The organism is Rhodospirillum rubrum ATCC 11170 (assembly GCF_000013085.1).
GTDB lineage: Bacteria > Pseudomonadota > Alphaproteobacteria > Rhodospirillales > Rhodospirillaceae > Rhodospirillum > Rhodospirillum rubrum.
In genome coordinates this window covers 3,647,161-3,758,019 of record NC_007643.1, presented here as the reverse complement: position 1 = coordinate 3,758,019, position 110,859 = coordinate 3,647,161, and the positions used below count along the sequence as shown (strand labels likewise).

107 protein-coding genes, 1 tRNA gene and 1 riboswitch (1 of these 109 only partly in view) are annotated in these 110,859 nt (G+C 66.6%); of the genes, 51 read left to right on the top strand and 57 right to left on the bottom strand.

Features of this window, described 5'->3' with window-relative positions:
* Window positions 1-17: 17 nt before the first annotated feature.
* Window positions 18-1,301, bottom strand: coding sequence for a DUF2125 domain-containing protein (locus RRU_RS16820; RefSeq protein WP_011391008.1), 1,284 nt, complete (start codon window positions 1,299-1,301; stop codon window positions 18-20).
* A gap of 80 nt (window positions 1,302-1,381) precedes the next feature.
* Between RRU_RS16820 and RRU_RS16815 the strand changes: the two genes are divergently transcribed.
* Window positions 1,382-1,924 carry a gamma-glutamylcyclotransferase gene (locus tag RRU_RS16815; protein WP_011391007.1) on the top strand — a complete coding sequence of 181 codons (543 nt, stop codon included), beginning with the start codon at window positions 1,382-1,384 and terminating at the stop codon, window positions 1,922-1,924.
* A gap of 61 nt (window positions 1,925-1,985) precedes the next feature.
* On the opposite strand, the gene RRU_RS16810 is transcribed toward RRU_RS16815, so the two are convergent.
* The 5 genes from RRU_RS16810 to ftsE form a co-directional block, all read right to left on the bottom strand.
* Window positions 1,986-4,346, bottom strand: a complete 2,361-nt coding sequence (locus tag RRU_RS16810) for an adenosylcobalamin-dependent ribonucleoside-diphosphate reductase (RefSeq protein ID WP_011391006.1) — start codon at window positions 4,344-4,346, stop codon at window positions 1,986-1,988.
* 55 nt (window positions 4,347-4,401) lie between these two features.
* Window positions 4,402-5,166, bottom strand: coding sequence for a lysophospholipid acyltransferase family protein (locus tag RRU_RS16805; protein ID WP_014626547.1), 765 nt, complete (start codon window positions 5,164-5,166; stop codon window positions 4,402-4,404).
* Window positions 5,166-5,846: a YdcF family protein gene (locus RRU_RS16800; protein WP_011391004.1), complete on the bottom strand. Its 681-nt coding sequence runs from the start codon at window positions 5,844-5,846 to the stop codon at window positions 5,166-5,168. The genes RRU_RS16805 and RRU_RS16800 overlap by 1 nt, the downstream gene beginning before the upstream one ends.
* Window positions 5,847-5,950: 104 nt before the next feature.
* Window positions 5,951-6,847 carry a cell division protein FtsX gene (locus RRU_RS16795; protein ID WP_011391003.1) on the bottom strand — a complete coding sequence of 299 codons (897 nt, stop codon included), beginning with the start codon at window positions 6,845-6,847 and terminating at the stop codon, window positions 5,951-5,953.
* Window positions 6,844-7,569 (bottom strand): cell division ATP-binding protein FtsE, encoded by a 726-nt coding sequence (gene ftsE / locus RRU_RS16790; protein ID WP_014626546.1) that lies wholly within the window; start codon window positions 7,567-7,569, stop codon window positions 6,844-6,846. Before ftsE ends, RRU_RS16795 begins: the two co-directional genes overlap by 4 nt.
* 221 nt (window positions 7,570-7,790) lie before the next feature.
* On the opposite strand from ftsE, the gene RRU_RS16785 reads away from it, so the two are divergent.
* Window positions 7,791-8,876, top strand: coding sequence for a DUF3426 domain-containing protein (locus tag RRU_RS16785; RefSeq protein ID WP_011391001.1), 1,086 nt, complete (start codon window positions 7,791-7,793; stop codon window positions 8,874-8,876).
* Between the two features lie 82 nt (window positions 8,877-8,958).
* A complete protein-coding gene (locus RRU_RS16780; RefSeq protein WP_011391000.1) occupies window positions 8,959-9,903 on the top strand; it encodes a UDP-glucuronic acid decarboxylase family protein in 945 nt (314 codons plus the stop codon).
* An 86-nt stretch (window positions 9,904-9,989) separates the two neighbouring features.
* Here RRU_RS16780 and RRU_RS16775 read toward each other — a convergent pair whose 3' ends face one another.
* Both RRU_RS16775 and mutY read right to left on the bottom strand, forming a co-directional pair.
* Window positions 9,990-10,190 (bottom strand): hypothetical protein, encoded by a 201-nt coding sequence (locus RRU_RS16775; protein WP_014626545.1) that lies wholly within the window; start codon window positions 10,188-10,190, stop codon window positions 9,990-9,992.
* Between the two features lie 181 nt (window positions 10,191-10,371).
* Window positions 10,372-11,451: an A/G-specific adenine glycosylase gene (mutY, locus tag RRU_RS16770; protein WP_011390999.1), complete on the bottom strand. Its 1,080-nt coding sequence runs from the start codon at window positions 11,449-11,451 to the stop codon at window positions 10,372-10,374.
* A gap of 101 nt (window positions 11,452-11,552) precedes the next feature.
* On the opposite strand from mutY, the gene RRU_RS16765 reads away from it, so the two are divergent.
* The 9 genes from RRU_RS16765 (at window position 11,553) to RRU_RS16725 (ending at window position 20,083) form a co-directional block, all read left to right on the top strand.
* Window positions 11,553-12,125: a DUF721 domain-containing protein gene (locus RRU_RS16765; RefSeq protein ID WP_011390998.1), complete on the top strand. Its 573-nt coding sequence runs from the start codon at window positions 11,553-11,555 to the stop codon at window positions 12,123-12,125.
* A 108-nt stretch (window positions 12,126-12,233) separates the two neighbouring features.
* Entirely contained in the window at window positions 12,234-12,836 is a 603-nt protein-coding gene (locus tag RRU_RS16760; protein WP_014626544.1) for a DsbA family protein, read from the top strand.
* An 11-nt stretch (window positions 12,837-12,847) separates the two neighbouring features.
* Window positions 12,848-16,351, top strand: a complete 3,504-nt coding sequence (smc, locus tag RRU_RS16755; protein ID WP_011390996.1) for a chromosome segregation protein SMC — start codon at window positions 12,848-12,850, stop codon at window positions 16,349-16,351.
* 198 nt (window positions 16,352-16,549) lie between these two features.
* Entirely contained in the window at window positions 16,550-16,921 is a 372-nt protein-coding gene (locus RRU_RS16750; protein WP_011390995.1) for an AtpZ/AtpI family protein, read from the top strand.
* The gene (locus RRU_RS16745; RefSeq protein ID WP_011390994.1) at window positions 16,914-17,639 is read left to right on the top strand and encodes a F0F1 ATP synthase subunit A; all 726 of its coding nucleotides are present in this window, start codon (window positions 16,914-16,916) and stop codon (window positions 17,637-17,639) included. Before RRU_RS16750 ends, RRU_RS16745 begins: the two co-directional genes overlap by 8 nt.
* A gap of 100 nt (window positions 17,640-17,739) precedes the next feature.
* Window positions 17,740-17,967 carry a F0F1 ATP synthase subunit C gene (locus RRU_RS16740; RefSeq protein WP_011390993.1) on the top strand — a complete coding sequence of 76 codons (228 nt, stop codon included), beginning with the start codon at window positions 17,740-17,742 and terminating at the stop codon, window positions 17,965-17,967.
* Between the two features lie 217 nt (window positions 17,968-18,184).
* Window positions 18,185-18,670, top strand: coding sequence for an ATP synthase subunit b 2 (locus tag RRU_RS16735; RefSeq protein ID WP_011390992.1), 486 nt, complete (start codon window positions 18,185-18,187; stop codon window positions 18,668-18,670).
* Between the two features lie 5 nt (window positions 18,671-18,675).
* Window positions 18,676-19,224 (top strand): F0F1 ATP synthase subunit B, encoded by a 549-nt coding sequence (locus tag RRU_RS16730; protein WP_011390991.1) that lies wholly within the window; start codon window positions 18,676-18,678, stop codon window positions 19,222-19,224.
* Window positions 19,225-19,651: 427 nt separating this feature from the next.
* The gene (locus tag RRU_RS16725) at window positions 19,652-20,083 is read left to right on the top strand and encodes a helix-turn-helix domain-containing protein (RefSeq protein ID WP_014626543.1); all 432 of its coding nucleotides are present in this window, start codon (window positions 19,652-19,654) and stop codon (window positions 20,081-20,083) included.
* A 43-nt stretch (window positions 20,084-20,126) separates the two neighbouring features.
* On the opposite strand, the gene RRU_RS16720 is transcribed toward RRU_RS16725, so the two are convergent.
* Window positions 20,127-21,464 carry a globin-coupled sensor protein gene (locus RRU_RS16720; RefSeq protein WP_011390989.1) on the bottom strand — a complete coding sequence of 446 codons (1,338 nt, stop codon included), beginning with the start codon at window positions 21,462-21,464 and terminating at the stop codon, window positions 20,127-20,129.
* Between the two features lie 241 nt (window positions 21,465-21,705).
* Here RRU_RS16720 and RRU_RS16715 point away from each other — a divergent pair, with 241 nt between their 5' ends.
* From RRU_RS16715 to RRU_RS16705, 3 genes are all read left to right on the top strand, one after another.
* Window positions 21,706-21,969 carry a type II toxin-antitoxin system ParD family antitoxin gene (locus RRU_RS16715; RefSeq protein WP_011390988.1) on the top strand — a complete coding sequence of 88 codons (264 nt, stop codon included), beginning with the start codon at window positions 21,706-21,708 and terminating at the stop codon, window positions 21,967-21,969.
* Between the two features lie 2 nt (window positions 21,970-21,971).
* Window positions 21,972-22,262 (top strand): type II toxin-antitoxin system RelE/ParE family toxin, encoded by a 291-nt coding sequence (locus RRU_RS16710; protein ID WP_011390987.1) that lies wholly within the window; start codon window positions 21,972-21,974, stop codon window positions 22,260-22,262.
* A 167-nt stretch (window positions 22,263-22,429) separates the two neighbouring features.
* Window positions 22,430-22,663 (top strand): FmdB family zinc ribbon protein, encoded by a 234-nt coding sequence (locus RRU_RS16705; RefSeq protein WP_014626541.1) that lies wholly within the window; start codon window positions 22,430-22,432, stop codon window positions 22,661-22,663.
* Here RRU_RS16705 and RRU_RS16700 read toward each other — a convergent pair.
* The 6 genes from RRU_RS16700 to RRU_RS16675 all read right to left on the bottom strand — a co-directional run bounded on the left by RRU_RS16700 (window position 22,647) and on the right by RRU_RS16675 (window position 31,683).
* Complete coding sequence (locus RRU_RS16700) at window positions 22,647-24,032, bottom strand: efflux transporter outer membrane subunit (protein ID WP_011390985.1); 1,386 nt, start codon at window positions 24,030-24,032, stop codon at window positions 22,647-22,649. The two genes, RRU_RS16705 and RRU_RS16700, sit on opposite strands and share 17 nt — an antisense overlap.
* A 12-nt stretch (window positions 24,033-24,044) precedes the next feature.
* A complete protein-coding gene (locus RRU_RS16695; protein WP_011390984.1) occupies window positions 24,045-25,997 on the bottom strand; it encodes a MacB family efflux pump subunit in 1,953 nt (650 codons plus the stop codon).
* Window positions 25,998-26,037: 40 nt separating this feature from the next.
* Window positions 26,038-27,213 carry an efflux RND transporter periplasmic adaptor subunit gene (locus RRU_RS16690; protein WP_011390983.1) on the bottom strand — a complete coding sequence of 392 codons (1,176 nt, stop codon included), beginning with the start codon at window positions 27,211-27,213 and terminating at the stop codon, window positions 26,038-26,040.
* 177 nt (window positions 27,214-27,390) lie between these two features.
* The gene (locus RRU_RS16685; RefSeq protein WP_011390982.1) at window positions 27,391-28,656 is read right to left on the bottom strand and encodes a M16 family metallopeptidase; all 1,266 of its coding nucleotides are present in this window, start codon (window positions 28,654-28,656) and stop codon (window positions 27,391-27,393) included.
* Window positions 28,653-30,065, bottom strand: a complete 1,413-nt coding sequence (gene thrC, locus RRU_RS16680; protein WP_011390981.1) for a threonine synthase — start codon at window positions 30,063-30,065, stop codon at window positions 28,653-28,655. The genes RRU_RS16685 and thrC overlap by 4 nt, the downstream gene beginning before the upstream one ends.
* 79 nt (window positions 30,066-30,144) lie before the next feature.
* Window positions 30,145-31,683: a carboxypeptidase M32 gene (locus tag RRU_RS16675; RefSeq protein WP_011390980.1), complete on the bottom strand. Its 1,539-nt coding sequence runs from the start codon at window positions 31,681-31,683 to the stop codon at window positions 30,145-30,147.
* 77 nt (window positions 31,684-31,760) lie between these two features.
* Here RRU_RS16675 and elbB point away from each other — a divergent pair, with 77 nt between their 5' ends.
* From elbB to RRU_RS16630, 9 genes are all read left to right on the top strand, one after another.
* Window positions 31,761-32,444: an isoprenoid biosynthesis glyoxalase ElbB gene (elbB, locus tag RRU_RS16670; protein WP_011390979.1), complete on the top strand. Its 684-nt coding sequence runs from the start codon at window positions 31,761-31,763 to the stop codon at window positions 32,442-32,444.
* Window positions 32,445-32,582: 138 nt separating this feature from the next.
* Entirely contained in the window at window positions 32,583-34,367 is a 1,785-nt protein-coding gene (locus RRU_RS16665; RefSeq protein WP_011390978.1) for a GGDEF domain-containing protein, read from the top strand.
* Window positions 34,368-34,503: 136 nt separating this feature from the next.
* Window positions 34,504-35,178, top strand: coding sequence for a LuxR C-terminal-related transcriptional regulator (locus RRU_RS16660; RefSeq protein WP_011390977.1), 675 nt, complete (start codon window positions 34,504-34,506; stop codon window positions 35,176-35,178).
* A 130-nt stretch (window positions 35,179-35,308) separates the two neighbouring features.
* Window positions 35,309-35,773: a type II toxin-antitoxin system RatA family toxin gene (locus RRU_RS16655; protein ID WP_011390976.1), complete on the top strand. Its 465-nt coding sequence runs from the start codon at window positions 35,309-35,311 to the stop codon at window positions 35,771-35,773.
* A gap of 345 nt (window positions 35,774-36,118) precedes the next feature.
* Window positions 36,119-36,883, top strand: a complete 765-nt coding sequence (gene rquA / locus RRU_RS16650) for a rhodoquinone biosynthesis methyltransferase RquA (protein WP_011390975.1) — start codon at window positions 36,119-36,121, stop codon at window positions 36,881-36,883.
* 277 nt (window positions 36,884-37,160) lie between these two features.
* Window positions 37,161-37,934: an enoyl-ACP reductase FabI gene (gene fabI, locus RRU_RS16645; RefSeq protein WP_011390974.1), complete on the top strand. Its 774-nt coding sequence runs from the start codon at window positions 37,161-37,163 to the stop codon at window positions 37,932-37,934.
* A gap of 95 nt (window positions 37,935-38,029) precedes the next feature.
* A tRNA-Gly gene (locus RRU_RS16640) sits at window positions 38,030-38,103 on the top strand.
* A 163-nt stretch (window positions 38,104-38,266) separates the two neighbouring features.
* Window positions 38,267-38,653 carry an MbcA/ParS/Xre antitoxin family protein gene (locus RRU_RS16635; RefSeq protein ID WP_011390973.1) on the top strand — a complete coding sequence of 129 codons (387 nt, stop codon included), beginning with the start codon at window positions 38,267-38,269 and terminating at the stop codon, window positions 38,651-38,653.
* Window positions 38,625-39,377 carry an RES family NAD+ phosphorylase gene (locus RRU_RS16630; RefSeq protein WP_042440237.1) on the top strand — a complete coding sequence of 251 codons (753 nt, stop codon included), beginning with the start codon at window positions 38,625-38,627 and terminating at the stop codon, window positions 39,375-39,377. The genes RRU_RS16635 and RRU_RS16630 overlap by 29 nt, the downstream gene beginning before the upstream one ends.
* Before the next feature lie 10 nt (window positions 39,378-39,387).
* Here RRU_RS16630 and RRU_RS16625 read toward each other — a convergent pair whose 3' ends face one another.
* Window positions 39,388-40,212, bottom strand: a complete 825-nt coding sequence (locus RRU_RS16625) for an ABC transporter ATP-binding protein (protein ID WP_011390971.1) — start codon at window positions 40,210-40,212, stop codon at window positions 39,388-39,390.
* A complete protein-coding gene (locus RRU_RS16620) occupies window positions 40,209-41,285 on the bottom strand; it encodes a FecCD family ABC transporter permease (RefSeq protein WP_011390970.1) in 1,077 nt (358 codons plus the stop codon). The genes RRU_RS16625 and RRU_RS16620 overlap by 4 nt, the downstream gene beginning before the upstream one ends.
* 235 nt (window positions 41,286-41,520) lie before the next feature.
* On the opposite strand from RRU_RS16620, the gene RRU_RS16615 reads away from it, so the two are divergent.
* Both RRU_RS16615 and RRU_RS16610 read left to right on the top strand, forming a co-directional pair.
* Entirely contained in the window at window positions 41,521-42,048 is a 528-nt protein-coding gene (locus tag RRU_RS16615) for a DUF2478 domain-containing protein (protein ID WP_011390969.1), read from the top strand.
* A 164-nt stretch (window positions 42,049-42,212) separates the two neighbouring features.
* Entirely contained in the window at window positions 42,213-44,162 is a 1,950-nt protein-coding gene (locus RRU_RS16610; protein ID WP_237703785.1) for a TonB-dependent receptor plug domain-containing protein, read from the top strand.
* A gap of 29 nt (window positions 44,163-44,191) precedes the next feature.
* Here RRU_RS16610 and RRU_RS16605 read toward each other — a convergent pair whose 3' ends face one another.
* From RRU_RS16605 to RRU_RS16585, 5 genes are all read right to left on the bottom strand, one after another.
* The gene (locus RRU_RS16605) at window positions 44,192-45,256 is read right to left on the bottom strand and encodes an iron ABC transporter substrate-binding protein (protein WP_011390967.1); all 1,065 of its coding nucleotides are present in this window, start codon (window positions 45,254-45,256) and stop codon (window positions 44,192-44,194) included.
* A 174-nt stretch (window positions 45,257-45,430) separates the two neighbouring features.
* The gene (locus RRU_RS16600; protein WP_011390966.1) at window positions 45,431-45,742 is read right to left on the bottom strand and encodes a hypothetical protein; all 312 of its coding nucleotides are present in this window, start codon (window positions 45,740-45,742) and stop codon (window positions 45,431-45,433) included.
* 282 nt (window positions 45,743-46,024) lie between these two features.
* Window positions 46,025-46,504 (bottom strand): hypothetical protein, encoded by a 480-nt coding sequence (locus tag RRU_RS16595; protein WP_014626539.1) that lies wholly within the window; start codon window positions 46,502-46,504, stop codon window positions 46,025-46,027.
* Window positions 46,505-46,619: 115 nt separating this feature from the next.
* A complete protein-coding gene (locus RRU_RS16590) occupies window positions 46,620-49,616 on the bottom strand; it encodes a hypothetical protein (RefSeq protein WP_014626538.1) in 2,997 nt (998 codons plus the stop codon).
* A 484-nt stretch (window positions 49,617-50,100) separates the two neighbouring features.
* Window positions 50,101-50,502 (bottom strand): bactofilin family protein, encoded by a 402-nt coding sequence (locus tag RRU_RS16585; protein ID WP_011390963.1) that lies wholly within the window; start codon window positions 50,500-50,502, stop codon window positions 50,101-50,103.
* Window positions 50,503-50,901: 399 nt separating this feature from the next.
* Window positions 50,902-50,978, top strand: a riboswitch (SAM riboswitch).
* A gap of 56 nt (window positions 50,979-51,034) precedes the next feature.
* Here RRU_RS16585 and metZ point away from each other — a divergent pair.
* A complete protein-coding gene (metZ, locus tag RRU_RS16580) occupies window positions 51,035-52,276 on the top strand; it encodes an O-succinylhomoserine sulfhydrylase (RefSeq protein WP_011390962.1) in 1,242 nt (413 codons plus the stop codon).
* Window positions 52,277-52,314: 38 nt separating this feature from the next.
* Here metZ and RRU_RS16575 read toward each other — a convergent pair whose 3' ends face one another.
* Window positions 52,315-54,582 (bottom strand): PAS domain-containing sensor histidine kinase, encoded by a 2,268-nt coding sequence (locus RRU_RS16575; RefSeq protein ID WP_014626536.1) that lies wholly within the window; start codon window positions 54,580-54,582, stop codon window positions 52,315-52,317.
* A 307-nt stretch (window positions 54,583-54,889) separates the two neighbouring features.
* Between RRU_RS16575 and RRU_RS16570 the strand changes: the two genes are divergently transcribed.
* Both RRU_RS16570 and RRU_RS16565 read left to right on the top strand, forming a co-directional pair.
* Window positions 54,890-55,660 (top strand): protein phosphatase CheZ, encoded by a 771-nt coding sequence (locus RRU_RS16570; protein ID WP_011390960.1) that lies wholly within the window; start codon window positions 54,890-54,892, stop codon window positions 55,658-55,660.
* Between the two features lie 60 nt (window positions 55,661-55,720).
* A complete protein-coding gene (locus tag RRU_RS16565; protein WP_011390959.1) occupies window positions 55,721-56,251 on the top strand; it encodes a bacteriohemerythrin in 531 nt (176 codons plus the stop codon).
* 35 nt (window positions 56,252-56,286) lie between these two features.
* Here RRU_RS16565 and RRU_RS16560 read toward each other — a convergent pair whose 3' ends face one another.
* Both RRU_RS16560 and RRU_RS16555 read right to left on the bottom strand, forming a co-directional pair.
* Window positions 56,287-57,390, bottom strand: a complete 1,104-nt coding sequence (locus tag RRU_RS16560; RefSeq protein WP_011390958.1) for a site-specific DNA-methyltransferase — start codon at window positions 57,388-57,390, stop codon at window positions 56,287-56,289.
* Window positions 57,391-57,543: 153 nt separating this feature from the next.
* Window positions 57,544-58,200 (bottom strand): ribonuclease HII, encoded by a 657-nt coding sequence (locus RRU_RS16555; RefSeq protein ID WP_011390957.1) that lies wholly within the window; start codon window positions 58,198-58,200, stop codon window positions 57,544-57,546.
* Window positions 58,201-58,485: 285 nt separating this feature from the next.
* Here RRU_RS16555 and RRU_RS16550 point away from each other — a divergent pair, with 285 nt between their 5' ends.
* The 4 genes from RRU_RS16550 to RRU_RS16535 all read left to right on the top strand — a co-directional run bounded on the left by RRU_RS16550 (window position 58,486) and on the right by RRU_RS16535 (window position 60,813).
* Window positions 58,486-58,977: a DUF29 domain-containing protein gene (locus RRU_RS16550; protein ID WP_011390956.1), complete on the top strand. Its 492-nt coding sequence runs from the start codon at window positions 58,486-58,488 to the stop codon at window positions 58,975-58,977.
* Window positions 58,978-59,384: 407 nt separating this feature from the next.
* Window positions 59,385-59,561 (top strand): hypothetical protein, encoded by a 177-nt coding sequence (locus RRU_RS16545; protein ID WP_014626535.1) that lies wholly within the window; start codon window positions 59,385-59,387, stop codon window positions 59,559-59,561.
* A 399-nt stretch (window positions 59,562-59,960) separates the two neighbouring features.
* Entirely contained in the window at window positions 59,961-60,344 is a 384-nt protein-coding gene (locus RRU_RS16540; protein WP_011390955.1) for a DUF423 domain-containing protein, read from the top strand.
* Window positions 60,345-60,444: 100 nt separating this feature from the next.
* Entirely contained in the window at window positions 60,445-60,813 is a 369-nt protein-coding gene (locus tag RRU_RS16535) for a response regulator (protein ID WP_014626534.1), read from the top strand.
* Window positions 60,814-61,006: 193 nt separating this feature from the next.
* Here RRU_RS16535 and rpmG read toward each other — a convergent pair whose 3' ends face one another.
* From rpmG to RRU_RS16500, 7 genes are all read right to left on the bottom strand, one after another.
* On the bottom strand, window positions 61,007-61,174 hold the full coding sequence (gene rpmG / locus RRU_RS16530; protein ID WP_011390953.1) for a 50S ribosomal protein L33: 168 nt from the start codon (window positions 61,172-61,174) through the stop codon (window positions 61,007-61,009).
* 112 nt (window positions 61,175-61,286) lie between these two features.
* Window positions 61,287-62,969: a S41 family peptidase gene (locus RRU_RS16525; protein ID WP_162470630.1), complete on the bottom strand. Its 1,683-nt coding sequence runs from the start codon at window positions 62,967-62,969 to the stop codon at window positions 61,287-61,289.
* Between the two features lie 136 nt (window positions 62,970-63,105).
* The gene (gene rnr, locus RRU_RS16520) at window positions 63,106-65,499 is read right to left on the bottom strand and encodes a ribonuclease R (RefSeq protein WP_014626532.1); all 2,394 of its coding nucleotides are present in this window, start codon (window positions 65,497-65,499) and stop codon (window positions 63,106-63,108) included.
* Between the two features lie 163 nt (window positions 65,500-65,662).
* A complete protein-coding gene (gene topA / locus RRU_RS16515; protein WP_011390950.1) occupies window positions 65,663-68,410 on the bottom strand; it encodes a type I DNA topoisomerase in 2,748 nt (915 codons plus the stop codon).
* A 169-nt stretch (window positions 68,411-68,579) separates the two neighbouring features.
* Window positions 68,580-69,659, bottom strand: a complete 1,080-nt coding sequence (locus tag RRU_RS16510) for an ABC transporter ATP-binding protein (protein WP_011390949.1) — start codon at window positions 69,657-69,659, stop codon at window positions 68,580-68,582.
* Entirely contained in the window at window positions 69,647-71,371 is a 1,725-nt protein-coding gene (locus RRU_RS16505) for an ABC transporter permease (protein ID WP_011390948.1), read from the bottom strand. The genes RRU_RS16510 and RRU_RS16505 overlap by 13 nt, the downstream gene beginning before the upstream one ends.
* Before the next feature lie 15 nt (window positions 71,372-71,386).
* The gene (locus tag RRU_RS16500) at window positions 71,387-72,394 is read right to left on the bottom strand and encodes an ABC transporter substrate-binding protein (protein ID WP_014626531.1); all 1,008 of its coding nucleotides are present in this window, start codon (window positions 72,392-72,394) and stop codon (window positions 71,387-71,389) included.
* 261 nt (window positions 72,395-72,655) lie between these two features.
* Between RRU_RS16500 and RRU_RS16495 the strand changes: the two genes are divergently transcribed.
* Complete coding sequence (locus RRU_RS16495; protein WP_011390946.1) at window positions 72,656-72,937, top strand: type II toxin-antitoxin system HicA family toxin; 282 nt, start codon at window positions 72,656-72,658, stop codon at window positions 72,935-72,937.
* Window positions 72,938-72,991: 54 nt separating this feature from the next.
* Window positions 72,992-73,312 carry a type II toxin-antitoxin system HicB family antitoxin gene (locus RRU_RS16490; RefSeq protein WP_011390945.1) on the top strand — a complete coding sequence of 107 codons (321 nt, stop codon included), beginning with the start codon at window positions 72,992-72,994 and terminating at the stop codon, window positions 73,310-73,312.
* A gap of 35 nt (window positions 73,313-73,347) precedes the next feature.
* On the opposite strand, the gene RRU_RS16485 is transcribed toward RRU_RS16490, so the two are convergent.
* The 11 genes from RRU_RS16485 to RRU_RS16435 form a co-directional block, all read right to left on the bottom strand.
* The gene (locus RRU_RS16485) at window positions 73,348-73,617 is read right to left on the bottom strand and encodes a type II toxin-antitoxin system RelE family toxin (RefSeq protein ID WP_011390944.1); all 270 of its coding nucleotides are present in this window, start codon (window positions 73,615-73,617) and stop codon (window positions 73,348-73,350) included.
* Window positions 73,601-73,825: a type II toxin-antitoxin system RelB family antitoxin gene (gene relB / locus RRU_RS16480; RefSeq protein ID WP_011390943.1), complete on the bottom strand. Its 225-nt coding sequence runs from the start codon at window positions 73,823-73,825 to the stop codon at window positions 73,601-73,603. The genes RRU_RS16485 and relB overlap by 17 nt, the downstream gene beginning before the upstream one ends.
* A gap of 96 nt (window positions 73,826-73,921) precedes the next feature.
* Window positions 73,922-75,046 (bottom strand): DNA-processing protein DprA, encoded by a 1,125-nt coding sequence (gene dprA, locus RRU_RS16475; protein ID WP_011390942.1) that lies wholly within the window; start codon window positions 75,044-75,046, stop codon window positions 73,922-73,924.
* Window positions 75,047-75,048: 2 nt separating this feature from the next.
* Window positions 75,049-75,717, bottom strand: a complete 669-nt coding sequence (locus tag RRU_RS16470; protein ID WP_011390941.1) for a glutathione S-transferase family protein — start codon at window positions 75,715-75,717, stop codon at window positions 75,049-75,051.
* A 96-nt stretch (window positions 75,718-75,813) separates the two neighbouring features.
* A complete protein-coding gene (gene plsY, locus RRU_RS16465; protein WP_011390940.1) occupies window positions 75,814-76,464 on the bottom strand; it encodes a glycerol-3-phosphate 1-O-acyltransferase PlsY in 651 nt (216 codons plus the stop codon).
* Complete coding sequence (gene pyrC, locus RRU_RS16460; protein WP_011390939.1) at window positions 76,457-77,755, bottom strand: dihydroorotase; 1,299 nt, start codon at window positions 77,753-77,755, stop codon at window positions 76,457-76,459. The genes plsY and pyrC overlap by 8 nt, the downstream gene beginning before the upstream one ends.
* A complete protein-coding gene (locus tag RRU_RS16455) occupies window positions 77,755-78,714 on the bottom strand; it encodes an aspartate carbamoyltransferase catalytic subunit (RefSeq protein ID WP_011390938.1) in 960 nt (319 codons plus the stop codon). Before RRU_RS16455 ends, pyrC begins: the two co-directional genes overlap by 1 nt.
* Before the next feature lie 100 nt (window positions 78,715-78,814).
* A complete protein-coding gene (locus RRU_RS16450) occupies window positions 78,815-79,345 on the bottom strand; it encodes a hypothetical protein (protein WP_011390937.1) in 531 nt (176 codons plus the stop codon).
* A 106-nt stretch (window positions 79,346-79,451) separates the two neighbouring features.
* Window positions 79,452-80,816: a sensor histidine kinase gene (locus RRU_RS16445; RefSeq protein WP_014626530.1), complete on the bottom strand. Its 1,365-nt coding sequence runs from the start codon at window positions 80,814-80,816 to the stop codon at window positions 79,452-79,454.
* Window positions 80,817-80,866: 50 nt separating this feature from the next.
* Window positions 80,867-81,556, bottom strand: a complete 690-nt coding sequence (locus RRU_RS16440; protein WP_011390935.1) for a response regulator transcription factor — start codon at window positions 81,554-81,556, stop codon at window positions 80,867-80,869.
* 3 nt (window positions 81,557-81,559) lie between these two features.
* The gene (locus RRU_RS16435; protein ID WP_011390934.1) at window positions 81,560-81,967 is read right to left on the bottom strand and encodes a PepSY domain-containing protein; all 408 of its coding nucleotides are present in this window, start codon (window positions 81,965-81,967) and stop codon (window positions 81,560-81,562) included.
* A 118-nt stretch (window positions 81,968-82,085) separates the two neighbouring features.
* On the opposite strand from RRU_RS16435, the gene RRU_RS16430 reads away from it, so the two are divergent.
* From RRU_RS16430 to RRU_RS16420, 3 genes are read left to right on the top strand one after another with little or no spacing between them, the layout of a single operon-like run.
* Window positions 82,086-82,397, top strand: coding sequence for a hypothetical protein (locus RRU_RS16430; protein ID WP_011390933.1), 312 nt, complete (start codon window positions 82,086-82,088; stop codon window positions 82,395-82,397).
* Entirely contained in the window at window positions 82,394-83,290 is an 897-nt protein-coding gene (locus RRU_RS16425; protein ID WP_011390932.1) for a DUF1924 domain-containing protein, read from the top strand. Before RRU_RS16430 ends, RRU_RS16425 begins: the two co-directional genes overlap by 4 nt.
* An 11-nt stretch (window positions 83,291-83,301) precedes the next feature.
* Window positions 83,302-83,790: a cytochrome c gene (locus tag RRU_RS16420; protein WP_011390931.1), complete on the top strand. Its 489-nt coding sequence runs from the start codon at window positions 83,302-83,304 to the stop codon at window positions 83,788-83,790.
* Between the two features lie 2 nt (window positions 83,791-83,792).
* Here RRU_RS16420 and RRU_RS16415 read toward each other — a convergent pair whose 3' ends face one another.
* Window positions 83,793-84,719: an AEC family transporter gene (locus RRU_RS16415; protein ID WP_011390930.1), complete on the bottom strand. Its 927-nt coding sequence runs from the start codon at window positions 84,717-84,719 to the stop codon at window positions 83,793-83,795.
* A 178-nt stretch (window positions 84,720-84,897) separates the two neighbouring features.
* Here RRU_RS16415 and RRU_RS16410 point away from each other — a divergent pair, with 178 nt between their 5' ends.
* Window positions 84,898-85,227: a hypothetical protein gene (locus RRU_RS16410; RefSeq protein ID WP_237703784.1), complete on the top strand. Its 330-nt coding sequence runs from the start codon at window positions 84,898-84,900 to the stop codon at window positions 85,225-85,227.
* Between the two features lie 28 nt (window positions 85,228-85,255).
* Here the strand turns inward: RRU_RS16410 and RRU_RS16405 are convergent, their stop codons facing one another.
* Window positions 85,256-86,440, bottom strand: a complete 1,185-nt coding sequence (locus tag RRU_RS16405; RefSeq protein ID WP_011390928.1) for an HD-GYP domain-containing protein — start codon at window positions 86,438-86,440, stop codon at window positions 85,256-85,258.
* Window positions 86,441-86,668: 228 nt separating this feature from the next.
* Between RRU_RS16405 and RRU_RS16400 the strand changes: the two genes are divergently transcribed.
* A complete protein-coding gene (locus RRU_RS16400; protein WP_011390927.1) occupies window positions 86,669-87,295 on the top strand; it encodes a GNAT family N-acetyltransferase in 627 nt (208 codons plus the stop codon).
* On the opposite strand, the gene ruvX is transcribed toward RRU_RS16400, so the two are convergent.
* Window positions 87,292-87,777: a Holliday junction resolvase RuvX gene (gene ruvX / locus RRU_RS16395; RefSeq protein ID WP_011390926.1), complete on the bottom strand. Its 486-nt coding sequence runs from the start codon at window positions 87,775-87,777 to the stop codon at window positions 87,292-87,294. The two genes, RRU_RS16400 and ruvX, sit on opposite strands and share 4 nt — an antisense overlap.
* A gap of 168 nt (window positions 87,778-87,945) precedes the next feature.
* Between ruvX and gatC the strand changes: the two genes are divergently transcribed.
* From gatC to gatB, 3 genes are read left to right on the top strand one after another with little or no spacing between them, the layout of a single operon-like run.
* Window positions 87,946-88,233 (top strand): Asp-tRNA(Asn)/Glu-tRNA(Gln) amidotransferase subunit GatC, encoded by a 288-nt coding sequence (gene gatC / locus RRU_RS16390; protein WP_011390925.1) that lies wholly within the window; start codon window positions 87,946-87,948, stop codon window positions 88,231-88,233.
* An 8-nt stretch (window positions 88,234-88,241) separates the two neighbouring features.
* Complete coding sequence (gene gatA, locus RRU_RS16385) at window positions 88,242-89,744, top strand: Asp-tRNA(Asn)/Glu-tRNA(Gln) amidotransferase subunit GatA (RefSeq protein WP_011390924.1); 1,503 nt, start codon at window positions 88,242-88,244, stop codon at window positions 89,742-89,744.
* Window positions 89,744-91,201, top strand: a complete 1,458-nt coding sequence (gatB, locus tag RRU_RS16380; RefSeq protein WP_011390923.1) for an Asp-tRNA(Asn)/Glu-tRNA(Gln) amidotransferase subunit GatB — start codon at window positions 89,744-89,746, stop codon at window positions 91,199-91,201. Before gatA ends, gatB begins: the two co-directional genes overlap by 1 nt.
* Here gatB and RRU_RS16375 read toward each other — a convergent pair.
* Window positions 91,167-92,405 carry an MFS transporter gene (locus RRU_RS16375; protein ID WP_011390922.1) on the bottom strand — a complete coding sequence of 413 codons (1,239 nt, stop codon included), beginning with the start codon at window positions 92,403-92,405 and terminating at the stop codon, window positions 91,167-91,169. The two genes, gatB and RRU_RS16375, sit on opposite strands and share 35 nt — an antisense overlap.
* A gap of 187 nt (window positions 92,406-92,592) precedes the next feature.
* On the opposite strand from RRU_RS16375, the gene RRU_RS16370 reads away from it, so the two are divergent.
* From RRU_RS16370 to RRU_RS16360, 3 genes are all read left to right on the top strand, one after another.
* Window positions 92,593-93,204 (top strand): TetR/AcrR family transcriptional regulator, encoded by a 612-nt coding sequence (locus RRU_RS16370; RefSeq protein WP_014626529.1) that lies wholly within the window; start codon window positions 92,593-92,595, stop codon window positions 93,202-93,204.
* Window positions 93,201-93,836, top strand: coding sequence for a LysE family translocator (locus RRU_RS16365; protein WP_011390920.1), 636 nt, complete (start codon window positions 93,201-93,203; stop codon window positions 93,834-93,836). The genes RRU_RS16370 and RRU_RS16365 overlap by 4 nt, the downstream gene beginning before the upstream one ends.
* A 72-nt stretch (window positions 93,837-93,908) precedes the next feature.
* Window positions 93,909-94,244 carry a hypothetical protein gene (locus tag RRU_RS16360; RefSeq protein WP_011390919.1) on the top strand — a complete coding sequence of 112 codons (336 nt, stop codon included), beginning with the start codon at window positions 93,909-93,911 and terminating at the stop codon, window positions 94,242-94,244.
* 100 nt (window positions 94,245-94,344) lie between these two features.
* Here the strand turns inward: RRU_RS16360 and RRU_RS16355 are convergent, their stop codons facing one another.
* The 7 genes from RRU_RS16355 to RRU_RS16325 all read right to left on the bottom strand — a co-directional run bounded on the left by RRU_RS16355 (window position 94,345) and on the right by RRU_RS16325 (window position 102,355).
* Window positions 94,345-94,626, bottom strand: a complete 282-nt coding sequence (locus tag RRU_RS16355) for a FliM/FliN family flagellar motor switch protein (RefSeq protein ID WP_011390918.1) — start codon at window positions 94,624-94,626, stop codon at window positions 94,345-94,347.
* A 92-nt stretch (window positions 94,627-94,718) separates the two neighbouring features.
* Window positions 94,719-96,380, bottom strand: a complete 1,662-nt coding sequence (locus RRU_RS16350) for an ABC transporter ATP-binding protein (protein WP_011390917.1) — start codon at window positions 96,378-96,380, stop codon at window positions 94,719-94,721.
* On the bottom strand, window positions 96,377-97,417 hold the full coding sequence (locus tag RRU_RS16345; RefSeq protein WP_011390916.1) for an ABC transporter permease: 1,041 nt from the start codon (window positions 97,415-97,417) through the stop codon (window positions 96,377-96,379). Before RRU_RS16345 ends, RRU_RS16350 begins: the two co-directional genes overlap by 4 nt.
* A 6-nt stretch (window positions 97,418-97,423) precedes the next feature.
* On the bottom strand, window positions 97,424-98,527 hold the full coding sequence (locus tag RRU_RS16340; protein WP_011390915.1) for a microcin C ABC transporter permease YejB: 1,104 nt from the start codon (window positions 98,525-98,527) through the stop codon (window positions 97,424-97,426).
* A 30-nt stretch (window positions 98,528-98,557) separates the two neighbouring features.
* Entirely contained in the window at window positions 98,558-100,405 is a 1,848-nt protein-coding gene (locus RRU_RS16335) for an extracellular solute-binding protein (protein ID WP_011390914.1), read from the bottom strand.
* Window positions 100,406-100,492: 87 nt separating this feature from the next.
* The gene (hisN, locus tag RRU_RS16330) at window positions 100,493-101,284 is read right to left on the bottom strand and encodes a histidinol-phosphatase (protein ID WP_011390913.1); all 792 of its coding nucleotides are present in this window, start codon (window positions 101,282-101,284) and stop codon (window positions 100,493-100,495) included.
* A 72-nt stretch (window positions 101,285-101,356) separates the two neighbouring features.
* Window positions 101,357-102,355: a putative manganese transporter gene (locus tag RRU_RS16325; protein ID WP_011390912.1), complete on the bottom strand. Its 999-nt coding sequence runs from the start codon at window positions 102,353-102,355 to the stop codon at window positions 101,357-101,359.
* A 201-nt stretch (window positions 102,356-102,556) separates the two neighbouring features.
* Here RRU_RS16325 and RRU_RS16320 point away from each other — a divergent pair, with 201 nt between their 5' ends.
* The 3 genes from RRU_RS16320 to RRU_RS16310 are packed head-to-tail and all read left to right on the top strand — an operon-like array spanning window position 102,557 to window position 105,089.
* On the top strand, window positions 102,557-103,315 hold the full coding sequence (locus RRU_RS16320) for a 3-deoxy-manno-octulosonate cytidylyltransferase (protein ID WP_014626528.1): 759 nt from the start codon (window positions 102,557-102,559) through the stop codon (window positions 103,313-103,315).
* A 50-nt stretch (window positions 103,316-103,365) separates the two neighbouring features.
* Window positions 103,366-104,232 carry a prephenate dehydratase gene (locus RRU_RS16315; RefSeq protein WP_011390910.1) on the top strand — a complete coding sequence of 289 codons (867 nt, stop codon included), beginning with the start codon at window positions 103,366-103,368 and terminating at the stop codon, window positions 104,230-104,232.
* Window positions 104,229-105,089: a hypothetical protein gene (locus RRU_RS16310; protein WP_011390909.1), complete on the top strand. Its 861-nt coding sequence runs from the start codon at window positions 104,229-104,231 to the stop codon at window positions 105,087-105,089. The genes RRU_RS16315 and RRU_RS16310 overlap by 4 nt, the downstream gene beginning before the upstream one ends.
* Window positions 105,090-105,114: 25 nt before the next feature.
* On the opposite strand, the gene RRU_RS16305 is transcribed toward RRU_RS16310, so the two are convergent.
* Entirely contained in the window at window positions 105,115-106,023 is a 909-nt protein-coding gene (locus RRU_RS16305; RefSeq protein WP_011390908.1) for a DMT family transporter, read from the bottom strand.
* Between the two features lie 527 nt (window positions 106,024-106,550).
* Here RRU_RS16305 and RRU_RS16300 point away from each other — a divergent pair.
* Window positions 106,551-107,906 carry an MFS transporter gene (locus tag RRU_RS16300; protein ID WP_014626527.1) on the top strand — a complete coding sequence of 452 codons (1,356 nt, stop codon included), beginning with the start codon at window positions 106,551-106,553 and terminating at the stop codon, window positions 107,904-107,906.
* Window positions 107,907-107,972: 66 nt separating this feature from the next.
* On the opposite strand, the gene RRU_RS16295 is transcribed toward RRU_RS16300, so the two are convergent.
* Window positions 107,973-108,422: a DUF1810 domain-containing protein gene (locus RRU_RS16295; protein ID WP_011390906.1), complete on the bottom strand. Its 450-nt coding sequence runs from the start codon at window positions 108,420-108,422 to the stop codon at window positions 107,973-107,975.
* 182 nt (window positions 108,423-108,604) lie between these two features.
* Window positions 108,605-109,822 carry a S1 family peptidase gene (locus tag RRU_RS16290; RefSeq protein ID WP_011390905.1) on the bottom strand — a complete coding sequence of 406 codons (1,218 nt, stop codon included), beginning with the start codon at window positions 109,820-109,822 and terminating at the stop codon, window positions 108,605-108,607.
* A 175-nt stretch (window positions 109,823-109,997) separates the two neighbouring features.
* On the opposite strand from RRU_RS16290, the gene RRU_RS16285 reads away from it, so the two are divergent.
* Window positions 109,998-110,859 carry the 5' portion of a vWA domain-containing protein gene (locus RRU_RS16285; protein ID WP_014626526.1) on the top strand. It continues 839 nt past the right edge of the window, so 862 of the gene's 1,701 nt are visible here — the first part of the coding sequence; the start codon lies at window positions 109,998-110,000; its stop codon lies off the right edge, out of view.

The following is a 110,859-nucleotide window of genomic DNA, read 5'->3' as shown; positions in this document are numbered from 1 at the left end:
AGTGCTGGGGATTTGGTCTAGCGGGGGACGATGCGTTGGGGGGGCGCCTCGGAGTCGACGGGACGCTGGGCTTTTCCCTGCTGGTCGATGGCGAAGCCCGGGGCGATGCGGTTGAGGGCGCGCGGGCCCTTGGGTCCCCAGGTCACGGTCGGCAGGTCAAGCAGGCGCGCCGGACCGCCATAGAGAACGCGGTCGCGGATGGTGACGGGCAGGGTGATCTGGCCGTCGCGGAACATGCCCGAAAGCACCATGCGGGCCATGTCCGAATCGACGGTGCGGGTCCATCCCTGGTCGGCGAAGCCGCGAATCAGCTCGAACAGCCCGCGCGCCTGAACCGAAAGCCCGCCCGAGGGCTGCAGGTCGCGGTCCATGCCCAGGCTGCCCGAGGCCCGCAAGCTGAGCGGCGGCCAGGTCACCGACAGGTCATCGATGCGCAGGGTGCCGTTGTCGTCCCGCCACCGGGTCAAGGCCGGCTCCAGCGGGCCACCGGGCAGGCGGCCGATCAGCCGCGCCTTCATCGACAGCGCGGTCAGCATTTCGGACAGCCCGATGCGGCCATCGGGCGGCGGGCGGAGGCCGCGCATTTCAAGGATGGCGCTTTGCGCCGCCGCCCCGCCGCCGGCCGCCGGATACAGCGCCCCGGCCAGGGTGTGCAGGGAAAGGCTGGCCAGGGTGGTCGGGGCGCTGGTTCCGCCACTGATCGATAGATCCTCCAGGGCGACCTTGGATTCGCTGATGGCGCCATCGGGGCCGATATCAAGCGCCGCCGTCATCGTTTTGCCCGAGATCGCCAGGGACGGCTTTTTTCCCTCGCCGTCGCCGGGCAGGGCGATCAGATGGGGGCCGGGGGCGTCCAGGGTGACATGGCGGGGGGCGAAGGGGGTGAGCGAGGCGGTGAGGCGCGGCGCCGACCAGCTCCATTCCCCCAGATCCTCGGGCGCGGTCAGCGAGGGCGCGGTGATGGTCAGGCGAACGGCCAAGGGGAAGCCGCCGGTTTCGATGCCGCGATGGCGCGGGGCGAAGCCCTCGGCCTCGCGATCGGCGATCCAGCGATCCAGGGCCTGTCCCGCCTGCCGCGCCGTGTACACCCAGAAGCCGGCGTAAAGGCCGCTCATCAGCGCCAGCAGCAGCGGCGCCCAGACATAGACGCGCAGGAACAGCGGGCGGGAGCGCGGGGGCGGCGCGGCGGGGATCGCCGCCTCGGGAGAATGGAAGCGCGGATCGCGACCCGAGAGGGGTACGGCGTCATCGCGTCGCTTGGGTCCACCCGTCGCCGGCTTTCGCTTTCCCTGATCGGCCACTCTGTGTTCTCCTTGCCCCATGCCCGGGAGCGGTGTTCGCCCACCACGGGTATCATGACATCCTTTAGCATGGTCGCAAGATGACGCAGAACGATGAATTCTGGGTATTCGCCTACGGTTCGCTGATGTGGCGCCCGGGCTTCGCCCATGTCGAGACCCGGCCCGCCCTGCTGGAGGGCTATCACCGGGCCATGTGCGTGCTGTCGATCCATTACCGGGGCACGCCCGAGCGGCCGGGTTTGGTGCTTGGTCTGGAAGAGGGCGGCCGTTGCCATGGCCGGGCCTTCCGCGTGAGCGACGACGACCGCGAGACGGTCGTCGCCTATCTGCGGGCGCGCGAGTTGATCAGCAATGTTTATCTCGAGCGCATGCTGCCCGTGCTTCTTGATGACGGTCGCCGGGTCGAGGCTTACGTCTTCATCGCCGATTGCGCCCATGACCAGTACCGGGGCGGCCTGGAGGACGTCGATGCCGCCCGCATCATCGCCCAAGGCCAGGGCAGCGGTGGATCGGCGCGCGATTACCTCGCCAATTCCCTGGCCCATCTGGATGGTCTGGGCATTCCCGACCCGGCCCTGGCCCGCCTGCTCGCCACCGTTGACCGCCTAGGGCGGCCCGCGTGAAATCCGCAGGCCGCTCTAAGCGCCGTACCCGCCCGACCCTAAGGTCGGGCGGACGGGAGGCTTATGAGCAGGTCGAATGGCCGCAGCTCGCGCATTTGGAGCAGCCTTCCTGGCGGAAGTAGGTCGGCTGGCCGCAGGCCGGGCAGCGGTCGCCGATCGGCGCCCCCGCCGAGGCAGGGGCCGAGGCATCGGCCGATGGCGCGGCCGGGGCGGTTTCCTCCTCGGGGGCGCCGCGCTCGGCGATCTGGTCCATCAGGCCGAGATCGGCGAGGTGGCGGCGCATCACCGAGGCGACCAGGGCGACCACGCCATTGACGAAGCGGCCCTTGACCCAAACGCCCTGGGCGCCGCGCACCTGTTCGAGATCTTCGACCAGGAAGGCCGGGTTGTCGGTGCGGCGCATCACCGCCGACAGGGTGACGGTCAGCGCCGAAAGCAATTCGGCGTGTTCGGCCGAGCGCGAGGCGATGAACACCTCGAAGGGCCGTCGGCCGCCGGCCTCGTCGCGCACATCGTTGATGGTGACGTAGAAGTTCTCGTCCGATAACGGCCAGCGCAGTTTATAGGTGCGGCCCTCCAGAAACTCCGGCCGCATCGGCGGCGCCGGGGTGCGCGGCGCCGGCGCCTTCTGGACCGGGGCGGCGGCGGGCGTCGTCGCGTCCAGCGACAGCACCGAGCCGCGCGTGCCCGAGGGGCGATAGGTCGTGCAGCCCTTGCAGCCCATCTCATAGGCCAGCTTGTAGACGGCGGCGAAGGAGTCGTAGCTCATGTCGGCCGGGCAGTTGATCGTCTTGCTGATCGAGGCGTCGATGAACTCCTGACAGGCGGCCTGCATGCGCAGGTGATCCTCGACCGACAGCTCCAGCGCCGTCACCATCGAGTCGGGCAGGCCGGTGAGCGGCGCCGTGGCCGGATCAAGGCCCCGCGTCCGGCACCAGCTTTCAAAGCCGGCGTCGATCACGGCGAATTCGTCGTGGCCGCCATCGGGGCGCAGCACCTTGCGGAAATAGCGCCAGCCGAAGGTCGGCTCCAGACCGCTCGACACGTTGTTGTAATAGATCGCCGTCGTCCCCGTCGGGGCGATGGTCAGCATCACACCATTGCGCAGGCCCTGTTCAGCAATCTTGGCGCGAAGATCGTCGGGCAACTCCTGAATGAAGGGGCGGGCCAGCAGCTGGTCGCGGTCATAAAGCGGGAAGGGGCCGCGCTCGCCCGCCAGCTCGGCCGAAGCCCGATAGGCGGCATCGCGCAAGAGCGCCATGATCCGCCGGGTTTCGGCGATGGCGGCCGGCGAACCATAGCGCAGACCCAGCATCTGCAAGGCGTTGCCCAGGCCCATGATCCCCAGCCCCAGCCGGCGCTTGGCCTGGGCCTCCTTGGCCTGATCCTCGACCGGGAAGTTCGAGACATCGAGCACGTTATCAAGGAAGCGCACGCCGATCGCCGCCACCTCGGCCAGACGCGCGTCGTCGAACCGGGCTTGGGGGGTGAAGGGATCGCGCACCAGAACCGCCAGATTGACGCAACCCAGGTTGCAATCGCCATTGGGCGGCAGCGGCTGTTCACCGCAGGGGTTGGTGCACGAGATGGTCTCGCAATAAGCCAGATTGTTGCGCTCGTTCACCCGGTCGATGAAGATCACTCCGGGCTCGGCGTGATCATAGGTGGTGCGGATGATCTTTTCCCACAGGGCGCGGGCCGACAGCCGCTCGTAGACGTACCAGGGTTCGCCGTTGCGCTCGGTAACCGCCACCAAACGGGCCGGATCGGCCGGCGGCACGGAAAAGCCCAGATCCCAGGTCGCATCCTCGTCAACGGCGCGCATGAAGGCGTCGGTGACCAGAACCGAGACGTTGAAATTGGTCAGCCGTCCGGCCTGGGCCTTGGCGGTGATGAAGGCCGGCAGGTCGGGATGGTCGCAAATCATCGTGCCCATCATCGCGCCGCGCCGCGCCCCGCCGCTCATGATCGTGCCGCACATGGCGTGCCAGATCTCCATGAACGACAGCGGCCCCGACGACACCGATCCGGTGCGCCGGACCTTGGCGCCGCGCGGCCGCAGCGTCGAGAAATCGGTGCCGATGCCGCCGCCTTGCTGCATGGTCAGGGCGGCGCGGGTTAGCGCCTCCATGATGCCGTCCATGCGGTCGGGCACGATCATATTGACGAAGCAGTTGATCAGGGTGACTCGGCGATCGGTGCCCGCTCCGGCGTGAATGCGCCCACCCGGGCACCATTCCAGCGCCTTCATCGCCTCTAGGGCCAGGGGCTCGTGAACGGCGCGCCGGGGGTCGCGGGCATAGATGCCCCGGCAGACCCGGGCGAAGCTGTCTTCGGGACCCTGCTCAAGCGACGAGCCATCGGGGTCGACCAGCCGGTACTTCTCCCGCCAGATGCTTTCGACGATAGGCTGGCGGTCCATGGGGGAAACTCCTTGGTGGGGGAAAAACGCGAAAAGGAAAGGGTCTGAAAAGGGATCAGGCGCCCAGGGACGGGGCCGGGTCCGCCGGGGCCGCCAGGGTCAGCGACGGCGCCGGCAAACCGGCCAGGGCGGCGCTGGCGGTTTCGATGCGCTCGCGTAGCTGGGTCATGAAGACCTTGCGGTCAAGACCGGGCGGGATCGGCGGCAGAATTTCAAGAACCACCGTGCCTGAGCGCTTCATGAAGCTGTTGCGCGACCAGAACAGCCCGGAGTTGAGGGCGACGGGGACCACGGGAACGCCCATCTGGGTGTAAAGGGCGGCCACGCCGGGCTGATAGGGCGGGCAGTCGCCGGGCAGGGTGCGGGTGCCTTCGGGGAAGATGATGATCGTTCCCCCTTTGTTCAGGGCGGTGCGGACATCGCGGATCATCGCCTTCATCGCCCCGGCGCCGGCCTTGCGGTCGACCGAGACCTGCCCCGAGCGCGCCATGTACCAGCCGACGAAGGGGATGGTGACCAGTTCTTTTTTCAGAACATAGATCGGATCCTCGACCAGCTGATGGAAGACGAAGGTCTCGAAGGCGCTTTGGTGCTTGGAGGCGATGATGGCCGGACCGGTCGGCAGGTTCTCGCGGCCGCGAATCTCGAGCTTGAGCCCCAGCAGCACGCGGGCGCCAAGAACGAAGCCCTTGAGCCAGAAGCGGGCGACGGCGCGCACGGCATGGGCGCGAAAGGCCAGGACGGGGACGAACAGGACGCCCATGGTGATCGTCCAGCCGAGATAGAAAATATTGAAAAGAACGGAGCGCGCTAGGGCCATCATCGGGTCTCGCCGGTGGAGGAGGGGGAGGGGGTGGAAGACGACGGCCCGACCGGGGGCGGAAACAGCGGCGCGGCCAAAGCCTCGACATTGACCGGCGACAGGGTCCGGCGCAGCCAGGCGACCAGGAATTTGCTGTATTCCTCGGCCATCAAGCGCGCCGTGCCTTTCCACATCCACCATTCCTGCTGCTTGACCGAGCCGGGAAAAACCGGATGGGCGATGATCCGCACATCGGGCATGGCGGCGCGGAATTCCACCAGACTGCGCGGCATGTGATAGGCGGCGGTGACCAGACGCAGGCTGGTGAAATGTTCCGTCGCCAGCCAATGGGCGGTTTCCTCGGCATTGCCGACCGTATCAAGGGCCGCATGGCCGAGCACCACCCGGCTCCGCAGGTTCTCGGGCACATCGACGATGGCGGCGCGCAGGTCGTCTAGGGTGACTTCCACGCCGACCCCCGACAAGAACAGCTTGCGCCCCAGGCCACGGGCCAGCAGGTCCAGGCCGACGGGCAGGCGTTCCGAGCCGCCGGTCAGCACGACGATGGCATCGGTGGTCGTCTGATCGTCCTCGATGGCCGAAGGCAGCACCGTGGAGGCGAAGAGCGCAAGCCCCGCCAGCCATAGTCCGAATGCCGTCAGGGCCAGAAGACCCAGTCGTCGCGCCACCTTCCCCATTCTCGAATCGTTCCGTCCCGTTTCCCGCCACCCGCAGTGGGGGCTGTCTTTCCCTGCGACCTGCCAAGGCCGCCGTCATACCTCGCGGCCCGCCGAAGCTGCCGTCAAAGCATCCGGGCGAGGGTTCGCAGAACCGTCACCCGCGTTGTAAGCATCGCCACCAGTCCGCCGGCCAGCGGCAAGCACACCAGGATCAGCCAGTGAACCGCGCCCAAGCCGACGTCGGGGACGAAGCCGCCTTCGATGTCGCGGCAGAGATACCCGATCCCCAGGATGGCGGGAAGGGCGAGAATAAGCCCCGTTCCCCCCCCCATCAAGCCAAGGACAAGCGAGCGGGCGGCGAACTGGCGGGCGATATAGGCGTCATGGGCGCCGATCATATGCAGAACCTCGATCGCCGGCCGGTGGGTGGTCATCGCCGTGCGCGTGGCTTGAACCACCGCCAGCGAGGTCGCCGCCGTCACCAGCACCAGCACGGCGAGCGACAGCGAGGCCAGGGCCTCGGCCAGATTGACCAGCTTGGCCAGCCACAGGCGGTGATCGTCAAGCGTTGCCCCGGGCACCGCCTCGCTCAGCCGGCGGCCGAGGGCGGCCAGATCGAAGGGTGTGTCGGGCTTGAGGGTGACGTCGATCAGCCGTGGCATCGGCAGGTCGTCGACCAGATCGGCCGCCCCCAGCCAGGGCTCCATCAGCGCCTTCAGGCGCTCGATCGGAATCGCCTGGGCATCGGCGACGGCCCGGTCGGCGCGCAGAACGACCAGGGCCTGCTCGACCCACTCCTCGGTGGTCTTGCCGCTTTCCTCGGGCGAGCCCTCGGCGGGCATCACCTGAACCGTGAGCGTGCCCGAGACGTCGCGGTTCCAGCGGTCGACCACGGTCTGCACCGCCATCGCCCCGGCCATGGCCAGGGTGGCCAGGAAAACCATGACGGCGACCATGATCGCCAGGAAACGGCCCGACCCGTCTTCGGCGATTGGCAGATCGGTTCGCGGAAATCTCACGGGCGGGGCTCCCGGCCGATCGGCGTCGACTCGGCGCCGACCAGGGCGCGCACCTCTTCGGTGACCGGATCGACGATCGCCAGCCCGCCGCCGTCAAGGTGAAGGCGGGGGAAGCGGAAGCGTTGGATCAACCCCTCGCTATGGGTGGCGATCAGCACGGTGGTCCCCAATTTATTGAGCTCGATGAACAGATGAAGCAGGCGGGTGGCGATGCGGTCGTCGACATTGCCGGTGGGTTCGTCGGCCAGCAACAGGTCGGGGCGGCTGATGACGGCGCGGGCGATGGCGATGCGCTGCTTCTGACCGCCCGACAGGGTGGGCGGGCGGGCGTTCATCTGCTCGCGCAGGCCGACCCACGACAGCAGTTCCGGGACATGGCGGCGGATTTCCTCTTCCGAAACCCCGGCGACGCGCAACGGCAGGGCGACGTTATCAAGGGCCGAGAGATGATCGAGCAGGCGGAAATCCTGAAAGACGACGCCGATGCGCCGGCGGACGGCGGGAAGTTCCTGGCGGTGAACCGAGGTGACCTCCTGGCCAAACAGCGTGATCGAGCCGCGTGTTGGCCGTTGGGCGAGATAAAGCAGGCTGAGCAGCGACGATTTGCCCGCCCCCGAAGCGCCGGTCAGGAAGTGGAAAGACCCCGAAGGCAGGGAGAAATCGATATCGGTGAAAATCTCCGGGCCGCTGCCATAGCGCAGGCCGACCGCTTCGAACCGCACCGCCACCGCGTCCTGGCGTCGGTCTCGCTGCTTTCGGAAAATGCCCGCCACGCCCCATCGCTCCCGCTATGCCGCCTCAAGCGGCTTATCGACCCACGCTTCATGGCCCCACCTTGAAAAACCAAGGATTAACCTTTTTGGGGCCATGTTATGGTGGCTTGCCACCGCGACCGGCCAGCCCCTATAACCAAAGATAGCACTTCGGCGGATCCGTAAAACACATGATCATCACGTGCCCGAGCTGCGCGGCAAAGTTCACCTTGCCCGATGGCGCCCTTGGATCGGAAGGGCGCAAGGTGAAATGCGCCAAATGCGCTCACGTCTGGCAGGCGAAGGCCGAGGGTGCCGCGTCGTCTTTTTCCATTGACGAGGGCTACGACGATTCCCCCTTCGCTCAGGACGAGCCGGATTTCCCCGAGCCTGCTTTCGCCCCGCCCCCGCCCCCTCCGCCCCGCCCAAGTCCCGCCCGTCCAAACCCGCCCCGTCCGGCCGCCGCGCCCTCGGCGCCGGTTTTCGATGCGGCCCCGCCGCGTCTTGGCAAGCAAGACGGGCTACCGTTGGAAATGGATCCCGAGCCGCCCTCGCGGATTCCCGCCCATGATGACGCCGCCCTCGACGAGGATCTGGCCAAGCTCGACAGTATTCTGGGAACGCTGAAGGGCGGCGGCGTCCTCAAGGACAAGGCGCGGGGAGCGCCCGAGATCGCCGGCGATGATTTCGCCGATGACGACCACCTCCACGACTTCCTCCAGACCCGCGTTCTTGGCGAGGACGACGATCTGGAGGACCTTGACGGCTTCATGGCCGCCGGCGAACCCGAGGCCATCCCCCGGGTCTTCACCGGACCGCGGCCCAGTGGCCGGCGGCGCGGCGCCACCGCCCTCAAGGTCGTGGTGATGACCCTGGTCGCGCTGTGGCTGCTGGCCTTGGGCGGCTGGTTCCTGCGCGATCCCCTGGTCGCCCTGGTGCCCGGTCTGGCGCCGGTCTATACGGCGCTTGGCATCGATGTGACCGATCCGCGCAGCGAGGTGATTTTCCAGAACGTGGTCAGCACCCTGGAAACCCGCGACGAAACCCGTCTTCTGGTGGTTCGCGGCCTGCTCTTCAACCCCTCCGACGAGAACCGCGAAGTGCCGCGATTGCGCCTGACGGTGATCGACGACAGCCAGAAGGTTCTTCAGCAGGTGACGGCCGCGCCGCCCCAATCGGTGCTGGCGCCCGGCGCCCAGATCCCCTTCGAAGTCTCGATGGAAAATCCCTCGCAGCTCGCCACCGGGTTCCGCGTCGTCTTCGACAAGGCCGGCTGAATCCGGCCGGGCGGCGGCGCTTTGACCCAAACTTTCCCTGTTCTCGGCCATTTTTGGCGCAACGCATGATCGGGAGATCGTGATGAAAACGCGCAAGCGGGTATTGGTGACCGGGGGGGCGGGGTTTTTGGGCTCCCACCTGTGTGAAAGGCTGATCGGCCAGGGCTGCGACGTTCTGTGTGTCGATAATTTCTTTACTGGCCAGCGCGAGAACGTCGCCCATCTGATCGGCAATCCCTATTTCGAACTGATGCGCCACGACGTGACCTTCCCGCTCTATGTGGAGGTCGACGAGATCTATAACCTCGCCTGTCCGGCCAGCCCGATCCACTACCAGTTCGATCCGGTGCAAACCACCAAGACCAGCGTCCATGGCGCCATCAATCTGCTGGGGCTGGCCAAGCGGACCAAGGCGCGGATCCTGCAAGCCTCGACCAGCGAGGTTTATGGCGATCCCACCATCCATCCCCAGACCGAGGATTATCGCGGCAACGTCAATCCCATCGGGCCGCGCGCCTGCTACGACGAGGGCAAGCGCTGCGCCGAAACCCTATTTTTCGATTATCACCGGCAGTTCGCCCTTGATATCAAGGTCATCCGCATCTTCAACACCTATGGGCCGCGCATGCATCCCGACGATGGCCGGGTGGTGTCGAACTTCATCTTGCAGGCCCTGCGCGGTCAGCCGATCTCGCTCTATGGCGACGGCTTGCAGACCCGCTCGTTCTGCTATGTCGATGATCTGATCGACGGCATGCTGGCTTTCATGGCGACGCCGCCCAGCGAACCCGGCCCGCTTAATCTGGGCAATCCCCACGAGATCACCATCCGCGCCCTGGCCGAAAAAATCATCGCCATGACCGGCTCGGCCTCGGATCTGGTGTTCCATCCGCTGCCCGCCGACGATCCGCGCCAGCGCCGCCCCGATATCACCAAGGCCCGGGCCCTGCTCGACTGGGCGCCGACCATCGACGTCGAAGACGGCCTGGGCCGGACCATCGAGTATTTTCGCGCCCGCATGGGCTGACATCGGGCGCCAACCAAAACGGCCACGCTCCCTTTGCGGAGCGTGGCCCAACCTTGGCAATGACTAAAACCTAAAAAGAACGAGGCTCAGAGACGCAGGGTGGTGGAGGGGCGATAATGCTCCCCCATACGGAACCTGCCGGTCTGGCTGTCGTGCTTGAGAAGGCCAAGGCCAACCGCCTGGGCGACGGTCAACTGGCGTCCTTTCAGCGTGATGGTAAAATTATCCACTTCAAGGCCTTGCGAGGCCTCGGCGTCATTCATCCCATAGGGAGCTGACTCAGACATCGTGGAGACTCCTTCCGTTCCCCGGTTCCCCCCGGTTTCTGGAATACCCCCAAAGTGCCCATTGACTTGAGACCCGTCAAGAGAACGATCGGCATAAGTTCTGTGTCAAAGCCGCTTAAGTAAAATTTTTCTAAAAGATACCAACGGTTACAGCCTTTAAAAAAAACGCCTGAAAAGCCAGTCAATGGGTGCGCGCCAAAGCCAGTCGCACGACTTTGAGCATCACGGCGGGCAAGGCATGGCGATCGAACTGGTCAAAGGGCACCCACAGCCCCCGGGCATTGGCCCTGGCGCCGACCCGGCCGGCGACGACATCGAGGTCGAGGTGGAAATGGGTGAAGGTATGGCGAACGCGTCCGGCCAGCGGCACCCACTCGGCGGGCAGCGGCGCTTCGGCCCGCGCCTCGGCCAGGGTCCAGGGGTCTTCCCGCCAAGGGGTCGAGGGCACTTCGATCATGCCGCCCAGCAGGCCGCTTTCCGGGCGGCGGCGCAACAGCACGGTGCCATCGGGTCGGGTGACCCAAAAGGCGATGCCACAGCGCGTCGGCTTCAGTTTTTTCGGCGCCTTGGCCGGCAGGGTCTCGGCCAGACCCAGCCGGCGGCCCAGGCAGGGATCGCGCCAGGGACACAGGCCGCAGGCCGGCTTGCGCGGGGTGCACAACGTCGCCCCCAGATCCATCAGCGCCTGGGCGTGCTCGCCGGGATGGGCGGTCGGCGTCAATTGGGCGGCGCGGGCGTAGAGCGCCTTTTTGCCCTGGGGCAAAGGCTCGGTCTCGGCGAACAGTCGGGCCATTACCCGTTCGATATTGCCATCCATGACCACGGCGGGCTGGCCGAAGGCGATGGCGGCGATGGCGGCGGCGGTATAGGTGCCGATGCCGGGCAGGGTGTGCAACTCGTCCTCGGTCGCCGGGAAGGTTCCGTCGCGCCAAGTGGCGATGGTCTGGGCGCATTTGTGCAGATTGCGGGCCCGGGCGTAATAGCCAAGGCCGGCCCAGGCGGTCAGCACCTCGTCCAGGGGGGCGGCGGCAAGATCGGTGACGGTGGGCCAGCGGGCGAGGAAGGCCTGGAAATAGGGGATGACGGCCGGCACCGTCGTTTGCTGGAGCATGACCTCGGATAGCCAGACCCGATAGGGGTCGGTGCGCTCGCCAAAGGGCGCGCGCCAGGGCAGGGTCCGGGCGTTGCGCCGGTACCAGTCAAGCAGGCGCTCGCCAAGCACGCTGGCGGGGGGCAGCGAATCGGGGGTTGGGGCGGTCATGTCCGGGGCGCTTCATCGGTTCCCTTACGGGGGGACCATACCCTATCATCGGGGCGGGCGGCCGGGTCAAGGCCGCCCTTCATCACGAAAGGACCCACGGGTTGGCCGTTACCCCATCGGATAAGCCGCCTCCCGGCCCGGCGTCAGCCGAGCGCCGGGGCAATGGGCCGCGCGCCCTGTCGGCGATTACCTTGCGGGCGGCCCTGCCGCTTCTGGCCAAACGCGGTCTGGCCGAAGAGGCCCTGCTGTCGCGCTGGGCCGAGGTGGTGGGACCGATGCTGGCCGCCCATGTCCATCCCATGCGGCTGGTCCGCGCCCGGCGCAAACCGGGCGGCGAGGGCGGGGTGCTGGGCGCGGGCGGGGTTTTGCACCTGCGCGTCGAAGGCGGCGCGGTGGCCTTGGAGCTTCAGCATCGCCTGCCCCAGGTGATCGAGCGGGTCAACGGCTTCCTCGGCTGGGCGGCGGTCGAGCGCATCACCTTGCATCAGGGGCGGTTGCTGCGCACGAGAACGGCGCCAGTGCGTGAACCGCCGCCCCTGCCTGCCGAGCGCGCCGCCAGCCTGGGCAGCGGGCTTGAGGGGGTGGATGATGCCGATTTGCGCGCCGCGCTGGCCCGCCTGGGAACCGCCGTCGGCCGGCTGGAGGCCGGGCGCAGCCGGCGCCGTCCCGGCTAAGGGGCGGCAAGGCGGCCGCGCGCCGGCGCTTGTGGCGCGGGAGCGCGGCTTTATATAGTGCCCACGGCCCGGCTTCGGGCATTCAGCTTTCCCAAGGAGGATTTCGCGTTGCCCCAGTTTCTCCGTCCGCTGTTTCTGGCCGCCGCCCTGGTCGCCGGGATCGCCGCCCCCGGCCTTGCGGCCTCGATACCCTATAGCGAACGCGCCCTGGGTTCGCCCGACGCCAAGGTGACCATCGTCGAGTATTCCTCGCTGCTCTGCCCCCATTGCGCCGATTTCCACACCCAGATCCTGCCCGAGCTGAAAAAAGAGTATATCGATACGGGCAAGGTGCGGCTGGTCTTCAAGGACCATTCCCTGGGGCAACCCCTGGCCGTCGGCGCTTCGGTGATCGCCCGCTGCGCGCCCGAGCAGAATTTCTTCCCGCTGATCACCACGCTGTTTGCCAATCAGCGGACCTGGGCGACGGCGAAGGATCCCTTGGCCGCCCTTCAGGGCTATGCCGCCCTGGCCGGCATGGACAAAGCCGCCGTCGAGGCCTGCCTGGATAATCAGGATGTCTTCAACGGCGTGCAGGCGGGCGAGGCCGAGGCCGGGCGCATCGGTGTCGAATCGACCCCCAGCTTCGTCATCGACGGCAAACCCGTTCTGGTCGGCGCCCAGCCGATCGAGGCCTTCCGCAAGGTTCTCGATCCCTTGGTCGGCGGCTGAGGCGGGCGGGCTTGCTGCATTTCACCCGGTTGCGTCTGGTCGGCTTCAAATCCTTTGTCGAGCCGGCCGAATTGATGATCGAACCGGGGCTGACCGGTGTCGTCGGGCCCAATGGCTGCGGAAAATCCAACGTCGTCGAAGCCCTGCGCTGGGTCATGGGGGAAACCTCGGCCAAGCAGTTGCGCGGCGAGGACATGGATGACGTGATCTTCGGCGGCACCGCCAGCCGTCCGCCGCGCAATGTCGCCGAAGTCACGCTTTTGCTTGATAACCGCGAGGGCGGCGCCCCGGCGCTGTTCAACGCCGCCCAGGAGCTTGAGGTCACCCGACGCATCGCCCGCGGCGACGGCTCGCTCTATCGGGTCAACGGCAAGGACGTGCGGGCCCGCGACGTGCAACTGCTGTTCGCCGATTCGGCGACCGGCGCCCGCTCGACCGCCATGGTCAGCCAGGGGCGGGTGAGCGCGCTGATCGCCGCCAAGCCGGCCCAGCGCCGGGCCCTGCTGGAAGAGGCCGCCGGCATCGGCGGCCTGTACAGCCGCCGCCACGAGGCCGAACTGCGCCTGCGCGCCGCCGAGGGCAATCTGGAGCGGCTTGAAGACGTGGTGACGGCCCTTGACGGCCAGCTTGGCGGCTTGCGTCGCCAGTCCCGTCAGGCCGCCCGCTACCGGGCGCTGTCGGAGGCCATCCGCCAGACCGAGGCGGCCTTGCTGCGCCAGCGGTGGCTGGTCGCCATTCGCGCCGTTGACGGGGCGCGGCGGATCTTTGCCGAAGGCGGTCGGGAGCTGGCGGTGCTGAGCGGGCGGACGATCACCGCCAACCGCGAGCAGGCCGCCGCCGAGGAGGCCATCGGCCCGATTCGCAGCCATGAGGCCGAGGCCTCGGCCCGCTTGCAGCGATTGGCCTTGGCCCGCGAGCAGCTTGAGGCCGAAAGCCGGCGCCTTGCCCAGACCGCCCAGGAAAACCACACCCGCCGCACCCAGGCCGAGGCCGACCGCGCCCGTGAGACCGCCCGCGCCGCCGATGCCCAGGCGGCCATCTCCCGCCTGGAGGGCGAGCGGCGGGCGATCGAGGCCAAGGCCGCCGGCGATGACGCTGCCCGCCGCGAGGCCGAGGCGCGGCTGAGCGCGGCCGAAGCCGGGGTCGCCGAGGCCGATGCCGCCCTGGCCACCGCCACCGCCACCCTGGCCGACCTTGAGGCCCGCCGCGCCGCCCAGGAGCGCGGTCTGCGCGAGGCGATCGCCCGCGGCGCCAAAGTGGTGGCCCGGCTGGCCGAGCTTGAAGGCCAGATCCGCGCCGCCGAAGGCGAGGCCATCGCGCCCGGCGCCCTGGAGGAGGCGATCCAGACCCGGGATCGGACGGTCGCCGCCCTCGAGGCCGCCCGGGAACGGGTGGAAAGCGGCGAGGCCGCCCGCACCGCCGCCCAGGCGGCGGTTGATCTGGCCCAAGACAGCCTGCGCCGGGCCGAGGGACGGTTGACCGGGTTGCGGGCCGAGGCCCGCGCCTTGGAAGCCACCCTGGCCCGCGCCGCGCCCAAGGGGCGGACCCTGCCGGTGGTCGAGGCTTTGAGCGTGCGTCCGGGCGGCGAAAAGGCCCTGGCCAGCGCCCTGGGCGATGATCTTGATGCCGGTAGCGCCGAAGAGGACGCCGTGCGTTGGGTGGCTTTGCCTGCCCTGGCCGCCGATCCGCCGGACGCGACGACGCCGCTGGCCGATTTGGTCGAAGGCCCCGAGGCGGTGCGCGCGCTTCTCGCCCGCCGCCTGGGCCGGGTCGGCGTGGTCGAGGATGCCGCCGCCGCCCAGGCGCTGCTACCCAGACTGACGCCGGGCCAAGAGGTGGTCGACCGCGCCGGCGGGCTGTGGCGCTGGGACGGGCTGGTGCGCCGGCCCGGCAGCCGCGACGGCGCGGCCCTGTCGGCCGCCCGCCTGGAGACCCGCAATCGGCTTGGCGCCCTGGCCACCGAGCGCGAAGACGCTGAAGCCGCCCTGGCCGAGGCCCGCGATGCCCACGGCGCGGCGCGCGCCCGCCTCGAGGCCGTCGCCGCCGAGGATCGGGCGGCGCGCGAGGCGGTGCGGGCGGGCGAGCGCCAGATGGGCTTGGCCCGTGATGCCCTGACCACCCTGGAGCGCCGGGCGGCGGCCAGCGAATCGCGGCTGACCACCCTGGGGCAGGCCTTGACCCGGGCCCGCGAGGATGGCGCCGAGGCCGAGGCGGTGGTGGCCGCCCAGTCGCGCGCCCTGGCCGCTCTCGACGACAGCGCCGCCGCCCGCGCGGCGGTGGCCGAGCTGCGCGCCACCCTGGCCGAGCGGCGGACGACCTTGCTGGAGGCGCGGGCGACCCGCGATCGCGTGGCGCGCGAGGCCGAGGGGCGCGGGCGCCGGCTGGGCGCCCTTGCCGCCGAGATCACCTCGTGGCGGGCGCGGCGCGATCAGGCCGCCGATCAGGAGGCCGAACTGACCCGTCGCTTCGCCGCCGCCGAGGCGACCCTGGCGGAGCTGGTCGGCCGACCCGAGGCGATCGCCGCCGAGAAGGCGGCTTTGGTCGAGGCCCTGCGCGCCGCCGAAAGCGACCGCCTTGCCGCCCGCGACGCGTTGAGCGCCGCCGAGCGCCGCCTCAGCGAGGCCGGGCGGACCTTGAAAGAGGCCGAGCGCGCCGAGGCCCAGGCCAGGGAGGTTCAGCTTCGCGGCGAGGCCACCTTGGATCAGGCCCGTCTCGCCTGTCAGGCGGCGGCCGCCGCCATCGCCGAGAAATTCGACTGCGCCCCCGAAGCCCTGGCCGGCCAGGCCGGTCTGGGCGCCGATGAGACCCTGGCCCCGGTCGCCGAGGCCGAAGCCGCCCTGCTGCGCCTGGGGCGCGAACGCGAGGCCATGGGGCCGGTCAATCTGCGCGCCGAACAGGAAGCCGGCGAATTGGACGCGCAGATCACCTCGCTGCGTCTGGAGCGCGACGATCTGGTCGCCGCCATTGCCCGGCTGCGCCAGGGAATCGGCGAGCTCAACCGCGAGGGCCGCAGCCGGCTGCTCGAGTCCTTCCAGCGGGTCGACGGCCATTTCCGCACCCTGTTCCTGAAATTATTCGGCGGCGGCCGCGCCCATCTGACCTTGATCGAATCGGACGATCCCCTGGAAGCCGGCCTGGAGATCATGGCCAGCCCGCCGGGCAAGCGGCTGCAAAGCCTGGGGTTGCTGTCGGGCGGCGAGCAGGCGCTGACGGCGACGGCCCTGTTGTTTGCCGTGTTCCTGACCAATCCCGCGCCGATTTGCGTGCTCGACGAGGTCGACGCGCCGCTCGATGACGCCAATGTTGATCGCTTCTGCGCCATGCTCCGCCACCTGACCGATACCACCGGAACGCGCTTCCTGGTGGTCACCCACCACCGCATGACGATGGCCCGCATGGACCGTCTGTTCGGGGTGACGATGGCCGAACGCGGGGTCTCGAGCCTTGTTTCCGTCGACCTTTGCCAGGCCGAGGATCTGGTGGAGGCCGAGAGCCCTGCCGCCGTTTTGGCCTAACTGCCTGAAATTCAGGCGTTTTGCTCCGGGCGCGCTGCACCTCCGCCGGGGTTTTCCTCCTTGACACCCCTCGCCACGCTCCGTATTTTGCCCGCGATTTTCGGACTGTTCGCCGCGGGGGAGGGTGCCGCGTCTTGCGGGAGTCCCCGGCACTTCGCGGGGACGTTCGTGCCGCCTGGAAAAAGGGGCTGCCGCCGCATGACCGATCGTGATACTCCCCCCTCGCTGGAAGACATCTCCCGCCGCCTGACCGAGGCGAAGGGGGGTGCGGATGGCGCCGAGGCGGACGGAGCGGGGAGTTCCGGGCCGGCCCGGGCTTCCGGCCTGGGAATCGGTATGCGGATCAGCATCGAGCTGGTCACGACGATCGCGGTCGGCGGGGCGATCGGTTACGGGCTTGACTCGTGGCTGGGAACGTCGCCGCTGGCGATGGTTGTTTTCCTCGTTCTGGGGGGGGCGGCCGGGGTGATGAATGCCTATCGCGTGGTCAAGGGCCTGGATGATTCCGTGGGCCTGGGCCGGGCGATCGAGCGCAAAGAGAAAGCGGAAGGGAACAAAGACCGTGCATAGTCCGGTTGAACAGTTCGCGATCAAACCACTCGTCAGCATCCAGGTCGCGGGTGTCGACGTGTCCTTCACCAACTCTTCGCTGCTCATGCTCCTGACCGTTGGTCTGGCGGCCGCGTTCTTCTGGAACGCGACGGCGCGGCGCACCCTGATTCCGGGGCGCCTGCAGAGCGCGGCCGAGATGCTGTACGAATTCGTCGCCAATATGATCCGCGACAACGTGGGCAAGGAAGGGATGAAGTACTTTCCCTATATCCTGACCCTGTTCGTTTTCGTGTTTCTTGGCAATATGCTGGGCATGCTGCCTTATTCCTTCACGTTCACCAGCCATATCGCGGTTACCGCGGCGCTGGCCGTGGGAATCTTCATCGCCGTCACCATCATTGGTTTCGCCCGACACGGATTTCATTACTTTCGGATGTTCTTCCCGCATGGCGCCCCGCTGTTGACGGCGCCGCTGCTGATCCCGATCGAACTGATCTCCTATCTGTCGCGGCCCTTCAGCCTGTCGGTCCGACTGTTCGCCAACATGACCGTCGGCCACATCATGCTGAAGGTTCTGGCCGGTTTCGTGATAATGCTGGGTGTCGTCGGCGGTGTCGTGCCGTTCGCCGTCGTCCTTGGCGTGACCGTGCTCGAGTTCTTCATTGCCGCCTTGCAGGCCTATGTCTTCACCATCTTGACCTGCATCTATCTCAACGACGCCATCAACATGCACTAAAGGCCGATAGCGCCCCCGGCGCTGTCTTCCGAAATGCTGTCGGTGGCTGAGGCGAGCCCCTCACCCCTGTCCAACTTGGTTCTTTTGAAAGGGTAAACTCATGGACGCTGAAGCCGCGAAGATGATCGGCGCTGGTCTTGCCGCCATTGGCATGATTGGTTCGGGTATTGGCGTTGGCAACATCTGGGCCAACCTGATTGCCACCGTCGGCCGCAACCCGGCCGCCAAGAGCACCGTCGAGCTCTACGGCTGGATCGGCTTCGCCGTTACCGAAGCTATCGCCCTGTTCGCCTTGGTCGTGGCGCTGATCCTGCTGTTCGCCGCCTAAGTCGGCGCGTTCGCCGCAAGCGGTCGGGGCCGCGCGCCGGATCCCGGGGATTTCCCGGGAGCCTCCGGTGCGCGCCCGCCGCGCGTGGCAGTCTGCCTGTCTATCGTGGGCGTCCGGCCATCGACCCTCTCGCGGGGGGTGATGATGTTCCTTCCTTGGAAGGGACCGTCAAGGCCGGTTCGTCTGCGCCCTCGTATGCGACGCGGGAGCCCGTTCCATGCCTCAATTCGATCCTTCGTCCTTCCCTTCGCAGATCGTCTGGTTGGTGATCGCCCTTGTCGCGATGTATTTCGTGATGAGCCGGTTGGCCATTCCCCGTTTGGCCGAGGTGCTTGAACAGCGCCAGCGGCTGATCAACGACGACCTGAAGCAGGCCGAAGCCCTGAAGGCCGAGACCGAAGCCGCCATCGCCGCCTACGAAACGGCCCTGGCCGAAGCCCGGGCCCGTGCCCATGACGAAATCCGCGCCGTGACCGAGGCCGCCGCCAAGGCCGCCGAGGCGCGCAACGCCGAGGTCGCCAAGGCTCTCAACACCCGGATCAAGGACGGCGAGGCCCGCATCGTTCAGGCCCGCGACGAAGCCCTGACCCACGTGCGCGAAGTGGCCGGCGCGGTCGCCAGCGATATAGTCGGCAAGCTCGCCGGGCTGCGCGTCGACGATGCCGCGCTCACCGCCGCCGTCGCCGCCGCGATCAAGGAGTAAGGCCGATGATCTCCCTCGCTCTCGCCGCCGAGACCGCCGAGCACGGTGGGGAAGCCGCCAGCCACGGCGGCCTGTTCGCCGATCCGGCCTTCTGGGTCTCCATCGCCTTCCTGATGGTCGTCGGCTTTGTTTATATCAAGGCCAAGAACAAGATCCTTGGGGCCCTGGACGGTCGGGGTGCCGCGGTCAAGGCCAAGCTCGACGAGGCCCGCAAGCTGCGCGACGACGCCCAGGCGCTGCTGGCCGAGTACCAGCGCCGCCAGCGCGACGCGATGAAGGAAGCCGACGAGATCATTCGCCACGCCAAGGATGAGGCCGCCCGTCTGCGCGCCAAGGCCGAAGCCGATCTCGAGGCCTCGATCCGCCGCCGCGAACAGCAGGCCGTCGATCGCATCGCCCAGGCCGAGGCCCAGGCCCTGGCCCAGGTGCGCAACGAAGCCGTCGATGTCGCCGTCTCCGCCGCGCGCTCCTTGATGGCCGGGTCGCTGGCCAAGGCCGATCAGAACCGCCTGATCGACGCGGCGATCGCCGACCTGCCGGGCAAGCTGCACTAAGGCCAATCCCGGGGGCTGGTGATCCGGGTCCGACGACGAGTGGCTTCCCGATCAAGATGCTAAAGCGGCGTGTGGAGACCTTGGTCACCGCGCGCCGCTTTTGATTTTATCATCGCGCGGCCCAAGAAACCTGCTGCGCGGCGGTTCGATTCAGACGACCCCAGATCAGACGGCCCCGAACCTTTTCCCAACGGGACTTCGCCAAACCGCGGAGTCCCGTTTTTATTTGCCGGTGGGTAAAACTTACACCCATAGGTGGTGTTTATCGGAATATAAACCAGCACTCGACGGAGTGCTCGTTTCTCGGTATTTTTCAAGATTGTGAGAGGTAAGGTTGTAGCCCGCTTGGGGGAACAATCTGCGGCTCCGGCCGGTTGGATCACGCAAGCCTCCGGCTATTCCTCCAGTCATGAATGGTCGAGAAACGATGCCCGAGAGCGATACCCGCACCATCCATCATGTGGACGCCCATGTCGGTCAAAGGGTCCGTCAGCGTCGGACCGCCCTGATCCTTGACCAGGAAACCCTGGCGCGCCGAATCGGCGTCTCTTTCCAGCAAATCCAGAAATACGAACGCGGCCGCAACCGGATCAGCGCCAGCCGGCTCTATGACATCGCCAAGGCGCTGGCGGTTCCCATCGATTATTTTTTCAGTGATCTGGAGCGCGGCGATCCCCGGCATGACGGGGCTTTGGCCGAGGACATGGGGCGCTTGGCCCAAGGCGGGAGCGCCCCGCCCGATCCGTTGCGCCTGACCCAAAGCCTGGACCTGGCCCAGGCCTTTTGGGCGCTGCCCGATGACGGGATGCGCCAAAGCTTCATCGCCCTTCTCAAGGCGATGAGCTCCTTTGAGGATTAGAACAAATCCCGAGCGCTCCGACCCGGAGCGCGACGCTGAGTCGCTAACCGCGCTGGCGGATTCGCCCCAGGAAATCATCGACCTGGGTGGTTAGGCGCGCCGATTTGTGACCCAGGCCGTCGAGGCCGTCACGAAGCTGGCGCGCCGCGCCGCCGGTCTCTTCGGCCGCCTGGGTCACCGTGGTCATTCCCTTGGTGGCGAGGGCGCTGCTCTGCGCCACCTGTTGCACGCTGCGGGCGATTTCCTCGGTGGCGGCGCGCTGCTGATCGACGGCGGCGGCGATCGCCGCGGTGATCGCACTGACCTCGGTGATGGTGGCGCCGATGCCGCGAATGGCGCCGACCGCGCCCTGGGTGGCCTTCTGCACGGCGGCGATCTGGCCCGAGATTTCCTCGGTGGCCTTCGCCGTCTGATTTGCGAGGTTCTTGACTTCGCCGGCGACCACGGCGAAGCCGCGCCCGGCCTCGCCGGCCCGCGCCGCCTCGATGGTGGCGTTCAGCGCCAGAAGGTTGGTTTGGCTGGCGATCGAATTGATCAGCTTGACCACGTCGCCGATCTTTCGCGCCACCTCGGCCAGTCCCTGAACCAAGTGGTCGGTATCGCGCGCCGCCGTCACCGCCTCGCCCGAAATCCGCGTCGACTGGCCGACCTGACGGCCGATCTCGATGATCGAGGCGCTGAGTTGCTCGGTGGCGGCGGCCACGGTCTGGGCATTGGCCCCGGCCTCGTCGCCGGCCGTCAGGGCGGTGAGCGCCTGGGCTTGGGTCTGGTCGGCGACGGCGGTCATCGTTCTGGCCGTGTCTTGAACCTCGGCGATCGAGGCGGCGACCGCCTTGACCATATCGGAAACCTGCGCCTCGAAGGCGTCGGCCTGTCGGTTGAGTTCGCTTGCCGCCGCCCCTTCCGCCGCCGCCACGTAAACGGCGGTGAACAGGTCGAGATCGAAGAAGACCGCCCGCGTCAGCACCGAGATCGCCTTGCTCAGCCGCTCGGGTTTGCGGCGATAAGCCGGGGTGATCCCCTCGATCAGGCCATCGAGGATCGCCATGAAGAACACGAAGTACCAGCGCAGGGCCAACCCCGATTTCTGGCGTCCTTGGGCCAATAAGATGGCATTGGCGAATTGGGAGTCGGTGGGCTCGGGCGACAGCACGTCTTCAAGCCAATGCTGACGCTGCACCCGCTTGGCTTGGGCGATGTCCACCCCGTCAAAGGCGCGGCGCGAGTCGGGATAGCGCTGCATGCGGTCATAGGCGCCATCAAGGGCCCGGTCGATGCAGGCGGCGGCCAGGGGCTGAATTTCACGAAGCAGCGAGCGGGCTTCGGCGTTAAGGCCCAGAGCATCGATCCGCTCTTCCTTATGGAACTCAATATCGATCACAGTACACGTTCCTCATTTTGCTTGCGTCATTGGCCAACGGACCCCGGAGTTTGGGGAATTAAAGCTTGTTTGCAAACCGAGGTACCACCGCTAAGCGCCGATTCGCAAGGGTCTCGACTCCGCGGCGCCGAGGATCGGGTTCCCGCTTTCTCATGACGATCGGACCGAGGGGGAAGGGGCTGGATCGATGGTGAAAGCACCATAAGTATGCCAACGTATGCTTCCCGATTGGAGTGCCCCCATGCCCGCCGTCGAACGAATGACCATCACAATGCCCAAGGACCTGGCCGAGGCGTTGCGCCAGACGGTCGCGGGCGGAGAATACGCATCGACCAGCGAGGTCGTTCGCGAGGCCTTGCGCGACTGGATGGGGCGTCGCGACGCGCAACGCCCTGACCTGGAAACCGTGCGGGCGGCGATCAAGGCGGGGCTGGATAGCGGCCCGGGCATCCCGGCCGATCAGGTGTTCGCCGAGTTGCGCGCGCGCTATGCCGCCAAGTCCTGACCGTGCCGCGCTTGGTCATTCTGCCCGCCGCCCGGCTGGATCTCATCGAAATCGGCGACTTCATCGCGCTGGACAATCCGGAGCGCGCGGCATCGTTTGTGGCCGAAATTGAAGCTCGGATGATCCAGGCGGCAGACCGTCCCGCCAGCTTCCCAACGCGTGACGAGTTGCACGAGGGCCTGCGCTCGGCGCGGCATGGGCGGTACCTGATCTTCTTTATCGAAGACGGGGACGAGGTGCGGGTTGTTCGCGTGTTACACGGCGCGAGGGATTTTCAGCGTATCATGGGCTAAGGATTGAGAGCGGCGGGCGGAAAAGGGAACACCGGTTTTCGGCGCCATCGCCGCCCTAGGCCTTGAGTCTTGGCCGAAGGGGCCTGAAGCCGACTTTCGCTCTGTGGCGCAGCGCGAATGCCCGCAATTTTATGCGTTACTGTTCTTTTTTTCAGGAGATGTCGGAGATGCCGCTTTATTCCTACCATTGCCCGGCGTGTAACGCGGAGTTCGAGGTTTTGCTCGGCCTGTCGGAGACGGCGGTTTGCCCGCAGTGCGGGGCGACCGAGCCCGAACGTCTGCTCGGGCGGACGGCGGCGCCGTCCACCTCGTCGGGCAAGCTTGCCAAGTTCCGCCAGCAGGCCGCCCGCGAGGGGCATTTCAGCAATTACTCCAAGTCGGAGATCAAGGGGAAGCTGTAGGTTCGCGCCAGCCGCTGCCCAGGGCCTTGACCAGATCGATCGCCGACTGGAAGCGGTCCCCCCGGGCCTGGGCCAGGGAATCGCGCGAGGACAGAACGGTTTGCTGGGCGGTGAGCACGGCCAGGAAATCGCCGTCGCCCACCTGATACTGGGTGCGGGCGATGCGCAGCGCCTCGGTCGATTGGACCACCGCCTCGGCCAGGGCCACCTCGCGCCGCGCCCCGGTGTCTTCGGTCACCAGGGCGTCCTCGGCCTCCTTTAAGGCCGTCAGCACCGTGGTGCGATAAGTGGCGGCCAGTTCGGCCCAGCGCTGGCGGGCGACTTCCAGATCGGCCTCGCGCTTGCCGGCATCGAAGATGGTGCCCAACAGGTTGCCGGCCAGCGACCCCGCCGTTGTCGTTCCGCCGCTCAAGGCGCCGCTTAGCGAGGCGCTGGCCGACAGGGTCAGGGTGGGAAAGAAGGCGGAGCGGGCGGCGCCGATATCGGCATTGGCGGCGATCAGGGTGGCCTCGGCCTCGCGGATATCGGGGCGGCGTTCGAGAAGGTCGGAGGGTTGGCCGGGCGCGATGGCCGGCAAGGCCAGGGCGTTCAGCCCCGGGGCCTGGATGCGGAAGCCCTGGGGGGCGCGGCCCAACAGCACGGCGAGGGAGGTCTGCGCCGCCGCCAGATCGGCTTCCAACTGCGGCAGGCTGGCCTCGATCCCGGCGACGGTCGAGCGTTGCTGGGCCTGTTCGAGCGGCGCTTGCGATCCGATGCTCACCTGGGTTTCGATCAGCGCCAGGATTTCGCGGGCCGTCGCCAGATTTTCCCGGGCGATCGCCAGCCGGTCCTTGGCGGCCAGGGCGGTGACATAGGCGGTGGCCACCTCGCCCTGGATGGACAGCGCCAGGGCGTCGCGGGCCAGGGCCTGGGACTGGGCGGTCGCCTCGGCCGACAGCACGCTGGCGCGGGTCTTGCCAAACAGATCGACCTCCCACGACAGATCGCCGCCGACATCATAGGTGGTCTTTTCGGTGGCGGCGGCGGTGCGCGCCGTGTTGTGCAAGCTGCGGTTGGCATTGCTGCTGGCGCTGAGCGTCGGGAACCAGCCGGCGCGGGTTCCCGCCAGACTGGCCCGGGCCTGGGCCACGCGGCGGAAGGCGGCTTCCAGATCCTGATTGCCGGTCATCGCGTCGCTCATCAGCGCGGAAAGCTCGGGCGAGCCGAAGCGCCGCCACCATGTGGCATCGGCCAACGGCGTGGCGGCGGGCGCCGGAGCGGCATCGCCGAAGGCCGCCGGCATGGCAAGCGCTGGCCGCTCGCTGTCGGGAACCAGCGAGCAGCCGCCCAGAAAAAGGGCCAGGGCGGCGGGGAAAACGGCGGGACGCATGGCAAGGGTCCTCTATTCGGCGGACAGGGCGACGACGGGATCAAGGCGGGCGGCCTTGCGGGCGGGCAGATAGCCAAACAGCAGTCCGGTCAGAAAGGCGCAGCAGAAGGCGACGATCGGCGGTCCCGGGGTGAAGCGCACCGGCAGGCCGAATTCGGCGACGGCCAGCGCCGCCCCCAGCCCCAGGCCGACGCCGGCTAGACCGCCGACGCCGCAGACGGCGACGGCCTCGGTGTTGAATTGCAGCAAGATATCGCTGGCCCGCGCCCCCGTCGCCAGACGGATGCCGATCTCGCGGGTGCGCTCGGTCACGCTGACCAGCATGATGTTCATCACGCCGATGCCGCCGACCAGCAGCGAGATCAAGGCGACGGCGCCGAGCAGCAGGGTCAGGCTGTTCTGGGTCTTTTCCACCATTTCGAGCAAGGATTGGGTATTGCGCACCTGGAAATCGACCTTGCCGTGGCGGGCCTGAAGCAGGGATTCGATGGCGGCTTGGCTTTCGTCGATGGTGGTCGCGTCTTCGACCCGGGCGGTCAGCGAACTGAGATAGCGCCCGCCGGAAACCCGGGCGAAGGCGGTGGTCAGCGGGATTAGCACGATATCGTCCTGGTCCTGGCCAAAGGGCGTGGCGCCCTTGGCTTCGAGAACGCCGATGACCAGGAAGGGAACGTTGCGCACCAGGAAATAGGACCCGACCGGGTCTTCTTCGCCGGGAAACAGGTTCTTGGCCACCGTCTGGCCCAGCACGGCGACGGGGGCCGAGGCTTGGAGGTCGGTGGCGTCGAAAAAGCTGCCCCAGGCCATCGGCCAGTCCTTGGCCGCCGCATAGGCCGGCCAGGTGCCATTGATGGTGGTGCGGTAATCAATGCCCTCGCGGCGCACCGTGATGCCCGAAGCCATGCGTTCGGGCGCCACCGCCGCCATGCCGGCAAGCTGGGCCACGGCCTCGGCGTCAGTGGGGGTCAACGACACATCGGTGCCGCTTGGCCGGATGCCCGGCGCGCCCGGACGCACCAGCAACAGATTGGTGCCCATCGACTGGATGCGGGTCAGCACGTCTTGTTTGCTGCCTTCGCCGATCGCCATCATGGTGACGACGGCGGCGACGCCGATGACCACGCCAAGCAGGGTCAGGGCGGTGCGGAAGATATTGGCCCGCAGGCTGCGCCCGGCCATTTTCAAGGCCTCGCCGAAGCTGGCGGCCATGCCCAGATAGGCCGCCCCGCCGGGCGGCCGGCCGAGCGGGCGGTCGCTGCCCACGGGGGCCGGCCGGCCGCTGTCCTCAACCACCCGGCCGTCTTGCAAGGCGATCACCCGCTCGGCCCGCGCCGCCACGTCGCGGTCGTGGGTGATCAGAATGACCGTCCGCCCCTCGGTGTGCAGGGCTTCAAGCAGGGCGAGGACATCGCGGCCGCTGGCGCTGTCCAAGGCGCCGGTCGGCTCGTCGGCCAGGATCACCCGGGGATCGTTCATCAGCGCCCGGGCGATCGAGACCCTTTGCTGCTGGCCGCCCGAAAGCTGATTGGGAAAGTGACCGCTGCGCGCCCCCATCCCCAAGCGATCAAGCAACGCATGGGCGCGTTCCAGGCGCTGGTGGCGGGGCTGGCCGGCATAGACGGCGGGCATTTCGACGTTCTCGGCCGCCGAGGCCCCGGCAAGCAGATTATAGCGCTGGAAGACGAAGCCGAAGGTATCGCGGCGCAGGCCGGCCAGGGCGACGGGATCAAGGCTGGCGACATCGATGCCGCCCAGGCGGTAGAGGCCGCCGGTCGGGCGGTCGAGGCAGCCGAGGATGCTCATCAACGTGGATTTGCCCGAGCCCGACTGGCCGATGATGGCGACGAATTCGCCTTCGTGAATGGTCAGGGAAACCCGGTCAAGGGCGCGGACCGGAACCTCGCTCGAATCGAAAACCCGTTCCAGATCGATCAACTCGATCAGCGGCGGGGGGGTGTCGGCCATGGGGCGACCTTTCTGAAAGGCGGGGTCTGAAAGGTGGGATCTAAAGCATCGGCGGCGGCTTGAAGCCGCCGGCGGTGGCGCCCGGGGTGGCGCGCGGCAGCACCACCTTGTCGCCAACCGCCAGCCCGTCGACCACCTGGGCCAGGGCGCGATTGACGACGCCGGTGGTCACGGTGCGCTGTTCCAGGCCGCCCGGGCCCTGCACGCTGGCCGTCCAGGTGCCGGCCGTCGCCGTCGGCGTCAAGGCTGCCAGCGGCACCACCGGCACGTTCTCGGCCCGGTCCTTGAGGAAAAAGACCTGGGCGGTCATGTCGGTCATCAGCGCGCCATCGGGATTGGCCACATCCATCAGCACGTTATAAAGCACCACGTCGTTGTCGGTGACCGGGGTCGGCTCGATCAGCCGCACGGTGCCCTGCCAGCGCCGTCCGCCGCCGCCCAGGGTGGTGAAATAGCCCGGCATGCCGGGTTTGATCGCGGTGATATCGGCCTCGGCGACCTCGGCCTTGACGGTCATGGTGTCGAGATCGGCGATGCGCATCAGATCGGGGGCCGATTGCACCGAGTTCAGGGTTTGCCCCTCGACCACGGCGATCGACACAATGGTGCCGCTCATCGTCGCATAGACCTGGGTGTAATCAAGATCGGCCTGATCGGCGTCAAGCTCGGCCAGGGCCTGTTCGATCTGGGCATCGATCGATTCGATCGCCGCCTGATCGACAAGAACGGTGGTCCGGGCCGAATCCAGGGAATCCTGGCTGGTCGCCTTGGCCTGGAACAGCCGTTCGGTGCGGGCGCGTTGCTGGCGCGACAGCCCAAGCTGGGCCTCGGCCTTTCGGCGGTCGGCGTGCAGCTTGGCCAAAGCCGCCTTGTCGGTGCGCACCCGGGCTTCATAGGTGCGGGGATCGATGACGGTCAGCAGATCGCCCTTTTCCACCCGGTCGCCGATGACGACGGGCAGATGGGAGACCTTGCCCGAGACCTGGGCGCCGACATCGACATAGGTTTTGGGCTGGAGCGAGCCGACGGCGGTGATGGCGTTTTCGACGCTGCCCAACTCGACGGTCTGCTGGCGCGGCGGTGGCGCCTTGTCGCCATTGGCGCCGAACCAGCCGAGTGCCCAGGCGCCGAGAGCGCAGGCGGCGAGAAGGCCAAGGATCAGAACAAGGGTACGGCGGGAAGGCCGGCGCGGCCGGGAAGCGGGGGGTGGGGGCATGGGCTATCCGTTGGTGGGGGGTCCGCGGTCGGGATCCGTCCTACCCAGATAGAATGCCCCAGTCCGTCTCGCCACTCCATGGGCGGGGAATTACAAATCGGTAAGCGGGGAGGAAACGGCGCTCGGGCCATTTCCTCCCCGCCTTTCCATCACGGCTTCAGGCGGGCGACGATCTTGTCACGGCTTCAGGCGGGCGACGATCTTATCGTAGTCCTCGACCCCGGCCAAAGGTCCGATCGCCGCCAGGGTGGGGGGGCGGGTAAAGATCCGTCGGGCGCAGGCGGCGACTTGATCGATGGTGACGCCATCAAGCTTGGCCACCACCTCGTCGATGCCGATCGGCCGGCCATAGACCTGGATCTGGCGGGCCATCTGCTCGCAGCGCGACGAGGTGCTTTCCAGGGCCATCAGGATGCTGGCCTTGAGCTGGGCGCGGGCGCGGGCCACCTCGACCTCGGTCAGGCTATCGGCCAGCCGGGCGGTCTCGTCGCACAACACCGGGATCAGCTCGGCGGCTTCCTTCTCGCTGGTTCCGGCGTAGATGGCGTAAAGCCCGGTATCCTGATAGCTCGACGAGAAGCTGTAGATCGAATAGGCCAGCCCCCGGTTCTCGCGGATTTCCTGGAACAGCCGCGACGACATGCCGCCGCCGTGCAGGGTGGAGAGCACGCTGGCGGCGTAATAATCGTCATCGCCGTGGCAGATGCCCTCGAATCCCAGAACGATGTGGACCTGTTCAAGGTCGCGTTCCTCGCGGAAAACGCCACCGGCATAGCGACCGGGTTCCTCGGCGGGAATCCCCCGGCCGGGCAGGGCCGAGAAGTGCTCGGTGACCTTGGCGACGAAGGCGTCGTGATCGATGCGGCCAGCGGCGGCGACCACCGTGCGCTCGGGCGCGTAATGGGCGCGCATATAGCCGTCGACGATCTCGCGGGTCAGGCCGCGCACCACCTTTTCGGTGCCCAGCACCGGCCGGCCCAGTGCCTGATCGGGGAAGGCGGTTTCCTGGAAATGATCGAAGATGATGTCATCGGGCGTATCGATCGCCTGATAGATCTCCTGAACCACCACCTCGCGCTCGCGGCCCAGCTCGGTCGGATCGAAGGTCGAATGTTGAAGGATGTCGCCCAGGATATCGAGCGCCACGTCTTCGTCCTCGCGCAGCACGCGGGCGTAATAGGCGGTGTTCTCGCGGCTGGTATAGGCGTTGAGATGGCCGCCGACCGCTTCGATCTCTTCGGCGATCTGGCGGGCGCTGCGCTTGCGCGTGCCCTTGAAGGCCATGTGTTCGAGCAGATGGGACACGCCGTTGACGGCGGGGGCCTCGTGGCGGGTGCCGGTGGCGACCCAGGCACCAAGGGTTAGGCTTTCCACCGAGGGTACGAAATCGGTGGCGACGGTCAACCCGCCGGGCAGGCGGGTGACACGGACGGACTGGCTCATGCGGATGCTCCAGGGACCCGCGAGAGGCTGCGCACCAGCGCTTTCACCGCCTCGGGGTCGTTGGCGACCTCGGCCCGGCGTTCGGGTCGGGTCAAAAGGTCGGAAAGCGCGCCGGGCAGGGCCGGGCGCTGGCCGGTGGCTTGTTCAACCACATCGGCGAATTTGGCCGGATGGGCGGTGGCCAGGGCGACCATCGGAGTGCCGGTGTCGCGGTGGCCGGCTTCGCGCCCGGCGATGACGCCGATGACGCTATGGGGATCAAGGATCATGCCGGTGGCGGCGTAAAGTTCGGCGATGGCGCGCAAGGTGGCGTCGTTATCAACCCGGAAGCCGCGGAACAGCCCAAGAAGCTCCTGATGAAGGGCGCTATCAAGGGTATAGCCGCCGGTCAGGGCGAATTGGGCCATCAGCCGCTCGACCTCGGCGCTGTCGCGGTCGACCACCTCGAACAGCAGGCGCTCAAAGTTGCTCGACACCTGGATGTCCATCGACGGGCTGTGGGTCTGAACCACGCCGCGCGACTGCATGGTGCCGGTTTCCAGGAAGCGGGTCAGGATGTCGTTGCTGTTGGAGCCGACCACCAGACGGTCGATCGGCAGGCCCATGCGCTTGGCGCAATAGCCCGCCAGCACATTGCCGAAATTGCCGGTGGGCACGCTGAAGCCAAGCGAGCGGTCGGGCGCGCCAAGCTGCAGGGCGGCCCAGAAGTAATAAACCGTCTGGGCCATGATCCGCGCCCAGTTGATGGAATTGACCGCCGCCAGATTGACCTCGGAGCGGAAGGCGGGGTCGTTGAACAGCGCCTTCACCAGGGCCTGACAATCATCGAAGGTGCCTTCGACCTCGATGGCATGGACGTTGGAGCTGGTCACCGTCGTCATCTGGCGGCGCTGGACCTCCGAGACCCGGCCCTTGGGCAGCAAGATGATGACATCGACCGCCTCGCGGTCGCGGCAGGCCTCGATGGCGGCGCTGCCCGTATCGCCACTGGTCGCGCCGACAACGGTGATGCGGCTGCCGCGCCGGGTGAGGATCAGGTCGAACAGGCCGCCGACGACCTGCAGGGCGTAATCCTTGAAGGCCAGGGTCGGACCGTGGAACAGCTCCATCACCCAGTCGTGGGCGCCGATCTGCACCAGCGGGGCGACGGCGGGATGGGAAAAGCCGGCATAGGCCTGTTCGACCACCTCGGTCAATTCGTCATCGGTGACGGCGGCGCCCATGAAGGGGCCCATCACCCGCACCGCCAACTCCTGATAGGTCAGCGCGCGCATGTCCCGGATATCGTCTTCGGAGAAACTGGGCCAGGTCTGCGGGACATAAAGCCCCCCGTCACTGGCCAGCCCGGCCAGCAGGACATCATCAAAGGACAGGACCGGGGCCTGACCCCGTGTGCTTACATATCTCACCTGTTCGGACTCCAGCACGGGTGGCGGGAAAGCGCGCTCGCCGGCGGGACAGTAATGCCCCGTTCCCCGGCGGGCAAGCTTAGCGGTCTTCCAGATAACGCCGCGTCAGATGCGCTTTGAACACACTGGCGTCGAGCGGTCGGCCGGTGGCTTCGCGCAGCAGGGCGTCGGTCGACAGCAGGCATCCCTTGGCGTGGATATGCGTGCGCAGCCAGCCGAGCAGCGGGGTGAAATCACCCCGGCCGATCGCCGGCCCGATATCGGGAACCGCCCGGCTCGCCGCGTCAAACACCTGGGCGGCGGTCATCGCTCCCAGCGTATAGGTGGGGAAATACCCCCAGGCGCCATCATACCAATGGATATCTTGCAGGCAGCCCAGGCGGTCGTTAGGCGGGCGCACGCCCAGCAGCCGTTCCATGGCGTCGTTCCAGGCCGTCGGCAGATCGCCCAGCGCCATCCGTCCTTCGATCAGGGCCTTTTCCAGGCGATAGCGGACGATGACATGGGCGGGATAGGTCACCTCGTCGGCATCGACGCGGATGAAGCCGGGCTCGACCCGGGTGAAATGGCGATACAGGCTGTCGGCCCGCCACGCCTCACCCTCGCCGCCGAAGGCCGCCTTCCAGGCCGGGGCGCAATGGCTGATGAAGGCGCGCGAGCGCCCGGCCTGCATTTCGAAAAGCAGCGACTGGCTTTCATGAACACTCATCCCCCGCGCCCGGCCGACGGGCTGGGACAGGCGGTCGCGCGGCAGGCCCTGTTCATACAGCGCATGGCCGGTTTCGTGGATCACCCCCATCAGGGCGCTGGTGAAATCGGCTTCGTCATAGCGCGTGGTCAGCCGCAGATCCTGGGGCGAGCCGCCGCAAAACGGATGGAGCGAGACATCCAGGCGGCCGTGGTCGAAATCAAAGCCCAGGCTTTCCATCGTCGCCCGGCCGACCGCCTGTTGGGTGGGAATCGGGAAGGGACCGGCGGGCGCCTCGGCGGCCGCTCCCTGGCGCTCGATCACCCGGCCGAGGAAATCGGGCAGGAAGGCCTCCAGATCATCGAAGATCCCATCGATGCGGGCCGAGGAGCCGCCGGGCTCGTATTGATCGAGCAGGGCGTCATAGGGGGCGACGCCCAGGGCCTCGGCCTTGGCGGCCGCCGAGTCGCGCACCAGACCAAGCAATTGGCCGAGCGGGCCTTCGACCAGGGCGAAATCGCCCAGTGGCCGGGCCTCGCGCCAGACCCGCTCGCAGGCGTTGCCGGCCCGCGACAGGGCTTCGACCAGATCGCCGGGCAGGGCCATGGCATGGGCATGGATGCGGGTGATCTCGGCCAGATTGGCCAGCCGCCACGCCCCGTCCTCGGCGCTTTCGGCTTCGGCCAGCGGATCGGCCAGGGCGATCATCTCGGCGGTGTCGGGCGCGGTCAGCAGGTCGTGGTGGAGACCGGCCAGGGTGGCGAGCTGATCGGCGCGGCTTGACGCCCCGCCAGCGGGCATCACCGCCGACTGATCCCAATGGAGGAAGGCGATCGAGTCTTCGATGGCCCTCAGCCGGGCGAAGCGGCGTTCCAGGGCGGCATAGGCGGTGGACGGAGAGACGGCGGCTGGGGAACTGCGGGTTGGCATGGCGATGTCCGGGTCCTAACCTGGAGTGAGAACGGAGCGAGAGACCCGTCCCACCCGGAATATGGAGAGGAACGACTATGACAGACAAGCCCAGGTTCGCGGTGCTGCTTTCGGGCTGCGGCGTGTTTGATGGCGCGGAAATCCACGAAAGCGTTCTGACCTTGCTGGCGATCGACCGCCAGGGCGGGGTGGCGCGCTGTTTCGCGCCCGATCGGCCGCAGTATCACGTGATCGACCACCGCAGCGGCCAGCCCACCGGCGAAACCCGCAATGTGCTGTGCGAATCGGCGCGCATCGCCCGCGGCGCCATCGACGATCTGGCCGATTTCGACCCGGCGGCGTTTGATGCCCTGATTTTGCCCGGCGGCTTTGGAGCGGCGAAAAATCTGTGTAGCTTCGCCATCGACGGCGCCGACTGCGCGGTCGATCCCACCGTCGAGCGCGCCTTGCGGGCGGCGCGGGCGGCCGGATTGGCGATCGGCGCCCTGTGCATCGCCCCGGTCGTTCTGGCCCGGGTGTTTGGCGAAGGCGTCCTGACTATCGGCTCGGATGCGGCGACGGCGGAGGCGATCACGGCCTTGGGGGCGCACCACCAAAAGGCGACGCACGCCGAGGTGGTTGTTGACCGTGCCTTACGGCTTGTCTCTTCGCCGTGCTACATGCTTGATGCCAGCATCAGCCAAATCGCCGAGGGCGCGGAGAACACGGTCAAGGCCTTGATCGCGCTGATCGGCACCAACGGGCAGGCGAACCAAGGCTGAACCCTATCCTTTTGGCGCAACCAAAAGGCGTGAATTATTTGTTTCTTTGTGGATCGGAGGTTGACGATTCACCGCCGCCGTCGGCTATCGTATCGACGTCCGCCGTGCCGGGCATGGCGGGGGTGAAGAGGATGGCGCATGACCGTTCAAGCATCTTGCGTTGCCGATCTGTCTTCCCTGGGCCGTGACGTCGCTCTTGATCCGGTGATCAGCCTGCGCAGTGGCCGGGTCATCGGCTATCAGGCGGTGGCCGGTCCGCCCCCAGGGGGGCGCGAGGAAGACGATCTTCTTCTGCGCGAGGCGATCGAGGCGGCGGTCTGGTCGTCGGCCATCGCCTTGTTCGCCGCCGTATCGGCCGGGCGCGACCAGCGCCTGTTTCTTGGCCTTGATTTCGGTCTTGTCGTGCGCTGGCCCGATATGGCGGCGCGGCTGGCCATGCTTCTTGATGCCCATGGCGTCGATCGCCGGGTGATCACGCTCAGCCTGTCCGAGCGCCGGTCGATCCTTGATTTGGGCGGCGGGTCTGGCGAGCGGGCGCTGGACCGGGTGGCCGGAGCGGTGGTGCAGATGCGCGGCGCTGTCGGCTCGATCGCCCTGGATGGCTTTGGCGGCGGTCATGCCGGCTTGGCGTTGTTGGCCGCGGTGAAGCCCGATTATGTCGTGCTTGATCCCTATTTCGTCTCGACCCAGGCGATCGACCAGACGCGGCGGTTGTTTCTGGGGCATCTGGTCGACGTGGCCCATTTGCTGGGCGCCCAGGTGATCGCCCCCCAGGTCGAGCATCTCGCCGATTATCATGCCTGCCGCGACGCCGGCTGCGATCTGGTGCGCGGGCCGGTGCTGGCCAAGCCCGACCGTGACCCCCGGCGCCTGCCCGAAGTCTATCCCCAGGTCGCCGCCCTCAATGCCACCAGCCAGCGCCGAGGCCGTGGCGACCAACATCTGGTGGCCGCCCAGATGGACGAAATCGATCCCTTGATGATTTCGACAAAGATGGCCGATGTGTTCGAGCGCTTTCGCCGCCAGAAGGATCGCACGTTCTTTCCGGTGGTCGACGAGCGCGGCGAACCGCTGGGCATCGTCCGCGAGGTCGATCTCAAGGAATACACCTATTCGCTCTATGGCAAGGATCTGATCGGCAACAAAGCCCTGGGCCGCACCCTGAGCGCCTTTCTCACGCGCTGTCCGCGCGTTGACATCGATACCCGGGCCGAAAAGATCCTGGAGGCTTTTTCCACGACTCCCTCCAGCGACGGGCTGATCATCACCCAGGATGGCCGGTATCGGGGGTTTTTGACGGCGGCTTCGCTGTTGCGGGTCATCAACGACAAGAACCTTGAGGTCGCCCGCGATCAGAATCCGCTGACCCGTCTGCCGGGGAACACGGTGATCAACACCGAATTGGGTGAAATCCTGGCCGATGATCGCCAGGGGGCCAGTCTGGTCTATCTGGATTTCGACCATTTCAAGCCGTTCAACGACAAATACGGCTTCCGCCAGGGCGATCGGGCGATCTTGCTGTTTGCCGATCTGCTGCGCAGCCAATTGGCCGAGGCCGGGTTCTTCATCGGTCATGTCGGCGGCGACGACTTTTTCGCCGCTCTGCGCGAAGGGGTGCCGGCGGCGGTGACGGCGCGCATCCGCGCCCTGATCGACAAGTTCGCCGCCGATGTCACGGCCTTCTACGACGACGAGACCCGCCAAGCCGGCTGTGTGCTGGCGCGCGATCGCGACGGGATCGAACGCCGCCTGCCGCTGCTTTCGGTCAGCGCCGCGCTGGTCCATCTCGCCCCCGGTCATGCCATCGGCGATCTTGATCGCATCGGCGGCGTGATCGCCCGCCTGAAAAAGGCCGCCAAGCAATCGCCCTGTCATCTGGCCGAAACGGTGGCTGGACCGGATATCCTGGTCGAAGAGCTTTAAGACCTAAGTCTCGGACTGGTTCCGCCCTCTGACTTTTGGCATACTTGCTCCCAGCGCGCCCGGGCAAGCGATATCGGGCGGGGTCTGGACCGGGTCGCCGCCTGTTGTCCGCGACCGCTGTGGCGGAGTCTGCCCTTTGAAAATCCTGATCGCCGACGACCACGAATTGTTCCGCGATGGCTTGCGGCTTGTTCTGTCCAGCCTTGATCCGGCCCTTGAGGTCGTCGAGGCCTGTACCTATGACGAGGCGCTGCGTCTGGTTTCGACCAATGGCGACGGGGCCGAGGCCTTCACCCTGATCCTGGTCGATCTGGTCATGCCCGGATTGCCGTGGAGCGAAGGCCTGCAGGCGCTGCGGTTGGCGGCACCCGAAACGCCGGTGGTGGTGCTTTCGGCCAGCGAGGACCGCAAGCTGGTGCGCGACGCCGTGCGGCTGGGCGCCTCGGGCTTCATTCCCAAGACATCAAGCAGCCGGGTGATGATCAGCGCCCTCAAGCTGGTTTTATCGGGCGGCATGTATCTGCCGGCCGCCTTGCTTGACGATGAGGTCATCGTTGAACCGGTGGCGGTTCAAGCGCCCGCGGGCGGGGCCGGCGGACCGACTGGTCCCACCGCCTCACGGTTGACTCCGCGACAGGGCGAGGTGTTGCGGTTGCTGGGACAGGGCAAGTCGAACAAGGAAATTGCCCGCGTGCTTGACCTGTCGGAAGGAACGGTCAAACTTCACGTGACGGCCATTCTCAAGGCCCTTGGCGTCAATAACCGGACCGGCGCGGTGATCGCCGCCCAACGCCTGGGGCTGACCGGCTAGATTACATCCCCTCCCCCTGGCGATCCCGACCGGGGGGCGGCGATGATTTACTCCCCTAATCAAGATCTTGGAACGGGAGGGCCCGTTCTTTTCATTCCCCTTTTTTCAAGCCCGGGACGATCGCCAATCGATGAGTGTTCACCACGCCGAGCGCTTCCTGCCCTTTAGCGACCTTCAGATGTTCACCTTGGTCGCCGATGTCGAACGCTATCCCCAGTTCGTGCCGTGGTGGATCGCCGCCCGGGTCATCGACTCCCGACCGGCTCCGGCCGGCGACGGGCCCGATGCCAAGATCTATCGCACCGATCAGGTGATCGGCATGGGGCCGGTGCGCCTGCGCTTCACCTCGCGCACGCTGCTGGTGTCGCCCCGGCGGATCTCGGTGGCGTCGCAAGGCGGCGGGCCGGTGCGCGATTTGTCCCTCGACTGGTGGTTCGACGCCCAACCGGGCGGTTGCCTGACCCGGCTGGACATGACGCTTGATCTGGGTTCGCGCAGCCTGGAGAACCTGCTGGCGGGCATGAGTTCCGAGGCGGCGGTGAAACTGGTCGACGCTTTCGAGCGGCGGGCCCATGCGCTTTATCAGGGCGGCTAGCGATGGCGGACCGCCGCCGGGGGACGGATTTTTCCGGTGGCCCAGAGACTGAAATTCTTCTAAATAGTGTTCGCTCCGCTTTCCCCGGGGTGCTGTAACGGTTCAGGGGCGCTAAGAGCAGGAGCCTCACAGTCTTTGAGGATATTCTAGACACGCAAATAAACTTGGGTAATATAATCTGTTGCGCTGTTTCTTTGAATTGATATAAAGAGCAGTATCCTCGCTTTTCGGGGGCGGACGTTTCCCTTTTCGGCCCGCCGCTGTATGATCTGGTTGACACTCGTTACGTCGGATGACCAAGTGCTTCCCGCCCCGTTTGGATTTCCCCTCCGGAGAAAGTTGTGGATGACTAAGCACCAAGGTGCGGTCCGCCCTGTCGGTCCCGAAGAGAGCGCCTTTCCCGCCTCGCAGTCCTTTTCGGAAACCGGTCCGGTGGTCGCTGATCCCATCAAACCGCTGCCCGCGTATTTGCAAGAGACCTATACCTGGGCCTATCTCGATCCCCGCAATGTCGAATGGCTTGACCACGAAATCGTGGTCAATGCGATCCTGTGGGGAAACATGACCCGCCTGATGGCCACGGCGTTCAAGGAATTTGAACCCGGCCAAGAGGTTCTGCAGCCCGCCTGCGTTTATGGACCGTTCTCGCGTCATCTCGCCGAGCGCCTTGGTCCGGAGGGTTATCTGGAAGTCCACGACGTGGCGCCGGTGCAGATCCACCATACCCGCCGCAAGGTCGAAGGTCTGCCCCAGGTCACCCTGCGCCGGGCCGATGCCGCCGATCCGCTTGATCGCGATTTCGACGGGGTGTGTTGCTTCTTCCTGCTTCATGAAGTGCCCGACCATGTGAAGTCCAAGATCGTGGACAACATGCTTTCGGCGGTGCGGCCGGGCGGCAAGGTGGTGTTCGTCGATTATCACCGCTACGCGGCGCTGCATCCGCTGCGCCCGATCATGGCTTTCGTGTTCCGCACCCTGGAGCCTTTCGCCTGGGGCCTGTGTACGCGCGAAATCAGCGACTTCGCCAGCGATGCCGGGTCGTTCACCTGGCGCAAGGAAACCTACTTCGGGGGGCTTTATCAGAAAGTCGTCGCGGAGCGACGCGCTTAAAAGAGATCGCGGAGCGACGCGCCTAAAGAAGATCGCGGAGCGACGCGCTTAAACAAGATCGCGGGGCCTTTGGCTCCGTGAGCCGCCCCGGCCGAAGCGGCCGGGGGAAGGATGGGGGCGACAGGGACGCTAAGGTCCCGGCCCAGCGGCGAAAAAAGCCGCTTGATCCCCCTCAAAACACCCGAACCCAGTCCTTATATTGCGTTGCAGCAATCCCTTTTCCGACGGTGGGCGGCAAGGGGGCTTGCCGTTTTCCACTTTGCAAGGGATCGCATCTATGGACACTCCATTCAGCCTGCGGGGCAAGAAGGGGCTGGTCGTGGGCATCGCCAACGACCAGAGCATCGCCTTTGGCTGTGCGCGCTATTTCAAGAAGATGGGCGCCGATATCGCCGTCACCTATCTGAACGAAAAGGCCAAGCCCTATGTCGAGCCTTTGGCTGGGGATCTGGACGCCTTGCTGCTTGGTCCCTGCGACGTGCGCGAATCCGGCCAGCTCAAGGGCGTTTTCGATCGCATCGCCGAGGAGTGGGGCCAACTGGATTTCTTCCTGCATTCGATCGCCTTCGCCCCCAAGGAAGACCTGCACGCCCCGGTCATCGATTGTTCGCGCGAAGGCTTCTCGCTGGCGATGGATGTCTCGTGCCATTCTTTCGTGCGCATGGCCAAATACGCCGAGCCGCTGATGAAAAACGGCGGCTCGATGCTGACCGTCACCTTCTATGGCGGGTTGAAGGTGGTCGAGCATTACAACATGATGGGACCGGTCAAGGCGGCGCTTGAGGGGGTGACGCGCTATCTGGCCGCCGATCTCGGTCCCAAGGGGATCCGCGTCAACGCCATTTCGCCGGGGCCTTTGCGCACGCGGGCGGCTTCGGGCCTCGATCGCTTCGACGAACTGCTGGAAGCCGCGGCCAAGCGCGCCCCCCAGCACCAGTTGGTGACCATCGATGATTGCGGGGCGCTGGCCGCCTTCCTGGTTGGCGATGGCGCCAAGGCGATGACCGGGGCGACCTATTTCGTCGACGGCGGCTATAACATCATGGGCTGAGGCCAAGCCGGTCGTGGCGGGGAGGCGGCGCGCGCCGTCTCCCTTGCCGAGGCCCTTGCCAAACGCCCGCGTCTCGCTTATATCCCTTGGCCGACGCGGGTGTAGTTCAATGGTAGAACATCAGCTTCCCAAGCTGAATACGAGGGTTCGATTCCCTTCACCCGCTCCAAAATTCCCCAAGCCCCTCAAAAGCCGATTTCGCCCGCCGGACCCCTCGAACGAGGCGCGCCGCCGTTTGCGTTCGAGGGGCGATTGCCGCGTCTTGACGTCAGTCCCCGCCAAAGCCACTCTCTATAGAAAGAATGGGTGACATAACATTCGGGAGAAAGCCGATGACTGGTCCGCGTCCCCTGGCGGAACCCGACGCCCATGCCGCCGGGCTGGTCCTCTCCAAGGCCACCGTGCGCGCATCGGATCATTTCGGTCTGACCAATGCCGGTCTGGCCCAGATCATCGGCCTGTCGGAAGCTTCGGTGTCGCGGATGCGCGCGGGCCAGTATGTGCTGCGTCGCGGCCGCAAGGAATTCGAGTTGGCGCAGTTTTTTGTCCGCATTTTCCGCAGCCTCGACGCCATCACCGGCGGCGATGATGGTTCCAGCCGGTCCTGGTTGAACGCCGAGAACCACGCTTTGCGGGCCCGCCCCGTTGATCTGATGAAAACCGTAAGAGGATTGGTGGCGACGGCGGATTATGTGGACTCCCGACGCGCTGTCCTCTGAAGTCCGGCCCTATCGTCAGGATGTCTGGCGGGTGGTCGAGGCGCAGTCGCGGGCTTCGACCATGCGACTGGTCGACAGCCTTGAAGAGCAGCGCCTTCTTGAAGACCTGATTGACGAGGTGAAGCCACCCGTTCCCCCCTCGTGCCGTCAGTTCCATTATCTTCTGTCAACGCCGTTTCGCTATGGTCCCTATCCAACGGGATCGCGGTTTCGCCGAGCCGGTCAGCAAGACGGGGTGTTCTACGCCAGCGAGAGCGTCGAGACCGCTATCGCCGAACTGGCGTTTTACCGCCTGCTGTTCTTCGTCGAATCCCCCGGAACGGACTTGCCCGCGCGTCCCACGGACCATATGGCGTTCAGCGTTCCCTGCGTTGCGGACCGGCTTATCGACTTGACGCTTCCCCCCTTGGCTCAGGATGAGGCGAAATGGGTTAACCGGCTGGATTACACGGCCTGCCAGGATTTGGCCGACATCGCCCGATCGGCAAGGATTGAGGCCATTCGCTATCGATCGGTCCGTGATCCCGATGGCGGCTGCAATCTTGGCGTCCTGACGCCGGCGGCTCTTGGGGCGACCAAACCCCAGCGGCTCGAGACTTGGCGCCTTTTCATCCGCCCAACTGGCATTCAGGTGGCAAGAGAGTTTCCCAGGGCCGAACGGGAATTCACCTGCGCCGACTTCGGCGCCGATCCCCGCCTCGACCCCTTCTGGATCCGTCCTTAGCCCGCTCCGCTTATCCTCGCGGACCGAGGCTTTCGACCGGATCGTCGCCGGGCAGGCAGGTGCGGGCCTCGGGGCGGCCGGGGAGGGGGGTGGGGGCAAGGCGGCAGGACACGCCATAGGTCTCACGCAAGAAGGCGGCGCTCACCACCTCGGTGGGAGCGCCGACGGCCAGCCGGCCATCGCGGCCAAGGGCGGCCACCCGGGTGGCGTGGTGCAGGGCGTGGTTGGGATCGTGGGTGGTCATCACCACCGCCAGCCCGGAGTCTTCGACCAGCTTACGGATATGGCCGAGCACGCGCAGTTGATTGCCGAAATCCAGATTGGCGGTCGGTTCGTCCATGATCAGCAGGGAAGGGCTTTGCGCCAGCGCCCGGGCGATCAGCACCAACTGGCGCTCGCCGCCGCTGATTTCGGTATAGGGCTCCTCGGCCAGATGACGGGCGCCCAGCAGGTCGAGGGCCTGGGTGGCGATCAGCCGATCGGCGCGCGAGGGGGCGGCGAAGGCCCCCATATGGGCGACCCGTCCCAGAACCACCACATCGGACACGCTGAAGGGAAAGGGCGGCACATGGGCCTGGGGCACATAGCCGACCACGGCGGCGAAGCGCTTGGCCGTCCACCCCGCCACATCCCGGCCGTTCAGGCGGATCTCGCCGCCAAGGCGGGGCAGCAGCCGCAACAGGGTTTTAAACAGCGTGGTCTTGCCGATGCCATTGGGACCGAGCAGGCAAAGCAGGTCCCCCGCCGCCAGGGTGAACCCGATCCCCCCCAGCACCCGGCGACCGCGATAGCCGCAGGCCAGATCCGTAACGGCGAGCAAAGGCGGTGGGCTCATCGCCATCCCCGCCGCGCCCCGGGAAGCAGCGCCAGGAACAAGGGCGCGCCGATCAGGGCGGTCAGGATGCCAAGCGGGATTTCGGTCGGCCCCAGGCTGCGCGCCAGATCATCGACACCAAGCAGGAAGGCTCCCCCCAACAGCGCGCAGGCTGGCAGCAGCACGGCGTGATTGGGGCCAAGCAGCATGCGCGTCATATGGGGCACCACCAGCCCGACCAAACCGATGATGCCGGCGATGGCGACGGCCGCGGCGGTCATCAAGGTGGCGGCGACGATGGCCGCCAGTCGGACGCGGCCGACATCGATGCCAAGCGCCCGGGCTTCGTCATCGCCGAAGGCCAGGGCGTTCAACCGCCAGCGCAGCAGGCAGGCCAGCCCCACCCCGCAGCCGATCGGCGGAGCGGCGAGCGCGATATCGTCCAAGGTGATCGCCGACAGGCTGCCCATCAGCCAGAAGGTGATGGCCGGCAGGGTGTTATCGGGATCGGCCAGGGTTTTAATCAGGCCGATGAATGCCGAAAACACCGTGCCGACGATCAGCCCGGTCAACACCATCATCAAGGGGCCGTCGCCGGCACCGCCACGGCCTTTGGCGATCAAGCAGGTCAGTCCGACGGCGGCCAGTCCGCCAAGGAAGGCCAGACCCTGGATGGCCGGGCCGCCAAGCCCCAGCAAAAGGCCGGCGGCGGCGGCGCACCCAGCCCCCGCCGCCGCGCCCAGCAGATCGGGCGAGACCAGCGGATTGCGGAATAATCCCTGAAAGGTTGCCCCCGAGGTGGCCAGGGCGGCGCCGACCAGAAGCGCCCCCAGGATGCGTGGCAGGCGGATGGCCATCACCACCACCTCGTCCTCGGGCGTCCAAGACAGGCTCAGGGCCTGGGCAAGGCCGGGAAGCGCCCGGCTGGCCAGAATCGCCAGAACCTTGCCCGGGGCGACGCCATAGGGGCCGATGGCGAAGGAGATCAGGGTGAGGGTGACGACCAGACAGAGGGCCCCGCCCAGGGCCGTTCGCGGGATCGCCCGGCCAAGACGAAAGGGACGGGACAGCGGCGGGTGAAGACCTTTGGGCATCAAAACTCCCGGCGGCGGACCTCGATCAGTGGATTCGGCGGATTAGAGCGGCGATCACGGGGAAACCCCCTCTTGCCTTTTCCACTCGCCGCTCTGGAGGCTCTCTTAACCATTGGACTGAATCGGTTGACGCTGTATAGGATCGTGCATAAGAGACTGAAGTCAAGGAACCTGTGACTTCGCCAGATCGGGCCGGGTGAGCGCCCGGATCGGCGATCGGATAAGAGGGCGCGCGATGGATGACGAGGGCCTGCCCCGCTTCGCCGGGGTGGTTTACGATCAGGAAGAGGGCATCGACGCCCTGGTGGGTGATTTCGTCGAAGGTCTTCTGGCCCGCAAGCTGCGCGTCGGCGGCCTGCTGCAGGGCCGCGAGCCTGATGCGGAGGGCGTGACCCGCACCGTTGTGCGGGTGATCGGCAAGGCGCGGCGGATCGTCATCTCGCAAAACCTCGGGCGCCACTCCACCGCCTGCTCCATCGATTCGGCCGCCATCGCCGAGGCCGCCGTCGCCCTGCGCCAAGCCCTTGAGGAGCGCCCGGCGCTGATCGTTGGCAATCGCTTCGGCCATCTGGAGCTGGAAGGGGCGGGCATGTCCGAGGAGATGCTCGATATCCTGGCTTCGGGAACCCCCTTCCTGATCCCGGTGGCCCGTCGCTTCGAAGAGGGCTGGCGGCGCTTTACCGGCGATATGGGCGATCTCCTAGACCCCCGGCCCGCCGCCCTGACCGCATGGTTCGAAGCGCTGGCGCCGGTCACCGCCTGACCCGTCACGTCCGCGCGCCTTTCCCGTTCCGTCTTCCCGCCGTTTTTCATTCCGTCTCCCCCCTTTTCCAATCTCCCCCCCCAGACTCGCGGCCCCCGACGGGGCCGTTTATCCAGCGCTATATACGTTCATGCCTATGGAGGGTAACCATGAAGGGTATTGCCATGTCCCTGTTGGCGGTCGGAACCGTCGTGGCCGGGGGGGCTTCGCCAAGTGAGGCATCGGTTTTTGAATTGGGCGAGATCCTGGTCTCCGCCCCCGGGGAGCGCGGCGAGGCGGCCAGCGATACGGTGCGGGGCGAGGAGATGCGCGCCCACGACGCCCAGACGGTCAGTCAGGCGATCGATCGCGTTCCCGGGGTGACGCTGTCGCGCGGCGGCGCCCGTAACGAGGAAATGGTCAGCGTGCGCGGTTTCACGCTGCGTCAGGTTCCGGTTCTGATCGATGGCATTCCGGTTTACGTGCCCTATGACGGCAATGTCGATCTGGGGCGCTTCACCACCTTCGATTTGTCGAAGATCGAGGTCGCCAAGGATGGCGGCTCGGTGCTGACCGGCCCCAATGCCCTGGGCGGGGTGATCAATCTGGTGACCCGCAAGCCGACCAAGGCCCTGGAAGGCGAGCTTGAAAGCGGGGTGCGCTTTGGCGACGGCGGCTATAACGGCGCCTATTCGGCCTTCTCGGCGGGCAGTCGCCAGGATCTGGGCTGGGTCCAGGGCAGCGGCAGTTGGTCGAAGCTGGAAGGATTCAGCTTGGCCGATGGGGTGAGCGGGCGCGACGAGAACGGCGGGTATCGCGGCAATTCCGCCGCCGAGGATGTCAAGCTCAACCTCAAGGCGGCGATCACCCCGCGCGACGATGACGAATACGCGCTCAACCTCATCTACCAGCACGGCGAAAAGGGCAATCCGCCCTATATGGGCGATGACCGCAGCGTCACCTCGCGCTATTGGCAATGGCCGAAGTGGGATAAGCGCAGCCTTTATTGGCTGTCGCGGACGGGGCTTTCCGAAAGCTGGTCGCTCAAGACCCGGGCCTATTATGACTCGTTCGTCAACCGGCTGAAGGCCTTCGACGATAAGGATTACGACACCCAGGCCCGGGCATCGTCGTTCACCAGCTATTACGATGACTACTCGGTCGGCGGGTCGAGCGAGGTTGGCGGCGATCTGGCCGAATGGAGCACGCTGAAGCTGGCGGCCCATTTCAAGCAGGACGTTCACCGCGAGCACAACGCCGGCGAGCCGACCCGCACCGATATCGATAACACTTGGTCGTTTGGCGCCGAGCACACCGCCCATGTCACCCGGGATCTCGATCTCATCACCGGCCTCAGCTACGACTGGCGCGATACCCAGAAGGCCGAGGATTACCAAAACAAGGCCATCACGGATTTCCCGCTGACCAGCAGCGACGCCGTCAACTGGCAGATCAAGGGTGTCTATCGCTATAGCGACACCGGCGCCCTGCACGCCTCGATGGCCTATAAAAGCCGCTTCCCGACGCTGAAGGACCGCTATTCCTATCGGATGGGCCGAGGCTTGCCCAATGCGTCGCTGGAGGCCGAGCGCGCCGCCACCTATGAACTGGGGGTCGAGCAGACGCTGTTTGGCAACACGCGGATCGATGCCTCGGTCTTTCACAGCGCGATTTCCGACGCCATCGAATCGGTCGCCCTGACCCGCAATGTCAGCCAGATGCAAAACGTTGGCGACGCCATTCATCAGGGTCTGGAACTGGGCATCCAGACCACCGTGCTGCCGCGCACCGAGCTTGGCGTCTCGTATACGCTGCTCAATGCCCAGAACGAGAAATCGGCGATCCACGTCACCGACGCGCCGCGTCACAAGGGCGTGATCTATGGCGCCTATGCGCTGACCGACGCCCTGTCGGTGCGACCGAGCGTGACCCTGGCCTCGGAACGCTATTCCGATACCGCTGGAACCAAGGTCGATGGGTACGTCATCTCCGACCTCGCGGTACGCTACGACGTCACTGAGGCGATCAGCCTGGAAGCCGGGGTCAACAACATCCTTGATACCCGCTACGAGCTCAGCGAGGGCTACCCGGAAGAGGGGCGCAATTACTTCCTCAAGGGCAAAGTGACGTTCTGACGCTTGCCCAAGGCCGGTGGGGGCTTCCCCTACCGGTCTTCGCCGGCCAGGGCGGCGGCCTGGGGCAGGCTGAGCGTGACCTGATAGAAGCGGGCGAAGAAATCGCGGACGACCGGGGCCAGGGGCTCGGGAAAAGCCTCGGGATAGAGCAGCTTGGCCAGCCAGCGCAGGCCGAGCAGGCGGTTGATCGCCGGCGGATAGTCGACCCAGCCGAAGGGCAGGGCGGGCACCTTGTAAAGCCGCCCGGCGCGCACGGCGGGCAGGCTTTGCCACCGGGGCTCGCCGCGCAGGGCGTCCAGGAACGATTGATCGGTGGCCAGGATCACCTCGGGCCGGGCGACCACCAGGCTTTCGGGCGAAATCGTCACCAACCCCCGGCCGCCGGCGGCGACCACATTGCGCGCCCCCAGCAGGTCGATGACTTCGGTGGTGATCGCCCCCGAGGCCGCCGATTCCATCCCCTTGGCCCCCCGGCCGTAATAGACGGCGATGGCCGGGCGGTCGGCCGGGGTTGGAAGGCGCCGCGTGATCTCGGCCCGTTCGGCGTTTGCCCAGGCGGCCAGTTCGGCGGCCCGTTGCGGCCGGCCAAGCAGATCGCCCAGGCGGGCATAGGTCTGGCTCACCCGGTCAAGCCCGCCGTCGATCAGGGCATAGGCGATGCCGGTCTGCCCCTGCACGCGCTCGGCGACCGAGCGGTAGGAGGGATCGAGCGAGCCGACATCAAGGATCAGATCGGGGCGCAGGCTGGCCAGGGCTTCAAGATTGACCGTGCCGCCGCGCAGCGCCACCCGGCCGCGCACCGGCAGATCGGCGTAGGGCGGGGCGATCAGGGCCCGCTGGTCGGCCGACAGGGCATCGGGCCAGCCGGCCATCAGATCGGGCGCCAGGGTGTAAAGCCAGACGGCGGCGACCGGCCCGGCGGGCAGAACCGAGCCGAGGGCGGCCGGCAGGGAAAGGCTGCGATCGGCATCGTCGCGAAATAGCCGGCCCTCAGTCGCCCGCGCGGGGCGCGTCCAGCCCGCCCGTGTCAGGGCGCTTGCGATCCCCCCGAGGCCGAGCCCGGCAAGAACGTCGCGGCGTGACGGAGTGTCCACCCTGATCCCCTCTTATCCCCAGTAATGTCCGCAAAGACTTATATCCGATTGGGAATAGCGGGGATAGGGTTAGGGCGGCGTGCCCGAAATTCGCTTCAGGCGCGCCGCTCTCCTCTAGGGATAGCCAAGCAAATCACCGTCGCGCCCTGGTTCGGAACGCTCGGGATCCGCTCTCTAGCGCGAGTCGCTCTCGGCCATCTCGGGCCAGGATTCGGTCAGGGCCAACAGGCTGTCGCCCGAGCGACGCAATCCTTCGGTGTCGATGGTTTCAAGGGCCGCCTGATAGCGTCTGAGACCATCGCCACAGGTGGTGACCGAGCGTTCCAGCTTCTGGCAATTGTCGCGGAAACCGCGCAAGGCTTCCGCTTGGCGGTCAAGCGCCGCGACCAGCCCGTCAAGCGCCCGGCTTAGACGTTCCTGAGCGCCGCTGAGCAGCAGGTTATCGTTCGCCGGCATCAATGCCGACGGGGCCTCCAAGATCACCATGGTCCCGTCTCCACCCGGCCGGTCGTTCCGTCAAGAAGCGCGGGAGGGCTTCAGGAGCATCCGGCAACAGCCTCAAACTCTATACGTAGGTCTGTATGGGCGATCTTCAATCGAGAGGGGATTATCTTGAGCGGGAATAAGGGGCCCGCCGGCTTGCCAGCGGGTGGGCAAGGCTGAGGGGCAAAAGGCGGAAAGGTCGAAAACCGTCAAGGTTTTCCGACTGTTGGGCGAAAGCGCGCGGCGCTTGGCGCTTTTTGGGAGAAGCGGATTTTTTCGCGCCGCCTATTCGGCGGCGAGAACGATCGCCAAAGGATGGGCGGGGCCGCAGGGCAGGGGGGCCCGGGTGGTGCGCAGGTGGCTTGCCCGCACCAGATCGGCCAGGGTGCGGCGCAGCAGGGCCTCGCCGCGCGGCGAAAGGCGGCGGCCAAGGCGGGCGACCGCCGGACTTTCAACCAACCCCTCGGCCACCGCGCCCTCGAGAACCCGGGCCAGCAGCAGTTCATCCTTGCGGAAAAGCGGCGTGCCGGGGGGGGAAAGATCAAGGGGCGACTGGCCGTGAACCGTCAGAACGGCCAGCAGGCTTTCCAAAGGACCCAAGGCCGCCGCCAAGCCGCTGGCGCAGACCTGACGGGCCACCGCCGGGGTGAAGCCGCCGGGAAGGCCGGGGCGGCGGGCCCAGCCGCGCGCCGCTTCCACCAGGATACCACCCGGGCCCGCCGGCGCGGCGCCGCTAATGACCCGCAAAGTGCCGTGGCGATCCATCTGGTATCCCCTTATGTCCATCAAAAGAGGAGGGGATTATATCGAGACTGATAATCGTTCGCAACGCTATTTTCGATGAAACGCGCCGGCCCCGTCGTGTCGCGCGCCGGCCGGGTTATTCCAGCCGGCCCAGCGCCTTGGCCAGCACCATATAGACCTTGCCGAGATCAGAGCCGATGAACAGGGCGGTCAGCACGTCGGCGCGCGGCGATTTGCGGGTGGTTTCCAAAAGGGATTCATATTCGCTGACATAGGACGACACGTAGTCGCGGAAGCTTTTGTCCTTGGTGGTGGCAAGGCGGATGGCTTCGGCATGGGCGGGGGTGATGGCGCGGGCGAGGTGGCGCAGGAAAACCCCCTGGTCGCCCTTGTGATAGCGCCGCCACAGGTCTTCCTCGCGCGCCGGAGCGAACAGCCGGGTGATGTCCACGGCCAGGGAATCGAGCTTCTCGATGACATAGGTCGAGGAGTTGAGGAAGCTTTCGATATCGAGATCGTCCTCGAGGGATTTCATCTCGCGCAGCCGTTTTTCGGCTTCGTGGGAGGCGGCGATCAGCCCTTCGGTTTGCTTGACGAAGGCGCCCGAGGTTTTGTGGGTGGCCTCGGCGAGAACCCGTCCGGCCGAGGTCAGGGTTTCCGTATCGCGGCGCAGGCCGGCCAGCGCCTCGCGGAAGGGGGCGATGGCGCCTTCGGCCGCCGCCTTGCCGTCATTGGCCAGGGCGTCGGTATCGCTGCGCAGGGTGGCGAGCGCCTCACGGAAGGGGGTGACGATGACCTCGACCGCATTGCCGCCCAACAGGCCGAGTTGTTCGGTTTCGCCGCGCAGCGAGGCCAGGGCCGAGCGATAGGGACCAAGGGCGTTTTCGGCGGCATTGGCGGCGACGCTGCTCAATTGTTCGGTCTCCCGGCGCAGCGCCGAAAGGGAGTCGCGGATCGGTCGCAGGGCGGCCTTCGAACCGTCGGAAACATCGCCGACCTCGCGGCGGAATTCCGAGGCGGCGGCGCGCACCGCGCCGGTCACCCGCTCGGCGTTGGTCGAGACTTCCTGAACCACCTCGCCCAGGCGGTCGGCGGCCTGGGTGACCAGGGCGACGCCCCGGGCGGCGCGCTCGTCGAAATCGCCACCGGCCCGGCCCATGGCCTCGGACAGGGCGACGATGCGCCGCGCCGCCGTTTCGGCCGATTTTCCCATCTCGGAGGTTTGGCGTCCGAGGTCGGAGAGGGCGGTTTCCAATCCCTGGCGCGAGGAGGCAAGGACGCGATCGAGCGCCCCGGCCTGGATGTTGAACTTCTCGGCGGCGACGCTCAGCGTCTTTTCGACGGTTAGCCCGGCTTCGGACACCGCCGAGGCGCGGCCGCGCATGGCGCCATCGGCCTCGGCGATCGCCTTGCCGGCGATGGCGGCCGCGTCCTTGACCAGACTGGCCTGTTCGACCAGGGTGACGCCGGCGTTGCGCAGGCTGTCGACCGTGCCCTTGCCGGCCTGTCCCAGTTCCGTGGCGTTGCGGCGCAGGGTGCTGGCGGCGGCTTCAAGATCGACGGTCACCCGGGTCGCCGTCTGCGCCAATTCGCCGCCGCTGGTATGGACCAAGCCGGACACGTCTTTCAGGGCGCTGACCACGCCTTCGGCGGTGGCGTTGAGGTCGCGGGCCTGTTTGCCCATCGCCGCCGAGGCCAGATCGATATGGCTGCGGACCGAGGTCAGCACGCCCATCAGGTCGTCGGTCTGGCCCTTGAGGCCGCTGCGGATGGACTCGGTCTGGGTGGCGGTCTGACCGGCCAGACGGTCGAGGGTTTCGGCATGGCCGATCACCAACTCGGCCACGCCCTTGCTCTTTTCCTGGACCTTGCCCATGGCCAGCCCCATGGCCTTCAAGGCGTTGCCGGCGGTTTCGGCCGCGCCGTCCATGCCGCGCGAGGCCTCTTCGCCGGCGGTGGCCAGATCGCGCGAACGCTGGGTGAAGGCGTCGGTCGTTTCGTCGAGCCGGCCTAGAACCTCTTCGACGATTCCGGTCAATTCCTCGGTGCGTTTGCTAAGCAGGCCATCGACCGCCTTGAGGCGGCCGAGCGCCGCGTCGCTGGTTTCGGCGAGATTGCGGCCCTGTAAGGTCAGCGTCTCGTCGACCAGCCGCACCCGGCTGACCATGCTTTCGGTGACCTGGGCCAAAGTCGCCGACTGCTTGCCGAGGGTTTCGGCGATCCGCGCCGCCTCATCGGACAATTGTTCGCTGGCCCGGGCCAGAGCCCGGTTCTGATCGCCATAGAGGATCTTCAAGGTGTCGGCCCGGCGTTCGATCGATCCGGCGACCCCTTCGGAGTCGTCAAGCATGCGTTCGATCGACTGGCCAAGGCCGGCCAGCATCCGCGTCTGTTCGGCCGAGCGCTGGATCAGGGTGTCGAGATGCACAAGGTCGTCGGTCAGGGCGTCGCGAAAGGCGCGGGCCTCGTCGCCGGTCTTGCGCACGGTCTGGGTGAACTGCCCCTGCAAACGGTCGAGCAGGGTTTCCAACTCGCGGCCCTGGTCGCCGGCCTTGGTATAGGCGAGCGTCAGCCCCTCGATCCGGCGGTCGAGGCCGCTGGAGAGCTGGGTGGCGTCGGCGGCGATGCGGGCGGCCGTGCTTTCCATGGCCTCGGTCTCGCGGCGCAGATCGTCGCGCATCGCCAATCCGCGGGCGACGGCGGTGCGCGAGGCCTCGTTCAGGGCCGTCGCCTGGGCGACCAGGGCCTGGGTGATCTGGCCGACGCGATCGACCGCCGCGTCATCGGGATAGGCAAGCTGCTCGAGGTAGTGGCGCAGGATTTCCGCTTCCTCGCCGAACTTGGCGGCGCGGTCGTGAAAGGCGACGGCCAGCCACAGCAGCAGGATCGGCACCAGCGCGCCCGAGACCATGCCGCCGATTTCCAGCGGCTGGTACAGCAAGATGTTTTCGATGCCGACGGTCGCCCCGACGTAAACGGCAAAGACACCAAGCCAGAAGACGGTGCCCAGCCCGGCCACCCAGATCAGCGTGCTGCCCAGGCGGTGTTTGCGCCGCAGGCGTTCGCTGCGCGGGCGGCGCGCCCCCCGCTCGCCACGGCCGGCGCGCTCGCCGCGCTCCGTTGTCGCCGGCAAGGTGAAAGACCGCTCGGTGTTCTCGGCGGTCCCGTCGCCGTCGTCGGTCCCGCCGGCGGTTGGCAGAATGCCCAGGGGCAGGGGGGGGTGGGCCGACCGCTCCGCCGCCGTTCCGCCCTTTGGGTCTCCGGACGTTCCGCCCCTTAAGTCTCCGGGCGTCCCGCCCCGTGGGCCTCCAGGCGCCTCGTCCGCCGACTTGGCGGGGGGCTTGGGGGACTCGACGATCGGCGTCCCGCCCGGTGGATCCTGGGGGGGAGTATCGGTGCCGGCAAGGGGCTGGGAGGTCTGGGTAGAATCACTCATGGGTTGGGAACGCGGCTATCAGGCTGGGGGCCGCGAACGGCGGCCGTCGTTGGACGGAGCAAGGACATGCCATCGCGACTCGCGGGATCAAACCCACGTCGCACCGAATCCTAGCCTGTTTTCGGGGCTGCGAAAAGCCGCGCCGCCCGTGTCAGCCGCGAATGGTCGGTCTGGGCGGGCGTCAGGCGGCCGGAAACGCCTCGACGACCGAAGAGCGGGAGGCGGGCGAGCCCCGGCGGCTCTCTTCGGCGTTATCCGCGGCGAAGGCGCGCTGGGCGCCGCGGGCATGAACCCGCGCGCTCACCCGGGCATCGCCCTTGACGCCAAGAAGCGTCGTCCAGACATCGCCGCTGATTTGCGAGCCCGACTCGAGGGTCAGCCGTTCGGCATGGACGACGCCATCGATGGCGCCGCCGCCGATCACGGAAATCTGTCCGCAGGTGACTTCACCTTCGATGCGGCCGCCGACATGCAGGTCGCCCGCGCAGCTGATCTTGCCGCGGACCACCAGATCGGGGGCGATGTAGGACGGCCTAGCCTCTTTTGGTTCGGCGGCCGCTCCTTGGACCGGTTGTGTACTCATGGGCTCTCCCGCCGCTATTCCTGAAAGGCTCCGGTCACGCCGTGTCGGGGACGTTCCGCCCCGTATCAGGCCGCTTTCCGGGTCTTTCCGTTCCGAATCGTCGCCCCAAGGCGACGGGTCTTTGAACCGCGGGGTGACGGTATACGCTTTAGTCTCGGTTCGACCAGGATTTTTATCGATCCTTTTCCCGCCTCACTCACGGAACGCCAGGGTTTCCCTTTGAAGTTCAGGTCTCTGCCCGCTTCCTTGAGGCAAGCGGCATCGGGGCATCGCTTTGCCTTCGTAACAAAACCGTCCTCCATGCCCCCGCCTGTCCGGTGCGGTGGCGGCGGCGACTCGCTTGTCTGGCTTTGGGCGAACGGGATCTTGACGATGGGCGGAAAGCGGCGCTAGGGTCGGCCCCAGATTCGTGGGGATTTGAGACCGGCTTGCGCCCACGTTAAACAAACAGCTAAAAGGGTCGTGTGACGAAAGTCCCGGCCTCGGATCGCCGGGCTTTTTTCTTTTGGACGTCACACGAAGGAGGGCCCCTATGCCCCGTGAAAGCGATTTTTCCCCCGCCCAGTCTCCGTCTCTTGAAGCGCCCACCGGCCCTGCGACTTGGCGGGCCGATACGTTACTGGTGCGCGGCGGGTTGGCTCGGACTGGTTTGAATGAAACCAGCGAAGCGCTGTTTCTCAATTCCGGCTATGTCTATCCCAATGCCGAGGAGGCCGAGGCGGCTTTCGACGGCACGCTCGAACGCTATGTCTATTCGCGCTTCCGCAATCCGACGATCAGCGTTTTCGAAGAGCGACTCGCCGCCCTGGAAGGGGCGCCGGTTTGCAAGGCCACGGCCAGCGGCATGGCCGCCGTCACCTCGGCCCTGCTCTGTCAGGTGCGGGCGGGCGATCGGGTGGTGGCGGCGCGCGATCTGTTTGGCTCGTGCTCCTGGGTGATCGGCGATCTGCTGGCCCAATACGGAGTCAGCGCCGAATTCGTCGATACCGAGAACCTTGACGCCTGGGCCCAGGCCCTGGCCAAGCCGACCCGGGCGGTTTTCCTGGAAACCCCGTCCAATCCGACGCTGCGCATCGTCGATCTCAAGGGGGTTTGCGACCTCGCCCATGCCGCTGGGGCGACGGTGGTGGTCGATAACGCCTTCGCCACGCCGCTTTTGCAGCGGCCGCGCGACTTCGGCGCCGATGTCGTCGTCCATTCGGCGACCAAATGGATCGACGGCCAGGGCCGCTGCCTGGGCGGCGCCGTCCTCTGCGACGAGGCGTTCAACGAGACCTATCTCGGGCCGTTCCTGCGCCATACCGGTCCCTGCCTCGCCCCGTTCAACGCCTGGGTCATGCTCAAGGGCCTGGAAACCCTGTCGCTGCGCATCAACCGCCACAGCGCGACGGCTTTGACCCTGGCCGGGCTGATCGAAGGCCACCCCGCGGTCGCCCGCGCCCTTTATCCCGGGTTGGCCAGCCATCCGCGCCATGCCTTGGCGCAAAGCCAGATGAAGGCCGGCGGCGGCGTCATCGCCCTGTCGCTGAAGGGCGGACGGGCCAGCGCCTATCGCTTCCTCAACGCGCTGTCGATCGTCGATATCTCGAATAATCTGGGCGACGCCAAATCGCTGGCCTGCCATCCGTGGACGACCACCCACCAGCGCCTGAGCCCGGAAGAAAAACTGATCCAGGGCATCGATGAAGGGCTGATCCGCTTTTCCGTCGGCTTGGAAGACCCCGAGGATCTGGCCGCCGACATCGGCGCCGCCCTCGACGCCGCCGGCGGTTGACGATACGGCCGTCCGATCCGCGCGGGGCGGTGGACCTTTTAGGATTCCACCGCTCCGGCGGGCAGGCGCACGGTGATGCGGGTGCCCGCGCCCGGCGTGCTGTCGACTCGGAGCGTCCCGCCGTGCAGTTCGACGAAGGCTTTTGACAGCGGCAGTCCCAGGCCGGTCCCCTCGTAGCGCCGGGCCAGTTGGCCATCGATCTGACGGAAGGGCTCAAGGGCGAGCGGGATATCCTCGGGCGCCATGCCGATCCCCGAATCGCTGACCTCGATCACCATCTGGCCTTTGTCCTCATCGCCCCTGGCCGACAGGGCGATCTCGCCGCCGGCCGGGGTGAATTTGATGGCGTTGCCCAGAAGGTTGATCAGAACCTGCTTGAGCCGGCGGGCCTCGCCAAGCAGGGGCGGCAGCGCCGGATCAAGGGTGATCTTCAGGCGGACGCCGGCGGCCTCGGCCCTCTGGTTGACCAGCCGGTGCACCGAGGCGACGATCTCGGCGAAATCAAGCGGTTCGGGAAACAGCGTCGCCCGCCCGGCCTCGATGCGGCTGACATCGAGGATATCGTTGATCACGTCGAGCAGATGGCGCCCCGAATCGCGGATGCTGGCGGCATAGTCCAGGTATTGCGTCGCGCCCAGCGGTCCGAACATCTCGCTGTGAAGGACCTCCGAGAAGCCGATGATGGCGTTGAGCGGCGTGCGCAGCTCGTGGCTCATATTGGTCAGGAATTCGCTTTTGGCCCGATTGGCGAATTCGGCGGCCTCCTTGGCCTCGCGCAGGCGATCCTCGCCGCGGCGGCTGTCGGTGATGTCGCCGACCGCGCCCGACAGGCGATAGATCTGGCCATCGGGGCGGCGCAGCGCGGTGGCCCGGTGGCGCAGCCAGCGTTCCTCGGCTCCCGCCCGTCCGGCCAGACGGAAATCGCACGAAAAGAATGAACTCTCGCCGCGCAGCAGGGCGTCCATCCGCGTCAAGTAATCCTTGCGATGGTCGGGATGGATCAGCGCGATCCAGCTCGCCGAGCGGTCCAGATCCTTGGGATCAAGGCCGACGATGGCGGTGATGCGGTCGGAATAGGTGATGGTGTCGCTGTCGATGTCCCAATCGACGATGGCCTCATGGGTGCCGGCGATGGCCAGGGCGTAGCGTTCCTCGTTTTCGCGCAGCTGGCGATCGGCTTCCTTGCGGGCGCTGATGTCGCGCACCAGGCCGGTGAAGATGCGCCGGTCGTCCAGCCGCAATTCGCTGATCGCCAGTTCGACGGGAAGCAGCGAGCCGTCGCGGCGCAGGGCCAGTTCCTCGCGGCCCCGGCCGATGATGCCGGCCTGGCCGGTTTGCAGATAGCGCCGCAGGGAGCGGTCGTGGCGGCCGCTCTCGCCGCCCGGGATCAGCCGGTTGATCGACGCGCCCACCACCTCTTCGGCCCGATAGCCGAAAAGCCGTTCGGCGGCGGGATTGAACGATTCGATAATGCCGTTTTCATCGATGACGACGATGCCGTCGACGACGGTCTTCATGATGCCGTCAAGGCGCTGTTCGCGCTGGCGCACCTGTTCGGAGGCCTTGCGGGTCTCGGTGATGTCGGTCAGCAGGCCGACCCGTCCGCCCTCGGGGGTAAGGGATTCGGAAACCCGAACCCAGCGGCCCCGGCCGTTCTCGAAGTCCCAGGCGCCGCGCGGCAGATGGTGGCGGGCCATGCACAGGCTCAGCCAGCGGGTGCGGTGGCGCGTGGCGGCGGGGATGGCGCCGTTGTCACAGGCGGCGGCCATCATCGCGCCATAGGTCGTGCCCGGCTCGAGGGGGGGCAAGCCCGGCAGCAGATGGGCGAGCTTGGCGTTGCGCAGCACCACCGTGTCGCTGGCGTCGCACAGATAGAACCCCTGGTCGATCGACTCGAGGGCGCGTTCCAGGCGGCTTTCGGCCTCGCGGATGCGGCGGTTGCTCTCGGCGATCCGTGCGGCCCCGGCTTTTGACGCGGTGATATCGCGGAGAACGCAAAACAGGGCGCCGTCCTTCAGGCGGTGACCATGGACCAGACCCCATCGATCCCGGCCCAGGCGGATCTCGGTGGGCGTTCCCAGCAGGGCTCCTTCCAGGCGCTCCGCGGCGTCGTCCTCGGTCCCTCGCCCGTCGTCGTCGGGGCCGGAGTCGGCCCGATTCTCCTCCCCGGTGTCCGGCGCGACCAAATCGCGCAGGATTTCGACCATCCTTTGGCCTGGGGCGGGACGCCCGCCGGCGGTTTCGACAAGGCTGGCGAAAGGCCGGTTGAAACGGATCAGACGATGATCGGGACCATAGAGGGCCACCCCCTCGTCCAGGTGGTCGAATATATCTATTAGTCGCGAGTCCAATCCTGGTCCGTCTATCGCCGACACGGCAGTCCCATGGGTTTCATCCGAAGGGTTGGAGGGAGTCCTCTCTCGCCTGATTCGGGAATTTCACTGATATGACTTTCTCAAGACAGGATTTTAACAGACTCTTCGGTCATTGACGGTGTTTTTAAGAAAAAGAAACCAACCAAGGATGGGTATACCCAAGCGAATAGGTTGACCTAGCTCTGCCGCCGACAGAAGATGATTTCCGCCGGGATCAAGTCATAGGATTACATTAGAAATGCCGCATCGCGATAAGACGAAGCTGTTTACTGCCGAGCGTCAGATGCGGCGCTCCGGTGGCGGGGGAAAGGACGAGGGCGGCGGGCTCGCCGAGATCCTCGAGACGCTTCAGGCGCTTCGCGGTGAGGTCCGCGATCTTGATCGCAAGGTGGTCGGGTTGCAGGTGGCGGCGGGTGCGGCTGCCCTCCCGATGCTTCCCCCCGAGGAAACCCCGACGGCGGCGGTCGCGCGCAAGAAGGAGGAGCGGACCGAGGTTCGCATCCTCAAGATTGAGCTGAATTCCCTTGCCCATAGCATCGAAACGACGAAAAAAGAGATCGCCTTGCTGCGGGCACAGGGCGATGAGGGCGATCGTCTGACCACGGTGGCCAATGAACTTGACGCCGTGGTTTCCGCCACCGAGAGCGCCACCGAGACGATCCTTGATACGATCGAAAAGATCGCCACCACGGCGGCGCAGATCCAGGCCCAGGAGCAAGACAGTTTCATCCGCCAGTTGGCCGACGAAATTCAAGAGATGACCGTCTCGGTGTTCGAAGCCTGTAATTTCCAGGATCTGACCGGCCAGCGTATCACCAAGGTGGTCAACACCATGAAATTCGTCGAAGAACGAGTCGACAAGATGATGGCGATCTGGGGCCGGGAAAGCTTCCGCGATCTGGAAGAGGATCCGCCGATGATCGCCGCTGGCGACAACCGCCTTCTCAATGGGCCCCAGGACGTTGGCAAGGGGATCAGTCAGGACGAGATCGACCGGCTGTTTGGCTGATCACCGGGCTTTTCCGCCGCTCGCCGGTTTGGTGTCTCCCTTTTCCTTCGGGGTGATCTCATGGAAAAATCCACCTCCCCCGCCGTCGATGGCCGCTCCGCTTCCCGGAGCGGCGCGCCTTGGACAGGCGCCGCCCCTTGGCGCCCCCTGATCTGGCTTGACGTTTACAGCGTCGGCGATCCCTTGCTTGACGATGACCATCGCCGGCTGATGGAGGAAATCAATCACCTGGGCGCGGCCCTTATCAATCAGATCGCGCCGGTGTCCGAGGCGTTGATCGCCCCGCTCAAACGCTTGGCCCACCAGGAGGCCGAACATAATCTTCGGGAAGAGGCGATCCTCGCCCAACTTGGCTATCCCGGCCTTGAGGACCACCGCGCCGAACACCGCCAATTGGAAAGCGGCCTTGGCGCCCTGGTCGAAAGCCTGATCCCCCAGGGCCCGATCGAGCCGGAAATCCTGGCCGACCTGCTCAAGGATTGGTTCGTCCGCCACGTCCTCGGCCAGGACATGCGCTATAAGACCTATGTCCTGGAAGGCCGCGAAAGGGCAGCCCCGCCGCGCCCACCTTTGGCGCAGCCAAAGACTTAGAACGGGGAGCGTGAAGCGGGTTTCACGCCCCCGCGCTAAAGGGCGCAGGCTTCCAGTTCGGCCCGTACCTGCTGGCGCAGCACGTCGATGGGAACGGCGCCGCCGGGGCGGTCGATATGCCAGAACGTCCAGCCATTGCAGGCCGGAGCGCCTTGGACGGCGGCACCGACCTGATGGATCGAGCCGCGATGATCGCCATGGGACGAGGTGGCGACCAGCGTGCCATCGGCGCGGACCTTGGCTGTCCACCGCCGCTGGGAATCGCAAAGCAGGCTGCCCGGGGCGAGCAGGCCGCGTTCGACCACGGTGCCAAAGGGAATGCGCGGTTCGGATTTCTTCGACGGCGTGATCAGCAGCCGCAGATCCTTGATCGGTTCGACCTGGGCGATGCGCTGGCGGGCGGCGGCGATATAGGCTTCGTCGCGTTCCAGGCCGATCCACTGGCGACCAAGCAATTTGGCGACGGCCCCGGTGGTGCCGGTGCCGAAAAACGGATCGAGGATGATGTCGCCCGGATGGGTCGACGACAAGATCACCCGATAAAGCAGGCTTTCGGGCTTTTGGGTGGGATGGACCTTCTTGCCGTCCTCGGCCTTCAGGCGCTCCTTGCCGTTGCACAGCGGCAGCGTCCAATCGCTGCGCATCTGCAAGCCTTCGTTCAGGCTTTTCATCGCCTCGTAATTGAAGGTGTAGCGGGCCTCGGCCGATTTGGCGCACCACAGCAGGGTTTCATGGGCATTGGTGAAGCGGGTGCCCTTGAAGTTCGGCATCGGGTTGGCTTTGCGCCAGACCACGTCGTTCAGCGTCCAGAACCCCAGATCCTGCAGCTCGGCGCCGACCCGATAGATATTGTGGTAGCTGCCGATCACCCAGATGGTGCCGTTGTCTTTCAGCAGGCGCCGCGCCTCGCGCAGCCAGCTCCGAGTGAACTCGGCATAGGCGCGCTGGCTTTCGAAGCGGTCCCATTCGTCATCGACGCCATCGACCCGGCTGTTGTCGGGGCGCAGCAGTTCGCCGCCCAGCATCATGTTATAGGGCGGGTCGGCGAAGATCATGTCGATCGAGGCGCTGGGCAGCGACCGCATCACCTCGATGCTGTCGCCCTGATAGATGCGATTGGTGCGCAGCGGGTCGGTCATGACTGCCCCTCCAGGGGATGGCGGACGGCAAGGGAAGCTTCGATGTCAGTCAATTGCTTGCGAGCCGATCACGAGAAAACGACAAACCAAAGGGCCGGAGCCCAGGATGTGGTGTCCGGCTGCGACTCGGCCACCGGATCTAGGTTAGTGGCATCACGAAAAAGTCAAGGCCGTTACACACTTATGCCCCGGGAGCGCTGATCGGGCAAGGGCCTCGCGCACCGGGGCGAAGGAGGCGCGGTGATGGGGCGTCGCTCCCAGGCGATCGAGGGCCGCCAGATGCTCGGCCGTGCCATAGCCGGCGTTGCGTTCCCAGCCATAGCCGGGGAGGGCCTGGGCCAGCGTCGCCATGGCCGCGTCGCGGTGCACCTTGGCGACGATGCTGGCCGCCGCGATCGACAGCGACAGGCCGTCGCCGCGAACCACGGCCTGACCGGGGCAGGGCAGGGGCGGCAGGCGGTTGCCGTCGACCAGGGCCAGATCGACGGGGGGGGCCAGTTTGGCCAAAGCCCGCCCCATCGCCAGGAAGGTGGCCTGAAGGATATTGATCCGGTCGATCTCGGCGACGCTGGCCTCGCCCAGGCCGACCTCGACCCCCGGATCGGCGAGCAGGGCCGTAGCCAGCCGTTGGCGCAGGGCGGCCGACAGCTTCTTGGAATCATCAAGGCGGGCGAGCAGGGCGGGATCGGCGCGTCCGGCATCGATGACGACGGCGGCGGCGACCACCGGTCCGGCCAGCGGTCCCCGGCCCACCTCGTCAACGCCGGCGACCCGGCCGCCGCAGGCCCGTTCCAGGGAAAGATCGGGCATGGCGGAAATCCTTTGCGACTGGGAAAAAAGCGGAAATGGCCGGGCCAACCATAGCCCTTGCCAAGGCGCCGTCAACGCCGGCCGTCCAAGGGCCGGGGGGCCGGCCGAGCGCGAGGAAAGGGCTGCGGAAACGCTGTTAAGCGCGGCGCCATCCTGTATGATCCGCAAGGTGAACCCCGCGCCGTGCCAAGGCGGGGAAACACCATGGCCGTCGGCTTGCCGCGCCAGGAACAGCCTGGGCAAGGCCGGTGGCGGTTCCCTGAAACAATAAGGGGAGAATGACCCATGGGGATGGAGCATAAAACCTATGAAGCCGATCTGTTCGTCTGGTGCCAACAGCAGGCGGATGGACTAAGGGCCTTGTCACGCAGCCGTCGGGATCTTCCCGATGATTTGGATCTTGAGCATATCGCCGAAGAGATCGAGGACATGGGACGGTCGGAACTGCGTGAAGCGACCAGCCTTGTGCGCCAGATCTGTGTACGGGTGATCATGGCGATGTCCGCCCCCGAGGCGCCGGACCGGGCGCGGTGGCGGAGCGAGGTGGTCTCCTGGCATAATCTTCTGCTTGATACGATCACCCCGGGCATGATCGACCGGATCGACATCGGCGTCATCTGGCGCCGCGCGGTCAGCGAGGCCAAAGCGGCGCTGATCGAGATCAACGTCGCGCCGCAAGCGGGGTTGTCGTTCCAGGCGCCCTTGCCGGCCGATCATTTCCTTGACGAAGACTTCGACTATGATGCGACGGTCGCTCGCCTGGGGCCCACGGCCTAAGGTCAGCCGCCCGAGCCGATCAGGGGCGCACCCCTCCGGCCCAGGCGTTTTCGCGCGATCAGGCAAAGCCTGTCCTCTCACGCCGAGAAATCCGCGCCACGCTCAAGCCCGCTTGCGAGTCGGCCGCTTTCCCAACCCCACCCTCCGGCCTTTTGGCCGCCTTCCAACCCCGCCTGTCGTCAGGGGGGCTTCGCCGCTTGATCGACGTGTCGGACGGCCGGTCCGGTGCGCGGTTTAGAATAATTAAAGTTTCATAAGGGCTTGACGGGCGCTGTCGCATTCATTTCACTGGTGGTTGCGAATTTGCCGCGTAGGATCCTTGTCTGTAAGGCCGGTTCAAGTCCCGGGCGTGCCCAAGGGGCGCCGGGGGAATCGGGCGGAAGATCCATAAAAAGGGGGAGAGTGCCATGGGGCTGTTTCCACCATCACGGTTCGATCGTGTCCAGGGCTTTGCCGTGGACGGGGATAATTTGGCTTTGGTCGTGGAGGGGCGGACCATCCGTCTGCCCCGGGCCTTGGTCGAGCAGGCGCTGCGCGCCGCGCCGGCCGAGCGCGATGCCTGGGAAACCTCCCTGGCGACCTGAGCGCCTCGCCAGCGCGACCTGAGGTCGCCCCGCCATCGCGACCTGAGGTCGCCGCCATCGCGGCCCGGAAAAGGGCGAAGGGCGCGCCTCCCGCCGCGAGGCGGTCGCCCGTTTGGCGTCTCGTCACAATATCCCGCCCGCTTGGCCGGCGCGGGAACCGATTGGCTCGCCGGATGTTCCTATGCCGTCGAAGGGCGTTCGCCAAGGCCGGTCCGGCCGCGGAAAGCGCCTGATGGCATCGGTATCCTCTTTTTCCTCAAGAGCGCGTACTTTGGCGGTGTCCCTTGGGCACCGCCCTTTTTCGTGTGCCGCTCCAGGATCCTGAGAGGGGAGCAAAGTGCTTTCGCGCACTTTGGTTTAAATGACTCGGGATTTGCGCTCTTACAGAGGAGATCCTTCATGCGCTGGGGGTCCTGGCTGGCTTTGGCCGGCCTCAACGCCTTTTTGTCCATCGCCAGCGGCGCCTTCGCCGCCCATGCGCTCAGCGCCCTGGGAGACGCCCACGGCGTGGGCTTGATGGAAAAATCGGCGCGGTATCAGATGTATGGGGCTTTCGCCCTGGTCGTCTGCGCCTGGCTTGCTGAGCGCGGCGTGGGAGGGCGGCTGGTCGCGGTGGCGGGGTGGCTGCATCTGGCCGGGGTGGTGCTGTTTTGCGGCGCGCTGAGCGCGATCGCCCTTCTGGGCTGGCCGGCGGGCCCCGTGGCGCCCTTGGGCGGTAGCGCCATGCTGCTGGGCTGGGGTGTTCTGGCGTGGATCGGTCTGCGGGCGCGGCGCGGCGCTTGACACCCCTGACCTGTCGTTTGACAGGGTCTTCTTCCATCCCCATCATGCCGGTCAAAGGTCGTCCGGCGGGGAGGACCATCTTGAAATCATGGGCCAGCCAATGGCAAAAACCATTCTGATCGTTGAAGACAATGAGTTGAATATGAAGCTCTTCAATGATCTTCTTCAGGCGAGTGGGTACGATACCGTACAGACTAATGACGGGCGCAAGGTCGTTGACCTCGCGCGCGCCCATCGACCCGATCTGATCTTGATGGATATTCAGCTCCCCGAGGTTTCGGGGCTGGAGGTCACGCGGATGCTTAAGGACGATGGGGATCTGAAAGCGATTCCGGTGATCGCCGTGACCGCCTTCGCCATGAAGGGGGACGAGGAGAAAATCCGCGAGGGCGGCTGTGACGGCTATGTCGCCAAACCGATTTCGGTGGCGGGCTTCCTGCAAACGGTTGCCCGATTCCTGGCCGCCTGATCCAGCGGTCCGCCGCCTCTCTGAAAGCCGAACAAACAAAAAGGCCGTCCCTTGCCGGGAGCGGCCTTTTTGTTTTGTCGGGCATCCCCACGCCATCGTCTTCGATCGGGATCAAGATCCGCAGGCCAAATCACGGTTGTTTGGCCCGGGGCTTTTGATGCCAAGCGAAGGATGGCGCGCGGCGCGCCGGTCCCTACTTCAGCTTGGTCTCGCGGAAGGGGACGTGCTTGCGCACCCGGGGGTCGTACTTGTTGAATTCGAGCTTGTTGGTGGTCTTGCGGGGGTTCTTCTTGACCACGTAGAAGTAGCCCGTATCCGCGGTGCTTTCCAGCTTCACCAGAATGGTGGCAGGTTTGGCCATGGCCTGAACCCCGTTCCTAAAAAGAGCAATGACGATTTGAGCGGCGGAGAATAGCCACCGCGGCGGCGATGTCAAGCGTTTAGGCGACTCATATCACAGCGAAAACCCGCGCTCACAGTCCGCTGGCCGATTGGGCCGGGGCGGTCAGGCGCAGGGCGCGGCCATAAAGCCCCTGGTCGGCGATCAGCTTGCGGGCTACCGTTTCGTCGATCAGGGCGCGCGGGTGGTGTTCGGCCGGGCAGGCGTCGCGCAGCGCCAGACGGCGGCTGGCGTCGCGCATGTCGGTTTGGCGCCACAAGGCGACATGCGCGGCGATTTCCGACTGGTCGCGGCGCATGGTGGTCAGCACCTTGTCGGCCGGCGCGCCATCCTCGCGGCTGGCCTCGGCGATGCCGCTGGTGCAGGCGACCGGCAGCACGCCCAGGCCATGAAGGACATAGCCCGAGGGGCTGTGGAAGCGCGACCACGTCAGGGTCAATTCGCCGCCATTGGGCAATTGGATCAGGGTTTGCACCGTGCCTTTGCCAAACGACGAGGTGCCGATCACCACCGCCCGGCCGTTGTCTTGCAAGGCGGCGGCGACGATTTCGGCGGCCGAGGCGCTGTCGCCGTCGATCAGGGCGACGATCGGCAAATTCTGGGCGATATCGCCGCCGCTCGAGGCATAGAACTGTCGGGCGTCGGGATTGCGGCCGCGAGTCGAGACGATGGGGCCGGTGTCAAGGAACAGGTCGCTCATCGTCACCGCCTGATCAAGCAGGCCGCCGGGATTGCCGCGCAGATCGATGACCAGCCCGCGCAGATCGGCGCCCAACTGTCGGCGGGCCTCGCCGATGGCTTCGGCGACCCGCGTCGTCGTGCCCTGGTTGAAGCTTGAGACGGTGATGAAACCGACGCCTTCGTCGAGATGGAGGTCGACGGTGGGCATGATGATCAGGGCGCGGGTCAGGGTCAGCGTGCGTTCGGTCGGCGTGTCGGCGCTGACAAGGGTCAAGGTGACCTCGCTGCTGGTCGGTCCGCGCAGCCATTCGCGCAGATCGTGGCGTGTGGCCCCCCGGGTGCTCTGACCATTCACCGCGACGATGACGTCGCCCAGGCGCAAGCGGGCATCGGCGGCCGGGGTGCCGGGCATGACCTGGGTGATGGTCGCGCCGCGTCCACCCACGTCGTACATGACGCCGATGCCGCCAAAGCCGTTGCGTTGGCCGCGGTTGACCTCGGCATCGTCGCGGCTGGCGTAGCGTGAAAAGGGATCAAGGCCGCCGAGCGCCGAGGTGAAGATCGCCTGATAGATCTCTTCGGGATCGCTGGCGTTCAGGCTTGGCGACAAATCGCGCGCCAGCATCACCACATTGGCGGTCAAGACGCCCCAACCCGCCGAGTCGCGGGCCCCGGCCAGCGGAAAGCGGCCGACGACCGTGCCGTTCCGATAGACATCGAGCATCGCCCCCACCGGGGCGACGGTGATCGCCGGATCAAGGCTGGTCAGGCCGCTCAAGCCCTCGACGCCCAGTTCCCGCAGGTTCACTTCGTCGATATAGCGGTCGGCAATGGCGCCGTAGCCATAGGAGAACAAGTCCTCGGTCTCGCCGCGCAGCCCCTTGTCGAAGGCGGAGGGCACCGTCCAAACGGCGGTCGGCGGGATTTTGCCACTGTGCGAAACCGCTGTCGCCTGCGGAAGGGCGGTGGACGCCAGCGGTGCGGGATGGGCGCAGCCGGTCAAGCCGGCCAACAGGGTAAGAACCACACGTCGCGTCGATGTCCGCCTCGGCGCCTCGGTTAAAACCGCACCCATGCCCGTTCGACTTTCCATTAAGGGGAGGATCTCTTCGCCGCGATCGACGCTGTCATCCTGCCTTCAGGGTTAGGCAAGATGCGCTCCCCTGTCTATGGGCTTTTTCGGAAATATTCCTTTTCAAAAACACGTGGTATCAACGGGTTTTACGACGGGAGGTCGTGGTGGGCGGGCGTTTCTTGGGGCCGCTCCCGACCGGCTCGCCGGCCAAGGCGTCGCGCCCGGCCGCCTTGGGCTTGCCGCGCGCCCCTTTCTTGAGCTTCGCCGCCGCGCCGCGCTCCTTCAAGCGGGTCTTGCCAAGGCCGTCGCGACCTTTGGTTTTTCCAGAGAAGCCCCGCCCCTTGGCGGCGCCGGCGACCCCGCCTTGAAGCAAGCCGAAGACCAGCCCGCCGCTGACCGGATTGGCCTCGCGCAGCAGAACCTCGACCGGCGCCCCCAGGTGGAATTCCAGGCCGTCGCGCTGGCCGCGCAGACAATGATGGGCATCATCATGGACATAGTAGTCGTTGGGCAGGCTGCCGATCGGGATCAGCCCGTCGGCGCCGGTGTCCTCCAGGGTGACGAACAACCCGGCGCGGGTGACGCCATTGATTCGGCCGGCGAAGGTCGCCCCGACCTTGGCGGCCAGGAAACTGACCGTATAGCGGTTGACGGCGTCGCGTTCGGCCTGGGCGGCGCGGCGCTCGGTGGCGGTGATATGGGCGGCGGTCTCGACGAAATCCTCTTCGGCGCCCGGTCGCAGGCCGTCGTCGCCCAGGCCCAGGCCGGCGATCAGCGCGCGGTGGACCAACAGGTCGGCATAGCGGCGGATCGGCGAGGTGAAATGGGCGTAGCGGCGCAGGGCGAGGCCAAAATGACCGATGTTATCGGGGCTGTATTCGGCCTGGGCTTGCGAGCGCAGAACCACCTCATTGACCATATGCTCGTGGGGCGTGCCGCGGGCGGCTTTCAGCACGCCATTGAATTGGCCCGACCGATTGATTGATCCCTTATGAAAGGGAATATCGAGCGACTCGAGAAATTCGCCCAAAGCCACCAGCTTATCGGGCGCCGGCTGGTCGTGGACGCGGTACATGCAGGGGCGGCGCTTTTCCTCCAGGGTCTCGGCGGCGCTGACATTGGCCGCGATCATCAGTTCTTCGATCAGCTTGTGGCTGTCAAAGCGCAGGCGCGGCTCGATGCGCGCCACCTCGCCGCCGTCATCAAGCACCACCTTGCGTTCGGGCAGGTCGAGTTCCAGCGTGCCGCGCCGGCTGCGCGCGCCCAGAAGCGCTTGGAAAACGCCGTAGAGCGGGGCGATGACACGCTCTTGCAAGGGCGCGGTCAGATCGTCGGCATGGCCGTCGCGGGCGGCCTGAACCTGGGTATAGGTCAGGCGGGCGGCCGAGCGCATCAGGCCGCGCAGGAAGCGGTGGCGCAGCTTGTTGCCCTCGGCGTCGAAGATCATCCACACCGCGAGGCAGCCGCGATCCTCATTGGGGCGCAAGGAACACCAGCCGTTCGACAGCGCCTCGGGCAGCATCGGCACGACGCGGTCGGGGAAATAAACCGAATTGCCGCGCTCGCGCGCCGCCTTGTCGAGGGCAGCGCCGATGCGAACGTAATGGGCGACATCGGCGATGGCGACCAGCGCCCGCCAGCCGCCGGGATTGGCCGGGTCGTCATCGGGTTCGGCGAAGACCGCGTCGTCGAAGTCGCGGGCGTCCTCGCCGTCGATGGTGACCAGCGGCACGGCGCGCAGGTCTTCGCGGCCGCGCAGGTCGACGCCCACGGCGGCCTCGGCTTCGGCCAGGGCCTCGGGCGGGAAATCAACGGGGATGTCGTGGCTATGGACAACGACCAGACTGATCGAGCGCGGCCCCTCGCGGCCGCCCAGCCGCTCGATCACCTTGGCCCGACGCAGGCCAAGGCGGCGCGAGGGCAGCAGTTCGGCCTCGACCAACTCGCCGGGTTCGGCCCCGCCGGCATCCTCGGGGGCGACCAGATATTCGTCGCGGTCGCGGCGGTTGGTCGGGCGCAGGCGCAGGCCGTCGCGGGCCAGGGCCAGCACGCCCAGCAGGCGCGAGGGGGCGGCCGCCAGCCGGCGGATCGTGCGGGCGTCATAACGCGCGTCGCCGATGCGGGTCAGGCGGGCGAGGATGCGGTCGCCCACGCCGATCTCGGCGCCGACCCCCGGGCGCCGGGCGTGATGGGGCTCGGGCCACAGCAGGATGCGCGGCGGCTCCTCGTCCTCTGGCCAATGCTCGGGCTTGCAGAACAGATCCCCCTCGGCGTCCGCCCGGGCGACGATCAGCACCGCCACCTCGGGCAGGCTGCCCGGCGGGGCGATGCGGCGGCCACGGCCGCGCTGCAGGGCGCCCTCGCTCTCCAACTCCTTAAGCAGGGTGCGCAGATCGGCGCGCTCTGGTCCGGTGATGTGGAAGGCCCTGGCGATCTCGCGTCGGTCGACCTCGCCGTTGGCGGCGCGGATGAACTCCAGCACCTGCTCGCGGCTGGGGAAGGGGACGTGCTTGGGGGCCTTGGGGGTCAAAGGGCTGTCCTTAGGGTCGGGAAAACGCCGGTTTGGCCGGGAAAGCCAAAGGCTGTCTTGGGGAAAAACGCGGCGGGCGCGGATCCCGTTCCCGGGGTCCGCGCCATCATGCCAGAGAGGAGCCAGCGATGGCATCGCCCTTCGCGGGCAAAAGCCGCCGCTTTCAGTCCGGATCGGCGCTCGCCGGTTTGGCCTTGCTCTTGCGCGGCGCCTTGGCCGGGGCGTCTTCGGCCGAGTCGGCGGCCTTTTTCGGCGCGGCTTTCTTGGTCGCGGTCTTCGCCGGCGCCTTTTTCTCGGCCGCCGCTTTTTTGACCGGAGCCTTGGTCGCCGCCTTCTTCGCCGGGGCCTTCTTGCCGTCGCCGTCCTTGGCCGCCTTGGCGGCGATCAGCTCGACCGCCTCGGCCAGGGTATAGGTCGCCGGATCGGCGGTGCGCGGAATGGTCGCGCGCACGCCGCCATGCTGGACATAGGGACCGAAGCGGCCGTCGTGGATGGTCACCGGCTTGGTGTCGGCGGGATGGTCGCCCAGGCTGCGCGCCGGCTGACGGGCGCGGCCGCCCTTGCCGGCCTCGGCCAACAGGCTGACGGCGCGGTTGAGGCCGATGGTCAGAACGTCATCGTCCTTGGGCAGCGATTTATAGATGTCGCCGTGCTTGATATAGGGGCCGAAGCGGCCGATGCCGGCGCTGATCATCGTGCCGGTTTCGGGGTGATCGCCGACCGGGCGCGGCAGCGACAGCAGCTTCAGGGCGATATCAAGATCGATGGTGGCGGCGTCCATGTCCTTGGGGATCGACACGCGCGGCGGCTTGACCGCCTTCTTGCCCTTTTCCACCGGCGCCGCCTCGCCCTTTTGCACATAAAGCCCATAGGGGCCCTTGCGCAGGGTCACGTCCTCGCCGCTGACCGGGTCCTTACCCAGCGGCTTGGTGCCATCCTCGGCCAGGGCGGCGCCGTCGCCGCCTTCGCCTTCCTTGGTGACCAGCGGCCGGGTGAACTTGCAGTCGGGATAGTTCGAGCAGCCGACGAAGGCGCCGAACTTGCCGATGCGCAGACCCAACCGACCGGCCGAGCACACCGGGCAGACGCGCGGATCGTGGCCGTCCTCGGCCTGGGGGAACAGGTGGGGCCCCAGTTCCTTGTCCAGGGCGTCCAGAACTTCCGAGACGCGCAGGGTGGCGGTGCCTTCGATCGCCGCCTTGAAATCCATCCAGAAGCGTTCAAGGACGGTTTTCCAGCCAAGCTTGCCGTCGGAAATCTCGTCGAGCTGGTTTTCCAGATCGGCGGTGAAGGAATACTGCACATAGCGCGAAAAGAAGTTTTCCAGGAAGGCGGTGACCAGACGGCCGCGGTCTTCGGGAATGAAGCGCCGGGCATCAAGGCGCACATATTCCCGGTCCTGAAGAACGCTGAGGATCGAGGCGTAGGTCGAGGGACGGCCGATGCCCAGTTCTTCCATGCGCTTGACCAAACTGGCTTCCGTATAGCGCGGCGGCGGCTGGGTGAAATGCTGATCGGCCTTCACGTCCTCGCGCTTGACGCCATCGCCTTCGCGCAAGGGCGGCAACAGGCGGTTTTCGTCCTCGCCGGCCCCATCGGGGCTGCTTTCGGGGCGATCGTCGAAGTCCTCGCGGTAGACCTTGAGGAAGCCGTCGAACTGGATGACCGAGCCGGTGGCGTGGAGCACCACCTTGGCCTCGGGATCGGCGATGTCGACGGCGACCTGATCAAGGATGGCGCTGGCCATCTGGCTGGCGACCGTGCGCTTCCACACCAGTTCGTACAGCTTACGCTGTTCGGCGGTAAGATAAGGGGCGACGCTTTGCGGCGTGCGCGCCACATCGGTGGGGCGGATGGCCTCGTGCGCCTCCTGGGCGTTCTTGGCCTTGGTCTTATAGACGCGGGGCTGTTCGGGCAGATAGGCCGCGCCGAATTCGGCGCCGATCAGATCGCGGGTGGCGAAGACCGCCTCGGGGGCGATCGAGACGCCATCGGTTCGCATATAGGTGATCAGGCCGACGGTCTCGCCGCCCAGGTCCACGCCCTCGTAAAGCTTCTGGGCCACCTGCATGGTCTGGCGGGCCGAAAAATACAGCTTGCGCGAGGCTTCCTGCTGGATGGTCGAGGTGGTGAAGGGAGCGGCGGGATTGCGCCGCGCCTGCTTGCGCTCGACACTTTCCACCCGCAGCGTCGCCGCCTTGATCCGCTCGAGGGCGGCCAGGGCGGTCGTTTCGTCGGGCAGGCCGAATTTATCAAGCTTCTGGCCGTCAAGCTGGCTGAGGCGGGCGCGGAAGATCTGCCCCTGGGGCGAGGCGAGGATGGCGTCGACCGTCCAGTATTCGCGCGAAACAAAGCGCTCGACCTCTTGCTCGCGTTCGCAGATCAGCCGCAGGGCCACCGATTGCACCCGGCCGGCCGAGCGCGATCCGGGCAGCTTGCGCCACAGCACCGGCGACAGGGTGAAGCCCACCAGATAATCCAGCGCCCGGCGGGCCAGATAGGCCTCGACCAGCGGCGTATCGAGATCGCGGGGATTGCGCAAGGCCTCTTCAACCGCCGAGCGGGTGATGGCGTTGAAGGTGATGCGCTGGACCTGCTTGCCAACCAGCGCCTTGCGCTTTTCCAAAACATCGCGGACATGCCACGAAATCGCCTCTCCCTCGCGATCGGGGTCAGTGGCGAGCAGCAGTCCGTCGGCCGACTTCAGGGCCTGGGTGATGTCCTTGACGTGCTTTTCGGATTTGGCGTCGATCTCCCAGTCCATGGCGAAGCCTTCGTCCGGGCGGACGGAGCCGTCCTTGGGGGGAAGGTCGCGGATGTGGCCGTAGGACGCGAGGACCACGTAGTCCTTGCCCAGATATTTATTGATGGTTTTGGCTTTGGCCGGAGATTCAACGACGACGACATGCATGGGATCGACTGGACCTCGTCCAGGGGTGGGTGCCTAAAAAAGGCGGCGGCTAGCCGGGGCCTGGACCCCTTGGACGGCCGATGGGACGACGGGAGAGCCCCGGCCCGAAGCGCTCGCGGGGCGAACCGGAGCAACGGATGAAGACAATTGGCATCCGCCACCGGGTTCGTCAACAGCCACCATTGGCAAGCGGCAGGATCCACCCGCCACCGATGCGCAGGGTAACCGGGCTGCCCTGGGGCGGCGGCGCCTGGGTGAGCCTGACCCGCAAGACCGTTTCCGGGGCGGCCTGGGGGCGCACGTCGAGGGCGAAATGATCGCCGTGGAACACGGTGTCGCAGACCGTACAGCCCAGACCTTCGGGGGTATCTGGCCCGGTCAGGCTCAGGTCCTCCGAGCGCAGGCAGAGGCGGGCCGGTCCGGCCGGATGGGCCGGGGAGTCGACGCTGATCGCCTGACCGAACAGCGTCGCCGCCACCGCGCCGCCGCCGGCGGTCGCCCGCCCGAGGTGGGCGGGCAGCACCATGCCGCGGCCGACGAAGCGGGCGACCATATCGGTGGCCGGGCGGCGATAGAGCTCGGCCGGGGTGGCGACCTGCTGAAGAACGCCGCCGTCCATAACCGCCACCTTATCGGCCAGCGACAGCGCTTCGGCCTGATCATGGGTGACATAGACCATGGTCGCCCCGGTCTTGGCATGGAAGGCGCGGAATTCGCGCTGCATGCTTTCGCGCAGATGGGCATCGAGATTGGCCAGCGGTTCATCAAGCAGCAAGATCGCCGGGTTCATCGCCAGACAGCGGGCCAAGGCCACCCTTTGGCGCTGGCCCCCCGACAGGGCGGCGGGCAGGCGCCCCCCCAAGGTCCCCAGGCCGACCTGATCCAGGCAGCGCTGAACGATCCTGGCTCGTTCGGCCCGGGCGACGCCCCGGATCTTCAGGGCATAGGCGACATTCTCGGCGACCGTCATATGCGGCCACAGGGCATAGGACTGGAAGACCATGCCCACCCCCCGGCGCTCGGGCGGCACGAAGGCGGTGTCGCTGGCGACAATGCCATCGCCCAGGGTGATGGTGCCGCCATCGGGGCGGTCGAAGCCGGCAATCAGGCGCAGCAGGGTGGTTTTCCCGCAACCCGAAGGCCCAAGCAACGCCAGGAAGGTCCCGGGCTCCAGGGTCAGCGACACGCGGTCGACGGCGGTGCGGGCGCCGAACTGGCGGCTTACGCCGTCAAGGCTTAGTCTTGCCATGGCAGAACTCCCTTGGGCAGGCGGGCCGCCCGGGCGAACACGGTAGCGGCCAGGGCGACGGCCAGGGTCGCCAGAACGGCGATCACCGAAACCGCCGCCGCCGCGTTGGAATTGCCTTCGTCGGTCAGCGAGAACACCATCACCCCCAGGGTCTCATGACCCGCCGACCACAAAAGCGCCGAGACGGTCAATTCGTTGAAGGCGGCGAGGAAGACCAGCAGGCCGCCGGCCGCCGCCGCCGGCGCCGCCAAAGGCAAGACGATGGCGAAGAACCGCGCCATCGGTCCGGCGCCGGCGACCCGCGCCGCCTCTTCCAGGGCCGGATCGATCTGGGCGACCCCGGCCATCGCCGGGCGCAGCGACAGCGCCAGGAAACGGCCGAGATAGGCGACCAGCAGGATCCAGAAACTGTTGTAAAGGCCGATCCCCAGGCCGGGCAGCGGCTTGAGGTATAAAAGGATGCAGCTTATCGACAAAATGATGCCGGGCAGCGCATAGGGCATATCGGCGATGTAATTGAGCGCCCGGGCCAGGGGCGCGCGGCGGGTGACGATGAAATAGGCCAGCGGCGCGGCGACCACCAACCCCACTCCCCCGGCCACCGTGGCCAGGGTGAAGCTGTTGGTCAGGGCGCGCAGCATCACCGGATTGGCGAAGACCGCCCGGAAATGATCGAGGGTGGCGCTGTCCCAGGTGGTGGCCACGCCCAGGGCGGGGGCCAGGGCGGCGCCGGTCAGGGCGGCCAGCGGCATCAGCGCGGTCAGCCCGAGGAAAAGCCACAGCCCGCCTTCGACCAGCAGCCGCCAGCGGCCGAGCGGCAGGGGGGCGAGGGCGGCGGTGTCGCGGGCGGCATGGCGGTTCTGCCGACCCCAGGCCCAGGCCTGCAGCAGCAGCCCGGCGCCGGCCAGTCCGGCCAGAATCATCGCCAGCACGGCGACCTCGGCCAGCACATCGGGGCCAAAGCCGTTGAGGCGGCGATAGATCAGGGTGGTCAGCATCGGGAAGCGGCCGGGAATGCCCAGCAGGGCCGAAACGCCGAAATTGCCGATCGCCGAGACGAAGGCCAGGGCCGCCCCGGCCAGCAGCGCCGGGCGCAGCAGCGGCAGAACGATGGTCAGAACAATGCGCGGGCCCCTGGCTCCGGCCATGCGGGCGGCTTCCACCAGATCATTGGGCAGGGCGCGCAAGCCGGCCCGCGCCGCCAGAAAAACCATCGGCGCGTGTTCCAGGCCAAGCAGCCAGATCACCCCGCCGGCCGAATAAAGCGGGTTGCGCTGGCCGGTGGCAACGCCCAGGCCGATCAGGCGCAACAGCGGGCTGTTGGGGCCGGCCAGCTCCAGCCAGGCCAGGGCGGCGATCTGGGCGGGGATGAGCAGCGGGATCAGGCAGATGAAGGTCAAAAGCCCGCGCGCCCGTACCGTGGTCAGGCCGACGACGATCGCCAGCCCGCCGCCGACGACGACGGCCAGCAGTGTCGAGGCCAGCCCGGCCTCCAGGGTATTCCAAAAGGCGGTGGTCGTCGCCCGGGCGCCGAGCACCCGGACGACCATCTGCCAGCCGCCGCCGGTGTCGGCGGCCAGCGGTTCGGCCAGCAGGCGCAGCAGCGGCAGCAGGCAGAACACCGCCACATAAAGCGTGGCGCCGCCCAGAAGCAGGGACTCACTGGTCAGGCGCGAGGGCAGGCGACGGGACAAGGCGCGCGGTACAATCATTCCGGGGCGTGAGACTCAGCCACCAAACAGATCGGAGAAGGTTCGCTTGGTCTGCTCGTCGTCCTTGATCAGGATTTCGGGATCGACCGAGATCAACAGCGGATCGACGAAGCCGGCGGGGAAGGTCTTGGGCGCGGCCACGCCCGGCAAGGCGGGAAGATAGCCCTGTTCGGCGGCGAAGGCCTGCCCCTCGGCCGACAGCAGCCAATCGATGAAAACCTTGGCCCCGGCCGGATTGCGGGCGGTCTTGAGGATGGCCACCGGTTCGGTGATGACGCTGACGCCATCGCTTGGGAAAACGAAATCGACGGGTGACCCCTTGGCCTTGGCATTGAGCGCCATGAAATCGACGATGATGCCGACCGCGCTCTGGCCGCTGGCCACCGCCTCCATCACCGAGCCATTGCCGCGCCCGGCCAGGGCGCCATTCTCGGCCAGGGCTTCGTAATAGGCCCAGCCGAAGGCCGGGCTGGCGGTCATCGTGCCGACATGAAGGGCGGCGGCGCCCGAATAGAGCGGGCTGGGCATGATCACCTGACCCTTGAAACGCCGATCAAGCAGATCCTTCCAGCTTTTGGGCGGGTCCTGAACCAGCTTGGTGTTATAGGCGATGCCGGTGGTGATGCGCTTGGTGGCGAAATAGCGGTGGTCGGGATCGTGAATAGCCGGGTCATAGCCGGCGGTCGGCGCCTCGGGATAGGCAAGCAGCCGGTCCTTGGCCTTCATCTGGCTGAGATCAAGGGCATTGGCCACCAGCAGCAGGTCGGGCTGGGGGGCGCCGGCGGCATATTCGGCTTCCAGCTTGTTCATCACCTCGGTGGTGCCCGAGCGGAAGAAATGCACGGTGATCTCGGGATGGCTGCGGTTGAACACGCTGATCATCGCGTTCAGCATGTCCTGGGGCTGCGAGGTATAGAGCATGAGATCGGTCTTGGTCGTCGCGGCGGGCGCTGGCGACTGGGCCTGGGCGCTGGCAAGGCCCAGACCGAATACGGCGGCGATGGCGATCAAGAGGCTACGCATGGGACCCATTCCGTTGACGGTGGCGGGGGAAGCGGCGGGCGCGCGGCCCTGCCGCGACGGGGCCGATCTAAAGGCTACGGACGACCGGGCAGGTGTGACACTTCCATGAAGTTCGCTCAAGCCCGGATGACAGCGACCGCCCGCTTCTTGATGGCGCTATCACAAAGCGATATCATATTATGATGGGTCTCGTAACCTTGGTGGCGTGCTTGGAAAATAGAAAGCGATGTTCGATAGATAAAAAAAGCGGGGTTTATCGCAATGAAATCAAAAGGTGATCTCAATTCCGCTCACCTGAAGACGCTTTCTGCGATATTTAAGAATCCCGCTTCTTCAACGATCGTTTGGATGGATATCGAGCGGTTGTTCCTGGCTCTGGGTGGAACTGTCGACGATAGCCGAGAAGGTAGTCGGGTTGCTGTCTCTTTGAATGGAATCAGGGCTGTTTTTCATCGCCCCCACCCCAGGCCATGTACCGAGAAAGGGGCCCTGCGGTCGGTTCGTCGATTTCTTGTCGCCGCCGGTATTGTCGAAGAAGGGTGAGTTTGGCGTAACGGAAGCGGGTGCGTTTATGTCAAAAATAAAGAGGGTCTTTCCATGAAGTACAAGGGGTATACATCCAGCGCTATCGACTTCGATGAAGAAGACAAGCTGTTTTCTGGCACGATCGACGGGATCAAGGATGTCGTCCATTTCGCGGCCTCTTCGGCCGATGATCTTGTGCAGGCTTTTCACGATAGCGTTGACGACTATCTCACCTACTGCCAGGAACGGGGAGAAGAGCCCGATAAGCCGTTCAATGGCCGTATTCTGCTAAGAACATCTCCCGAATTGCACAGAAAAGCGGCGATGGTCGCCGCGCGTGAAGGGCTTAGCTTGTCGAAATGGCTTTCCCGGATCATCGACCGGGCCGCTTAGATCACGCCGCGTTAAGGGTACCCTCCTGTCCCCGGCTATCGGTAAACTTCGCGACGGTTTCCGATGCGGAGAACCAGGATGCGCAGGGTGTCGTCTTCTATGTGCGCGATGATCCGGTAATCGCTCACGCGATATTTCCAGAACGCGCCGAGCCGGGGGCCTTTCAGAGCCTCTCCGAGGCTGCGCGGGTTCTCCAGAACGGCGACCCGGTCACGGAGAAACCGAAGAACGCGCGCGGCGATCTGCGGGTCGAGTTTGTCCAGTTCGCGCAGTGCCGAGGGATCAAACTCAATCTTCCAGGTCATAGCGTTTCAGGACGTCTTCAAGCGCCACGGTCTGGGTTGCGCCCGCCCGCAGATCGGCCAGACGCTGGTCGGCGAGATAGAAATCCTCGAGGTCTTCGAGATGGGCGGTGATGGCCTCGCGGACATAGAATGTTTTTGTTCGGCCGGTGGCGCGCGCCAGGGCCTCCAGGCGCGTTTCCAATTCGGCGGGCAGTCGAATCGCAAGCATGGTCGGGCTCCTTCCTTGCCACACAGCTATAGCATATAGGTATGGCGCGGGCCTTTGGCGCTTCCCCGGTCCCCGCCGATCGTCCGGCCGCTTTGCTCAGGCGATCAGGCAGACGCGGTTGCCGACCAGTCGGTCCAGGCGTCCGGCCAGTTCAAGCTCGAGAAGAACCACCGCCACCACCGCCGGCGGCAGGGTGCAGAGCCGGATGACCTCGTCGACGCCGACCGGCGACATGCCCAGGGCTTCGATCACCCGGGGCCGGGCGGCGTCGATGGTGGAGTCGGCGATGGGGCTGGGCGGGGCCGAGGCGTAGTTTTGCGGCTTATCCTCGGCCATCGGCCGGGCGATCAGCGGGCTGAGGATGCGCAGCACATCGGCGGCGTCTTCGATCAGGGCGGCGCCGTTCTTGATCAGGCCGTTGGGCCCCTGGGCGCGCGAATCAAGGGGCGAACCGGGAACGGCCATCACCTCGCGGCCCTGATCGGCGGCGAGTCGCGCCGTGATCAGCGAGCCCGAGCGCGGCGCCCCTTCAACGACGATCACGCCCAGCGACAGCCCCGAAACGATGCGGTTGCGCCGGGGGAAGTGGCGGGCCTGGGGTTGTTCGCCCGGCGCCGTTTCGGAAATCACCGCGCCCTCGGTGATCAGCCGGCGATACAGCCCGTCGTTCTCGGGCGGATAGACCACATCGACGCCGCCGGCGACCACGGCGAGGGTGCCGCTTTCCAAGGCTCCGACATGGGCCGCCGAATCGACGCCGCGCGCCATGCCCGACACCACCACCAGACCCGAACGGCCAAGGTCGGCGGCCAGACGTTCGGCCAGACGCTGACCATTGGCCGATGCGTTGCGGGCGCCGACGATGGCGACCATCGGCTTGCCAAGCAGCCCCAGGGCGCCGCGCAGGCAAAACATCGGCGGGGCGTCTTCGATCGCCGCCAGGGCCGGGGGATAATCCGCCTCGTCCAGAAAAACCATCGTGGCATCAAGGCCGGCCAGGGTGTCCATTTCCCGCTTGGCCGCCGCCAGCGGGCAGATGCGCAAGGGTTTGGCCCCGCCGCCGCGCCGCGCCAGATCGGGCAGGGCGTCAAGGGCGCTGGCGGCGCTGCCATAGCGGGCCATCAGCCGTCGCCAAGTGATCGGGCCAACGTTTTCCGTGCGCAGCAGGCGCAGGCGGTCAAGCTTTTCCGAGGCGGTGAGCGGCCGGGCGGCGGGGGCCATGGTCAGGCGGTCGGGGCGGCGGGTTCATAGCGTTCGATCACCCAGGGCTCGGCCTTGGCCAGGGCGTCCCATTCGGCCATCGCCGGCAGGGCGAGGATGGCGTCCATATAGGCCCTGGTCTCGGGGCCGACCGCCACCCCATAGGTGCGCAGACGGGTGACCACCGGGGCATACATGGCATCGGCGATCGAGAAGGCGCCAAACAGGAAGGGCCCCTGTTGGCCGAAGTCGCGCCGACACTCGGCCCACAGCGCCTCGATGCGGGCGACATCGGCTTCGACCTCGGGGGATAGCGGTTGGGGCGGAAAGGTCTTGCGGACGTTCATGATCAGGGCCTGACGCAGGGCCTGGAAGCCCGAATGCATCTCGGCGCTGACGGCCCGCGCCCGGGCACGGGCGGCGCGCTCGGCGGGCCACAGGTGGGCTTCGGGGAAGCGTTCGGCGAGATAGTCCAGGATCGCCAGCGAATCCCAGATGGTCAGGCCATCGTCGATCAGGCAGGGCACCTTACCGGTGGGCGAGGCCGCCGCCATTTTTTCCTTCGAGCCGGGTTCGTAGAGCGGAATGACCACCTCGTCAAAGGCGATCCCGGCGACCTTCAGGGCGAACCACGGCCGCATCGACCACGAGGAGTAATTGCGGTTGCCAATGACGAGCGTGGGATGGGCCATGGCATCTTTCCTTATAAGGGGGGCGTCGCGCCGGATCCGCCCGTCGGCAGTGTGAGGGGGAGTAAACGAAGAGGGCAATGGCGGACCCCCGCAGGGTCAGGGAGCGGCCTTCTTCTTGGCGCCGATGCGGCTTTCCTCGCCCTTGAGCAGGCGGGCGATATTGGCGCGGTGGCGGATCCAGGCCAGCAGGGCGAGCAGGGCGAACACCGCCGCATGGGCCGGGGTGGCCAGGACCAGGGCATAGGCCGGGGCCAGGGCCAGACAGACCAGGGCGGCCAGCGACGAATAGCGGAAGAGCGCCGCCACCACCAGCCAAGTGGCGCAGGCGGCCAGACCGACCGGCCAAGCGGTGGCCAGCAGGGTGCCCAGGGTGGTGGCCACCCCCTTGCCGCCCTTGAAGCCCAGCCAGATGGGAAAGTTATGGCCGACCACCGCCATGCCGCCGGCCAGCAACCCGGCGAGGACGGCGTCTTCGAAGCCGGCGATGCGCGAGGCCAGGGCGCTGGCGACCAGGGCGGCGATCGCCCCCTTGCCGCTATCAAGCACCAAGGTGGCCAGGGCCAGATCCTTGCGGCCGGTACGCAGCACGTTGGTCGCGCCGATATTACCCGATCCAATGCCGCGCACGTCGCCCAGGCCGGCCAGACGCACCAGCACCAGCCCGAAGGGCACCGAGCCCAGCAGGTAGCCGGCCAGCGCGCAAACCCCAAGAACCAGGGCGGGCATCAGCGTTGAAAGATCAGCCATTGGCGGGGAACACCGTGCGGCCATCGACGACGGTACGCAGAACGCGACCCTGCACCGGGCGGTCGTCGAAGGGGGAGTTTTTGGATTTCGACAGGAAGCGGGTGGCGTCGACCTTGCCGGCGCGATAGGGATCGAACACCAGCAGGTCGGCCTTGCCACCCGGGCGCAGGCGTCCGGCATCCAGGCCAAGCAGGCCGGCCGGGGCGACGGTCAGGCGCTTGAGCACCTCGAGCAACGACAGATGGCCGTTGTGGTGGAGTTCGAGCGAGATCGACAGCAGGGTTTCCAGGCCGACGGCGCCGAAGGCCGCCTGGGCGAAGGGCAGGCGCTTGGTGTCCTGGTCCTGGGGCGAGTGATCGGAGGCGATGGCGTCGATCACCCCGTCCTTCAATCCCTCGATGATGGCGCGGCGGTCGCTTTCGCCGCGCAACGGCGGCGACAGCTTGGCGAAGGTCCGGTAATCGCCGACGGCCAGCTCGTTGAGGGCGAAATAGAACGGCGCCGTATCGCAACTGACGCGCAGGCCCTGGTCCTTGGCCCGGCGGATCAGCGCGACGCTTTCGCCGGTGCTGATATGGGCGGCGTGGTAGCGTCCGCCGGTCATGGCGACCAGCCGCAGATCGCGTTCGAGCAAAATGATCTCGGCTTCGCGCGGAATGCCCGACAATCCCATGCGCGTCGCCAGATCGCCGGCGTTCATCACGCCGCCGGCCAGGGTCGGCTCTTCGGGATGCTGCATCACCAGCAGGTCGAAGGTGGCGGCATAGGCCAGCACCCGGCGCATCATCTGGGCGTTGGCGATCGCCTTGACGCCATCGGTGAAGGCCAGGGCCCCGGCTTCGGCCATGATGCCAAGCTCGGCCAGATCCTCGCCGCGCAGGCCCTTGGTGCAGGCGCCATAGCAATAGACCTTGGCCAATCCGGCCAGACGGGCGCGGCGGGCGACGAATTCCAAGGTCGCCTCGTCGTCCATCGGCGGATTGGTGTTGGGCAGGCAGACCATCGAGGTGATGCCGCCGGCCACCGCCGCCTGACCGGCGCTGCGCATGCTTTCCTTATGTTCCTCGCCCGGCTCGCGCAGCTGAACGCGCATGTCGACCAGCCCGGGGGCGAGACAGGCCCCCTGGCAGTCGATGATCTCGGCGTCCTCGGGGGCGGTGAAGGCGCCGGGGTGGACTTCGACGATATGCTCGCCATCGGCCAGCAGGGCGCCCGTTTGATCCAGGCCGCTGGCCGGATCGAGCAGGCGGGCGTTGACATAGGCGACGCGACCGGGGGAACGCAGCGACATTATGCGGTCTCCATCGAGGCGAGGTTGCCCGACAGCACCTCGAGAACCGCCATGCGCACCGCGACGCCCATTTCCACCTGCTCCCGGATCACGCTGCGTTCGAAATCATCGGCCACGTCGGAATCGATCTCGACCCCGCGATTCATCGGTCCCGGATGCATGATCAGGGCATCGGGCTTGGCCAGGGCCAGTTTCTCGCGGTCGAGGCCGAAATAGCGGAAGTATTCGCGCACGCTGGGAATGAAGTTGCCCTGCATGCGCTCCATCTGGATGCGCAGCATCATCACGATATCAACGCCGCGCAGGCCTTCGCGCATGTCATGGAAGATATCGACGCCCAATTCGCCGATGCCCGAGGGGATCAGCGGCCGTGGTCCGACAACGCGCACCCGCGCCCCCATCAGGGTCAGCAAGTGGATGTTGGACCGCGCCACCCGCGAATGCAGAACATCGCCGCAGATCGCCACGTCCAGCCCGCCCAGCCGGCCCTTGCGCCGGCGGATGGTCAGGGCGTCGAGCAGGGCCTGGGTCGGATGCTCGTGGGCGCCGTCGCCGGCGTTGATGACCGCGCAATTGACCTTTTGGGCGAGCAGGGCCGCCGCGCCCGACTCGGCATGGCGGACCACCAGCACATCGGGATGCATGGCGTTGAGGGTGACGGCGGTGTCGATCAGGGTTTCCCCCTTGGCGACACTGCTCGAGCCCACCTGCATGTTGATGACATCGGCGCCCAGGCGCCGCGCCGCCAGTTCGAAGCTGGTGCGGGTGCGCGTCGAATTTTCGAAGAACAGGTTGATGACCGTGCGCCCCCGCATCTCGTCGCTGACCTTGTTGGCCGAGCGATTGCGGTTGGCGTAGATCTCGGCGCGGTCGAGCAGGGCGGTGACCTCGACGGGCACCAGGCCTTCGATTCCGAGCAGATGGCGGTGGGTGTATTCGGGGAACAAGATCGCGCTCATGATGGCCCGGACTATAGGGCCGGCCCCGCGCGCGGGCAATCAAAACGACGGCCCGCAAGGGGCCGTCGCCAAGGTCTTTTGACAGGGGGAGATTCGGGCGTCAGCCGCCGTTGCGCGGGTCGGCGCCCCCGGCGACCGACCCCGAGAGCGGCGTCAGCATATAGGCCGTGACGCAAGGGGCGACGGTGGCGGGCAGGGCCTGTCCCACCGCCAGCCCGGTCAGCACGTTTTCGCAGGCCACCGGATCGGGGCGGGTGGTGGTGCCAAGCAGGGTATCCGAGAACAATTCATTGGTCGGATCGTCGGTGCTCAGATGGTCTTGCGCCTGTCCGGTCGCCAGCAGATAGGTTTCGATGCAAGGCGCGCCGTCCAGCGGCACCGGGGCGCCGGTCGCCACCTTGTAAAGCACGCCATCGCAGCGGTCGGCGCCGGCCAGCGGGTCGGCCTCCGTCCGGTCAAACGAGAAGGTCACCAGCGGCGTGGCGACCCGGGGAGCGGGTGCGACGGCGGCGAGCGAGGGCGCGGCCTGGGCCGGGGTCGTCATAAGTCCAAGCGACGGAACGCCAAGGAGCGCCGTAACAAGGGCGGCCGATCCAAGGGCTCTTTTTGACATCGCGGAAAACACGGTCATCGTCTGATCCTCCGACTGTCTGCGAATGCCGACTGTCTGATGAGAAAGAAACGGCAAGGACCATGCATTGGTTGCTTTTTTCCGGGAAAAGGCTTGGCTGGACGCCTTATTCCGCCGGGCGCGACCGCCCCTTGTCCCTGGGGTCGGCGGGCTTGTCCCCCCAGCCGGCCGGCGGCAGACGCAGCGTCGCCCGCAGGCCGCCCAGCCGCGAGCGGTCAAGCGTCAGCGTCGCGCCATGGAGGGCGGCGAGATCGGCGACGATATCAAGCCCCAGGCCATGGCCGGGCAGGCTGTCGTCGAGGCGGGCGCCCCGGCGCGGCGCGGTCCGCGCCTCGTCCTCGGCCAAGCCGGGACCGTCGTCTTCAACCGTCAGGATGATCCGCCCGGCCTCGCGCCCGGCATGGACGGCGACCCGGGCCTTGGCCCATTTGCAGGCGTTGTCCATCAGATTGCCAAGGATCTCGAGCAGGTCGTCGCCGGCGCCGGGAAAGGCCGCGTCCTCGGCGCCGTCGATGGTGATGTCGAGCGGCCGGCAATGGATCAGGGCCATGGTGGCGCCAACGCGGCGGGCGGCGGCGAGGATCGGCGCGCGAGCGCTGAAGATGGCGGTCTGGCCGACGCTGGCGCGGGCGCGGGCCAGGTGGCGTTCGACCAGCCGGCCCATGGTCGCGGTCTGGGCGCGCACCATGTCGGCCTCGACGGTGGGGCCGTCATCGGCGGCGCTGCGCAATACCGCGAGCGGCGTTTTCAGGCCATGGGCCAGATTGCCGACATGGGCGCGCGCCCGGTCGATCAGCGAGGCGTTGTGGTCGAGCAGGGCGTTGAGCGCCTGGGCCAGCGGCGCCAGTTCGCCGGGCTGGGTCTCCTCCAGGCGTAGCGACGGATCGTCGCGGGCCCGGTGCAAGGCCGCCCGCAGGCGGTCCAAAGGGCGCAGGCCATAGGAGACCTGGGCGAAGGTCGCCGCCAGCAACCCACCGCCAAGCCCGGCCAGACACAGCGCCAACAGCCCTTGCAGGCGGGCGATTTCACCCTCGATGCCGGTGCGATCGCCCGCCACCATCACATGAACCGGCTGCGCCGGCAGGGATGGCGGCGGGGTGCCGGCGGCGGGGCGGGGCGGAAAGATATCGCGCTCGACCACCTCGAGCGGGCGGCCACGCGGATCGCGTTCCCGGTGGATATGGATGGCGTCGCTGGCGTGTTCGCCGCGCACCAGGGTCTGATCCCAAAGCGAGCGCGAGCGCACCACCTGATCGCCCCAGGTCATTTGCCAGTACCATCCCGAATAGGCGCGGGTGAACCGCGGATCGCCGGGATCGCGCAGAAGAACCAGGGTACCGTCGTCGGTGATCTCGGCCGCCGCCGTCAGGGTATCGACCAGGGCGGCCAGGGTCTCGTCAAAGCCGCGCTCCAGGGTTTCGGCCACCGCATAGGAAATGACCAGATAGGTCGCCGCCAGGGCGCCGGCCAACCACAAGCCGCCCGCGACCAGCAGGCGGCGGCGCAGCGAGCGCGGCGGTCTCAGCGGAGCGCCCCTTGATCGGGGGGGGCGCTTTCGGCTTCCAGCCGATAGCCGAGACCGCGCACGGTGTGGATCAGCGGCGCGCCAAGCTTGCGGCGCAGGCGGCCGACCAGCACATCAATGACGTTGGAATCGCGATCGGAGTCGCGATCATAGACGTGGTCGACGATGTCGCTGCGGCTTACCGTCTGCCCCTGGCGCAGCAGCAGATAGGTCAGGATCTTGTATTCCTGGGCGGTCAGATCAAGCGGCCGGCCTTCGACGCTGCCCCGCCCCGAAGTGGTATCCAGGCGCAAGGGTCCGGCCACCAGTTCGGTCGAGGGATGGCCCGCCGCCCGGCGGATCAGCGCCTTCAGGCGCAAGACCACCTCCTCCATCTCGAAGGGTTTGGTCACGTAGTCATCGGCCCCGGCCTCGAAGCCGGCGACCTTTTCCGGCCAGCCGCCGCGCGCCGTCAAGATCAGCACCGGCACGCCGATGCCGGCGGCGCGCCAGCGCCGCAGCACGCCGATGCCGTCAAGCCGGGGCAATCCAAGATCAAGGACCACGGCGTCGAAGGGTTCGGTTTCCCCAAGGAACAAAGCCTCCTCGCCATCATCGGCCAGATCGACGGCGAATCCCGCCCGTTCAAGAACGCGGCGCAGGGTCAGGGCCAGGGTTGGCTCGTCTTCCACCAACAGCACGCGCAAGGGCTAATCCTTTCCGTCGCGGCGCGCGATCAGATCGCCGGTGGCGGCGTCGAAATCCAGGCGGGTGACCCGCCCGCCGGCGCTGACAAGGGTGATCTCATAGACCAGACCATCGTGCCCGCTTTCCAGTTCGGCCTCAAGGAAGCGCCCGTCGACCAGGGCCGCCGCCCGATCGAGGATGACGCTCAAAGGCAGGGCCTCGCCCTGCATCAGCGCGTCGCGGGCGCGGTCATGGTCGTGGCCATGGTCGCGATCGTGGTCGTCGTCATCCTCGCGCTTTTGGCTATGGCGGTAGCCGTCACCGCCATCCGCCGCCGCCGGAAGGGCGAGCAGGGTCGCGGCGCCTTGCGTCAGGGCAAGGGCGAGAAGGGCCGGGCGCAGCGACCGGCAAAGGCGAGGGGCGGGAACCATGGTCGCCACCTTAAAGCCCGGCCGATGAACGCTCGATGAACGGCGTGCTCATGCCCGGTTCATGGGCGATGGGGCAGGGTGTGCCCTCAAGCCCCCGTTCCTTGGAGAGAGAGCGATCATGATCACCAAGATGCTGTTGCAAGGCGTGGCCGCCATCGCCGTCGTCACCCTGGGCGCCACCGCCTGGAGTTGGACGGCCGCCGCCGGCCCCGATGCCACCCCCGGCCCCACTGCCGCCCCGGCCGCCGGTCAGACGACCGGCTATGGCGCCGCTCCCCTTCCCATCCCCGGGGTGGCGACGCGGAGCGGTCGCCATGACGATGCCCATCATCACCGCGACCACGATCACGATGACCACGATGGCAGTGACGATGACGACGACGACTGGGCCTGGGGGGGCGACGACAGCGTCGTCGGGGGTCGGCGATGAGCGGGCGCGGGCTGTGGCGGCTGTGGCATGCCGCCCTTCTGGGATCGGGGGTGGTGGCCTATCTCACCGCCGATGAGGATACTTACCGGATGCATCAGGCGGCCGGCTATCTGTTCGTCGTGCTGATCCTTGGCCGGCTGATCGCCGCCCTGGCCGGCTCGGGCGCCTTCGCTTTGCGCCGCCCCGCTCGCCTGTCTGCCCAGGGCCGCCCCGGCGTCAGGGCGAGCCTGCGGCCGTTGCTGCCCTGGATGACTGCCGGGCTGCTGCTGGTTCTGGGCCTTGCCGGCCTAAGCGGCGTCGGCGCCGATTGGTCCAAGGCGTTCAAGGGCGTTCACGAAATCCTGGGCGAGGTCACGCCCTGGGTGGTTTTCGCCCATGTCGTGCTGGTGGTGGCGGTCTTCGCCGGTCCGCTGGCCGGTCGCAAGGCGCGGCGCCGGCCGATGGGCGGGGGTAGCCGGGTGCTGCCCGGGCTGTGTCTGGCCGCCGCGCTGGCGACGGGTTTGGCATCGGGTCTGGCGGCAAGCCGGCCCGCCTGGGCCGGCCCGCCCCAAGACGCGGTTCTGGCCGTGCTTGCCGAGCGGGCGCGGGCGGCGGAGGGGGCCTTTGCCGGCTTTGATAGCCGGCGCGGCGAAGCCCTCTATCGCGCGCTTTCGACCAATGACCCCGAGCTGACGTCTTGCGCCGCCTGCCATGGCGTCGATCCCCGGGCGGCGGGCCGTCATGTCAAAAGCGGCCGGGCCATCGAGCCGGTGGCGGTTTCGGCCAATCCCGAGCGCTTCGGCGATATCGCCAAGGTCGACAAGCGCTTCACCCGCGACTGCAAGGCCGTTCTCGGCCGCGCTTGCACCGCCCTGGAACAGGGCGATTACGCCCGCTTTTTGATCGAGAGATAGGGGAGATCCTCATGACCCACCGGCTTTTTCTTACCCTGGCGGCGATCGGCCTGGGCTTGGGATGGACCGCGACGGCGCGAGCGGGGGATGATTTCATCGCCCCGGTCAGCGATCCCTTAACCTTGCGCGAATGCGGCGAATGCCATATGGCCTTCGCGCCCGGCTTCCTGCCCGCCCGGTCGTGGCGGGCGATGATGGCCGGTCTGGCCAATCATTTCGGTCAGGACGCCAGCCTTGCCCAAGGCGATCGGGCGGCGATCACCGCGACCTTGGAAGCCGGGGCCGCCGATGCGCCGGGCGGGCGACGGGGCCTTGCCGCCGAATTCCTGAGCTGGGTCGATCCGGCGGGAACGCCGCTGCGCCTGACCCTTAATCCGGCCTTCCTCCACGAGCATCGCCGGGTGACGCCCGAGCGCCTGTCCGCCCGGGGCGTCCGGTCGATTACCGCCTGTCCGGCCTGTCACCGCAACGCCGAACGCGGCTGGTTCGACGACGATTAGCCTTAAACCAGGGCCAGCACGAACACCGGGATGGACAGTCCCGACAGCAGGGTTTGGACGGTGATCGCGGTCGCCATCAAGGTCGCGTCACCGCCCATCTGCCGGGCCAGCACATAAGAGGATTGCGAGCAGGGCAAGGCGGCGTAAAGCACGCAAAGCGCCGTAGTCGGGGCGTCCATCCCCAAAGCGAGGGCGCCGATCAAGGTCAGCCCGGGCAGAAGGACGAGCTTGGCGGCCGAGGAGACCAGCAGGGCCGGGGCGGCGCGGCGCAGGCCGACCCCGGATAAGCCGGCCCCGACCGCCAGCAATCCGATCGGCAGGGCGGCACTGCCCAGGATGGTCAGGGCCGGACCGAGAACCGGCGGCAGGCCAAGGCCGCCGATGTTCATGGCGATACCGACAAGGCAGGCGAGAATCAGCGGATTGGTGGCGATGCCCCGCGCCATGGCCGACAGGCTGGCCGATTGACCGTGACCGAAGCGGACCATGCAGGCGACGGCCAGCACATTGACCAGCGGGACGACGATGGCGATGCACAAGGCCATCAGGGTTACGCCGAAGGGCCCGAACAGCACCGTCGCCAAAGCCAGCCCGATATAGGTATTGGGCCGGATCGCCCCCTGGAACACGCTGGTGAAGGCCGGGTCGCCGATGGCGAGGCGGCGCGCCAGCAAGGATCTCGCTGCCAGCATCAGGGCGGCGATGAGAAAGATCCCCCCCACCGATACCGCCGCCACCGGCGCCCAGGCGACGCCGCGAAGATCGGCGCCAGCCAGATTGGCGGCGAGCAGGGCGGGGAAGGTGATGAAGTAGGTGAGCTTCTCGGCCGGTAGCCAGAAACCATCGGAAAGGACTTTCCAACGGCGCAACAAAAATCCGACCAAAATAATCAGGAAAACGGGCGCTATGGCCCCCAGCGTTTCAACCATTCCTTCTCCTGGCGCCGTTAAACCGGCTTGGGCAAGGGGATGTTTAGGAACTGATGGCGTTTCTGTGACGTTATCGGGTTATTCGCATTTTCTGAAAATATCCCAGCTCCAGGCTTGGCTACGGTGCCGTCGTCGCCTGGGGCCGGGGTGAGCGAGGAGGACGCCGATGGACGCGCCCATGAGCAAAACCGAGATGAGTCGGAAGGCCAGGGGGAAATGGCGGATCGCCCTTTTTACGCTATGGATCGCCAGCACCCTTTTGGTGTTCGCCGCCATCGCCCTGGGGGCCTTCGTCAATACTCAAAACACCGGCAACGAGATTTATTGGTGGGCCCCGGTGGTGCCGACCCTGATGATTGTCATGCTGGCCAGCGGGGGCGCCTGGATCATTGTCCTCGCCCGTTCGCGGCGCAAGGGCGAAGCGCTTCGCCATTTCGGGGCCGAAGAGCGCGCCGACCGCGATGGCTATGGGCGGACTGAAAGCACCCGAGAGCGTCTGCCAAGATGAGCGGCGCCTGCCGTCCGCGTCATCGCGCCTATACCTTATCGGCTTTCGATTGGGGTGTTTGGGGCGTTTGGAAGGCTTCGGGGATGACCTCGTCGCGGAAGCGCGCCCGAATGGCCAGGACGTCGTCCCGGTGGGCGAGAAAGGCGCGAACGCAGGCCGGGTTGAACAACTGGCCTGATTTCTCCTGGAGATAAGCGAAGGCGTCTTCCGTCGACCAGGGCTTCTTATAGGGGCGGGCGCTGGTCAGCGCGTCGAAGACATCGGCGACGGTGACGATGGCGGCGGCAAGCGGGATATCGGCCCCGGATAATCCGCGCGGATAGCCGCTGCCATCCCAGGCTTCGTGGTGGGCGTGAACGATGTCACAGAGCATGGCGGCCTGGGTGCCCGAGATGAAATCGACGTTTTCAAGAATGCGTCGGCAGATTGCCAGTCCCTTGTCGGAATGGGTCCGCATGATCGTCCGTTCCTCGGGGGTCAGCGGGCCGGGCTTGAGCAGAACGTGATCGGGAATGGCCACCTTGCCGATATCGTGAAGCGGGGCGAACAGGAAGATCATCTGGGCGAATTCGTCGTCAAGAACCGGGTGGCGTCCCGGCGGCAGGGCGCTTGGCTCCTTGCCCATGGTCTCGGCGATCAGCCGGGCGTAATTGGCGACGCGGTCGAGGTGGGCGCCGGTTTCCTCGTCGCGGAAATGGCTGATATCCTTGGCGATTTGAATGGTGCTGGTCAGCATTTCAACGGAAATGACCGTGTCGATGACCCGCGAGCAGATCATTTCGGCGGCCAGGGCCAAGGTATCGATGCGCCGCGACGTGAAATAATCGGGCTGTTGGGAATTGAAGAAGAGAAACCCGCTGAGGGCCTTCCCCTTATAAAAAGGGACGGTCAAACTTGATCGATAGGCCTTGGCGATCACTTGGGTGTGATGGGCGCCGGTCAGAGCAAGCGGGGAAAGATCATTCAGAACGCGGATTCGACCACTGGTCGCCAGGGCGGCGAGCGAGGGAACGCCGGTCAGGGTGGTGGCGTAGCTGTCGAGGGGGTGACGCCCGTCGCTGGAATGGATGAAGGTATGCAAGGCGTCGGTCTTGGTGTCGTAGATGGCGACGGCGATACGGTCGATGTCGGGAAGCGACGCGCGCAAGGCGGCATGGATCGCCACCAACTGGTCTTGCAGGGTCGAATGATGATGGAAAAGCGCCGTGCTCATGGCCGTTGCGGTCCAAAAGGAATAGGAAATAAGGATGAGGGCCGTGAAAGCCACATCTGAAAGTCGAGCCTGAAAGGCGGGAAGGGGAGTATCGAGCCACCGTTAAGCATTAATATAATGTAATGGAAGGGCTGTGTCCCCCCGTAAATGCCGAAACGCGAGAGCCTTTCGCACGAAGAGGGATCGTGGTTCACTTGTCTCTCGCCCTGATTGCCCTTGGGGATCGGTATGATTTTGACCACGGATCGTCTTGTTTTGAGGCCGTTCCGATTCTCGGACGCGGCGGCCATCATCGCCTATGCCACCGCGCCCGATTTCATCCGCTTCCTGCCCATTCCTTTGGCCAATCCCGAACGCGCCGCCGATTTCGTTGCCCAAAGGGTGCGCGAGGGGCAACCCGATGGCCTGGGCGATTGGCATTTCGTGGTGCAATGCCGGGGCGGTGGGGCGCCGGTCGGCGCCGTGCGGCTTGGTTTGCGCGACGAGGAAAATCGCCAGGGCGATGTCGGCTATGTTCTGCATCCGGCGGCGCGCGGACAGGGGCTGGCCACCGAGGCGGTGCGCGGGCTGCTTGATTTCGGCTTTCGCCTGTTGGACCTGGAACGCATCTGGGCCAGCGCCGACGTGGATAACCGCGCCTCGTGGCGGGTGATGGAACGGGTTGGCATGCGGCGCGAAGGGGTGTCGCGCCATACCATGCGGGTGGATGGCGTCTGGCGCGATTCGGTGCTGTACGCCGTGCTGGCGGGCGACGCCGCGGCCCGCGCCCTGCCTAAGGTCGGCAGGCTCGCCGACGGAGCCGCCGAGGATAGGGGCGCCGAGGAGGAGGAGTCGTCGGTCCGCATTGTGGGCTAAAACGCCTGTTCGGGGCGCTGACGATCCAGGGCGTCGAGGGCGCCTTGCAGGATATAGGCCGCCGCCGCCCGGTCGACGACCTCGGCGCGCCGTGCCCGGGTCATATCGGCTTCGCCGACCAGGAAGCGGTTGACGGCGGCGGTCGACAGCCTTTCATCCCACAGCAGCACCGGCAGATCGCGCAAGGCCAGCAGATTGCGGGCGAAGGCGCGGGTCGCCTGACAGCGCGGTCCCTCGCTGCCGTCCATCTCGACGGGCAGGCCAAGCACCAGCCCGGCCGCCGCCCGCCCATCGGCAAGGGCGAACAACTCCTGGACATCCAAGGTGAACTTGCGGCGCTTGATGGTGATGATCGGCGTGGCCAGGGTCAGGCGGACATCGCTGGTGGCGACGCCGATGGTGCGGGTGCCCAGGTCAAGCCCGAGCACCGGGCGACCGGGGGGCAGGGCGTCGGCAAAGGTTTGCAAAGAACAGATGGGCATTGCGGTCCTTCCGGGGCGCCGCTAAAGATGGGACTGAACCAAGCGCGGCGCCGTCCGGCCCCGCGGTGGGCCCGATTTTGCCCCCGTGCGGGAGTTCAGCGACTTTGTGCCCGCCGTGTGGGGCTTTCTTCCTAGCCCCGCGACAGGATTTCTGGAGATCCATACCCCATGGCGTTGGATAAGACCACCGTTGCCAAAATCGCCACCTTGGCCCGACTCGATATCGAAGAGGACCGGATGGAAGCCCTGGCCGGGGAGCTTTCGGGCATCCTCGACTGGATCGAACAACTGGCCGAGGTCGATACCTCGGGCGTCGCCGCGATGACCAGCGTCGCCGATCTGGCTTTGGCTTGGCGTGAAGACGCCGTTACCGACGGCGGCTATGCCGATCGCGTGCTGGCCAATGCTCCCGAAAGCCAGGACGGCTGTTTCCTGGTGCCCAAGGTGGTGGAGTGAGCCCCGTCATGACCAATGCGACCACCCTGACCGATCTGACCATCGCCGAGGCCCGCGATGCCATGGCCAAGGGCGCGTTCACCCCGCTTGAGCTGACCAACGCCCATTTGGCGCGGATGGAGGCCGGACGGGGGCTCAACGCCTTCATCACCGAAACCCCCGATCTGGCCCGCATGCAGGCCGAACGCAGCGGCGAGCGCCTGCGCGCCGGCAAGGCCGGGCCGATGGAAGGCATTCCCATCGGCATCAAGGATCTGTTCTGCACCGAAGGCGTGCGCACCACCGCCGGATCGAAGATCCTCGATGGCTTCGTCCCGCCTTACGAAAGCACGGTCAGCGCCAATCTGGCCAAGGCCGGCGCGGTGATGCTGGGCAAGACCAATCTCGATGAATTCGCCATGGGCTCGTCGAACAAGACCAGCGCCAGCGGCCCGGTGATCAATCCGTGGACGCGCACCGATGACGACGAGCAACTGGTTCCCGGCGGGTCGTCGGGCGGTTCGGCCGCCGCCGTCGCCGGGCGCTTGGCGATGGCCGCCACCGGCACCGATACGGGCGGGTCAATCCGCCAGCCCGCCGCCTTCTGCGGCCTTGTCGGCCTGAAGCCGACCTATGGGCGCTGCTCGCGCTGGGGCGTGGTGGCCTTCGCCAGTTCGCTCGATCAGGCCGGGCCGATGACCCGCACGGTCCGCGACGCGGCGATCATGCTCAAGGCCATGGCCGGCCATGATCCGATGGACGGCACCAGCGCCCCGGTCGAGGTGCCGAATTTCGAGGCGGTGCTAAGCGGCGATATCCGCGGCTTGCGCGTTGGCCTGCCCCGCCAGTACCGGCCCGAAGGCCTTGATCCCGAGATCGCCGCCCTGTGGGATCGCGGCGCCGAGATGCTGAAGGACGCCGGCGCCACGCTGGTCGAGGTCGATCTGCCCCATACCAAATACGCCCTGGCGACCTATTACATCGTCGCCCCGGCCGAAGCCTCGTCGAACCTCGCGCGCTATGACGGCGTGCGCTATGGCCTGCGGGTGCCGGGCGAGACGCTTGACGAGATGTATTGCAAGACGCGGGCGGCCGGCTTTGGCGAAGAGGTGCGCCGCCGCGTGCTGATCGGCACCTATGCCCTGTCGGCGGGCTATTACGACGCCTATTACCTGAAGGCGCAGAAGGTCCGCGCCCTGATCGCCCAGGACTTCAAGACCGCCTTCGAGACGGTCGACGTGCTGTTGACGCCGACGACGCCGAGCGCCGCCTTCGGCCTGAACGAAACGATCGACGATCCGATCACCATGTATCTCAACGACGTGTTCACCGTGCCGACCTCGCTGGCCGGTCTGCCGGGACTGTCGGTGCCCGTCGGCCTGTCGTCGCGCGGCCTGCCTTTGGGCCTGCAGCTGGTTGGACGCTATTTCGACGAGGAAACCGTGCTCAACGCCGGTCTGGCCCTGGAACGGGCCAGCGCCTTCACCCAGAAGCCAGCGTTCCTGACCGGCGCTTTGGAAGGGCAGATCTGATGACCTATCTCATCAAAGGGGAAACCGCGACCTGGGAAGTGGTTGTCGGTCTGGAAGTCCATGCCCAGGTCGTCAGCCAGTCCAAGCTGTTCTCGGGCTCGTCCACCCGCTTCGGCGCCCCGGCCAATAGCCAAGTGTCGCTGGTCGACGCGGCGATGCCGGGCATGTTGCCGGTGATCAATGGCCTGTGCGTTGAACAGGCGGTGCGCACCGGTCTGGGCCTGCGGGCCAAGATCAACAAGCGGTCGATCTTCGCGCGCAAGAACTACTTCTATGCCGACCTGCCCCAGGGCTATCAGATCAGCCAGTACGAACAGCCGATCGTTGGCGAGGGCAAGGTGGTGCTCGACATGCCCGACGGCTCGTCGCGCGAAGTCGGCATCGAACGCCTGCATCTGGAACAGGATGCCGGCAAGTCGATGCACGACCAGCATCCGACCAAAAGCCTGATCGACCTCAACCGCTCGGGCGTGGCGCTGATGGAGATCGTCTCCAAGCCCGACATGCGCGAGCCCGAGGAGGCCGGCGCCTACTTGCGCAAGCTGCGCTCGATCATGCGCTATCTGGGAACTTGCGACGGCAACATGGAGGAAGGCTCCATGCGCGCCGACGTCAATGTGTCGGTGCGGCCCATCGGCACCACCGATCTGCGCACCCGCTGCGAGATCAAGAACGTCAATTCGGTGCGCTTCGTCATGCAGGCGATCGAGGCCGAGGCCCATCGGCAGGTCGAGGTGTGGGAGAGCGGCGGCGAGGTTCGCCAGGAAACCCGCCTGTTCGATCCGGCCAAGGGCGAAACGCGGTCGATGCGCTCCAAGGAGCACGCCCACGACTATCGCTATTTCCCCGATCCCGACCTGCTGCCCCTGGAATTCGACGACGCCTTCGTCGAGAAGGTGCGCCGCAGCCTGCCCGAACTGCCCGACGACAAGAAGAACCGCTTCATCGCCGATTTCGGGCTGACCCCCTATGACGCCAGCGTGCTGGTCGTCGATCGCGAGAACGCCGCCTTCTTTGAAAAGGTGGCCGAGGGGCGCGATGGCAAGACCGCGGCCAATTGGGTGATCAATAACCTGTTCGGCGCCCTGGCCAAGGCCGGCAAGGGCGTGGCCGACAGCCCGGTTTCGGCCGAGAACCTGGGCAAGCTGCTTGATCTGCTCAAGGACGAGGTGATCAACGGCCGCATCGCCAAGGATGTCTTCGAGATCATGATGGAGACCGGCGAGGACCCCGATGCCATCGTCGAGGACAAGGGCCTGCGTCAGGTCACCGATACCAGCGCCATCGAGGCGGCGGTCGACGCGGTGATCGCGGCCAATCCCGAAAAGGCCGATGACGTGCGCGGCGGCAAGGAAAAGCTGCTGGGCTGGTTCGTTGGTCAGGTGATGAAGGCGACGCAGGGCAAGGCCAATCCGGCCATGCTCAACGACATCCTGCGCGCGAAACTTCTGGGCTGACCGGCCCCGCTTCTTTCCCGCCCGCCCCACAGGATCGGGCGGGAAAGACCAGCGCCCCGGCCAGGGCCAATAGGCTGAGGGCGACGACCAGCCCGCCATAGACATCGCCGACTCGCGCCAAGCCGAAGGAGCCGACCAATCCGCCCGCCGCCAGGGCCGGCAGGCTGTTGGAGGCATAGCTGAGGATGTAGAGGGCCGCGAGCAGACCGGCGCGCTCGCCCGCCCCGGCCAGCGGCATCACCGAGCGCACCGCTCCTTGGAAGCCCACGCCAAAGCCAATCCCGGCCAGGACCGTCCCGCCAAAGAACAGGGCCAGACCGCCGCCATGGGCGGCCAGCAGGGTGAGCGCCACCCCGCCCGCCATGCTGGCCGCGCCAAGAACGATCTGGCGATGGGGGGAGAGGGAGTTGAACACGACAATCGCCCCGGCCCCGGTCATCGCTAGGGCGAAGATGGCCAGACCGCCGAGGATCGGCAGGGGGGTGGTGGCGATGCCGCGGGCCAGGGCCGGGCCGAGCGACAGATAGAAGCCACCCAAGGCCCAGATGGCGATGTCGATCGGGGCGACCAGCAAAAAGGTCCGCCGAGCCGCCCGCGGCAGGCCGACCGAGGGCTTCAGCGAGGCCCAGGCGCCCGGGCGTGGGGTGGCCGGCTCGCTTTGGGCGGCGATCCACAGCCCCTCTCCGATGAAAATCGCCATCAAGATCGGAAAGACGAGGTCGCCGGCCGTCGGCGCGAGCTGGATCAGCGTCGCCGTCGCCAGGGCGCCGATCGCCATGCCGGCCAGGGAACCGACCGTATTGGTCAGCGTGCCGCGTGTGCGCTCGATATCGATCAGCGCCGCGCCCAGGGCGGCGGTCGCCAAGCCGGTCGCCACTCCCTGGGTCAGACGCGCGGCGATCAACCAGGAAACGCCCTCGGCCCGGGAAAAAAGCGCCATGGCGATGATCTCAAGGACAATGGCCGACAAGATGACCGGACGGCGGCCCAGATGGTCGGAGAGCGAGCCGGTTATCAGCAAGGTGAGCAACAGGGCCCCGGCATAAACGGCGAAGATCGCCGTCAAAGTCAGCGAGGAGAATCCCCAGGCCTTTTGATAGAGGCCATAAAGCGGCGAGGGGGCCGAAGCCGCCCCGACGAACGTTATCAGGGTTATGGCGAAGGGGGCCAGGGCGCGGGCGGATCGGGGGGCGATGGGGGGCATGGGGGGCTCGCTTAAAGCTAAAAATTAGCGTTAAGCAAGAGATAGACTTGTTGTCAGCTTAACGCAAATGGTTTGCGTTAACCAGCTTGCTTTCCCTTGGCCACCCGGGGCACTCTGCGGCCAGATCCTAAAAGTCAGATCCTAAAAGGGTGACGCGATGGACCCAGGTCGGCCAGGAAAGGGAAGCATGGAACCCAGGGAGCCCCTGCGACCCGGTGGTCGCAGCGCCCGCATTCAGGACTCGGTTCATCGGGCGGTGCGCGCCTTGCTGGGCGAGGCCGACCGGGGCGATGTGACGATTCCGCTGATCGCCCAAAGGGCGGGGGTGACGCCTTCGACGATTTATCGGCGCTGGGGTGATCTTGCCGCCTTGCTGGCCGATGTGGCGGCCGCCCGCCTGCGTCCCGATGGCCCCCCCGCCGATACCGGCGATCTGCGCGGCGATCTGGAGGCCTGGGCCGAGCAACTCGCCGAGGAACTGGCCTCCGATGCCGGGCGGGCGATAGTGCGCGATTTGCTGGCCGGGGGCGGCGAAGGAACGGTGTGCGGGCGCTGCGCGGCCTATACCCGCGCGCAGATCGAGGTGATGCTGACCCGCGCCAGCGCGCGTGGCGAAGCCGGGCCAAGCGCCGATCGGGTGCTCGATCGCGTGGTGGCGCCGATTTACTATCGTTTGATTTTCACCTTGCCGCCGATCTCGGGCGAGCAGGCCGTCGCCCTGATCGCCGCCTGCTTCGACGCCGACTCCGACGCCGACGCGGCCCTGGGGGGGGAGCGCAGGGAGGGACGTCCGCGATGATCGTTTCGCCCGACACCCTGTGGCTGTTCGTGCCGGCGGCTCTGGCGCTTAATCTGACGCCGGGCAATGACATGCTGTTTTGCCTGGGCCAGGGCATGCGCGGCGGGCCGGCCGCCGGGATGGCCGCCAGCCTGGGGGTGGCGACGGGCGGGGTTGTTCATACGCTGCTCGCCGCCTTTGGCTTGGCCGCCCTGGTCGCCGCCCATCCCGGGCTGTTCGCGGTGATCCGCTGGGTTGGCGTGGGCTATCTGCTGTGGTTGGGCCTGCAAACCCTGCGCCGGCCGATGGCGCCCCCGGCTTTTGGGCAAGCGCCAGGGGGCTCCGCCGGGGTTCTCCGGGCGTGGCGCGAGGGGATCGTCGTCAATCTGCTCAATCCCAAGGTGGTGGTTTTCGTGCTGGCCTTTCTGCCCCAGTTCGTCAAACCCGAAGCCGGGCCGGCGGTGCCGCAGATGCTGGTGCTGGGCGGCATTCTGAGCCTGGGTGGTACGGTGGTGAACGGCGTGGTCGGCGCCCTGGCCGGCGGCATCGGTCGCACCCTGGCGACCAGCGGCCGGGCGCGAGAGGTCTTTCGCTGGGTGAGCGGGCTGGTTTTCGTCGGGCTTGCCGCCCGTCTGGCTTTCGAACGGCGCTAAGAGGGCAACCGCCAGCACGCCGAGGCGTTGGTCCACAGTCTTCCCCAGGCCGCCCCCTAAAAGGATAAGCCGATGCGCCTTGCTCTCCTTTACGCCTGTTTCGTCCCCGCCCTGGCGGTTTTCGCCGGACCGGCGGCGGCGCAATCGATCTGCGCGGCGCCGCTGACCCCGGTGTGCATGGAACCGGGCGGCGTTCAAGGCGACGACGCCTTGTCCAAGCAGCGCTGCATCGAGGATATGAAGGGCTATCTTGGTCAGCAGCGCGATTATGTGACTTGCCTGCGCACCAATCTGGCGCAGAGCGAAACCAACCTGGGCCATATCCAGGCCCGGCTCGACGGGATGAAAAACGAGATCATCGACGAAACCCGGGCCAATGCCCAGGACGCCAAGAAGGCGTCCGACTAAGAGTCGCCACGAAGGCGTCCGACTAAGAGTCGCCAAAAAGGCGTCGGACCTCGGAATAAAGGCTGATCGGGACGGTGACGGGCGGGGAGCCCAGGAAAGATCAGCCGTTGTGCTGGGCGGTGGAGCGGACCAGTTCGGTCAGGGTCACGCCGATCTTGTCGCCATCGGTGATGATCACTTCGCCACGGGCGACAAGAATGTCGTTGGCGTAGATCTCCACCGGTTCGCTGATCTTCTGTTCCAGTTCGACGACGGCGCCACGGCCCAGTTTCAGCAATTGATTGACCCGCAGCACGGCCTTGCCGAGCACCACGGAGATTTCCACGGGAACGGTATAAACCGCCTGTTTGGAAATGCGCTTGCTGTCTTGCTCGTCAGCCATCGGCGGTTGCCCGAACCCCGTGAAAGGCGGGCCGGGAGCCTAAGCGCTCCGTCCCCGCGAAAGGTCTATGGTCTTCTCATAGCACCAAAGGGTTAATTTTTCACGATGCCGCTGCTGTCGGCTTCAAGGGACAGGGCGGCGGCGAGCAGGGCGCGCGTATAGTCATGGCGCGGCGCCTGGAAGATCTGCTCGCCGCTTCCGGCCTCGACCACCTTGCCGTCCTTCATCACCAGCACCTGGGCGGCCAGGGCGCGGACGACGCGCAGATCATGGCTGATGAAGACATAGGCGATGGCGTGGCGGGTTTGGATGTCGCGCAGCAGATCGACGATCTGCGCCTGCACCGTGACGTCAAGGGCGCTGGTCGGCTCGTCGAGCACGATCACCTCGGGCTTGAGCACCAGGGCGCGGGCGATGGCGATGCGCTGGCGCTGACCGCCGGAAAACTCGTGGGGATAGCGGTCCTGGGTCGCCGGATCGAGGCCGACTTCGCTCAAAGCCTGGGTGACCAGGGCGCGGCGGCCGGCGCGATCGCCGGCCAAGCCATGGACGGCCAGCCCCTCGCCAATGATCTCGCCGACCGAAAGCCGGGGGGAGAGCGAGCCATAGGGGTCTTGGAAGACGATCTGCAAGCGGCGGCGCAAAGGCCGCATCGCCGTGTTCGACAGTCCGTCCAGCCGGGTGCCGGAAAAGACGATGGCGCCTTGCGAGGACACTAGGCGCAACAGGCCCAGGCCAAGGGTGGTCTTGCCGCTGCCGCTTTCGCCGACAACCCCCAAGGTTTCCCCGGCCTTCAGCGAAAACGAGATGCCGTCGACCGCCTTGATGTGACCAACGGTGCGGCGGATCACCCCTTTGCGGATGGGAAACCAGACCTTGAGGTCGTCACAGGACAGGATCTCGGGGGCGTTGGGAACAAGGCGCGGCGTGCCGCGCGGCTCGCTGGCCAACAGGGCTTTGGTGTAGGGATGGCTGGGGGCGGCAAACAGCGCCGCCGTCGTGCCGGTTTCCACGATCAGCCCGTCCTTCATCACCGCCACCCGGTCGGCGACCCGGCGGACGATCGACAGATCATGGGTGATGAACAAGATCGCCATGCCGAAGCGCTTTTGCAGATCGGCGAGCAGGGCCAGGATCTGGGCCTGGATGGTGACATCAAGGGCGGTGGTCGGTTCGTCGGCGATCAGCAGATCGGGTTCGTTGGCCAGCGCCATGGCGATCATCACCCGCTGGCGCTGGCCGCCCGACAGCTCATGGGGCAGGGCGCCCAGGCGCCCCTCGACCTGGGGCAGGCCGACCAAGCGCAGCAAGTCGATCACCCGGGCGCGGCGGGCCTTGCCGTGCAGGCCCTTGTGCAGGGTCAGCACCTCGCCCACCTGACGCTCGATGGAATGGAGCGGGTTGAGCGAGGTCATCGGCTCCTGGAAGATCATTGAAATCCTGTTGCCGCGCACGTCGCGCAGGCGGGCACCCGGGGCATGGAGCAGGTCTTCGCTATCGAAGAAGATGGCGCCGCCGGGGTGGCTGGCCGGCGGATAGGGCAACAGGCGGGTGATCGACAGGGCGGTGACCGATTTGCCCGAGCCGCTTTCGCCGACCAGGGCCAGGGTTTCGCCCTTGGCGATGGTGAACGACACGCCGCGCACGGCGTCAACGGCCTCGGGGCCGGCGCCAAAGCGCACCTGAAGGTTTTCAACCGACAGCAGGGGGGGCAGCAGAGGGGCGACCGGGAGGGGCGGAGTCACGGTGGTCATCGGTCGGCCCCTTTGCGCGGATCGAAGGCGTCGCGCACCGCCTCGCCGATGAAAACCAACAGGGTCAGCATGGCGGCGAGAACGATGAAGCCGGTGAAGCCAAGCCAGGGCGCCTGGAGGTTTTCCTTGCCCACCCGCAGCAGCTCGCCCAGCGACGGCGAACCCGGCGGCATGCCCAGCCCCAGGAAATCCAGCGCGGTCAGCGCGGTGACCGATCCCGACAGGATGAACGGCGCGAAGGTCAAGGTGGCGACCATGGCGTTGGGCAGAACGTGCTTGATCATGATCTTGGTGTCGGACATGCCCAGCGCCTTGGCGGCGCGGACGTAATCGAAATTGCGCCCGCGCAGGAATTCGGCGCGGACGACGCCGACCAGGGCGGTCCAGGAGAACAGCAGCAAGATCAGCAGCAGCGTCCAGAAGCCGGGTTGGATGACGCTGGCGACGATGATCAGAACGAAAAGCTGGGGCAAACCGCCCCAGATCTCCAGGACGCGTTGGGCCAGCAGGTCGATCCAGCCGCCGAAATAGCCCTGCACCGCGCCGGCGGCCACGCCGATCAGCGATGACAGCGCGGTCAAAGCCAAGCCGAACAACACCGACAGCCGGAAGCCATAAAGCAGGCGGGCGAAAACGTCGCGGCCCTGATCGTCGGTGCCCAGCGGATTGTCCCAGGTCGGCGCCGAGGGCACCGGCCGGTCCAGGGTGCGGTTGACGGTGTCATAGGCGAAGCGCACCGGTGGCCAAACCGTCCAGCCATCGTTGGCGATGGCCTCGGCGACATAGGGGTCGCGGTAATCGGCGGTGGTGGGAAAGAAGCCGCCGAAGGTGGTTTCGGGATAGTCCTTCAGCACCGGAAAATAAAGATCGCCCTTGTAAGACAGCACCAGCGGCTTGTCGTTGGCGACCAGTTCGGCGCCCAGGCTGATGATGAACAGGGTGAGGAAGATCCACAGGGAATGGAAGCCCCGGCGGTTGCGGCGAAAGGCGGCGAGCCGGCGGCGGGTCAGCGGCGTGAGGGTGAGCAGAGCGACCATGGGGCCCTAGTTCTCCCGGCTTTCGAAATCGATGCGCGGATCGATGATGTGATAGGTGGCATCGCTGATCAGCGACAGCAAAAGTCCGATCAGCCCGAAGATATAGAGCGTGCCGAACATCACCGGATAATCCCGGTTCATCGTGCTTTCAAAGCCCAGTAGGCCCAGGCCATCAAGCGAGAAGATCACCTCGATCAGCACCGAACCGGTGAACAGCATCGACACCAGGGCGGCGGGGAAGCCGGCCACCACCAGCAGCATGGCGTTGCGAAAAACATGGCGGTAGAGGATCTTGCTTTCGGTCAGCCCCTTGGCCCGGGCGGTGATGACGTATTGCTTGCGGATTTCCTCGAGGAAACTGTTCTTGGTCAGCATGGTCAGGCTGGCGAAGCCGCCGATGACCAGGGCGGTGACCGGCAGCACCATATGCCAGAGGTAATCCAGGGCCAGTTGCGGCCAGGACAGCTCGCGCCAGTTGTCCGACAGGATGCCGCGCAGCGGGAACCAGTCGAAATAGCGGCCGCCGGCGAAGACGATGATCAGTAAGATGGCGAAGAGGAACGACGGCACGGCGTAGCCGACCACCACCATCCAGCTTGTCGCCATGTCGAAACGCGAGCCGTCGCGCACCGCCTTGGCGATGCCCAGCGGGATCGACACCAGATAGATGATCATCGTGCTCCAGATGCCCAGCGACAGGGACACCGGCATTTTTTCCAAGATCAGATCGATGACCGGGATCGAGCGGTAATAGGATTGGCCAAGATCGAAGGTCAGATAATCGCCGACCATCTTCAAGAAGCGCTCGTGGGCCGGGCGGTCGAAGCCGAACTGGACCTCGAGGCTTTTCACATAGGCCGGATCCAGGCCGCGGGCGCCGCGATAGGCGGTGGTCGGGCCGAGGGCGCTCGTCGCGGATCCACCGCCCGCTTCGCCGCCGCCACTGCCGCTGAAGCGCGCCGTGGCCCCGCCGTCCATGCCCTGAAGGCGTGAGAGCACCTGCTCGACCGGACCGCCCGGAGCGATCTGGACGATCAGGAAATTGACCAGGATGATCCCGAACAGGGTCAAAGGGATTAGCGCCAGACGGCGCAGGATATAGGCGATCATGGCGTCCCCCTGCGCTCCGCCGGCCGCGTCTTAGAAGCCGCCCTTGCGGCCGACGACCTTTGCGGCCTTCTCGGCGTCGAACCACCAGGCCTGGAAGACGACGCCGCGATTGGGCGTGACCGCCGGGCGGCCGAAGACGTTCCAATAGGCGATGCGCTCAAAGGCGCCGTAGTAATGGGGGATCCACGGGAAGGACCATTGCAGCACGCGGTCAAGCGCCCGGGTGCGGGCGATCAGATCGGCGCGGGTCGGCGCGGCGATCACCGATTCGATCAGGCTATCGACGGCGGGGCTCTTCAGGCCGGCCAGATTGCTGGTGCCGGGGATGTCGGCGGCGGTCGAGGACCACAGATCGCGCTGTTCATTGCCGGGGCTGTTCGACTGCGCCCAGACCGCCGACACCATGTCGAAATCGAAGCTTTGCACCCGGCTGATGAATTGCGGCGTATCGACGGTGCGCACGGTGGCGGTGATGCCCAGGCGCTCGAAGTTCTTGACCATCGGCAGCACCATGCGTTCGACATCGGCTTGGCGCAGCAGGATTTCGAAGGTGAAGGGCTGACCGGCGGCATTGACCATCTTGCCCGCCGCATTGACCGTCCACCCCGCCTCTTTCATCAGGTCGAGCGCCTTTTTGAGATTGGCGCGCAGGCCGCCCTTGGCCTCATCGGTGACGGGGGGCTGATATTCCTCGGTGAAGACGCGGGGCGGGATCTGGGCGCGCAGCGGTTCGAGGATCTTCAGTTCCTCGGGGCCGGGCAGGCCGACGGCGGCCAGTTCGGAATTTTCAAAGAAACTGCGGGTGCGGGTGTACTGGCCATAGAACAGGGTCTGGTTGGTCCATTCGAAATCGAAGCCATAGGCCAGGGCTTCGCGCACCCGGGGATCTTGGAACTGCGCCCGGCGCATATTGAAGATGAAGCCCTGCTCGCGGTCGGGTCCCTTGACCGGCACTTTTTCCGTGATCACGTGCCCCTCGCTCACGGCGGGGAACTTGTACTCGGTGGCCCAGTTCTTGGCGCTATGCTCGGAATTGAAATCGAAGGCCCCGGCCTTGAAGCCTTCCAGGGTCACGGTCACGTCGCGGTAATAGTCGTAGCGGATGCGGTCGAAGTTGTTCATTCCCTTGGAGACCGGCAGGGCCTCCGCCCAGTAGTCCTTGACCCGCTCATAGGTGATCTGGCGGCCGGGCTCGAAGCTGGCGATGCGATAGGGGCCGGCGCTGACCGGCTGATCAAGGGTGGTTTCGGCGAAGTCGCGGGTGGCCCAGTAATGCTTGGGCAGCACCGGCAACTGGCCGACGATGCTGGGCAGCTCGCGGTTCTCGCCGGGCGAGAAAGTGAACTTCACCCGCTTCGCATCCAGGACCTCGACGCCGGTGACGTTGGAATAATAGGAATTATAAAGCGGCTGGCCCTTGTCCTTGAGGATCTGGAAGCTGAAGGCCACATCCTCGGCGGTGATCGGCTGGCCGTCGCTCCAGCGCGCCTCGGGGCGCAGCGTGAAGATCAGCCACGAGCGGTCGGCGGCCAATTCCATGGTCTGGGCGACCAGACCGTATTCCGTTGAAGGCTCGTCGGCCGAGGGCACGGTCAGGGTGGTCTGGGTCAGGCCGATGCCGAAGGCGGCGGTGCCTTTGACCGTATAGGGGTTGAGGGTGTCGAAGGTGCCGAAGGCCGACAGGCGGATGGCGCCGCCCTTGGGGGCCTCGGGGTTGACGTAGTCGAAATGGGTGAAATCGGCGGGATACTTGATGTCACCATAAAGCGACAGGGCGTGCATTGGCCCGCTGCTGGCGGTCTCGGCGGCCTGGACCGTTGCCAAAGGCAGCGGCAGGGCGAGAAGGGCGGCGAGGGTAACGGCGGCGATGGGACGCATCACGGTCTCCCGGTCGAACGGAGCTAGCCCCGGCAAAGGGCCCTTCCAATGTGGGCGAAATAGGGCGGAACCGCCAGGGGAGCGGGTTTAGAGCGCCGTTTGCTCGGCGATGACCGCCAGAACCTCGCGGTGCAGGGACAGATCGCCGCTGGCGATCACCCGATCGGCCGAAGCCAGGGTCAGCGGGCGGTTTTCCCAATCGGTCATCACGCCGCCGGCGGCGGTGACGATCGGCGCCAGGGCGGTGTAGTCGTAAATCTTCAGGCCGGTTTCCACCACCAGATCGGCAAAGCCGAGGGCGACCAGCCCATAGGCGTAACAGTCGCAGCCATAACGGCGCAGCTTGGCCCGCCGGCGCAGGCGTTCAAAGGCCTCGGCATCGGCGGGGCGGGCGAACAACTCGGGGGCGGTCGTATAAAGGGCGGCGCGGTTCAGGGCGGGGCAGGGGCGGCAGGCGATGGCCTTGCCATTGAAGCTGGCCCCCAGGCCCTGGCCGCCGATCCAGCGCTCGTTCAAGATCGGCTGGTTGATGGCGCCGAGCACCGGGATGCCGTTATGGCACAGGCCGATCAGGGTGCCGAAGCTGGGCTTGCCGGTGATGAAGGCGCCGGTGCCATCGATGGGATCAAGCACCCAGACGAATTCCGCATCGGTGCGTTCGCTGCCGTGCTCCTCGCCGATCACCCCATGGTCGGGATAGGCGCGGCTGATCACCTCGCGCATCGCCGCTTCCGAATCGCGATCGGCGGCGGTGACCGGCGAGGCGTCGTCCTTGTCGTCGACGGTTAGCGGCGTGCGAAACAGCGGAGCGATGATGGCGGCCGATAGATCGGCGAGCTGATGGACGAGCGGAACGAAGGCATCGACGGGCGGGGCCACGGGGGATTCTCCAGACCGGAAGCGGGAGGGCAGGGTAACCCCGCCGCCGGCCGAAGGGAAGAGACCCGTGGCCTACCAGCCCAGGGCGTAAGCGCCATACCCGCCAAGCAGGCCAAGGCCAAGGGGCACAAGCCGGGCCGTTGTCGTCGAAGGCGCGCCGACGGACAGGCCTGCCGCCAGCACCGTGGCGATCAGCATCGACACCGGCGTTCCCCCGCCAACGACAAGGGTGGCGACGAGGATTTGCGGACCGACACCGGGCAGCAGGCCAAAGGCGACGCCGATCAATGGCAACAAGGGGGCGGCGAATACCAGCCAATCGGCGAGGGCGGGATGCCCGAGGGCCAGAGCCACCTGGGTGGTGACGAAGGCGGCGATGACCCAGGCGCCCAAGGTGTTGGTGTCGTCCATCAGCCGCGCCAGCGGCGCCAGCGGCGGGACGGGGCGCACGGATGGCCGTCGATCGCCGAGGATCGGGCCGATCGCCCAAAGGGCCAGAACCGCAAGGGCGCCGAAGATGGCGAAAGCCATCGGCAGGCCGAGGGAAGACAGGCCAAAGCGGCCGCCCTCACCGACGGCAAAGCCCAGGGCCGAGGCCAGGGTAAGCGCCAAGCCGCCCAGCAGCATCACCGCCCACAGCGCCACCACCACCCCGGGCCAGGGCCGCTCAAGGGGCCGATCGGTTCGCGGGGCGGTAGCGGCGGAGAGGTGGGAAAGAAAGGCTCCGCCCAGGCCGGCGGCGACACCCAAGGCCAGCACGACCGCCGCCGCCCGGGGGAAGGGCACCAGCAGCACCAGGGCGGCCAGCGGAATCGGCCAAGCCGGTAGGGCAAGACGACCGGCCATGGGCAGGCGGCGCGTCAGGGCCATGCCAAAGGCGACGGCGAGGGCGACCAAGGGAACGACCGTCAAAAAGGCGTCGGCCAAAGCTTGGCGCGCCGCATCGCCCGCCGGCCCCTCGGACAGCACCAGGGCGATGGCCACGGCCAGAACGCCCAGCTGCCAGGGGAAGCGCGAGGCGCCCTTGATCTCCCGGGCGGTCTTCCAGGAATTCAAGACCAGTGTCGTCATGATAGGCTTTCTCCCCTTCTCTCGCCCCGATTAACGCATGAGCGTCGAAAAGGATTATGCAATTCATTCTTAATTTCATACAGAGGAAAATTGCGGTTCCTAAGATCGATAGAGTCGATCGTGTGTTTTTTGAACTGGCGGTGGCGGGCGGTGGCGACCATGATCGGGGCTTCCGCCGTTTCCGCCAGTCGAGACCCGACCATGACCCAATCGCCGTCCCTCGCCGCCGCCGCCCCCATCGTCGTCATTCCCGCTCGCATGGCCTCGACCCGCTTGCCGGGCAAGCCGCTGGCCGACATCCATGGGGTGCCGATGATCGTTCAGGTTTGGCGCCGGGCGATGGAGGCGGGGATCGGGCCGGTGCTGGTTGCCGCCGCCGAGGACGAGATCGCCCAGGCGGTGCGCGCCGCTGGCGGCAATGCCGTGCTGACCGATCCCGATCTGCCCTCGGGGTCGGATCGGGTGTGGCAGGCCGTGGAGCGCTTCGATCCGGCCGGCCGCCACGCCGTGGTGGTCAATGTCCAGGGCGATCTGCCGACCCTGGATCCGGGCCTGATCATCCGCGCCGTCGAAACCGTGCTGGCCGAGCCCGATATCGCGCTTTCCACCCTGATCTGCGAGATCACGCGCGAGGAGGAACGGACCAATCCCAATGTGGTGAAGGCGGTGGTCGGCCTGGCGGAAGGGCAGACCCGGGGCCGGGCGCTCTATTTCAGCCGGGCGACCGTGCCCCATGGCCCCGGACCCCATTACCATCATATCGGCCTTTACGCCTATCGGCGGACGACGCTGGGCGCCTTTGTCAGCCTGCCGCCCGGGGTGCTGGAACGGCGCGAGAAGCTTGAACAATTGCGCGCCCTGGAAAACCACATGCGCATCGAGGCCGCCCTCGTTGACACCGTTCCGCTCGGTGTCGATACTGCCGAGGATCTGGAGCGGGCCCGCGCGCTGCTTGGCTGACCGGGCGCGGCGGGGCTTGCTCCCTTGCCCTCCGGAGTTCTGTCCCGTCCATGAGCGATCCCAATCAGACCGTGGCCTTCCAGGGCCTGCCCGGCGCCTATTCCCATATGGCCGCGACGCGGCTATTTCCGGCGATGGACGTGCTGCCCTGCGCCGCCTTTGACGACGCCTTCGCCGCCGTGCGCGAAGGTAAGGCGCTGTATGCCGTGCTGCCGATCGAAAACTCGGTGGCCGGCCGGGTGGCCGATATCCATCACCTGATGCCCGATTCCGGTCTGCATATCATCGGCGAGTATTTTCTGAAGGTGAACCATCACCTGCTCGCCCCCGAAGGCGCCAAGATCGAGGATATCCGTATCGTTCGCAGCCATGTCCACGCCCTGGGCCAATGCCGGCGCTTCATCAAGGCCCATGGGCTGAAGGCCATCGTCCATGCCGATACCGCCGGCGCGGCGGCGGAGCTGGCCGAGCGCAAAGCCCCCGGCGAAGCGGCGATCGCCAGCGAACTGGCCGGGCGCATCTATGGCCTAAGCTCGCTCCATGCCAATATCGAAGACGAGAACCACAACACCACCCGTTTCCTGATCATGGCGCGCGAGGCGGTGCAGCCGCGCGAGGACGTGGCGGCGGTGACCACCTTCGTTTTCCGGGTGCGCAACGTTCCCGCCGCCCTGTACAAGGCCCTGGGCGGCTTCGCCACCAATGGCATCAATATGACCAAGCTGGAAAGCTATCAGGTGGCCGGCACCTTCGTGGCGGCGCGCTTTTACGCCGATGTCGAAGGCCGTCCCGATCAGCCGGCCCTGGCCCGGGCCCTTGATGAATTGCGCCATTTCACCCATGAGCTGCTGATCCTCGGCGTCTATCCCGCCCATCCCTATCGCTTCGCCGCGCGCCAGTCCCTGACCCCGGAATGAGCGGGCGCCGTGGCTGGCGCAAGGCCGCCGCCGCGATTTTGGCTTGCGGTCTGATCGGCGGCGGCGGGCAAGCGGCGCGGGGCGACGACGGAGGGGCGCTGGCCTTTCTTCCCGCCCCGGCGGCGCTCTCGCTGTTTGATCGCCCGGGCTTCGAGGGCTGGCGGGCCACGGTGGCGGCGGCCTCGTGGACCGGGCTGTCCTGCGCCCGGCCGGTGGAAATGCCCGCCGTCGTGCTGTGTCTGTTCGCCAATTCGTCGATGATCACCGGGGTTCTCGGCCGGGCCAGCGTTTTCGCCGAGCGCAGCCACGGCGCGGTGATCGACGCCCGGCTGGCCGAGCCGTTCGCCGCCCGGCCGCCGGTGGCGATCCGTGGCGCCGATTTGCCCGCCGCCACCATCGCCGCCTTCGCCGCCAAGGCCGCGCGGTTGTGCGCCGGCGACGAGCCGGCCGCTTGTCCCAAGGCCGAGGAGCGGGCGTTTTACGACGCCATCGTCCGCCCGGCCCTGGCCGAGGATCCGCAGAGCGTCATCCTGGCCGCCGGCGCGGGTCCGGGGGCGCGCGCCACGCTCTCCCATGAACTGGCCCATGGGCGCTATTTCACCGACGCGACGACCCGCGCCGTGGTGGCGCGCTATTGGCGCGAAGAGATGAGCGAGAACCAGCGGGCGATGATCCGCGATATTCTGGGGCGCATCTATCTGGCGGTCGACGAGGCGCTGCTGATTAATGAATTCCAGGCCCATGTCCTGCAATGCCCCGCCGACTCTGGCATGACCCCGATCGCCGAGATCCACCGCGCCCCCCTGACCCAGGCCCTGGACGCCGCCGGCGCCCCGCCTTTGCCCGCCTGCGAGTGATGTGGGCGGGCGTCCCCCCAGCGCCCTAGGCCACCGTTTCGCGGCGCTCGGGGCGGTTGATCAGAAAAATGCCAAAGCCGATCAGCCCCATCGCCAGGGCAAGGCCCGACGAGACCCGCTCGCCCAGCATCACGGCGCCGGCCAGCACGCCGAAAACCGGCGTCAGGAAGGAAAAAGCCGAGAGCTTGGACGCCGGATAGCGGGTGATCATCCAAAACCACACCAGATAACTGGCGAAGGCGACGCCGATGGTCTGATAGGCCATCGCCGCCAGCACCCGGGGCGTGGGATCGAACAGGCCGGCCTCGCCCAGCCCGGCCGACAGCCCGAGCAGCAGCACCGCCGAGACGCCAAGCTGATAGACCAGGGTTTTATTGGCGCTGAGGCCGGCAAGCGGGCTGGCCTTGATGACCACCGTGGTCGCCGCCCATAAAATCGCCGCCAGCAAGACCATGGCGTCGCCGATCATCGCCCGGCGGTCGGGCAGGGTCAGCCCGTCGGCGACAACGGCCAGAACACCGGCGAAGGCGCAGGCCAGCCCCAGGATATCGGTGCGGCGCAACCGCTCGCCGGGCAGGAAGACATGGGCGCCGAGGGCGACGAAAAACGGCGCGGTGTACAAAAACAGCACGCTGCGCGCCGCGGTGGTGTAGGACAGGCCCCAATAGATGAACAAGATCTCGCCGCCAAACAGCAGGCCGATCACCAGCCCCAGGCCAAGCGAGCCATCGCGCGCCAGGATGGGCACGCCGCGCGCCGCCGACCATGCCCAGAGCAAGCCCAAGGCCCCGGCCGAGCGCAGACCGGCCTGAAACATCGGCGAAATCCCGGCGCTGGCGACCTTGATCGCCACCTGTTGCACCCCCCAACTGGCGCAGAGCACCACCAGCAAGCTCATGGCCAAGCCATCAAGGGCCGTCTGCCGCGATCTCATCGGCCATTCTCCACAAACTGCGGGCGATAAGCCGCGAGGGGCGGCCCATGGTCACGGGCCAAAGGGCAGGCAGTCTTGGCCAAGCCCACAGCTTTTGGCAAACGCCTTTCCCGAAGCCTGGGGCTTAGGTTTTCTAAGGCGTGGGAGGGGGCGGGCAGAGTCGGCCGGTCCTTCTCGTGCTCAGCGGGTTGATGGGGTTCGCGCCCCTCTCGACCGCTCTCTTCTTGATTGCTCGCATTAATATTGCGCTTGACACCTGCGGCGGAAAGGCATTATTACCGAAAAAGGCCGTGTGGCGGCGCTAATGGTATCAGCGTTGCCATCAGGGCGATCGGCCCCGCGTTCGGGATGGGGATGTGGGGTCGGTTGTCGGCGCGGTTTTAGCCAGGAGGTCAGGCGGAATCGGAAGGGCGCGTATCGTTTCGAAAAAAGGGCGCGGTTGGTGTCTTTTTGGGGTGGTGCGGTGGGTCTATCGGGCGCTTGAGCGGAACTTCAACCTAGTCATTTCACAGGAATCCTTTCGTCCGATGTCCTCGTCCATCCCCCTTGAGCCGTCAAAGGCCGGCGTTCCGGCCAATCCACGGTCGCGCGTTCTTATGGCCAGTCTGGTCGGCACCACCATCGAGTTCTATGACTTCTACGTTTACGCCACGGCGGCGGTGCTGGTGTTTCCCCATCTCTTCTTTCCGGCGGGCAACGAAAAGACGGCGCTGCTGGCCTCTTTCGCGGTGTTCGGCGCGGCGATGGGCGCTCGGCCGCTTGGCGCGGTGTTTTTTGGCCATCTTGGCGACAAGCGCGGCCGCAAGATCACCCTGGTCGGCGCCTTGTTGACCATGGGCATCGCCACTTTCCTGATCGGCGTGCTGCCGACCTATGCCTCGGTTGGCTGGATCGCCCCGGCCATGCTGGTGGTGCTGCGTCTGGCCCAGGGCTTCGCCTTGGGCGGCGAGTGGAGCGGCGCCGCCCTGGTGGCGACGGAGAACGCCCCGGCTGGCAAGCGGGCGATCTTTGGCACCTTCCCCCAGCTTGGCGCGCCGATCGGCTTCATCATCGCCAACGGCCTGTTCCTGATCATCGCCGTGCTGCTGCCCTCAAGCGATCCGTCCAAGCCGTCGGAGGCCTTCCTTGATTGGGGCTGGCGCATCCCCTTCCTGTTCTCGGCGGTGATGGTTATCTTCGGTTTGTGGGTGCGCCTGCATCTGGTTGAAAGCACCGCGTTTGAGAAGACCGTGAAAAAGGGCGCGGTTCACAGCGTGCCGCTGGTGGCGGTGTTTCGAACCCATGGCAAGGAACTGGTGCTCGGCACCTTCTACATGCTGGCGACCTATGTTCTGTTCTATTTGATGACGACGTTTTCTCTCAGCTATGGCCGCGCCTCGGCCACGGCGGCCCTGCCCGGGCTGGGCTATGATTACCGGACCTTCGTTCTGATGATGATCGCCGGCGTGGTGTTCTTCGGCCTCTTCACCCTGCTGTCGGGCCCCTGGGCCGAGCGCTGGGGGCGGCGCAAGACGCTGATCGGCATCACCCTTGGCATCGTCGTGTTCGGCTTCCTGTGGGTGCCGATGCTGGGCGCCGGCTTCGTCGGGGTGATGGCTTGGCTGATCCTTGGCTTCACGCTGATGGGCATGACCTTCGGCCCGATGGGCGCTTTGCTGCCCGAATTGTTCCCGGCCAATATCCGCTATACCGGATCGGGCATCTCTTACAATGTCTCGTCGATCCTCGGCGCGGCCTTGGCCCCCTTCGTCGCCGTCGCCCTGTGGAGCGCCGGCGATGGCAGCCCGTTCTGGGTGGGCATCTATCTGTCGGGCATGGCCAGCCTGACCTTGCTCGCCCTGGTGTTGGGCAAGGAAACCAAGGATATCGATATCGAGGCTTAGCCCTTCGTCGCTTGGATCACCGACGGGCGCCCGCTTAAGGCTGGCGCCCGTTTTGTTATTGATGGCTCAGGCCGTCGGGGGAGGCTGACCGAGAAAGCGCAGCGTCGCCTCGTCGGGCCGGCCCTTGTTCCAGCGTTCCAGCGCCTGATGGAAGGGGGTATCGGTCGTTGGCGAGGCGAGGGCGAACAGGCTCATCGATGACAGGAACTTCTTGTCGTCGGGTGAGCCGAACAGGGCGTGCAGATCGATGGCGCCAAGGGCGAGCACGGTTTGCGTCGCCTGCTCAAGCCGGGCTTTGAGCAGCGGGTGGGCCAGATAAGCCCGGGCCTCGTCCAGGGACCGCAGGCCGTAGAACCGCGCCGTCGAGGAGGAACCGAGACCGCGAGCCTGCGGAAAGACGAACCACATCCAATGGCTTTGCTTGCGACCCTGGCGCAGTTCCGCCAAAGCCGTGTCCAGCAGCGGCGTTTGCGCCATGACGAAACGCTCCAGGGAAAACGGATCGGTCGGCGGCATCGGAGGGTTCCTTTGGCGAACGATGCGGCTCGGCGTGTTGTGGGCCGGAAAAGATCCGCGTGCAGATGGGTTATTCCCCGTGGCCGATCAATAGCTCCTCTACATACTCTCACGGCGCGGCGCTGCGCGTCGAAGGTGGGCTTTTGGCGACCATCGCCTGAGGAAAAGCTCCGGGCCGTCGATCAGCCGGGCTGACAGGCGCGGCTGTCGAGGGCCGGGGTGATGCCCTTTTTTTGCAGGAAGGCCAGCAGGGTATCAACCTTCTGGGCGCTGTTGAGCTTGGCGGCCTGATCGCGATCGACCTGGATGAAGGTGTTGACGCCGATCGCCCGGCCGCAGGTGTCAAGCAGCGGACCGCCGCTGTAGCCTTGCAGAACATCGGCGGTATGGATGATCTGGACGATGGCGCCGACCGGGCGCACCGAGCGGACCTCGCCCCGGTTCATGTTGAGATCGGGGGCCGAGGACAGATCGCCCTGGATCAGCTTTTGGAAGCCCTGATCGCCCAGCAGCGCCATGCCGGGATAGCCCGCCGCGATCACCGGCGTCAGCTTGCCGGCGTCGAGCGACAGGGCGAGGGTGGCCGGGGCGCGCACGCTTCCCGTTCCCAGCACCGCGTAATCGGCTTCCCCCGGAACCGCCGAGACGGTGGTGGCGATCAGCGACACCTGGGCCATCTTGCCCAGGCTGGAACTGGTGATGAACAGCTTGGCCGGATCGGCGGCGTCGATCACATGGCGGTTGGTCACGACAAGGTTATCGGCGATGAAAAAACCGGTGCCGGTCATCAGGCCGTCGGCCTCGCCCTTGGGCAGGCCAAGGACGATGACCGAGGCCTTTTCCAGCCGATCGCGCAACGGCCCGATCCCCATCGTCGGTGCGCTTTCCCCAGGGGCGGCTTGCGGCGTGGCGGGGGCAAGCGGCGGCGTCGCCCCGGGCAAAGCCGTGGCCACCGCCGGTTCGGGGATGGTGTCGGGGATCGCCTGGGTGGCCCCGGTTTTGCCCCCGGTGCTCAAGGATCGCCAAAGGGACAGGGCGTCGCCGCGCTGCTGGCGCAAAAGGCGCAGGCGGCTTTCGTCGATTTGGGCCGGGGCGACGCAGCGCGGCGGATCGATGGCGGCGACAAGGTCGCCTAACTCGACCCGGCGCAGGGCGATCTGCTGGGCGAGATAAGCCGCGCGCTCGCCGGTGTCCTGGGTCGCGCCCGGGGTGGCGACGGCGGCCGTTTTCCGGGTGATTTCGGGGGTTCTGAAAAACAGATAAAGCGAAAGCCCGACGCAGATCAGAAAAAGCAGGAAAACAACGATCCACAGGGCAGACGCCGCCGGAGAACGGCGCCGTTTTCCTTCGGATGTGTTCTTGGGGGAGTGATCGTCTGGCGTCGATTGCGGGCTTGACATAGGGAGACCCCGAAAGGCGCGACTGTGCCACGCACGCTTGCAACCATAAAAAAATATCCCATTGATAGCAAATGATCCTTGAGGTGACGGGAGCGAATGGGCATACCCTGATCGGCCGGGTAACAATTGGGGGTCCGTTTGGCGCGCCATGGTATCGCCAACACTGAAGCCTGCGATGGATGCCGACTGGACCCTGCTGAGCGTGCTTGGCAAGCCCGTTGTCCATTCCCACGACCGGCTTTCCGCGCTCCTTAGGGTTCATATCGGCCAGGAGGCTCAGGCGCTGCTCGCCGAGCCGGTGTTCGCGGAGGCCCCCGCCGCTGATGGTGGCGCCGACCTTCGCCGGCCGATCGGCTGGAGATCGCCGCGCGGTGGCGCGCTGACGCCGCTGTCGGCGGCGGCCAATCCCGGCCTGTTGCGCGACCGCTTCGCCCGGCTCGAGCGCGAGATCACCGCGCTTTGCGCCCGTCTGTCGACCCAGGGGGAAGCCGGGCAATCGGCGGCGGAGTCCCTGCGCCTTGCCCTGATTACCCCCGAAGGCGGCGCGTGGCTGTATGCCGATCACGACCAGCCGGTTCTTGTGTGCTGGGGCCTGGGGCGGCCCGGTCAGGCGATCGCCGCCGGTGCGGTGGGCGCGCTTTCCGGCGCGGCGCGGGCCGCCGCCGCGAGCGCTGTTTCGGGATCCGCTGCCCCCGTCGCCCCATCGCCGGTGGGGGGAGCGGCAAGCCCGCCCCCCGCCGGATCGCCGCCGCCGGCTGAGGGGGCTGGGTCTTCCCCCGTGGCGCCCGCGCCCGGTCGCCGAGCCTGGATCGCGCCGGCCCTGCTCGCCTTGGCCCTGTTGCTTTTGGCGGGCTGGCTGGCTTGGCGGGCGCTGACGCCGCTGGCCCCGGTGATCGTCGAAGCCCCGGCGGAGGCGCCGGCCGATCTTAGCCGTCTTGACGATCTGGGGCGGACCCTGGCCCAGCTTGATCAGGCCCTGGGCGAGGCCCGCCTCGCCGAGGACGCCTTCCAGAAGGCCTGCGTGGTTCCCCCCGAAC

Excerpts from the sequence above, each read along its gene's own strand:
- RRU_RS16525 (WP_162470630.1), bottom strand. The coding sequence starts at position 62,969 with ATGGGTGCGGTTTTAACCGAGGCGCCGAGGCGGACATCGACGCGACGT.
- RRU_RS16410 (WP_237703784.1), top strand. The coding sequence starts at position 84,898 with ATGAGCAAAACCGAGATGAGTCGGAAGGCCAGGGGGAAATGGCGGATC.
- RRU_RS16365 (WP_011390920.1), top strand. The coding sequence starts at position 93,201 with ATGATCGTTTCGCCCGACACCCTGTGGCTGTTCGTGCCGGCGGCTCTG.
- RRU_RS16685 (WP_011390982.1), bottom strand. The coding sequence starts at position 28,656 with ATGAGCCAGTCCGTCCGTGTCACCCGCCTGCCCGGCGGGTTGACCGTC.
- RRU_RS16750 (WP_011390995.1), top strand. The coding sequence starts at position 16,550 with ATGACCGATCGTGATACTCCCCCCTCGCTGGAAGACATCTCCCGCCGC.
- RRU_RS16555 (WP_011390957.1), bottom strand. The coding sequence starts at position 58,200 with ATGCCCGATCTTTCCCTGGAACGGGCCTGCGGCGGCCGGGTCGCCGGC.
- RRU_RS16570 (WP_011390960.1), top strand. The coding sequence starts at position 54,890 with ATGCCGCATCGCGATAAGACGAAGCTGTTTACTGCCGAGCGTCAGATG.
- RRU_RS16655 (WP_011390976.1), top strand. The coding sequence starts at position 35,309 with ATGAGTGTTCACCACGCCGAGCGCTTCCTGCCCTTTAGCGACCTTCAG.
- RRU_RS16290 (WP_011390905.1), bottom strand. The coding sequence starts at position 109,822 with ATGTCAAGCCCGCAATCGACGCCAGACGATCACTCCCCCAAGAACACA.
- gatA (WP_011390924.1), top strand. The coding sequence starts at position 88,242 with ATGACCAATGCGACCACCCTGACCGATCTGACCATCGCCGAGGCCCGC.
- RRU_RS16300 (WP_014626527.1), top strand. The coding sequence starts at position 106,551 with ATGTCCTCGTCCATCCCCCTTGAGCCGTCAAAGGCCGGCGTTCCGGCC.
- mutY (WP_011390999.1), bottom strand. The coding sequence starts at position 11,451 with ATGACCGCCCCAACCCCCGATTCGCTGCCCCCCGCCAGCGTGCTTGGC.
- RRU_RS16635 (WP_011390973.1), top strand. The coding sequence starts at position 38,267 with ATGACTGGTCCGCGTCCCCTGGCGGAACCCGACGCCCATGCCGCCGGG.
- RRU_RS16735 (WP_011390992.1), top strand. The coding sequence starts at position 18,185 with ATGCCTCAATTCGATCCTTCGTCCTTCCCTTCGCAGATCGTCTGGTTG.
- RRU_RS16585 (WP_011390963.1), bottom strand. The coding sequence starts at position 50,502 with ATGAGTACACAACCGGTCCAAGGAGCGGCCGCCGAACCAAAAGAGGCT.
- RRU_RS16595 (WP_014626539.1), bottom strand. The coding sequence starts at position 46,504 with ATGGATCGCCACGGCACTTTGCGGGTCATTAGCGGCGCCGCGCCGGCG.
- RRU_RS16715 (WP_011390988.1), top strand. The coding sequence starts at position 21,706 with ATGCCCGCCGTCGAACGAATGACCATCACAATGCCCAAGGACCTGGCC.
- RRU_RS16325 (WP_011390912.1), bottom strand. The coding sequence starts at position 102,355 with ATGACGACACTGGTCTTGAATTCCTGGAAGACCGCCCGGGAGATCAAG.
- topA (WP_011390950.1), bottom strand. The coding sequence starts at position 68,410 with ATGCATGTCGTCGTCGTTGAATCTCCGGCCAAAGCCAAAACCATCAAT.
- RRU_RS16310 (WP_011390909.1), top strand. The coding sequence starts at position 104,229 with ATGAGCGGGCGCCGTGGCTGGCGCAAGGCCGCCGCCGCGATTTTGGCT.
- RRU_RS16320 (WP_014626528.1), top strand. The coding sequence starts at position 102,557 with ATGACCCAATCGCCGTCCCTCGCCGCCGCCGCCCCCATCGTCGTCATT.
- elbB (WP_011390979.1), top strand. The coding sequence starts at position 31,761 with ATGACAGACAAGCCCAGGTTCGCGGTGCTGCTTTCGGGCTGCGGCGTG.
- RRU_RS16400 (WP_011390927.1), top strand. The coding sequence starts at position 86,669 with ATGATTTTGACCACGGATCGTCTTGTTTTGAGGCCGTTCCGATTCTCG.
- RRU_RS16775 (WP_014626545.1), bottom strand. The coding sequence starts at position 10,190 with ATGTCTGAGTCAGCTCCCTATGGGATGAATGACGCCGAGGCCTCGCAA.
- RRU_RS16740 (WP_011390993.1), top strand. The coding sequence starts at position 17,740 with ATGGACGCTGAAGCCGCGAAGATGATCGGCGCTGGTCTTGCCGCCATT.
- RRU_RS16695 (WP_011390984.1), bottom strand. The coding sequence starts at position 25,997 with ATGGCCGACACCCCCCCGCCGCTGATCGAGTTGATCGATCTGGAACGG.
- RRU_RS16620 (WP_011390970.1), bottom strand. The coding sequence starts at position 41,285 with ATGCCCAAAGGTCTTCACCCGCCGCTGTCCCGTCCCTTTCGTCTTGGC.
- metZ (WP_011390962.1), top strand. The coding sequence starts at position 51,035 with ATGCCCCGTGAAAGCGATTTTTCCCCCGCCCAGTCTCCGTCTCTTGAA.
- RRU_RS16535 (WP_014626534.1), top strand. The coding sequence starts at position 60,445 with ATGGCAAAAACCATTCTGATCGTTGAAGACAATGAGTTGAATATGAAG.
- RRU_RS16415 (WP_011390930.1), bottom strand. The coding sequence starts at position 84,719 with ATGGTTGAAACGCTGGGGGCCATAGCGCCCGTTTTCCTGATTATTTTG.
- RRU_RS16360 (WP_011390919.1), top strand. The coding sequence starts at position 93,909 with ATGCGCCTTGCTCTCCTTTACGCCTGTTTCGTCCCCGCCCTGGCGGTT.
- RRU_RS16335 (WP_011390914.1), bottom strand. The coding sequence starts at position 100,405 with ATGCGTCCCATCGCCGCCGTTACCCTCGCCGCCCTTCTCGCCCTGCCG.
- dprA (WP_011390942.1), bottom strand. The coding sequence starts at position 75,046 with ATGGCCCCCGCCGCCCGGCCGCTCACCGCCTCGGAAAAGCTTGACCGC.
- fabI (WP_011390974.1), top strand. The coding sequence starts at position 37,161 with ATGGACACTCCATTCAGCCTGCGGGGCAAGAAGGGGCTGGTCGTGGGC.
- RRU_RS16810 (WP_011391006.1), bottom strand. The coding sequence starts at position 4,346 with ATGGACCGCCAGCCTATCGTCGAAAGCATCTGGCGGGAGAAGTACCGG.
- rquA (WP_011390975.1), top strand. The coding sequence starts at position 36,119 with ATGACTAAGCACCAAGGTGCGGTCCGCCCTGTCGGTCCCGAAGAGAGC.
- RRU_RS16725 (WP_014626543.1), top strand. The coding sequence starts at position 19,652 with ATGCCCGAGAGCGATACCCGCACCATCCATCATGTGGACGCCCATGTC.
- pyrC (WP_011390939.1), bottom strand. The coding sequence starts at position 77,755 with ATGTCGCTGCGTTCCCCCGGTCGCGTCGCCTATGTCAACGCCCGCCTG.
- RRU_RS16665 (WP_011390978.1), top strand. The coding sequence starts at position 32,583 with ATGACCGTTCAAGCATCTTGCGTTGCCGATCTGTCTTCCCTGGGCCGT.
- RRU_RS16430 (WP_011390933.1), top strand. The coding sequence starts at position 82,086 with ATGATCACCAAGATGCTGTTGCAAGGCGTGGCCGCCATCGCCGTCGTC.
- RRU_RS16610 (WP_237703785.1), top strand. The coding sequence starts at position 42,213 with ATGTCCCTGTTGGCGGTCGGAACCGTCGTGGCCGGGGGGGCTTCGCCA.
- RRU_RS16545 (WP_014626535.1), top strand. The coding sequence starts at position 59,385 with ATGGGGCTGTTTCCACCATCACGGTTCGATCGTGTCCAGGGCTTTGCC.
- RRU_RS16295 (WP_011390906.1), bottom strand. The coding sequence starts at position 108,422 with ATGCCGCCGACCGATCCGTTTTCCCTGGAGCGTTTCGTCATGGCGCAA.
- RRU_RS16405 (WP_011390928.1), bottom strand. The coding sequence starts at position 86,440 with ATGAGCACGGCGCTTTTCCATCATCATTCGACCCTGCAAGACCAGTTG.
- RRU_RS16490 (WP_011390945.1), top strand. The coding sequence starts at position 72,992 with ATGAAGTACAAGGGGTATACATCCAGCGCTATCGACTTCGATGAAGAA.
- gatB (WP_011390923.1), top strand. The coding sequence starts at position 89,744 with ATGACCTATCTCATCAAAGGGGAAACCGCGACCTGGGAAGTGGTTGTC.
- relB (WP_011390943.1), bottom strand. The coding sequence starts at position 73,825 with ATGCTTGCGATTCGACTGCCCGCCGAATTGGAAACGCGCCTGGAGGCC.
- RRU_RS16615 (WP_011390969.1), top strand. The coding sequence starts at position 41,521 with ATGGATGACGAGGGCCTGCCCCGCTTCGCCGGGGTGGTTTACGATCAG.
- RRU_RS16340 (WP_011390915.1), bottom strand. The coding sequence starts at position 98,527 with ATGATCGCCTATATCCTGCGCCGTCTGGCGCTAATCCCTTTGACCCTG.
- RRU_RS16815 (WP_011391007.1), top strand. The coding sequence starts at position 1,382 with ATGACGCAGAACGATGAATTCTGGGTATTCGCCTACGGTTCGCTGATG.
- gatC (WP_011390925.1), top strand. The coding sequence starts at position 87,946 with ATGGCGTTGGATAAGACCACCGTTGCCAAAATCGCCACCTTGGCCCGA.
- RRU_RS16510 (WP_011390949.1), bottom strand. The coding sequence starts at position 69,659 with ATGGCAAGACTAAGCCTTGACGGCGTAAGCCGCCAGTTCGGCGCCCGC.
- RRU_RS16785 (WP_011391001.1), top strand. The coding sequence starts at position 7,791 with ATGATCATCACGTGCCCGAGCTGCGCGGCAAAGTTCACCTTGCCCGAT.
- RRU_RS16305 (WP_011390908.1), bottom strand. The coding sequence starts at position 106,023 with ATGAGATCGCGGCAGACGGCCCTTGATGGCTTGGCCATGAGCTTGCTG.
- RRU_RS16455 (WP_011390938.1), bottom strand. The coding sequence starts at position 78,714 with ATGAGCGCGATCTTGTTCCCCGAATACACCCACCGCCATCTGCTCGGA.
- RRU_RS16700 (WP_011390985.1), bottom strand. The coding sequence starts at position 24,032 with ATGCGTCCCGCCGTTTTCCCCGCCGCCCTGGCCCTTTTTCTGGGCGGC.
- RRU_RS16780 (WP_011391000.1), top strand. The coding sequence starts at position 8,959 with ATGAAAACGCGCAAGCGGGTATTGGTGACCGGGGGGGCGGGGTTTTTG.
- RRU_RS16425 (WP_011390932.1), top strand. The coding sequence starts at position 82,394 with ATGAGCGGGCGCGGGCTGTGGCGGCTGTGGCATGCCGCCCTTCTGGGA.
- RRU_RS16540 (WP_011390955.1), top strand. The coding sequence starts at position 59,961 with ATGCGCTGGGGGTCCTGGCTGGCTTTGGCCGGCCTCAACGCCTTTTTG.
- RRU_RS16435 (WP_011390934.1), bottom strand. The coding sequence starts at position 81,967 with ATGGTTCCCGCCCCTCGCCTTTGCCGGTCGCTGCGCCCGGCCCTTCTC.
- RRU_RS16315 (WP_011390910.1), top strand. The coding sequence starts at position 103,366 with ATGAGCGATCCCAATCAGACCGTGGCCTTCCAGGGCCTGCCCGGCGCC.
- RRU_RS16420 (WP_011390931.1), top strand. The coding sequence starts at position 83,302 with ATGACCCACCGGCTTTTTCTTACCCTGGCGGCGATCGGCCTGGGCTTG.
- plsY (WP_011390940.1), bottom strand. The coding sequence starts at position 76,464 with ATGGCTGATCTTTCAACGCTGATGCCCGCCCTGGTTCTTGGGGTTTGC.
- RRU_RS16630 (WP_042440237.1), top strand. The coding sequence starts at position 38,625 with ATGTGGACTCCCGACGCGCTGTCCTCTGAAGTCCGGCCCTATCGTCAG.
- RRU_RS16625 (WP_011390971.1), bottom strand. The coding sequence starts at position 40,212 with ATGAGCCCACCGCCTTTGCTCGCCGTTACGGATCTGGCCTGCGGCTAT.
- RRU_RS16450 (WP_011390937.1), bottom strand. The coding sequence starts at position 79,345 with ATGACCGTGTTTTCCGCGATGTCAAAAAGAGCCCTTGGATCGGCCGCC.
- RRU_RS16485 (WP_011390944.1), bottom strand. The coding sequence starts at position 73,617 with ATGACCTGGAAGATTGAGTTTGATCCCTCGGCACTGCGCGAACTGGAC.
- RRU_RS16370 (WP_014626529.1), top strand. The coding sequence starts at position 92,593 with ATGGAACCCAGGGAGCCCCTGCGACCCGGTGGTCGCAGCGCCCGCATT.
- RRU_RS16730 (WP_011390991.1), top strand. The coding sequence starts at position 18,676 with ATGATCTCCCTCGCTCTCGCCGCCGAGACCGCCGAGCACGGTGGGGAA.
- RRU_RS16690 (WP_011390983.1), bottom strand. The coding sequence starts at position 27,213 with ATGCCCCCACCCCCCGCTTCCCGGCCGCGCCGGCCTTCCCGCCGTACC.
- RRU_RS16500 (WP_014626531.1), bottom strand. The coding sequence starts at position 72,394 with ATGCGTAGCCTCTTGATCGCCATCGCCGCCGTATTCGGTCTGGGCCTT.
- RRU_RS16800 (WP_011391004.1), bottom strand. The coding sequence starts at position 5,846 with ATGGGGAAGGTGGCGCGACGACTGGGTCTTCTGGCCCTGACGGCATTC.
- RRU_RS16345 (WP_011390916.1), bottom strand. The coding sequence starts at position 97,417 with ATGGTCGCTCTGCTCACCCTCACGCCGCTGACCCGCCGCCGGCTCGCC.
- RRU_RS16505 (WP_011390948.1), bottom strand. The coding sequence starts at position 71,371 with ATGATTGTACCGCGCGCCTTGTCCCGTCGCCTGCCCTCGCGCCTGACC.
- RRU_RS16375 (WP_011390922.1), bottom strand. The coding sequence starts at position 92,405 with ATGCCCCCCATCGCCCCCCGATCCGCCCGCGCCCTGGCCCCCTTCGCC.
- RRU_RS16550 (WP_011390956.1), top strand. The coding sequence starts at position 58,486 with ATGGGGATGGAGCATAAAACCTATGAAGCCGATCTGTTCGTCTGGTGC.
- ruvX (WP_011390926.1), bottom strand. The coding sequence starts at position 87,777 with ATGCCCATCTGTTCTTTGCAAACCTTTGCCGACGCCCTGCCCCCCGGT.
- RRU_RS16675 (WP_011390980.1), bottom strand. The coding sequence starts at position 31,683 with ATGCCAACCCGCAGTTCCCCAGCCGCCGTCTCTCCGTCCACCGCCTAT.
- RRU_RS16355 (WP_011390918.1), bottom strand. The coding sequence starts at position 94,626 with ATGGCTGACGAGCAAGACAGCAAGCGCATTTCCAAACAGGCGGTTTAT.
- RRU_RS16470 (WP_011390941.1), bottom strand. The coding sequence starts at position 75,717 with ATGGCCCATCCCACGCTCGTCATTGGCAACCGCAATTACTCCTCGTGG.
- RRU_RS16705 (WP_014626541.1), top strand. The coding sequence starts at position 22,430 with ATGCCGCTTTATTCCTACCATTGCCCGGCGTGTAACGCGGAGTTCGAG.
- RRU_RS16805 (WP_014626547.1), bottom strand. The coding sequence starts at position 5,166 with ATGGCCCTAGCGCGCTCCGTTCTTTTCAATATTTTCTATCTCGGCTGG.
- RRU_RS16495 (WP_011390946.1), top strand. The coding sequence starts at position 72,656 with ATGAAATCAAAAGGTGATCTCAATTCCGCTCACCTGAAGACGCTTTCT.
- RRU_RS16350 (WP_011390917.1), bottom strand. The coding sequence starts at position 96,380 with ATGACCACCGTGACTCCGCCCCTCCCGGTCGCCCCTCTGCTGCCCCCC.
- RRU_RS16560 (WP_011390958.1), bottom strand. The coding sequence starts at position 57,390 with ATGACCGACCCGCTGCGCACCAATCGCATCTATCAGGGCGACAGCATC.
- RRU_RS16565 (WP_011390959.1), top strand. The coding sequence starts at position 55,721 with ATGGAAAAATCCACCTCCCCCGCCGTCGATGGCCGCTCCGCTTCCCGG.
- rpmG (WP_011390953.1), bottom strand. The coding sequence starts at position 61,174 with ATGGCCAAACCTGCCACCATTCTGGTGAAGCTGGAAAGCACCGCGGAT.
- RRU_RS16600 (WP_011390966.1), bottom strand. The coding sequence starts at position 45,742 with ATGGTGATCTTGGAGGCCCCGTCGGCATTGATGCCGGCGAACGATAAC.